Source organism: Coriobacteriaceae bacterium (assembly GCA_025993015.1).
Classification (GTDB): Bacteria; Actinomycetota; Coriobacteriia; order Coriobacteriales; family Coriobacteriaceae; genus Collinsella.
Genome location: DAJPFV010000001.1, coordinates 1,787,087 through 1,902,429 on the forward strand (window position 1 = coordinate 1,787,087; position 115,343 = coordinate 1,902,429).

Consider the following 115,343-nt stretch of genomic DNA (forward strand, 5'->3'; position numbering starts at 1 on the left):
TTGCCGATGGGAAGCTCGAAGATGGAGATGTTCGCGGGGCTCAGCGGAAAGAGGACCCTATCGATGAAATTGGCCTTGATGGTGGCTTCGTTCGGGTAATAACCCATCACCAAGTCGTTGATGGTCCTTCGGGCCGCGTATTTGGAGTCGAGCGCGGGGGCGAAGTCGCCGAGGACGTCTTGGATGATGGAGATGAGCTTGGATTCGGAGAGAACAGTCGAGTATGAATCGTAGAGCCGCTTTGCAGTCTCCCTCAACTCTATGTCATCAAGTAGCATGGTCTCCATCGTTACCTCCGATGGGAATTTTACCATGATGGCCCAAAAACGCTTCTTAAGTTCGGTGTGTGTAACCCAGTGGGACGTATTTCTTCGGGCACTGCCGCCTTGCGGCTCCGATGCGCGGTTGACTTTTTGACGCCCGCCTAGGCTGCTCTTGATGAGTAACCAGGCGGGCATCTTGTTGTGCTTGCCGTACGAGCGGAAAGGCGGTTCTCGTGAAGGAGGGCTCGAATGGCGGGCAAGCGGACGAGGCGCAGCAGCAAGAGGCGGGCTCGGAAGACGCGCAGGAGCAAGGGGAAGTGACGGCCCTGGGCGGAGCCGGCGACGACTACCAGGCGATGCTTGCGAAGCGGGACGAGCGGATCGCGGAGTTTGAGGCACAGGTGGCCGATGCCTCCGCTTCCAAGGAGGCTGCCGAGGCGCTTCGCGGTGAGATCGAGGCGGTGAAGACCGCCGCTACGGACGAGCGCGTGGAGTACGAGCTGCGCCTCGTGGGCGCTCGCAGCGTAACGGCGGCCAAGGCTCTGCTCGCGGATCACGGCGGCGACGTGGTGGCGCTCAAGGTGTCGCGCCACGTGGGCGACGGCGTGGAGAGCGGGCCAACGCCGGCGGCCCGCGCCGTGCTGGCGGAGCTTAGCGGCGCGGGGATCGCATTCTGCGGGGTGGCGTGATGCCGGGGCGGCGCCGATGCGGCGGTCGCTTCTGCCGGACGCGATGAGCGTGCGGGTGCCGTTGGAGGACGGGTTCATACGGCTCGGCGCGGGTCGTAAGGCGCGTGCGTCCCATGTAATGGGGGAAACCGCAGCCAGCGATGCTTGGTGTGTGGCGGATATGCGAGGGGGTGGCAGGCGGAAAGGGAGCTTATTCACTTTCCCAAACCGCTCTGGTCATTTGAACGAGGCGCGATCTCTTTGAGCTTCTTGGGAGTCGGGGGCGCAGGTTCAGTGCGACAGAGCTGATATGTGCTCACGTTCCGCGCAAAGTTGCCGGATTGTCGATATGAGGAGAATGCCAGACGGGCTTATCGAGGAAAGCGGCCTGCTATACGTCGGCGTCACTCGCGCTCGAAAGGCGGCATATGCCTCCGCCTCGATGCAACGCAGGACAAAATCGGGAGACTGTCAGGCCACCTGTCCCTCTTGTCTAATGTCTATTCCGGGTATTGCGCCTGTGAGCTGGGCGGTGATGGATACGGAGAGCTGACTTCTGGTGCTACGAGACGTGTCTGCTATGGCCGTGAGAGCCGGTCAGTGTTCCATATCGGGTCCAAAAAGTAAGAAAAATGCGGCTGAAGGTACAGGTACCCGCAGCCGCTAAAAGCCCTAGGGCTTTTCACAATGATTGAAGTATGCCCGATTGAGGCGGACGGGGGAAGCGCTTGGAAAGCGCGGACCATCCATCAGAGGAGTTCGGATGAAGTTGATATTCATGGCGGCCGACGGGAATCCAAGGCGCGCCATGCTTCTTATGTGCAGCAAAGCTAATGCTGCTAAAATACAAAGCGCTCATGTAGTTTAAACGCACGACGATAAGGAGCACCAGTGGGTAACCACTTCCGTACCTCCGGTGCGGGCGATGATGCCCCCAAGACGCAGACAGGCGTCCAGGGCAGTCGTTTCGCCACTCCGGATTCAGAGGGCCAGCCTGTTGCTCAGGCCCCCACTCAGCCGGCAGATCAGGCACAGCCGGCATCCGATCCCTTTGCCTACAATCCCACCAGCGATGTCGCGCTTTCCGGCACGGCGGGTTTTGAGCCCGTTCAGGCCGTGACCGCTCGCGTGGAGCAGCCTCAGGCTGGCGCCGCCACGCCGCAGCCTACCATGGCCGGCATTCCCGACCCCATGGCCCCTGCGACGCCGGTTCCTCAGCCTGCGCAGTCCGGTCTCTTTGCCGCCATTCCCGATCCCACGCAGCCTGCTGCCCCGGTGGTCGAGAGCGATCAGGCAGCCGAGGTCGCAAGCCTCGATAACGCGCTCAACAACCCCGATTTTACGTCGGTGTTTGCGCCCATCGATCCGCAGGCCAGCCGCAAGAAGATGGCCAAGCAGGCCGGTGTCGAGCCCGTCATCCTTATGGAGCATGTCACCAAGATCTATCCGGCACAGCCCAACAAGCCTGCACTTGACGACATCAACATTGAGATCTATCCGGGCGAGTTCGTCTTCCTGGTCGGTCACTCCGGCTCGGGTAAGACCACGCTGCTGTCGACGCTCAACCGCGACGTCAAGCCGACGAGCGGTCGCATCCTGGTTGCCGGTCAGGACCTCATGAAGATCAAGAACCGCAAGGTTCCGTTCCTGCGCCGCCAGATTGGCGCCGTGTTCCAGGACTTTAAGCTTCTGCCGCAAAAGACCGCCTACGAAAACGTGGCGTTTGCCCTGCAGTGCATCGGCAAGCCCAAGGGCGTCATTCGCAGCCAGGTGCCCGAGGTGCTGCGTCTGGTCGGTCTGGCCGATCAGATGGACTCGCTGCCCGACCAACTTTCCGGTGGCGAGCAGCAGCGCGTCGCCGTCGCCCGCGCTATGGTCAACCGTCCGCCGCTGCTGATCTGCGACGAGCCCACGGGCAACCTCGACCCGGCGATCTCGCTGGGCATCATGAAGCTGCTCGAGCGTATTAACCGCACCGGCACGACCGTGATCGTGGCTACGCACGACCGCGAGATGGTCGATAGCATGCACCGTCGCGTGATCGCCCTCGAGGGCGGCCACGTTATCCGCGACCAGGAGAGGGGAGGTTACGGCAACTATGGCACCAACTAACGTGGGCTACTCCTTCAAGGAGGCAATCAGCCACTTCTTCCGTAACTGGACCACCTCGCTCGGCGCCGTCATCACGATTTTCCTTTCGCTGTTTATCATCGGCCTGTTCATCATGGGCTCCGCGATGCTGAACTCCGTGATCGGCACCGTCGAGGATCAGGTTGTCATCAACGCGTTCATCAGTGATGACGCCGATCAGGCCGATGTTCAGGCTTTTGAGGCCGAGCTCAAGACGTGGAGCAACGTCAAGTCCGTGACCTACAAGGACAAGGATGACGCGCTGGCCGAGTATACGAGCAAGATGTCGGGCAACGCCGACGCTACCATGAGCGCGCTCGATGGCCAGAATCCGCTGCCGGCTTCGTTTGCGATCGAGATGGACGATCCGTCCAAGGTTGAGAGCACGGCTGAGAAGCTCAAGGACGACGCCGATTTCCAGAAGATTGCGGATGATGGCGACGTCAACGCGAGCGTGCTGTACGGCCAGGAGGAAGTGAGCCGCCTGTTCCAGGTGACTAACTACATCCGCATTGCTGCCGTGGTACTCGTCGGCCTGCTGACCTTTATCGCGTTCATCTTTATCAACAACACGATTCGCCTGTCCATCACGGCGCGTCGTCGCGAGATCGCGATCATGCGTCTGGTCGGCGCCAGCAACGGCTTCATTCGCGGCCCGTTTATCACCGAGGGTGTGCTGCAGGCCATTTTGGGCTCGCTGCTTTCCATCGGCGTGCTGGAGCTGCTGCGCAACCTGATGATTCCGCGTCTGCAGGAGAGCATCGGCTGGATGTCGTTTGCCCTGCCGATGCAGTACTACCTGGTGACCTATGCTGCGCTGGTCCTGGTCGGCGTGATTATCGGTCTCTTTGGTTCTGCCATCGCCATGCGCCGCTATCTGCGCGTGTAGGCATGTCTGGAATTTATCCCTTCCAACGGGTCGTCTCTTATGGGGCGGCCCGTTTTTTGATTCCTATGCGACGGCAGGATCGCGGATCATTTGGGTAGACTCTTTGGAGTCCGCAACCGATAGTAAGGAGGCGCCATGGGGCGCAACAACAAGCATAAGCACGGTGCCCGCAACAAGCGTGGACCGGTGCGCAGCGAGCGCCGTCCGAGCCTGACCGGACGCGTGCAGCTCCATGAGCACAGCGCCTATGTCATAACCGAGAACGGCGACTACAAGGTTATGGGTCGCGGTAAGCGCGAGATTATGGACGGCGATACCGTCGCCGTGAGCATTAAGAACAGCCCACATGGTGAGCGTCGTGCCGTGATTGAGGGAGTCGTCGAGCGCGCTGCCATCAGTGTGGTGGGCACGTACCAGACGGCCGGTCCGCTCGGCGTGATCGAGCCACTCGATTCGCGTCTCAAGGCCGATTTCTTTATTTTGCCCGAGGACACCTCGGCCGAGCGCTTGGGCGTTCATCCCGGTGACGCTGTGGTCGCACGCATTCTGACCTATCCGACGCGCCTGGAATCGGGCACCGTGACCATTGAGCGCCGTATTGGCGGCGATGACGCGCCCGACCTGGGTGTTCAGTATGTAATGGCGCGTTATGGCTATACCGATAGCTATCCCGAGGCAGCACTGGCCGAGGCCGAGGGGCTGTCGCTCGATGTGGCCGCGGCGCTCAAAGATCCGCTTCGACGCGATCTGCGCGACCGCTTTATCATTACGATCGACCCGGTCGACGCGCGCGACTTTGACGATGCCATTTCTCTGGAGCGCACGCCCGATGGCGGCTACAAGCTGGGCGTCCACATCGCCGATGTCTCGCACTATGTGTCTTGGGACGGGCATATCGATCTTGAGGCGCGCCATCGCACGACATCGGTGTATCTGGCCGATCGCGTGCTGCCCATGCTGCCCGAGCGCTTATCGAACGACCTGTGCTCGCTTCGTCCCGACGAGGACCGTCTGGCGTTTACCGTCGATATTGAACTCGATGCGCAGGGCCGCGTTCGCCACTACGATCCCTATCCCAGTGTGATTCGCTCGCGCGTGCGCATGGACTACGACGGCGCCGAGGCGCTGTTGGTGCGTGCCGGCGCGGTGGAGTATGGGGTGCTGGAGGGTGCCGCCGAGGATGTCGCGGCTGTAGAGACTTCGCGTGAGGAAGCGCTCGAGCGTGGGCTTGCGTGCGAGGAAACTGCTCGCGGCTATAACGTCGATCTGGGTGATTTTCTTGTCGCCGCCAACGAACTCGCCGAGCTTCGCCGCCACATTCGTCGCGTGCGCGGTTCGGTTGACTTCGATACGGCCGAGATTCGCGCCCTGTTGGACGAGGACGGCGTGCCCGTGCAGATTGTGGCGCGTGAGCGCTCGTGTGCCACGTCGTTGATCGAGGAAGCCATGCTGCTCGCCAACGAGTGCGTGGCCGAGTGGCTTGCCGACCGCGATATCGAGGCTTGCTACCGCGTGCATGAAGACCCCAGTCCCGACAGCCTGCACGGCGCCGCCGTGGCACTGGCTCAGCTGGGTATTATCGACGACCGCCGTGCAGCCGGCATTGCCCTGGGAAACCCCGATGAGCTGCAGGCCGCAGTTGATGCTGCCGCCGGTACGGCCAACGCGCCGCTCGTCAACGCGCTGCTTCTGCGCAGCATGCAGCGCGCGCTGTATAAGCCTCGCAACGAGGGCCACTTTGCGCTCGCCGCACCGTGTTACTGCCACTTTACGAGCCCCATCCGTCGCTACCCCGATCTGGTGGTGCACCGCGTACTCAAGCTGCAGCTGGCCTATGAGCAGCTGGGCGGCAAGGACGCCTTGGCACGCACGCCCCGGCTCATCGGTAAGGGTCGCGAGTCCCTGCCACGCATTCTGCCGCAGATTTGCCGTGCATGCAGCGATGCGGAGCGTGCGGCCGATGCCGCCAGCCATGCGACGCAAAAGATCAAGATTGCCCAGTACTACGAGGATCGCCTGGGCGAGCGCTATGCCGGAACGGTCTCGTGGGTCAGCAGCATGGGCCTGTTCGTACGCTTGGATCTGACGCAGGTCGAGGGCCTGGTTTCAATTAAGAGCCTGGGCAACGAGTGGTTCGAGTTTGACGAGGACGCGCTCACGCTCACAGGTGCCGACACGGGGACCCGCTATGAGCTGGGGCAGCGCGTGGTCATCGAGGTCTCGCGCGTCAATACCACGCGCGGGCACTTGGACTTTAAGCTAATCCATTAGCCAAATCACGACTCGTGGCGGGAGAACGGAGGGCGGTCTTTCGGGGCCGCCCTCCGCGTTTGGATCGTGACTACCTTGCCGTCTGCTCGGCTGCCCGCTTACCTGCTATTTGAGAGGTAAAACCTACCAAAATAAACCTGTCCCTTTTTGGCAGGTTTACAAGAAAGCGGGGATGAGATGGCGACGGTGTACGGTTATGCGCGGGTGAGCTCGCGCGATCAGAATCTGAACCGGCAGCTGGATGCGCTTGGCGCCTATGGCGTGGGCTCGGCGAATATTTATGCCGACCATGCGAGCGGCAAGGACTTCGACCGCCCGCGGTATCGCGAGCTGCTGCACGTCCTGGGAGACGGGGACGTGCTGGTGGTGCTTTCTATCGACCGACTTGGCCGTAATTACTCCGAGATTCTTGAGGAATGGCGACGCATTACCAAGGAGCTCGGGGTTGCCATTGTGGTGTTGGACATGCCATTGCTTGACACGCGCGCCAGGGCTAGCGGCGCGCCGGATGTGACCAACACCCTGATTGCCGATATTGTGCTGCAACTGCTGAGCTACGTGGCGCAGGTGGAGCGCGAGAATATCCATCGGCGCCAGGCGGAGGGGATCGCGGCGGCGCGGGCGCGAGGGGTTCGTTTCGGTCGACCTCGCAAGCCGTGCCCTCCTCAGTTTGAGCTGGTGCGCGATAGCTATGAGGCAGGCGATATTACCCGCAGCCAGGCAGCAAAGTGCCTGGGCGTGTGCGTGGGGACGTTCGATCGCTGGATGCGCGAGGCGGGGTAGGGGTTTGCGTCGCTTTGGCGCTTCCTGTTGCGATTCAAATTTTGATACGGTGACGATGTCATTTGGGGCTACACTCGCTGATATTCAAAAAAAGGAGGTAGGCCCTTGGCGCGCGTAAAACAAATAATCGGATGGACCGCGATCGTTCTGTTTACTGCAACGCTGGCGGGCATCTGGGTGCTGACGGAGCAAAATGCGGTGGAGACGTCGTTGCTGAGCGAGTCCACCGCGCGTGTGGTGGAGGGTCAGGCTACGGGCGTACAGGCTGCCGATGTCACGGGTGAAGCTCAGACCGAGAATGGGATGACCGGGGGCACCGATTCGGCTGCTTCGAATGTCCGGTCTGGCCGACTTGCTTCCATTCGCATGTGGGTGGGCACGAACGTCCGTCGCGTTGCCCATACCGTAGAGTTTTTCTTCGTCGGATTGTTCGCCTCGGTGGTCGTGGTTTGCTTTTCCAGGCGTCCGTGGAGCGTATGCTCCCGTTGCGTGCCCGTGTTGCTCTTTTGCGCCGTCTGCTCCGTTGGCGATCAGGTACATAAGATCTTTGTTCCCGGCAGGCATTTCGACGTTATCGATTTAGGATTCGATGCTGCGGGCTATGTTACCGCGATGCTGTTGGTATTGCTGGCAGCGGTGTTGGTGCGCCATGCGACTCGGCCGATCGGCGCCCATGCGAGGCGCTAGCCTTAAGACGAGACATCGCGACTGCCTATGCTTCGACATTGACTACAATAACGGCTGCAATCGCGAGTGGTCGTCGATGTGCAGTTTTCCAGACACCTGTTTTCTCTAAGAAAGGAAATCCCATGGCGGTATTGTTTGTTGAATATCCCAAGTGCTCGACTTGTAAGAAGGCCAAGGCATGGCTGGACGAACATGGGGTAGAGTGTATCGACCGCGATATCGTTTTGGACAATCCCACGGCTGATGAGCTTGCGACCTGGATTGCTCGTTCGGGGCTGCCGGTGCGGCGCTTCTTTAATTCGTCGGGCATGAAATATCGAGAGCTGGGTCTGAAGGCGCGTCTGGATGCGGGCATGACGGATCGGGAGTGCTACGAGCTGCTGGCGACCGACGGCATGCTGGTCAAGCGTCCGCTGCTGGTGGGCGACGACTTTGCGATTCCCGGCTTTAGGGAAGCGGCTTGGGCCGAGGCGTTGCTGTAGCGGCTGCGGAAAGTGCGACCCGTTTTGAGTGCTCAGAGTGGGACGTGTTTTCCATCGGCGGGCTCGCTCGGCTCAATCCTCGAGCTGTGCCCATTCGTGCGGATCGTAGACCTTTACGTGCTTGTTGGGCTTGCCGCTCCAGTACTCCTCGTCCATAAAGGGCAGATATGCCTGAACGCCGGGGCAGATAAAGGGAATCCGCTGCTGTTGCAGTCGCTCGCGCTGGCGCTGCTCCAGGTGTGCCTCGGATATGACGGTCGGCATACCGGACAGCTCGACGAGGCTTGCCTGGATTCGCTTAAGGTCGGGGAGTCCCGCGTGCCATGACACCCGCATGATCAAAAAGGATGCACGGCGGTATTTTGCCTGCATCACCGTGATGGCGGGGCGCAGAGTGGGATGGATTTTGTCCCGTTCGGGCCAAAGGTCAGCAGTGATCTCGAGGCCCAGGGTCTCCCATAGGTAATCAAGCTCTTCGTCCATGGTGCCTCGATATCTACGCGATCATTGATACTTCGATTGTGTTGCCTGGTGCTATCGTTTTCGCGGTAGAATCTGCCAACGGTTGACGGCTACCGCTCGCGGCGTTTTGCCCTTCGTGTACAGCGGTCGGCTTCACAGGTCCTTCACGGGTTGGACGAAATTAGGCCAATTTGGCCGAATTTCAAAAAAGTCAAAATAGGGGCTTGCGTCATGGCGGGACTTCCCGTATATTTCTTTCTTGCGCAAAGGCACAGCCGAGCGCAGCAATGCAGTCATTGGGATGTCGTCTAATGGCAGGACAGCGGATTCTGGTTCCGTCAATGGGGGTTCGACTCCCTCCATCCCAGCCATTGCATTTGCTACATATGGCCCGTTCGTCTAGCGGTTTAGGACGCCGCCCTCTCAAGGCGGAGATCACCAGTTCGAATCTGGTACGGGCTACCCACAAATAAATGCCCGGGCCTCGCAAGAGACCCGGGTTTTGTGTATCGACCGTATATACGGCGCCTGCCGTGTTTCGCTCAGATCGAGGAGTAGCCATGGATCTGCCCATCAGCTTGCAAGACATCACGTATGCCGAGAACTATCTGGCGCAGGGTGACCTGGCTACGGCGACGCCGCTGTTGGAGCGCCTGGTGGAGCTCGCCGAGGAGTATATCGACGCCGAGTGCAAGACGGAGGAGAAGCGCCAATACTTTAGCTTCGATAGCAAGTTTGAGCGCTTGGCCTATCGCCGCGTGGAGAAGGATCCGCGCGAGCTCGTGCAGGTCGAGGTGCCGTTTGACCGCCTGTACTCTGACATGGCGTTTGCCTACATTCGCCAGCAGGATTATGTGAGCGCTCGTAATGCCCTGATGCAGGCTGTGCGTTGGGACCCCATGAACTGCAACTATCGCTTGGACTTGGCCGAGCTGTTCCGCGCGCTCGAGGACAAGCAGGAGTGGGCATCGCTCTCGTTCTCGGTGCTGGAGCGCGCGAGCGACGGTAAGTGCGCCGCACGCGCCTACACCAACTTGGGTCAGTACTTCTTGGAGCCCGAGACCGAGAACATTTCGGCTGCCGTGGGCTGCGCGCGTCTGGCGCTGCGCCTGGCGCCCAATGATGCGCATACGACGCGCCTGCTCAACAAGATCCATACCACCTATCCGGATGCCGCGGACGAGAGTGACGACCATGTGATGGGTGAGCTCGCCCTGCAGGGCGTGCCGACCTCGCCTTCGGCCGAGATCGCCATCTGCCTGATCATGTGCGCGACCGATGCTGCAAGCGACGGCGACAAGCAGGAGGCTACGCGTCTGACGGTCCGTGCCCGCGACCTGGTGGGCGAGGAGGCATGCGCGGCGATTATCAAGCTGGTGCGCGAGAGCGATGCCGAGCTTAATGCCGAGCGCAGGGCAAAGCGCGAGGCTGCGGGCTCAAACGCCGATGGCGCCAAGGAGGCCGGCGATGCCCAGTAAGCGCGAGCGCAAGCTCATTTCCAAGAATCGCTCGGCACATCACGAGTACTTTATCGATGAGACGTTTGAGTGTGGTATTGAGCTGAGCGGTACCGAGGTCAAGTCGATTCGCGAGCGCGCGTGCCAGATTACCGATACCTTCGCACTGATTCGTGGTGGGGAGTGCTGGCTCGTCGGCCTGCATATCCACCCTTATAGCCATGGTGGCGTGTGGAATCGCGATCCCGACCGTCGGCGCCGTCTGCTGCTGCACCGCAAGGAGATCGACTTTCTTGACGGCAAACTTTGCAACCGTGGTTATGCGCTGGTTCCGTTGGAGCTCTACTTTAATACCGACGGTCGCGTAAAACTGCTGCTGGGCCTGGGTCGCGGCAAGAAGCTCTACGACAAGCGCGAGGACATGGCCAAGCGTGATGTCCAACGCGAGATCGACCGCGCCCTCAAGGAACGCAACCGCTGACCGTCCTTCATAAGTTGCGGTGGAATACGGACTGGTTTGCCTGTTTGAGGGGGCTATTCAGTCCCTATTTCACCGCAACTGCGGGTGTCTCATCTTTCTTACTGTTCTGACACATATGTTTCAAAGGCAGCGTCCGTTATGGGCGCTGCCTTTTTTGTGGGTACATACATCCATGAGGTTCCAACCCGAGCTAGGGGAGTGATCGTTATGGACAAAACTGCGTTCTTTACCATGCCGAGTGGCCTGTACGTGGTGAGCGCCGCGGCGGACGGGCTGCGTGCCGGCTGCGTTATCAACACAGCAGTGCAGGTGACATCCGCCCCGCCGCGCATCTCGATTGCCGTGAACAAGGAAAATGTCACGTCCGGCGTAATCGTATCGGCTAAGGCCTTTGCGCTGACCGTGATCGATCAGACCGCCGACATGCTCTACATCGGCAACTTTGGGTTCCGCACCAGCAGCGATTATGACAAGTTTGCCAAATACGAGACCCGCGAGACGGCTCTGGGCATGCCCTATGTGCCCGAGCACGCGACGGCCCTGTTTAGCTGCCGTTTGATCGACACTGTGGATGTGAGCACGCATCTACTGTTTATCGGCGAGGTCGAGGATGCCGAGCGCCTGAGCGACGAGACGCCGCTCACCTACGATTACTACCATAAGGTCCTGAAGGGCAAGACGCCTCCGAAGGCGTCCTCGTATCAAGGCTAGAAATGTTTTAAAAATACTTGCATTATATTATTGAGAATCTATACTAATAGATGAAGTACATCACCAGTCGCGTTCGAGGGGAGAACATCATGGCTGAGGAGAAGAAGACGTATAAGTTCGTGTGCATCGTTTGTGGCTACGAAGTTGAGGTCGACACGCCCGAGCTGCCCGAGGACTACGTGTGCCCGGTCTGCGGCGTCGGTCCCGATCAGTTTGAGCTCGTCGAGGAGTAGCTCGTCGGCACGCGGCTCACGGCAACACATAGCTCTGTCCAAGGGTCCCGGTCGGATATCCCGGCCGGGACCCTTTTCCTCCGCCCCCAAGGGATCACGGTTGCTGTTGGCCGATCCTGTCTGTTGTGAGTCCGGCCGACCTTTTGTCTCAATCTGTAACATCTAACGGTGGAAATTGGGTCCACTTGTTACAGATTGAGACAAACGGAGCTGTCCCTCGGAATGATCTCGATCTGTAACATCTAACGGCTCGAAACGGGTCTTCCTGTTACAGATCGAGACGTTTGCCTGGGTAGGTGCCCCGTCCCATTACATCCCTGTCAACAACACGACATCTAGAATCGTCACGATGGCACCGATCCCTACAAGCAGCGCGTTGAGTGGGCGCGAGTTGGCGTATTTGCCCATGACGCGGGGTGAACTGGTGAGCCGTATGAGCACAAAGACCGTAATCGGCAGCTGAAGCGACAACAGTGCCTGACTCCAGATGAGACCTTCAAAAGGATTTGGGACGACCAGACACGCCGCCACTGCGCCGACGAAACAGGCCGCCACCCCGATCGAGGAATGTCGGTCGTGGATGTCGTATTCCTCGTCGAACATGCCCGCGGTGATGGTGCCTGCCGCCATGCCTGCCGTCACACTACTCGAGAGGCCCGCAAACAGCAGCGCCACCGCAAAGATTGTCGAGCTTGCTGGGCCCAGAATGGGGGAGAGTGTGGCCGCTGCGACGGCGAGGTCGTCTACGACCATGCCGTGCGCAAAGAAGGTCGTTGCGGCCAGGATGACCATGGCCGAGCTGATTGCCCAGCCCACGCCCATCGAAAAGAGTGTGTCGAAGAGCTCGTAGCGCAGACGTTCTTCGATAACCTGCTCGCCTTGGCCTTCGAAGTGCATGGATTGGATGACCTCGGAGTGCAGGAAGAGGTTGTGGGGCATAACGACCGCGCCTAGGACACTTACGATAATCGCGGCCGAGCCGGTGGGCATACTGGGTGCGATCCAGCTTGCGGCGGCCTGTGGCCAGTCGACCTTGACCAGCGTAAGCTCAGCCAAAAACGAGAGTCCTACCACGCCTACGAAGGCGATGATCCATCGCTCGGCGCGCCTGTAGGAGCTCGTCATGAGCATCGCCATCGATACTGCCGCCACGATGACGCAGCCCGCACGCACGGGCAGCCCAAAGAGCATTTGAAGGGCAATCGCGCCACCCAGGACTTCGGCCATGGCGGTGGCGATGGTCGCGAGATAGGCGCTGGCGAGCACCGTACGCCCGACGAAGCGGGGGAGGTAACGTGTCGTGGCCTCGGCAAGGCAGGCGCCCGTGGCGATACCCAGGTGCGCCGCGTTGTGCTGCAGCACGATGAGCATAATCGTGGACAGCGTGACGATCCACAGCAGCGCGTAGCCAAACTGCGAGCCCGCGGCCATATTGGAGGCCCAGTTGCCCGGGTCGATAAAGCCGACGGTCACGAGCAGCCCGGGGCCGATATGCCGCGCAATGTCTAGGCCTCCGTGACCACCGGTACGCCGGGAGCCAAAATGATGTTTGAGATGGTTGAGCATGGTGAGCTCCTGCGTGCCGTTTGTTTGACGTCACAAATGATACCCGTTTTAGACTCAGAAGTTAACCAAGACTAACAAAATTATTGTATTTGAATGGGATGGTGAAAGGGGGCTGCCGAAATGTCTCGATCTGTAACAACTAGGGATGGAAATTGGGTCTAGGTGTTACAGATCAAGACAGGAAGAAATGGTCCTATGGAAAATCTCGATCTGTAACAGCTGACCGCCAAAACCGGCCCTTCATGTTGCAGATTGAGACATTCGGAACCGTCTCTCGAAAACATCTCAATCTGTAACAGTTAGTCGTCGAAATTGGGTCTTACTGTTACAGATTGAGATGTTTGAAGAGGTGAGTTTGCAGGCCGAACTTGGGGCCTATGTTGTCGCCCTTGAGGTCGGCGGTGTCCACTCGTAGGGCGTGCGTTACGCGATTGTTTCGAAACGGGTGGGAAACACAACGGGCCGGCGATGCTCCTAGTATGCCTATTCAACTGACTGTCTAATATCTAGGGGAGGATCGCGATGCAGGCAGATTCCGCTCAGCAGCAGGGCCTTTATCGCCCCGAATTCGACCACGATGCGTGTGGCATCGGCGCGCTTGCCGATATCAACGGCGAGCGCCATCACCAGATTCTGGACGACGCACTGTCCATTCTGGTCAACTTGGAGCACCGCGGCGGCACCGGACTCGAGAAGAACACCGGCGACGGCGCCGGAATCCTGTTCCAGGTTCCGCATCACTTTTTCCGTAAAGAGGCTCAAAAGTGCGGCCAGATTCTGCCGGCAGAGGGCGACTATGGCGTGGCCATGCTGTTCTTCCCACAGGACGACAAGGGCGTAGAGGATGCCCGTCGCGTGTTTGAGGAGGGCTGCGCCGAGGCCGGCGTGCCGCTGCTCTTTTGGCGCGAGGTGCCCGTCGACCCGCACGACCTGGGCGAGACGGCCCGCGCCTGCATGCCCACTATCCTGCAGGCCTTCCTGGGCCGTCCGGACGACACGCCCGCCGGCGATGCCTTCGAGCGCCGCCTGTACGTGTGCCGCCGCACCATCGAGAAGAAGGCCGACGCTGAGTTCGCCTTGCGCGACAAGATTTTCTACGTCTGTTCCATGAGTTCGCGCACCATCGTGTACAAGGGCATGCTCGTCGCCACGCAGATGCGCCGCTTCTTCATCGACCTCAACGACGCCGCCGTCAAGACGGCCGTGGCGCTCGTTCACTCGCGCTACTCCACCAACACCACGCCCAGCTGGGAGCGCGCACACCCCAACCGCTTTATCATCCACAACGGCGAGATCAACACCCTCAAGGGCAACGTCAACTGGATCCGTGCCCGCGAACCCAACCTGTACAGCCCCGTGCTGCAGCACGATCTTGAGCGCGTGATGCCCATCATCAACCGCGAAGGCTCCGACTCCGCGATTCTGGACAACGTGCTCGAGTTCCTGGTCATGAACGGTCGTCCGCTCACGCGTGCCGCATCCATGCTGCTGCCCGAGCCGTGGGACCACAACGACAGCCTGAGCGAGGAGCGCCGCGCCTACGACGCCTACCAGTCCATGCTCATGGAGCCGTGGGATGGCCCGGCCGCCATCGCCTTTACCGACGGCCGCACCCTGGGCGCCGCCCTCGACCGCAACGGCCTGCGCCCGGCCCGCTACTACGTGACGCGCGACGGCCGCTTTATGCTGGCGAGCGAGGTGGGCACCATTGAGGTGCGCCCCGAGAACATCCTGACGAGCGGCTGCCTGGGACCGGGCCAGATGCTCGAGGTCGACTTTGCCCGCGGCCGCGTGATCTACAACGACGAGCTGCGCGCCCGCTACGCCAAGGAAAAGCCCTACCGCGACTGGATCGCCGAGGAGACGTTGACCGTCGACGCGCTCGATAAGCCCGCCGCGGCGACGCCGGCTGAGGACGCCGAGGTGCCCGCTGCCGTGCGCATGGCCAAGCTCGGCTATCACTGGGACGATGTCGACGAGGTCGTGCGCCCCATGGCCCAGCAGGGCAAGGCGCCGCTCGCCTCGATGGGCATCGATGCGCCGCTGGCCTGCCTGTCCAAGAAGACACGCTCGTTCTACGACTATTTCTATCAGCTGTTCGCCCAGGTCACGAACCCGCCGATTGACGCCCTGCGCGAGCATATGGTCACCTCGACCACGCTCTACCTGGGCAATCACGGCAACTTGCTCGAGGACTCCCGCACGGCTTGCCAGCTGGTGCGCCTAGAGCGCCCGTTGCTCAACGAGGAAGAGTTCGACCGCATCTGCGCCATCGACCGCGTGGGCTTTAAGACCCGCCGTTTCCGTGCCGTGTACCGCCGCGACGCGGGCGAAGGCGCGCTGCAGGCTGCACTCAAACAGCTTGCCGAGGACGTCGAGGCCGCGGTCCGCGACGGCGTGAACATCGTGGTGCTGAGCGACCGCGCTGCCGCGGGCGAGGTGCCCGTGCCGTCGCTGCTCGCCGTGGGCTGCGTGCACAACCACCTGATCCGCGCCGGCGTTCGTACTTTTGCCGACATCGTGGTGGAGTGCGGTGACGCCGTGTCCCCGCACGACTTTGCGGCACTGATGGGCTACTCCGCGAGCGGCATCTATCCGTACAACGCACATGCGTGCATCCGCGATCTGGCGGCACGCGGCGACCTGGACGTGACGGCCGAGCAGGGCATCGCCAACTACAACAAGGCCGCGACCGCTGGCATCGTCTCCATCATGTCCAAGATGGGCATCTCCACGGTGCAGAGCTACCATTCGGCGCAGATCTTCGAAGCCGTGGGCTTTACGCCGGAGTTCGTCAACGCATACTTTGCCGGCACGGTGAGCCGTGTGGGCGGTATGGGTGTCGAGGACGTTGAACGCGAGCAAAACGAGCGCTACGACGCCGCGCTCGCTATCCTTAAGAGCCCGGCTCCCGATCAGCTGCCCACGCTGGGCCTGACCAAGTGGCGCCCGCTCGGCGGCGAGGAACACCTCATCGACCCCCAGACCGTCTACCTGCTGCAGACCGCCTGCCGCGAGGACAGCTACGACACCTTTAAGGAGTACAGCGCCCGCCTGCACCGCACCGGCCGTGCCGTGCGCCTACGCGACCTGCTCGACTTTAATGCCAGCGGCCGCACGCCGGTTTCGCTCGACGAGGTGGAGCCCGCGCTCAACATCGTCCGCCGCTTTAACACCGGCGCCATGTCGTACGGTTCCATCAGCAAAGAGGCGCACGAGTGCATGGCCATCGCCATGAACCGCCTGCATGGCCGTTCCAACTCGGGCGAGGGCGGCGAGGATCCGCGTCGCGAGACCCCGCTGGCCAACGGCGACTCAAAGAACTCCGCCATCAAGCAGGTAGCAAGCGCGCGCTTTGGCGTGACGAGCCGCTACCTGTGCAGCGCCTTCGAGATTCAGATCAAGATGGCCCAGGGCGCCAAGCCCGGCGAGGGCGGTCACCTGCCCGGCAAGAAGGTCTACCCCTGGATCGCCGAGGTCCGTCAGTCCACGCCCGGCATCGGCCTGATCTCGCCTCCGCCGCACCACGACATCTATTCCATCGAGGACCTGGCCGAGCTCATCTTTGACCTTAAGAATGCCAACCCCGGCGCGCGCGTGTCGGTCAAGCTGGTCAGCGAGGCCGGCGTCGGCACCATCGCCACCGGTGTTGCCAAGGGTGCCGCCGACAAGATCTTGATCAGCGGCCACAACGGCGGTTCTGGTGCCGCTGCTCGCGATTCCATCTGGCATGCCGGTCTGCCGCTGGAGCTTGGCCTTGCCGAAGCTCAGCAGACGCTGCTGCAAAACGGCCTGCGCTCGCGCGTGGTGCTCGAGGCCGACGGCAAGCTCATGGACGGCACCGACGTCGCCGTCGCCTGCCTGCTGGGTGCCGAGGAGTTTGGCTTTGCGACCATGCCGCTCATCTCCATGGGTTGCCTCATGCAGCGCGACTGCCAGCAGGACACCTGCCCGGCCGGAATTGCCACGCAGAACTGCCGCCTGCGTCACGGCTTCCGCGGTAAGCCCGAGCACGTTGAGCACTTTATGCTCTTTGTTGCCGAGCAGCTGCGCGAGGTCATGGCGAGCCTGGGCTTCCGCACCGTCGACGAGATGGTTGGCCATCCCGAGTGCCTGCGCCAGATCGAGGTCCCGGGCAACCGCAAGGCCAACCTGCTCGATCTGTCGCCCGTGCTGGCGAGCGCGACCTGCGAGTTTGGTGCCCACATCCCGGGCGCCGACGGTCGCCACTTCCTGCCGCAGATGGCCGCGGACAGCGAGCTCGACAAGACGCTCGACTCCACGTTGTTTGTGCCCTATACGGCCGATGCCCGTGCGCACCTGCGTCCGATTCGCTTCCGCGCCGATATCGCCAACGTCAACCGCTGCGTGGGCACCATCTTGGGCAACGCGGTGACCAAGGCGCATCCCGAGGGCCTGCCCGCCGGCTCCATTACCATCGATTGCGATGGCTCGGCCGGTCAGAGCTTTGGCGCCTTCCTGCCGCGCGGCATTACGCTCAACGTGTGCGGCGACGCCAACGACTACTTTGGCAAGGGCCTTTCGGGCGGCGAGGTGTCGGTGCGCCCCAACCCGCATGCGACCTACAAGTTCGACGAGAACATCATCGTGGGCAACGTTGCGTTCTTTGGTGCCACGAGCGGTCGCGGCTTCATTAACGGTCTTGCCGGCCAGCGTTTTGCCGTGCGCAATTCCGGTGCCACCGTTGTGGTCGAGGGTTGCGGCAACCATGGCTGCGAGTACATGACGGGCGGTCTGGCGCTCATCCTGGGCGAGGTCGGGCAGAATTTTGCCGCCGGCATGACGGGTGGCGTGGCCTATGTCTTCGACCAGTACGGCACGCTCGATGCCCGTGTGAACCACGAGAGCGTTGAGCTCAAGGCCCCGACGGCCGGCGAGCTGGCGCAGATTCGCGAGCTCATCCAGGAGCACGTGGACGCGACGCAGAGCCCGCGCGGCATCAAGCTGCTCTACAGCTTTGAGACGATGAGCAAGCACTTTGTGAAGGTCATTCCGACCGAGTACGAGCGCGTGCTGGCGATTGTCACCGCGGGCGAGGCTGCCGGCAAGACGCATGCGCAGGCAGAGGAGCTGGCGTTTGACATCGTGACCGGTCGCGCGAGCGCCGAGGATGTCGCTCGCTTTGATGTTGCGGGCGGTGCCGTGGACGCTGCGTCCGTGGCTGCCAGCCCCGTTGCTTCGACCAAGAAGGAGGCGTAAGTGCCATGGGTAAGCCCGGTGCTTTTCTTGATATCGATCGCGTGACCCACGAGCTCCGCCCCGTGGAGGAGCGCAGCCATGATTTTGATCCGTTGTATGTGGAGCTCGATGACGATGCACGTCGCGCCCAGGCGAGCCGCTGCATGATGTGCGGCGTGGCGTTTTGCCAGATGGGCGCGAGCTTTGGCAAGGCGCGCCCGAGCGGCTGCCCGCTGCACAACCTGATTCCCGAGTGGAATGAGCTGGTGTATCGCGGCCGCTGGGACGAGGCTGCCGAGCGTCTGTCGCTCACCTCGCCCATGCCTGAGTTCACGAGTCGCGTGTGCCCGGCGCCGTGCGAGGCCGCGTGCAACCTGGGTTCGGTCGATGGCCAGCCCACGACGATCCATGACAACGAGCGTGCGATCAGCGACCATGAGTGGGCAAATGGCGGTCCGCGTCGCTTTGAGCCGGCAGGGGAGGGCGCACCCACGGTTGCCGTGGTGGGTTCCGGTCCTGCTGGTCTGGTGGCAGCGTGGGAGCTCGCTCGCCGAGGCGCCCGCGTGACGGTGTTTGAGCGCGACGACCGTCCGGGCGGCCTGCTCATGTATGGCATTCCCAACATGAAGCTCGAGAAGTCCGTAGTCGAGTGTCGCGTGGCGCTCATGCGCGAGTTGGGCATTGTATTTGAGCTGGGTGCCGATGTGACGGACCCTGCGGTGGCAGCCAAGCTCGATGACTTTGACGCCGTCGTGGTGGCTGCCGGCGCTCGTGCGCCCCGCGGTCTTTCGGCTGCGAACATCGATGCGCCCGGCGTGGTGTACGCGGTGGACTACCTGACGGCTTCGACCGTCTCGGTGCTCGATGGCGGCGAGCCCGCGGTGAACGCGCGCGGCCTGGACGTTGTGGTCATTGGCGGCGGCGATACCGGTAACGACTGCGTGGGCACCGCGGTACGTCAGGGTGCGCGCAGCGTGCGCCAGTTTGAGTTCTTGCCGGCGGCGCCTGATGCGCGCGCGGCGAGCAACCCCTGGCCGCAGTGGCCCAACGTGAAGAAGACCGATTACGGCCAGCAGGAGGCCATCGCTGCCATGGGTGGCGAGATGCGCGCTTGGGGTGTGGATACGCTCGAGGTGCTGCTGGACAAGAAGGGCGCGGTCGCGGGCCTGCGCGTGGTCGATCTGGATTGGTCGGCTGGCAAGCCCGAGCGCATCGCGGGCTCCGAGCACGAGGTGCCGGCCCAGCTGGTGCTCATCGCCTGCGGCTTTACGGGTCCCGAGCATGGCGTGTTCGACGCCGTTGGCGTGTCTGTTGCCACCGCTGGTCGTCCGCTGCCGGTGATGGCTGCCGAGGGCTCGCACCTTGCGGCCCGTGTCGACGGCGTCGCCGCGGATGCCGCGCCGGTGTATGTGGCGGGTGATGCTCGCAACGGCAGCTCGCTCGTGGTGAACGCCATGGCCGATGCCCTGGCCTGCGCAGCCGAAGTCGCCGATGCGCTGGAGCTGTAAAGTAGTCATTTAAGAACGTCCCCAACGACTAGTCATTTTTTTGTCTAGTCGTTGGGGACACTCTTCGCGGGGCGCCTGTTCGTTTGTCGACGTACAAGTGTTCATTCGTCGACGTTTGCGACTGTGCTACTCTGCTCTTTCTGTGGTGGCTGCGGGCATCTGGCTCAAAAGGGCGGGTTGTCTGTCTATGTCTACCTGCGGTTTCTTTGCGGTGCGCTCATTCGGTCAAGTGTCCCGTCAAGTGTTTGGTTGGCATCTGGTTTGCAGTCGAAGGCCTATTTTGCCCGCGCTGACAGTGGCTGCTCGCCCTCCTCGTAAGCTCAAATTGAGGTTCATCAGTTTGAGGAGGATGCCATGACTGACCAAGTTTTTGACCGAGCACAGCTGGCCGAAGCCGTCGGCAACGATATTGCCGACATGGCTCACTTTTGGATGCTGCGGAAGTTTCAATTCCTGGAGCCGGCGCGCGAGCAGTTCGAGATTATCGTCGATCCGTGGCTCAGCTATTGCGAGGAACCTTCTCAAAACGAAATCATGGCCTACAACATGGCGTTTACCGATTGGCTGCTGTTTGAGCGCCCCTATTACCACGGCAAAACGCTGTTGGAGCTGTATGTGGACGAGCCGCCAGCGTCAATTTCTCCTGCTTCGCTCGGACGACTTAAGCAGGTGCGCGACACGCAGTATTTCTCGCGCTTTGGCATTTTGGACAAGGATCCCGCGACTGGCATGGTCGTGCTGAAGGACACGCGCACCGACCGTCGCTTTGACGTCTACGACCCACATATCGTGCAAAAGGAGCACTGGAACGATGGCGCGATTGCGGTGCGACTCGCGTGCGTCGACGATGTATGGCTGACGGCGGGACAGCTCTACCTGTATGACATCGCGCGCCTGAGCGACACGGCGGTTGACGGGCCGGGCGCGGTGCATCCCGAGGACCTAGAGGACGGTTTCGACACCTCGTGCGTCAGCTTCTTTTTACGCCTGGTCCGCGACATCATGGGCGCCCAGGGGCGGTACGTGAAGTCGCTCAACATCTACGAGCAGGAATGGGAGTAGGGGATGGGCAGTCGCGCCGCCGCCTGTCTATTCGTCTCGATCTGTAACGTTTAGGGACAAAAAACCGGTCTACCTGTTACAGATCGAGACGTTTGGCACCTGGCTGGGGGAATGTCCCAATCTGTAACATCTACAGGTCAAAACTCGACCCAACTGTTACAGATCAAGACGTTTGTCGACAGCGGCAACGGTGACAATGGCCCATTTGTCCGATGTGATGGTGATGGAAGTGTCTAATACCGTTTTCAAACACAAGCATGCAACGCGTAACACCTTGGCGCGGAATAGGATGCTTGCTAGGCTCGCGAAGGCGGCTGAACAAGGCGTGCTGCTTGTGACGCACGACAATGCCGAGCTCATGTGGCTGCGGCGTCATGTGGGAACCGATGATATTGCGGAGCCCGAGCCGTATTTGTTCTGTTTTCAACATGATTGGGATGCGTTGACGCCGGCGGAGCGAGCGCTGCGGACCATTAAAGGGCTTGCGGAGTTTCATCCCGATTGGGCGTTTTGGGGTTATGACGCGGCGCTTTTGTGGGGTCTGGAGGTGCCGAATGATCTGCTCGGGCCGCGATTTCTTGTTAAGACAGGTTGCTCGGTGCCGCTGAGTGCAGGATGCCGGCTGTTGCGTCCGCAGACGGCGGGTGCGCTTGAACAAGCCGACGGCGTGCGGGCGACGCCGTTTTGGCGCACGGTAGAGGATTGCCTGCTGCGCGCGCCGTTTTCGTATGGCCTGGCGATTGCCGATTCTGCGTTGCGGACAAAGGGCGTATCGCGCGATGACTTTTGTGAGCAGCTTCGTATAGATTGTGAAGGCAAGCACGGGTATCGCAGAGCGCAGGTGATCGCGTCGTATGCGGACGGGCTGTCCGAAAACGGCGGCGAGTCTCGTTTTCGGGCATTTTTTATCGCGTATGGGTTTCCGGTGCCGGGGTTGCAAGTGGAGTTTCGTGACCCGCTCGATCCGAGCCAAGTGTTTCGCGTTGATTATTTTTGGAGGCTCGAGGACGGAACGTGCGTGATTGGCGAGCTGGACGGAAAGGGGAAGTATACCTTGCAGAACGACGAGGGTCGGGAGTCGATCAACCCATTCGTGGCAGAACGTCAGCGGGAGTCCCATCTGACAATGCTCGGACATAAGGTGCTTCGGTTTACGTTTGATGAGCTCAAGAATCCGGGGAGGCTGGCTGAAAAGATGAGACTGGCGGGTATTCCGCGACGGGTCGATTTGGCCGAGGAATGGAGACGCCAGTGGTATGGGCGCTGAGGGTGCAACTGACGCGGGTGTGGTTGTTCCTACCGAGTTTGTCTCGATCTGTAACAACAAGGGGCCGTTTGGCCTCGTAACTGTTACAGATCGAGACAGAAGGTTGGCTGCCGCTAAAAGATCTCAATCTGTAACATCTAGAGGCCGAAAACCTGTCTACTTGTTACAGATTTAGACGTTTGACGACGGGGCTGGAGAATATCTCGATCTGTAACATCTAACGGCCAAAAACCGGTCTAACTGTTACAGATCGAGACAAAGGTTGGACGCGGTGCCGAAAGATCTCGATCTGTAACATTTGGAAGGTTAAAGACGGTCTACCTGTTACAAATCAAGACGTTTTGCTGGAACGACCGGAACATCGCCGCGCTGTCTCCGTTTGCCCTCACATTTCTCTCTTCCTCCCGTTAACCGATATGTCCGCAGCAATCCTTCCGCGCTGGGTAATAATGGACAAATGTTCAAGTTAATCGTGAGGGAGGAGCTCGATATGGCGACTGCCGATCGTCCCACGTTGTTTATCAATGCGACCGTCCTGGATGGCTCGGAGCATATGGAGCCGCAGCCCGATATGGCCGTGACCGTTGAGCGCGGTGTCATCACCTGGATTGGTCCGAGCGCCGTGGCGCAAGCACCTGCGGGTGCCGAGGTTATCGACCTGGGCGGCGCGTATCTCATGCCGGGCCTCATCAATATGCATGTGCATCTGTGCGGTTCGGGCAAGCCGGTTTCGGCGGGAGATGCCGGCGCGCTGATGAAGAAGCTCGACAATCCCGTGGGCCGCGCCATCGTGCGCCATATCCTCAAGGGCAGCGCTCAGCAGCAGCTGGCAAGTGGCGTGACTACGGTGCGCGGTGCGGGCGACCCGCTGTTTGCCGACATCGCCGTGCGCAACGCCATCGACGCCGGCAAGTATCAGGGTCCGCGTCTGGTGGCGCCGGGAACGGGCGTCACGGTGCCGGGCGGCCATGGCGCGGGCTTGTTCGCCCAGGTGGCCAACAGTCCCTTCGAGGCGGCCGAACAGGTGCGCGACTTGTACGCGCGTGGTGCCGACGTCATTAAGCTGTTCGTGACGGGCGGCGTGTTCGACGCGACTGAAGTGGGCGAGCCGGGCGTGCTGCGCATGCCGGTCGATGTCGCCGCGGCGGCGTGCAAGGCGGCGCACGAGGTTGGCCTTCCGGTCATGGCCCATGTCGAGAGCACCGAAGGTGTGAAGGCCGCGCTTCAGGCCGGCGTCGACACAATCGAGCACGGCGCTCCGATGACCCCCGAGATCATGGAGCTGTATCACGGTGCCGCAGGTACGCAACTCGAGGGACGCGCGCCGAGTGTGACCTGCACCATCAGCCCGGCGCTGCCGTTTGTGTTGCTCGATCCGGAAAAGACTCATTCGACTGACACGCAAAAGAAGAACGGCGACATCGTGTGCTCGGGCATTATCGAGAGTGCTCGTGCGGCGCTAGAAGCCGGTATCAAGGTAGGCCTGGGCACGGACTCGAGCTGCCCGTTCGTGACGCAGTACGACATGTGGCGCGAGGTGGCCTACTTTGCCAAGTACGCGGGCGTGAGCAATGCGTTTGCGCTGCATACGGCCACGCAGGTCAATGCTGAGCTACTGGGCCTGGGTGACGAGACCGGTACGATCGAGTGCGGCAAGGCGGCCGACATTTTGACGACGCGCGAGAACCCGCTCGATGACCTGTGCGCTCTGCGTGAGCCGATGCATGTGATGTGCCGCGGTGACTTGGTGCGCAAGCTCAAGGTCAAGCGTATCCCTGAGGTTGACGCGGAGCTCGACGCGATTATGGCCATGCCGGCAGAAGCCCTGGCAGAGGAGCTCACTCGCGACGGCGTAGCTTAGGCGCTGGCGCGATGGGGCGACAGCTTTATCGAATGATGTCGCTCCATGTAAAAATCCGAGGTCTCAACACGAGGCCTCGGCTTTTTTATCGAACAAAAACTTAAGAATTGGGGCAAACAAACCTGATTAATTTGTCCCGCGTGCGGGCGCTAGGAGCGCGTCTCCATCTTGGCGTGGCACTTGGGGCAGGTGACGCGGATCTTGCCCTTGCCCTTGGGGACGGACAGCATCTGGCCGCAGTTGGGGCACTTGAGGTAGGCCGTGGTCTTGCGACCCTTCCACATCTTCTTGGCCGTTCGCTTGGCGCGCTCAAAGTCCTCCTTGCTGGTGCCGGCCGTGCGCGAGGCGTTGGCAGCTGCAGTCCCGCCGCCCAAGCTGGCGACGAACTTGCCGAGGCCGGGGACGTTTGCGGTCGCCGTGACAAAGGCATTGTTCTCCTTGCGGCGCGCGTCGATGTTTTTGGACAGGCCGCGCAGCACGCCGAGCGCGATAACGGCGATGGCGATCCAGCTGAGCCACTGAATACGGGCCATCGATCCGATCATCGCGATGATAATGCCTGCGAAGCCCAACACGACGGTGAGTTCGTCGGCGCCGTTGCGACCCTTCATAAAGTCATTCATGCGAATTGCCTTTCGTTCGATATGCTGCACGCCTTTATACCCCTTTTGGTGCATTGGGGACAGGTTAATCTGCACCAAGATGGTGCAAACGTACCTGTCCCCCTTGCACCAATTACTTGGCGAGCTTGTCGACGACGCGTTCGATCTCGGCGAGCTTGGCGGCTTTGAGCTCCTCGTCGCCCGATTCGATGGCCGAGGCGACGCAGCCCTCGATGTGTGCCTTCAACACATCGGCGTTGATGCGGGCGATAAGCGCCTGCGTGGCCATGAGCTGCGTGGAGATGTCGACGCAGTAACGGTCCTCATCGACCATCCGCAGAATGCCGTCGATCTGGCCGCGTGCCGTCTTGAGCATGCGGGTCACCGATTTATGGTCTGCCATCATGGCGGGTCCTCGTTTCTGGTCGATCTTTCAGATGCCCCCGTCAGTTGCGGTGAAATAGTTCTTGTTTGCAGGCTTGAAGCGCTACAACAGGAACTATTTCACCGCAACTTCTGAGGATTGGGTTGGCAGCGCCTGCTACGCGGCGGTCACGGACAGGGCGTGGAACTTCTCGCCCGCGCCCTCGACGGCGGCGGCGAGCTGCTCGGCGGTCACGGTGTCGGCGCACTCTACCTGGACGGTCTGGGTCTCGTGGTCGGCGTCGGCGTCGGTCACGCCGGCTACGTTGAGCAGCGCAGTCTCGACAGTAGCGTCGCAGTGGCCGCACATAAGGCCAGACGTTTTAACGATGTAGTTCATGATTATCTCCTTTTAGTTGAGTACCTAAAGTTGCGGTGGAATACGGACTAAATAGCGGTTTAGCTAAGCATGTTACGCCTTATTTCACCGCAACTGATGGTTTAAAGGTTCGCAGGCGCAGCGCGTTACTTACGACGCAGACGCTCGAGAGGCTCATGGCCGCGGCGCCAAACATCGGCGAGAGCTGCCATCCGGTGAGCGGGAAGAACACGCCCGCCGCCAGCGGAATGCCGATGCCGTTGTAGAACAGTGCCCAGAACAGGTCCTGCTTGATGTTGCGGATCGTGGCGCGCGAAAGCTCGATGGCGCGGGCGACGTCCATGAGGTCGCTGCGCATGAGAACCACGTCGGCGCCCTCCTTGGCGATGTCGGCGCCGGTGCCGATAGCAAGGCCCACGTCGGCGCGCGCCAGGGCGGGGGAGTCGTTGATGCCGTCGCCTACCATGGCGACCTTGCCGCCCACATCCTGCAGCTCGCGGACGTGGCGCTCCTTGTCGGCAGGGAGGACGTCGGCGATGACCTGTTCGCTGCTCAGCCCCACGCGGCGGGCGATGGCCTCGGCCGTCACGCGGTTGTCGCCGGTGAGCATGCGCACGTCGACGCCAAGCGAGCGCAGTGCGGCGATGGCTCCGGCGCTCGTCTCCTTGACCTCGTCAGCCACGGCAATGGTGCCGGCAAGCTCGCTGTTCTTGGCAAAGAACAGCGGCGTTTTGCCCTCGGCCGCGAACTGTTCGGCAAGGCCGGCGGGAACCTTCACGCCCAGCTCGTCCATCAGACGCACGTTGCCGGCGGCGATGACATTCTGCCCCTCGCGTGCCGTAACGCCTCGCCCGGGCACGGCGGTAAAGTCCTCGACCATGCGTGCGACGATTCCGCGCGCCTCGCACTCGGCCATAATCGCCTCGGCCAGCGGGTGCTCGCTTGAGCGCTCCAACGCGGCGGCTAGCTTAAGCAGCGCCTTTTCGCTCATGGCAGGCGAGCCGTCAGCGCGCGTCGCTACTACGATATCGGTCACGGCAGGCTTGCCGCGGGTGACCGTGCCCGTCTTATCGAGCACCACGGTGCCCACGCTGCGCAGGTTCTCCAGCGCCTCGGCGCTCTTAAACAGAATGCCCATCTCGGCGCCCTTGCCGGTGCCTACCATAATGGCGACGGGCGTGGCCAGGCCGAGCGCGCACGGACAACTGATCACCAGCACGGCCACGGCAGAAGTGAGCGCCTCGTTCACGCTGCCGGTCAGTGCCATCCACACCACAAAGGTCACGGCCGAGATCGCGAACACCACGGGCACGAATACGCCGGCGACCTTGTCGGCCATGCGGGCGATGGGCGCCTTGGTGGCGTTGGCGTCCTCGACGAGCTGGATAATCTTGGCGAGCGACGTGTCGGCGCCCACACGCGTGGCGCGGAAGGTAAACGAGCCCGTGCGGTTGACCGTGGCCGCATTGACAGTGTCGCCGGCGGTCTTCTCCACGGGGATGGACTCGCCGGTGAGCGCGCTCTCGTCCACGGCCGAGCTGCCCTCGAGCACCACGCCATCGACGGGGATGGACTCGCCGGGGCGCACGCGCAGGACCTGGCCGGGAAGGATGGCGTCGACATCGACGGTGGTTTCGGTGCCGTCCTCTGCCACGACGGTCGCGGTCTTGGGCGCCAGGTCGATCAGCGCTTCGATGGCGCCGCCGGTTTTGGATTTGCTGCGCGTCTCGAGGTATTTGCCCACGGTGACGAGCGACAGGATTGTGCCCGCACTCTCAAAATACAGATTGTCCATGCCCGTCATCATGGCCTCGTGGACCTGTCCGGCGGCCAGTTGGTCGGCCATGATGAACATGGCGTAGAGCGACCAGGCGATGGAGGCGGTGGCGCCCACGGCAATAAGGGCGTCCATAGTAGGCGCGCCGTGCGCGAGTGATTTAAACCCGTTGATAAAGTACGCGTCGTTGACGTAGACGATGGGAATGAGCAGGACGAGCTCGGTGAGCGCGAGCGTCATGCTGTGGGTGTGGTCGGTGAAGATGCCGGGCAGCGGCCAGCCGAGCATGTGCCCCATGCCTATGTAGAACAGTGGGACAAGGAATACGATCGAGACGATGAGGCGGGTGCGCATGGCAGAGGCGGCGGCCTCCAACTTTTTGGTCGGCGACTCCATATGGGTGACGCCAGACCTGGCCTGCGAGCTGCCGCTTTGGACAGCGTCGGTGCCCGTGCTGATGGGCGAGGCCGAGTAGCCAGCGCGATCGACAGCGGTGCAGATATCGTCGGGGGAGACCTGCGCAGGGTCGTAGTCCACCAGCATAGAGCCGGCGAGCAGATTGACCGCGACGCTCTCGACGCCGTCGAGCTTGCTGACGGCACGGTCCACGTGCGCTTGGCACGCGGCGCACGTCATGCCGCCCACGTCGAACTTATCTTGAGCCATGGCTTCTCCTTTCTGTGACGTAGTGTCGGAAATGTTAACCTGCCGATACTATACACCCATACCCCCTGGGGGTGTCCAGTACAGAAAGAAATGTATGAGATTTCGTTACAGATGAGGATGGATGGTTGGCCGATGGACCGTCCCAACCAATCATCTCAATCTGTAACATCTAGCAGGGAAAATGACCTCTAACTGTTACAGATCGAGACAATTGCCGGGGAGGGGTCCCGTTGCGGCAAGACGCTCGCCGCCTAGATACAGAACCCGGGGATCACACAGGTTAGCTTGTTTGGCTTTTCCGCAGGCGTTGCGTACGTAAAGACGTCGCCGTCGTGTCCCACGCGGTTCATATAGAGCGTGCCTTCGCTCTCCGATGTGTCGGGGCTCACCGTGCGCTCCCACCAGCAGGTGTCCTTGCCCTTCCACTGGCGGACCATCGTCTCGTTCGTGGAATACGGGCTTACCTTGAGCTCGCGGAAGAGCTGATACTCCTTGCCCTCGCCGTTGTAGATGTCTGCCAGGTAGTGATAGTCCTCGGTAAACGAATCGGGCGGTTGCGTACCGCACAGCTCGACCATGGCGGGCAGCCAAAGGGTTGCGGGCAACTCGCTCAGGCACGATGCGCTGTTGGCGGCGCCCACATTGTTCGAGACCTTCTTGACACCTTTAATGAGCGCGCGCAACTCGTTGGGCAGCAGCTTAAGGCCGTCGCCGTTGAGCCACTCCCGCAGCTCGCAATCTGCCCAGCCGGCGCTCGGCGGTTCAGCCGCAGCGTTGCGCTCGGCAATACCCGCGTCGAACATAAACGTCAACCCGGCCTTGCCCGTCCCGTCCAGAAGCTCATCGTGGCGGATGCCCACAAGCTGCGCGCCAACCTGCAGCCCGTTGGTGAGCGTGATACGCTTGGTACACGGATAGGGGATATGCCCATCGGCATCGAGCAGGTGATAGCGCTTGGCAATCTCGCGTGCCTCGCTACGGGTCTCGGCGGCCTTAATCTTGAGCGAAATCTCCTGCAGCTGATCCCAAATGTAGTCGTCAAGCGAACCGCGGATGCCGTCCAGGTAGTCGGGGATGCCAAAGCCATGGGTCGCCGCCCCAATGACGCTGAGCCCCGCAACGGCTGCAACGACGCCACCGATAATAAAGCGGCGGCGGGTCATGGCATCGTGCCGGGCCTGCTCCAGGATCTCTCGCGCGCGCTCGCCGGCGACGTCGACCTTAAGGTGCGTGCCAGAATCGATATCAATCGCGGCCTCGTCTCCTGTGCCTTCGCGGCCCTCGGATTCGGCATCGGTGAGGTATGCCGAGAGCACCTCGAGCATCTGCTGCTTGGTGGGACGATCGCACTGCTCGACTGAGAGACCCTTCATGATGATTTGGACGAGCGCTTCATCGCCCTCGCAGCGCGGCTCGAGCGGCGCCGGCTTGGTCTTGGTCTTTACGAGATAGAACGAGCCGGTTGCAGCGGCGTCCGTCGACTCAAAGTCAAACGGTTTGCGACCGCTGTAGAGCTGGTACAGAATGCTCGAAAGCGCGTAGACATCGATTGCCGGCGAACGGCGAAGGGCCGCGATGCCTTCGATATCCTGCGTGAGCATCTCGGGCGCGGCGTATGCGGGCGTGGCAAAGCGCCAGATGTCGGCGCGCCGGGTGATCGTGTCGTCGCCGAGAGCCATGGTCGCGGAGCCCATGTCGATGAGGCAGGGGTCAAAGGAACAATCGGCAATCTGCTGCTCGAGTGTTCGGCTGGTGGTGCGGAACATGATATTGGCAGGCGACAGGTCGCGATGGACGACCGGATTCACGAGGCCTTGGGTCATCAAGAGCGCACGAAGCACGGCGTTTCCGACGGCGGCGACCATCTGGGTGGTCAGCCCGCCCGAGGCGTCGTGCGGAAGCAGGGGTAGCGCCTGCTTGAGTGAGGTGCCCTCGACCCACTCCATGAGGATGAGCGGGTCATCCTCGCACGATCCGTAGCCATAGACGCGTGGAAATCCGCGCAGGTGCGAGACGGTACACAGATGACGGTACTCCTCGAACAGCGCGGCGGTGTTGGCCAGGTGCGCTGCCGATTGCTCGGCGGAACGGTCGGGGGCTTGGCCGGAAAGGATGGCGTTGTCCTTGAGTAGCTTGACGGCAAAGACCTCGCCGCTCGTGTTGGTCGCGCGCAGCACGTGCCCGATGTTGCCGTTGTTGCGGTGGGCCGTCTGGAGAATAAGCGTCATAAACCGACGCTTGGCCTCGTCCTCGGCGCTGGGGTCGACCGCCACGGCGGTGTCGAACGTGTCAAGACGGATGAGTTTGTCGCCATAGGCGCTATCGGTAGTATCCATGGCGTTCCTTTGTCTGGCATGGGTTGCCGCACGTATACGTGAGCAGTGCGGATATCGGTAAAGAACCATGATAGCCGCACTGCCCACGTATGCCGCTGAGTATTGTCGTTTACGACGCAGAAGGTAGAAGACGAAAGACGGACGGCGACCGTCTTCCGATCGCCGTCCGTGCTAGTCCACAATGACAAGGAATGTCGTGTAGAGACCCAGATGGAGCCTGTCGCTGTTGGCGATTTCCACGGGGGGATAGACTTTGCCGGGCTCGCGTTGGTCGCGCGGCGGCTCAATCACAATATCGCCGTCGCCCGCGCCCGATTCGAGCACTGTGCCGTTGGTCGATCCAAGGCCCTGGGCGTACCAGTGCTCACCCTCGAGCCAAATGCGAAGATGCTCGCGCGATGCGTCGGCGCCCACATCGGTGATGCTGGGCGAGGTTTTGGGCAAAGAACCAATCACGGTGCCGCGCGGATCGCGTGTGAGGGGATGGATTTGCATGTCGGCGCAGTTGTCGGCATGGGTTCTGAGCAGACCGAGGTTGGGGGCGACGGTGCGCGGCTGTTCCAGGCTGTTCATAAAGCCACGTCCGACGGTAGTTTCGGTGGTGCCGAAGTGCCCGCCCGTCTTGCTGCTGCAAAAGCGCTCGACGGTGGCCACGCCCTGAACGGGATCGGCGAGCGCCCCCGTTGCCACAAAGAGCATAAGGTAAAGCGTGCTTTTCTCGCGCACGGCATTGCCGTCGAAGTTGTCGATGCGATTGAGGGCATTTGCATATAGGCGGCTGTCCAGCTTGTAGCTGGCGAGAGCCGACATCATTTCGTTGGCGGCCGGACCGCGATAGTGCTCGGCGATTGCCCGATAGGCGGCCTCGCCGCCGCCGAGCTTGCTGCAGATTGCCGAGGAAAGGTTGAGTGTGGTGACGGTAAAGTCGCTGTAGATGGAGGGTGCGCACTGGTCAGGCTTGCGATGGACGATGTAACGGGTGAGATACGAGCGGTTGGAAGAGCATTTCTCGAGCAGGGTACTGCCGAGATAAGAGTTTCCATTGATGAGCATTCGGGCGATCTCGAGATGTTTAAGACCGCCGAACGAGCGAATATCGTTATAGAGGACCGAGCAAGGCGTCTCTGCTGCCACGGATACCTCCTTTGATTGCTTCCTAGCCAATATGGCGATAGGAATTAATGGCCCCGGTGGGCGACGTATTAAATGGCTGCACAATAAATAGTGTAACCAAAGCAACATTATAGGCCACATGTTCGAAATTGCAGGAAGACTGAGAGATTTGGTTTGGACTGGACGGAAATCCCCCTCTGTCTTGATCTGTAACAATTAGGGCCGATTTTACTCGGTAACTGTTACAGATTGAGACGTTTGTGAACTGTGTCGACCGTTTGTCTCGATCCGTAACACGTAGAGGAAGATTTGCCCTGTAGATGTTACAGATTGAGACAATCAGCCAGCCCCGCCCCGTCCGCCTCGTCATCTGTGGTTTACGTGGGGGCATACGGAGTGCGGGTATACTAACCGGCGGCGAATCTGCTCCATCGCTTAGAGCTGCTGCGTCTGGACGGCGCGTGATAGGGCTGCCAAAGCGATCGCCAGCGTGCTGAGCAACGTCCTCTCTGTGCGCACCCGTTTTTGTATGTATTAGCGCACTACCAAGCACGCCAGCGCGGCCGCATGCCGTGCCCATAGCGCGTGCAGATAAGGAACAACAACATATGCGTAATTCTGTATCCGACGTCACCGACGCCGAGATTCTGGACGAGACCCGCGAGGCCATGACCCAGGCTGCCTTCGATGCCGCCGATGAGGCCAATGCTGCCCAGGCCGTCGAGTCCGCTACCGAGAGCCTGCCCGCCTTTGACGAGCTGGGACTTTCGGACGAGATGCTTCGTGCTATCGAGAACCTGGGCTACACGGCGCCGACGCCCGTGCAGGCCGGCTCGATCCCCGTGGTGCTCGAGGGTCGCGACCTGCTTGCCGCCGCTCAAACCGGCACCGGCAAGACGGCCGCCTTCTTGCTGCCGACCATGAACAATCTGGAGCACATCGCTCCGCCCAAGCCCGTGCGCGAGCGCGGCGGCCGCAACCGTCGCCGCGGTGCTAAAAAGCCCGAGGGCAACGGCCGTGGCCCCGTGATGCTCGTCATCACCCCCACGCGCGAGCTTGCCCAGCAGATCGACGAGGTCGCGAGCAAAATCGCCGACGTCACGGGCCACGTTGCCGTGACCGTCGTGGGCGGCGTGAGCTACAAGCCGCAGACCGCGGCACTCAAGTACGGCTGCGATATCCTGGTCGCCACGCCGGGTCGTCTGGTCGACCTGATCGAGCAGGGCGCCTGCCACCTGAACGAGGTCAAGGTCCTGGTGCTCGACGAGGCCGACCGCATGCTCGACATGGGCTTTTTGCCCGCCGTCCGCCGCATTGTGCGTGAGACGCCGGCCGAGCGCCAGACGCTGCTGTTCTCGGCGACGCTCGACGAGGAGGCCGTGGGCGAGATCACCGACCTGGTGAGCGATCCGGCTCGCGTGGAGATCGCGCCCGCCACGTCGACCGCCGACACCGTCGATCAGTTTGTGTTCCCGGTGTCCATCGAGGCCAAGAACAACCTGCTGCCCGAGTTCCTAAAAAAGGAGGGCCCGGAGCGCACGATCGTCTTTATGCGCACCAAGCACCGCGCCGACAGCTGCTGCCGTCGTCTGGAGCGCAAGGGCATCAAGGCCGCCGCGATTCACGGCAACCGCAGCCAGGCCCAGCGCGAGCGCGCGCTTTCTGCCTTCCGCGACGGCACCGTCGACGTGCTGGTGGCAACCGATGTTCTCGCCCGCGGCATCGACATTAGCGACGTGCGCTCCGTCGTGAACTTTGACGTGCCGGCCGAGCCGACCGACTACATCCACCGTATTGGCCGTACGGGCCGCGCCGGCGAGCTGGGCTGGGCCATCACGTTTGTGACCGAGCAGGATGTCGATGAGTTCTACGAGATCGAGAAGCTCATGGACAAGACCGCCGACATCTACGAGGCCGGCGACCTGCATGTGGGCCCCAATCCGCCCGCGGTTGACCCCGAGCGCGATCCTGCGGCCTTTAAGGTGAAGAAGAAGACCAAGCGCGGCAAGTCCAAGAGCAAGAAGAAGCTTGAGCAGGCGCGTCGCGACGGCAAACGCAACGGCGACGATTACGGTGATGTGGCCGGTCGTTCCAACCGCGGTCGAGACGAGCGTCGCGGCGACGGTGAGCGTCCGAGCCGTCCCAAGCGCGGCGGCAAGACCCGCGTGCGCGAGGGCGTTCAGGCTCGCGTGGACGAGGCTGTGGAGAGCGTGGCCCGCGAGGTGGCTGCCGAGGAGCGCGGCGGTGCTGGTGTCGTTGAGCAGGCCCCGCGCGGCAACCGTGCCGAGCGCCGTGCCAAGCAGTTCCAGGGCGAGGCGCATCGCCGTCGCCGCGAGGACGAGGACCGCGGCGGTCGTCGCCGTGTTGAGCGCGAGGACGAGGGCCGTGGCTCGCGTGGCGGCAAGCGTGGTTCGGGCGATCGTCGTCGTTCCGGTCGCGATGGCGAGCGCGGCGGCCGTGATGAGCGCCGTGGCGGCGAGGGCCGCGGTTCGCGTGGCGAGCGTGGTACTCGCGGCGGCGAGTCCCGTGGCGGCAAGCGCTTTGATGAGCGCGGTGGCCGTGGCGGCGAGCATCGCGAGGGCACTCGTGGCAATGGCAGCCGCAGCGGTGCTGGCCGCTCTAACGAGTCGCGCGATCGCCGCGATCCGCGTGCCAGCCGCGATCGTCGCGATGACTGGCGCAACTACGACGATACCCGCGAGGAGCGTCGTGGCGGCTATCGTGGCGGGCGTGGCGGCAACCAGGCCGGCTCCCGCGGCGGCCGTGCCGGTGGTCGCGATAATCGTGGTAGCTATGGCAATAGTCGTGGCGGCAAGCGCGGCGGCAGCTCCCGTCGCCCCGGTGACGGCGGCGGCAAGCGCAAGTAACATACGCATCGCCCGCTAGAGCGAGGTGAACCAAGGGCCCCGAGCAACTACGCTCGGGGCCCTTTTTGTTTGCCGTATCCGATCGCTAGTTCAAATGTGATTTCCTCGGGAATGCATCTAGAGGATGCCGTGGGCCTGTTTCCTACCATGCGGCAATGGGTCCCATGGGGTGCGCCGTGCATTTTTTGGAGTATTCTGCAGTTCGAGTTGTCTGCATATGATTTGACGTCGCCAACGGTGGCTTTCGGATATCCCTAGCGAGCGTTCTGAGTCAGATTTCGTCGTTTTCCGGAGCAGGGGCGCGTCATTCTCGCCATGTCGGAACCCAAAATGACGCAGCGCCCTAAAGGTTTGCCCGCTCGGGGTATTGCTGGCGCGGTCACGTTGCAGAATACTCCGTTTTTTGCACGGGCCAGGATGGGGTACCTCGGGAGAACACGGCGGTATCCCGTAAATATATACAATCTGTACCGTAATTTATACAAAACGAAGAGGCAGACAGCGTAGGGTGGGTGCATTGGGGTGCTTGGTGCACCAAAACGGGGATCCCATGCGCCGTATACTCTGGCTGGATGTGAAAGCGGCTTGACGCGTTGCCAGGCGTAGGGGAGGGTGCCTCGATGAGCGTATTCGAAATTGTGTTTAGTCCGACGGGTGGAACGCGGAAGGTGTCTGGCCTTGTGGCCGGGGCACTGGGCAAGAATACCGTTACCGTCGATCTGGCCGATAGCGGGCTAGATTTCAGCGCTGTCTCGATGACTGAGGACGACGTGGCCGTAATCTCTGTGCCGGCGTATGCCGGTAGAATCCCGGCTGTGGTGGCTGACCGGTTGGGCATGGTGCGCGGCAACGGGGCTCGGGCTGTTTTGGTTTGCGTATACGGAAACCGCGCGTTTGAGGACACGCTCGTAGAGCTGGAGGACGTTGCGAAGCGCGCCGTATTTAGGGTTGTTGCAGCGGTTTCTGCTATTGCTGAGCATTCCGTTGCTCGTCAGTTTGCTGCTGGGCGACCGGATGCGCAGGATGCGGCGCAGCTCGCAGAGTTTGCGCAGCAAATTCAGCAAAAGCTGTTGGCTGAGGATGCGTCCGGGCCCTCTATCCCCGGCAATCGTCCTTATAAACAAGCCGGAGGTCACCGCATGGCACCCGAGGCAACAGAGGATTGTGTCTCCTGCGGTGCATGCGCCGCGGCGTGCCCCGTTTGCGCTATCGACAAGAGTGACCCCAAACGAGCAGCTGGCGAGGCGTGCATCTCCTGCATGCGCTGCATCGCCGTATGTCCGCGAGGTGCTCGCAAGCTTGATTCCAACAAACTATCCGCTGTTTCCCAGATGCTGAGCAAGGTTTGCGTCGCGCGGAAGGAATGCGAGCTCTTCATCTAGCGCAAGTGAGATTGGTGCAAACAAACCTGGCCCTTTTGCACCAAAAACGATCCGTTTTCCTCCGTTCCCAAGGGATCATGTGATCCGAAGGAGACGGAGGAAAACGGATCAAAAAGGAAAAATAGTAAGGCGCTCTTTTTCACATTGAATATTGCAATTTGGTAACGAGTTTTATCAAATATGGCATTTATCTGCGGTAATGTTCTATTTCACCGCTGAGGGTGACATTTTATACCGCCTGCCGAACCGTATGGAGACCTCACAACTTTTTAGGTCAGTGTTGTGCGTGTAGCAATTTCGCCCGGCCTCGCCTCCGGGCTGCCATGTGAGAGGGGATCTTATGGCTCGACTGCACGTAATGGAACGCAGCCACGCTCAGGCCGTCATGGACGACCTGCACGATGCGCTCGGACGTCGTCTGGCGGTGAGTTCGCTCGCCCCGTGTCCCGTTGAGTTTACGGCAGCGCTCGTCAACCTGTGCTCCACCCAGAGCTGCGGCAAGTGCACACCCTGCCGCGTGGGCCTGAGCGCGCTGAGCGATCTGCTCGCCGATGTGCTCGAGGGCCGCGCCGACGAGTCCACGCTCAATCTGATCGAGCGCACCGCCCGCACCATCTATCTTTCGAGCGATTGCGCCATCGGTTACGAGGCCGGCGCCATGGCGCTTACGGCTATCCGCGGTTTCCGTGACGATTTTGAGCACCACATCCGCGAGCACTCCTGTGGCTTTGACCGCGAGGCCCGCGTCCCGTGCGTCTCGGGCTGTCCGGCGCATGTCGACATTCCCGGTTACATTTCGCTCGTCGAGGCCGGCCGCTATGCCGATGCCGTCAAGGTCATCCGCAAGAATAACCCGCTGCCGCTCGTTTGCGGCCTGGTGTGCGAGCATCCCTGCGAGATGCATTGCCGCCGTGGCATGGTCGACGACCCCATGAACATCCTCGCCCTCAAGCGTTTTGCCGTTGAGCACAGTGACCTCAACGACCACAAGCCGCATGTAGTGGACAACACCGGTAAGCGCGTCTCCGTGATCGGCGGCGGCCCGGCTGGCCTTTCCTGTGCCTACTACCTGGCCGTGATGGGCCACAAGGTGACCATTTTTGAGCAGCGCCACCACTTGGGCGGCATGCTGCGCTACGGCATCCCCAGCTATCGTCTGCCGCGCGAGCGCCTGCAGGCCGAGATCGACTGGATCTTGAGCGCCGGCATCGACGTTGAGCTCGATCACTCCGTGAACGGCGAGGAGCTCGCTCGCCTGCGCGACGAGTTCGATGCCGTCTACCTGGCCATCGGTGCCCATAGCGACAAGAAGCTCGGCCTTCCGGGTGAAGAGGCGCCCGGCGTGGAGTCGGCCGTCAAGATGCTGCGCGCCATCGGAGACGACGAGCTGCCCGACCTGAGCGGCCAGCGCGTGTGCGTCATCGGCGGCGGCAACGTGGCCATGGACGTGGCGCGCTCTGCCGTGCGCTGCGGTGCCGAAAAGGTGAGCATCGTCTACCGCCGTCGCATCTGCGATATGACGGCCCAGGACGCCGAGATTGCCGGCGCCCAGGCCGAGGGTTGCGAGGTTCTGGAGCTCACGGCGCCGCTCGCCATCGAGACGGGCGAAGATGGTCGCGTGAGCGGCCTGCGCGTGCAACCGCAGATTATCGGCGAGCCCCGCCGCGGTCGTCCGGCTCCGCGTGCCGCCGCTACGCCCGAGCGCGTCATCCCCTGCGAGCGCGTGTTTGTCGCCATTGGCCAGGACATCGATTCCAAGCCGTTTGAGGACATGGGCATCGCCTGCAAGTGGGGTTGCGTGGTCACCGACTCGGACGGTGCCGTGCCCAACTTCGATGGCCTCTTTAGCGGCGGCGACTGCCAGACCGGCCCCGCCACCGTCATCCGTGCCATCAACGCCGGCCGCGTGGCTTCGGCAAACATCGACCGCTATCTGGGCTTCGACCACAAGATCAAGCTCGACGTGGAGCTGCCGACCGTTCAGTTTAAGGGCAAGCACGAGTGCGGCCGCTGCGAGCTGGGTGAGCGCGAGGCCGGCGAGCGTATTCACGATTGGAATCTGGTCGAGCAGGGCCTTACCGAGGAGGAGGCGCGCCAGGAGGCAAGCCGCTGCCTGCGTTGCGACCACTTTGGTTTTGGCGCGTTCCGCGGAGGGAGGAACCTGGAATGGTAGAGCTCAACAACCCCACTGTCAGCGATAACACCGAAAGCGGAGCACTCAATATGGTCAAGCTCACTATCGATAATTGCGAGGTCGTGGTGCCCGAGCACACCACGATCCTGGACGCGGCCAAGTCCGTCGGCATCCAGATTCCCACCCTGTGCTACCTGCGCGATCTGAACGAGATCGGCGGCTGCCGCGTGTGCGTGGTCGAGGTTGAGGGCTGCGACCAGCTGGTTGCCGCCTGCAACAACTACGTGCTCGATGGCATGGTGGTCCACACCAACAGCCCCAAGGCCCGCGAGGCGCGCCGCACCAACGTGCAGCTGCTGCTTTCGCAGCACGATTCACGCTGCACGAGCTGTGTGCGCAGCGGTAACTGCAACCTGCAGACCATCGCCAACGACCTGGGCATCTTCTATCTGCCGTACGAGCAGCACCTGGCGCGCGAGGGCTGGGATTTCGATTTCCCCATCATCCGCGATAACGACAAGTGCATCAAATGCATGCGCTGCATCAAGGTGTGCGAGAGCGTGCAGGGCTTAGGGATTTGGGATCTGACCAACCGCGCCACGCATACCGCCGTGGGCACCCGCGGGCGTGCGCCGATCGGCAAGACCGATTGCGTCGCGTGCGGCCAGTGCATCACGCATTGCCCGACGGGCGCCCTGCGCGAGCGTGACGATACCGAGACCGTGTTCGATGCCATCGCCGATCCCGACAAGATCGTGCTGGTGCAGATTGCGCCGGCCGTGCGTAGCGCCTGGGGCGAGGAGCTCGGCATTCCGCGCGAGGAGGCTACTGTCGAGCGCCTGGCTTGTGCGCTGCGCCGCGTGGGCTTTGAGTACGTGTTCGATACCGACTTCTCGGCCGACCTCACCATTATGGAGGAGGGCTCCGAGCTGCTCGAGCGCCTGGGTAAGGCCGCCAAGGGCGAGGGCGACAGCCGCAGCTGGCCCATGTTCACGAGCTGCTGCCCGGGCTGGGTACGCTTTGTGAAGGCGCGCTACCCGGAGTTTGTCGACAGCCTGTCCACGTCCAAGTCGCCGCAGCAGATGTTTGGCGCCATCGCCAAGACCTACTACGCCAAGGTGCTGGGCGTGGAGCCCGAGCGTCTGTTTGTGGTGTCCGTGATGCCGTGCACGGCCAAGAAGGCCGAGTGCGCGCTGCCGAGCATGGTGGGCGAGGACGGCACGCCCGATGTGGACGTTGCGCTGACGGTGCGCGAGACGGTGCGCATGATCCGCGCGAGCCACGTGAGCGTCGACACGCTGGTTGAGGAGCCGCTCGACACGCCGCTGGGCTTTGGCACGGGCGCGGGTGTGATCTTTGGCGCCACGGGCGGCGTGATGGAGGCTGCCGTGCGCTCGGCCTATTACCTGGTGACGGGCAAGAACCCCGACGCCGACTTCTTTACCGATGTGCGCGGCCTGGACGGCTGGAAGGAGGCCGTGGCCGGTATCGATGGCACCAAGGTGCGCGTCGCCGTGGCGCACGGGCTAGGCAACGCCGCCCGTCTGCTCGACGCGATTCGCGACGGCCGCGTGAGCTATGACTTCGTTGAGGTCATGGCATGCCCGGGCGGCTGCGTCGGTGGCGGCGGTCAGCCCATCCACGACGGCTGCGAGCTGGCAGCCGAGCGCGGTCAGGTGCTGTGGGGTCTGGATGCCGCTGCGGACATTCGCTTCTCGCACGAGAATCCCGATGTCCAGGCGTGCTACCGCGAGTTCTTGGGCGAGCCGCTCTCGCCGCTGGCCGAGGAGCTGCTGCATACCGACCATCACGCATGGACGATGCCTAACGAGGGGACGTGCTAGCGATGCGCGCGTTTGATTTTGAGATGTCGCGCCGGGGGTTTGCCTCGGCGCTCGCCGCGGGCGCCCTGTCGCTTGCGCTCGCGGGCTGTGGCGGCGGGGCTGCCGGTACCGGGTCCGCCGCGGGCTCGGCTGCCGGGTCTGCTGCTGACGGTGCCGCTGCCGAGCCGGTTGAGGTGCACGTCGCCTCGCTCAAGGGTCCGACGTCGATGGGTCTGGTGCAGTTTATGGACCGGGCGGCCGATGGTGAGACGGACAACGAGTTCGACTTTGCGATCAGCACTGCAGCCGATGAGATCGTGCCCAAGGTGATTCAGGGCGATGTCGATATCGCCCTGGTGCCTGCCAACGTGGCGAGCGTGCTCTACAACAAGACCGAGGGTGCGGTGCAGGTCATCGACATCAACACGCTGGGCGTGCTGAACGTTGTGACGGGCGACGCGAGTGTGGCCTCGTTTGGCGATCTGGCGGGCCATACCGTCTATATGACGGGCAAGGGCACCACGCCGGAGTACGTCATGAACTACCTGCTGGAGCGCGCAGGCCTGACCGGCCAGGTGACGCTCGAGTTTAAGAGCGAGCCCACCGAGGTGCTGTCGGCCCTGCTTGCCGACCCGTCCGCCGTGGGCGTGCTGCCGGAGCCGTTCAAGACCGCTGCCATCGCCAAGAGCGAAGGCAGGCTGTCGGCTCCGGTAAGCCTGACCGATGTGTGGGACGAGTTGGCAGGTGACACGGGTTCGCGCCTGCTGACGGGCGTGACCGTGGTGCGCCGCGCGTTTGCCGAGGAACATCCCGAGGCTGTGGCGGAGTTCTTGAGCTGCCATGCGGCGAGCGTTAAGGCTGTCAATGCGGCGCCGGCAGACTGGGCGCAGGCCGTGGTCGATGCCGGCATCGTGGACAACGCCAAGATCGCCGAGAAGGCGATTCCCGGGTGCATGCTCGTGTGCCAGACGGGCAAGGATATGAAGGCGGCACTTAGTGGGTATCTGCAGGTGCTGTCCGACGCGGACGCGAGCGCCGTGGGTGGTAAACTTCCGGCTGACGATTTCTACTACATGGAGTAGCCCGTGCGTGCGTTTGCTCGACAAATGACAGAGCGTATGAAGGCGGTGGCGGCAGCAGGTGCCGTCGCCGCCTTTTGGCTTGCCGTGTGGGTCTTCGCGGCGGTGCTGGTGGCGCAGCCACTGATCTTGCCGGGGCCGGGTGCTGTTGCCGTGGCGCTGCTGCGCCTGGTGTGCGATGGCGGTACCTGGGCGATTTTGGTGGGCTCGGGCGCGCGGATACTGGGCGGGCTGGCGCTTGCCGCGGTGTGTGGTGGCGTGCTTGCCGGGATTTCGTCACGGTTGCGGGCGTTTGCGCGCCTGGTGGCTCCGGCACTTTCGTTTGTTAAGGCGACGCCGGTTGCCTGCGTGGTGGTCCTGCTGCTTATTTGGTTGGGATCGGCGCGCGTGAGCATCGCCGCGGTCTTTTTGATGGCGCTGCCGGGCGTGTATTTTTCGCTGGCCGAGGGCTTGGCACAGGTGAATAAACCGCTGGAGCAGATGTTCCGTCTGCATGGCGTGCGCGGCTGGCGCCTGTTTTGCGCCCATACCTGGCGCGAAGTCCTGCCGTTTGTGCTTTCGTGCGCCCGCGCCGTGATCGGCATGAGCTGGAAGGCCGGCGTGGCAGCCGAGCTGATCGGCATGGCGGTGGGCACCGTGGGCGAGCGCATCTATCAGGCAAAGCTTTTGATTGAGACGGCTGATTTGCTGGCGTGGACCGTGCTGGTCGTTGCCGCCTCGTGGGCGTGTGAGCGCGTGCTGGTGTGGCTGCTGCGGGTTTCGGGACCCGTGGCGTGGCGCGCGGCCGTGCGGGCGCATGGGCATGGACTGCGCGGGCGTGCGGGGGCTGCGAGCGATGGCGCCGCAGCGGAGCTTGCGCTTGCCGTGGGCGATCGTGCGCCCTGGGCGCCGGCGCTGGATGGTCTGGTGCTCAACGTGCCTGCGGGTGGGCGTATCTGCGTGATGGGCGCTTCGGGCATGGGCAAGTCGACGCTGCTTTCGTTGGCAGCGGGGGAGTGCGCGCCGTGCTCGATGGTGTTTCAGGATGCACGCTTGGTAGAGGGCAGCTCGGCCTTGGATAACGTGCTGGTGTGTGCCGATGCGCGCGTGGATGCTTCGAACGCTACGACCTTGCTGCGCCGGTTGGTGCCGGGAATCGACGTGCGTGTTCGCGTGGCTGAGCTTTCGGGCGGGCAGCGCCGTCGTGTCGAGATCGCTCGAGCCCTGCTGTGTGGCGGCTGTGCCGTCATTCTGGATGAGCCCTTTACCGGCCTGGACGCCGCCGCGCGCGATGCGACGGCCGAGGCCGTGCTAGACCTGCTCGACGGTCGCACGCTCTTGCTCGCCACGCACGATGTCGTCGACGCTCAAGCCCTCGATATCTCGGACATCATCACGCTCTAAAAACTTACTCAGCAACAAAATGATTCGTTTTCCTCCGTCCCCATGGGGTCTTGTGTGGTATTCTATCTGCGGGGTAATACTTAGGAATACTAAGTAATACCAACGCCGCAGAAACAAACTCCGGATGCGGGCCAATCGGGTTGCCTTCACAGCCCGTCGCCCAGCCGCGTGGCCCGCATCTATCCGCACTACCGTCGTTTCAAAAAGGAAGCGCCATGGCAGAACACATGACCCCCGTAGTCGCGAAGGTCTTGCCCGAGGAGAAGGCAGCCTTCGCGGCGGCAACTCAGCTCGTGGGCACCACGCCGTCCAACGCCATCCGCATGTTTATCGCCGCGTTCAATCGCTGCGGCACCTTTCCGTTTGACATCTCGCCCAACGGGGCCTTTGGCAAAGAGTGTCCTCAACAGCTAGTCGTTGAAGAACGTCCCCAATGACTAGTCGTCGGGAGGAGGTCGGCATGCTCAATGCGATGATTTGGGCGCTTGCCTGTTTTGGCGTCGTCGCTGCCGATATTGCCCTGAGCGTGGTTTTGTTTTCCGCTCTGGGCGTCGCGTCAGTGTTCATGGGTTTTTCGATCGATGACCTCGACATTCAATTGCTTCAGGCCGTCGCGCAGACGGCATCGTTTTTGATGGCGCTGCTGTGGTGGCGTTATCTGTGGCCGCGTTCGTTTATGGCGCGCTGGCAGGGCGAGCGCCCACTTGGCGGGGGAGCGCGTGGGGCGTGGAAACGCATCGCCTGCGTTATCGTGATTGGCCTGGCCTTGCAGGTGGTCGTTGGCTATGTGACCGACGCCGTACTGTCGCTGTTGCCCGAGGCCGCGGCCGACTACAGCGAGCTTGTCGAGGAAACAGGCATGGGCGACACCAGCTATCTCGCCGTCCTGACTACGGTGCTCGGCGCTCCGTTTTGCGAGGAGCTGCTGGTGCGCGGCATTATTTTTGAGTTTTCGCTCCGAGCGTTTAATCCACAGTGCCGCCCACTTTGGAAGCGTCGGCGTCGTGCGAGCGCGCAGGACGGTGCCATGGTGCCCTGGGCGGCCCCAAGCACGTGGGGTATCGCCGCGGCAATCGTGCTGCAGGCGGCGGTCTTCGGTTTTATGCACATGAATTGGGTGCAGGGTTGCTACGCGGGTGCCGCAGGCCTCATCTTTGGTTGGGTGCTCGTGACGACCGGAAAGCTCCGCTACACGATCCTGCTGCACTTTGCCTTTAATGCCGGGTCGTATTTCATGACGTTGCTCTGGTTTGTGAACGCGCCACTCGACGTGGCGGTCACGGTTGCTATCGCCGGTGTCATTCTCGTTGAGGCAATGCGCTCGCTGCGCCACGCGTGTGGGGTGGACGCAGCGAGCGCACCGCTGCCCTAGTTGCGGCGTCCGCCTCCGTTGGCACCCTGACGCCCCTGGGCCGCGCGATTGCGACTGGCAGTGTTCTGTGCGCGCGACATGCCGCCGTGCCCCTTGCTACCCTTGGGCCCCTTGCCGCCGGCGCCGCCATGCGGTTTGCCGCCCTTCTTGCCGGTGCCATGCCCGCCGCCGGCCGATGTCTCGCCCGGGCGCGGCGGCACGGGACGGATCAGGCAATGCTTGGTGTAGCCGATTAGATCTCGGCGGCCGGCTTTTTCCAGCGCCTCGCGCACAAGCTTGTAGTTCTCGGGCTTGCGGTATTGGATGAGCGCACGCTGCATGGCCTTTTCGTGCGGGTCGCGCGCCACGTAGATCGGCTGCATGGTGCGCGGGTCCACGCCGGTGTAGTACATGCAGGTCGACATGGTGGACGGGGTGGGGTAGAAGTCCTGCACCTGTTCGGGCATGTAACCCATGTCGCGCACGGCCTCGGCAAGGTCCACAGCTTCCTTCATCGTCGAGCCGGGGTGGCTCGAGATCAGGTATGGCACCACATACTGCTTGAGTCCGTATTCGCGGTTCAGGCGTTCAAATTTACGGCAGAAAGCATCGTAGACGGCTCGGCTCGGCTTGCCCATCACGGACAGCACCGCATCGCTCACGTGCTCGGGTGCTACGCGTAGCTGGCCCGAGACATGGTGCTCCAGCAGCTCGCGCAAAAACTCGTCCGAGGCATCGGCCATGGTGTAGTCAAAGCGGATGCCGCTGCGTACGAAGACCTTTTTGACGCCCGGCAGCTGGCGCAGGTCGCGCAACAGCTGCGTGTAGCCGCTCTCGTCGACTACCATGTTCTTGCACACGCTCGGCCACAGGCAGCGCTTGTTCTTGCACACGCCGTGCTCGAGCTGCTTGTCGCAGGCAGGGCGGCTAAAGTTTGCCGTCGGTCCGCCCACGTCGTTGATGTAGCCCTTAAACTCGGGGTCGTGCGTGAGCAGCTCGGCCTCGCGCATGATCGAGTCGTGGCTGCGCATCTGCAGCACGCGACCCTGGTGGAAGGTGAGGGCGCAAAATGAGCACTCACCAAAACAGCCACGGTTGGAGCTAATGGAAAACTTGATCTCGGCAAAGGCCGGCACGCCGCCTGCCGCGTCGTAGTCGGGATGCCAATCGCGTGCGTAGGGGAGCTCGGCCACCTCGTCCATCTCATCGGTGGTGAGCGTCGCCGATGGCGGGTTCTGCACCACATAGACGCTATTGGGGTAGGGCTCTACCAGGCGGTGTCCGGTGATGGGGTCCATATTCTGCTGCTGCACGTTAAAGCTGCGCGCGTAGTTGAGCTTGTCGGCGGCAAGGTCGTCCCAGCTGGGCAGCAGGTCGTAGTCGTAGACCTCGTCGAGCGAGCTGGTGCGGTAGACGGTGCCGTTGATATAGGTGATTTGATCGACGGGCAGTCCCGCGTCGAGCGCGTCGGCGATCTCGACAATCGCGTGCTCGCCCATGCCGTAGATGAGGATGTCGGCGCCCGAGTCGAGCAGTACCGAGCGCTTGAGCTTGTCCTGCCAGTAGTCATAATGGGCCAGACGGCGCAGGCTCGCCTCGATGCCGCCGATGATGATGGGGGCGTCCTTGAACGTCTGGCGGATGAGGTTGCCGTAGACCGTGACGGCACGGTTGGGACGGCGCCCCTCCTCGCCACCGGGGGTATAGGCGTCGGTGTGGCGGCGGTGCTTGGTCACCGAATAGTGGTTGACCATGGAGTCCATGTTACCGGCACTGACGAGAAAGCCCAGGCGCGGCTCGCCCAGCACGGTGATGCTGGCGGGGTCGGTCCAGTCGGGCTGGCAGATGATGCCCACCTTGTAGCCGTGCGCATCGAGCACGCGGCTGACGATAGCCATGCCAAAGCTGGGATGATCCACGTAGGCGTCGCCGCAGATATAGACGAAGTCGCACTGGTCCCAGCCGCGCGCGTCCATGTCGGCGCGGCTGACGGGGAGGAACTTGTCGCGGCCCGGGCGCCAGGGGCGGGCGGGCGCTGCCGGGGTATGAGCGGCGTGGCCGCCCTGGGCCTTGCCGCCGCGCTTTTGCTGCTGGCCCTGTTTGCCCTGCTGACTGCGCTGGTTATTCTGAGCGTGCTGAGGCTTTTTTGCCACGATCCCTCCCGGTGTTTGTATGCTGCACGTAATTGTAACCAGTCTTTTTGGGACGGGGCTAAAAAGACTGGTGGAGTACATGGGCTGGCGGATCGGCGTGTCGATGCAGGTGCCGTTTGTTTCCAGACTGTGTATCTGCGCGTTGGAGAACCTGTCTCGCGCGCACGCCATGTTGTCAATGGGTTACAGTATGAACGGCGGCTATGTTTCCGCCAACGCACGAGAGGGTCGTCAACAAGGAGGATGCACGGCGATGCAGCGTGCCAAACAGATATCGGAGTCCATCGAACTGGGCATTATCCTGGCGCTCGCCGGCGGCTTTATGGATGTGTATTCGTACATTGGGCGCGACCATGTTTTCGCAAACGCGCAGACGGGCAACATCCTGCTTGTGGGCGTGAGCATCTCGGAGGGCAATTGGGCACTTGCGGGGCGCTACTTCTTCCCTGTGGTGTCGTTTGCCGTGGGCATTATGCTTGCCGACCTGGTACACGAACGGTTTGGCAGCGTGATTCACTGGCGCCAAGTGACGGTGTTCTTTGAAGCCGTCATCTTGCTGGGCGTGAGCTTTATCCCGGGCGGCAATTTCAACCTGCTCGCCAACTGCCTCACCTCGTTTGCCTGCGGCATGCAGGTCGAGAGCTTCCGCAAGATCCACGGTCACGGCATCGCTACGACCATGTGCATCGGCAACTTGCGCAACGCGCTGCAAAACGTGGACGATTACATCATCACCCACAGGCGCGGCTTTTTGGAAAACGGCCTGCTGTACTTTGGCGTGATCTTTACCTTTGTGTTTGGCGCCGTGTTGGGCAACTGGTGTATTGAGCGCATGGGCCTGCACGCCATCGTCGTGGCGAGCTTGCTGCTGTTTGTCGCGTTTGCCATCATGTTCATCGACCGCGAGCGCGACTTGCGCTTACGCTGGAAGGTTGCGGCCGAGGCTTGGAAAGAGGGCTGTCGAAAGTAACCGAATGCGGCAAAGGGGCTGTCCCTTTGCCACAATATTTTTCATCATCTGTTGAAACGCTTTAACAAATTTGACGTTCTCACGTGCTTTTCATTTCAAAAGCGTTAGGATGGGACTTATAGCGTGGGGCGTAATGGGCGCCCCGCACACGATGGGAGGCTATCAATGGCTAATCGTTTCGTTCTCAATACCATCTCTTATCATGGTTCCGGCGCCATCAAGGAGATCCCCGGCGAGCTCCAGCGTCGCGGCTACAAGAAGATCTTCGTCTGCTCCGACCCCGACCTGGTCAAGTTTGGCGTTACCGCTAAGGTGACCGACGAGCTCGACGCCGCCGGCATCGCTTGGAGCCTCTACTCCGAGATCAAGCCCAACCCCACCATCCAGAACGTCAAGGACGGCGTCGAGGCCTTCAAGGCCGCCGAGGCTGACGCTATCGTGACCATCGGTGGCGGCTCCTCCATGGACACCGCTAAGGCCATCGGCATCATCATCAACAACCCCGAGTTTGCCGATGTCCGCAGCCTCGAGGGCGTTGCTCCGACTAAGAACCACGCCGTGTTCACCATCGCTGTGCCGACGACCGCCGGTACCGCTGCTGAGGTGACCATCAACTACGTCATCACCGACCCCGAGAAGGTCCGCAAGTTCGTGTGCGTCGACACCAACGACGCCCCCGAGGTCGCCGTCGTCGACCCCGACATGATGGCCTCCATGCCTGCCGGCCTGACCGCTTCCACTGGTATGGACGCTCTGACCCACGCCATCGAGGGCTACACCACCAAGGGTGCCTGGGAGCTCTCTGACATGTTCCACTTTGAGGCTATTAAGCTGATCAGCGAGAACCTGCGTGACTCCGTTGCCGAGGCCAAGTCCGGTCAGCCCGGCTCCGGCCGCGAGGGCATGGCTCTTGGCCAGTATGTCGCCGGCATGGGCTTCTCCAACGTTGGCCTGGGCATCGATCACGCCATGGCCCACACCCTGTCCGCTCACTACGACACCCCGCACGGCGTCGCTTGCGCCATGCTGCTGCCGATCGCCATGGAGTTCAACAAGCCGGTTTGCGCCGAGCGTCTGGCCAAGGTTGCCGTCGCCATGGGCGTTGACACCACGGGCATGAGCACCGACGAGGCCGCCGACGCCGCCATCGCCGCCGTCAAGCAGCTCTCTGCCGACGTGAACATCCCGCACGTCTGCGAGGCCATGAAGGCTGACGAGATCGAGGTCCTGGCCAAGGACGCCATGGCCGACGCCTGCTTCCCGGGTAACCCGCGCGAGGCCACGCTCGACGACGTCATCGAGCTTTTCAAGAAGATCTGCCCGGCTGCTTAACCTGGTTCGGCGGGCCCCGCCCGTTAGCCCCAGAATCGTCCTCGGACATGTCGGAGGCCCCGTTGCGCACTACGTGCGGCGGGGCCTCCTTCTGTCCTGCGGAAAGATTCTGGGGCTAACGGGCGGGGCCCGCCGGCTCGTTGTCGTGACGGGCGCTGTTCGGAAGAGCTCGATGGGTCATCTCGCTGGGTAAATTTTTGTGCGTGGTGGTATCGTTGTTGGGGCTTTTACTGATTACGGGATGTTGACTTTGGAGTTGTGGATGGTGCCCCAAATGGATTCTACGCTTGGTTTTATTACTGACCAGCTTAAGACGCTGACTTCTATCGCTTCGCCTACGGGCTATACCCGTGCGGCGACTGATTATCTGATGGAGACCCTGCGCGATATGGGGTTTGGGCCCGAGCGTTCTAATAAGGGTAACGTGCTCGTTGAGCTTGGTGGCGAGGGTGAGCCGCTCGTACTGGCGAGCCATGTCGATACTCTGGGCGCCATGGTGCGCTCCATTAAGGACAATGGTCGCCTGCGCCCCACGACGCTCGGTGGGCACCAGTGGTCCACGGCTGATGGCGAGAACTGCACCGTTTACACGCGCGATGGTAATGTCTACACGGGTGTAGTCCTCAATACCGAGCCTTCGGCGCATGTGGCCGATGAGCCGGTCAAAACCATCGAGAAGAACATGGAAATCCTGCTCGACGAGAACGTCGACGGCAAGGACGATGTGCTCGAGCTGGGTATTCAGACCGGCGACATCATCGCTATGGATCCTCGCACGACGGTGACGGAGAGCGGTTACATCAAGAGTCGCTTCCTTGACGACAAACTGTCCGCGTCGATTCTGCTTGGTTTGGCCCGCGCCGTCGCCGACGGCGAGGTGACCCTTTCGCGCAAGGTTTCGCTGCTCTTTACGGTGTACGAGGAGGTCGGCCACGGCGGTGCCTTTGTGCCGGCCGACACGCGCGAGATGATCAGCGTGGACATGGGCTGCGTGGGCGACGACCTGGGCTGCACCGAGCGCATGGTTTCGATTTGCGCCAAGGATTCGGGCGGTCCGTACAACTACGACCTGGTAACCACACTGTCCAACATCGCGCGCGAGCTGGAGCTCGATTACGCCATCGATGTGTACCCGCACTACGGCTCCGACGTCGAGGCCACGCTCTCGGCCGGCTACGACATTCGCCATGGTCTGATCGGCCCCGGCGTGTACGCGAGCCACAACTACGAGCGCAGCCACATCGACGGCGTGCGCAATACCTACGAGCTGGTTCGCGCCTACGTTCAGCGCTAGGGGAGTAGCTTGCGACTCGGCTGACCAATCGCTAAGGCCCGATTTCTCGGGCCTTTTTTCGCTTTGGGTTGTTTAGTATTATGATGTATGTAATCTATTAACTAAACATTTAAATTACTTAACGAGGTGATGCGGTGTATGGATACGTCTGAGTACTTGTCTATGGGTGATGCTGCCCGCCTGCTGGGCGTTACGAAAGCCCGCATATCTCAACTTGCCTCATCGGGAACGCTCGCGTGCGATATTGTGGGCGGACGGAAGATGGTCGAGTACAATTCCGCGGTCGCTTATCAAAAGGTCCGCAAACGTGGACGCCGTCCTGCGGCCGATGTGGGGCGCAAGTTTACGCTGATGTCCGCCGACCATGAGGTCGCGCATGTCTCATTTGATCCGACGCGTGAGTTTCCCTTCGAAATCGCCGAGGTCCTCGATGCGCAGAGGATGCCGTTTGGCACGTGCTCGAGCTCTTCTCCTACGGTGAATAAACGGGAGCTCAACGTGTGGTGGAGCCATCGGTCGGTGCCTGACGTCCGCCCCGGACTCGTCTCGCGCTATCGTGAACTGGGGATTGCCAGTGGCATCGAGGTTCCGGTTCGGTGCCTGGGCCTATCGCTTTCGGATTGTTATTGGCTGCGGCCGACCGATTGCACCGAACTTAAATGGCGAAACATCAATTACTTTGAGAACGAATTTGAGCGATCGGCGCCCGAAGAGCGTTCGGGTTGGCTGGAAGGCATCGGTCTTAAAAATCCGGATAACACGTCCGAGGGCGAGCTCCCTAAATCGTGGATGATCCGCAACGGCATTCGCGTTTTGGTCAAGGGATGCGGCATGGACGATCAACGTCCCTTTAACGAGGCGGTTGCAACGGCTCTGCATCGTCGCTTGCTGTCGGAGGGCGAGTTTGTTCCTTACACGGTTGAGCACATGTTCGATGGCCCTGTGTGTCTGTGCGACGACTTTCTTGACGGCCGTGAGGAATACGTTCCGGCTGTTTACGTTAAGGGCGCACTTGGCAGCCAGCGGGGAAATTCGACATACGATCGATACTGTCGCTACCTTGGCAAGCATGGCGCCGATGAGGCCGCTGTGAGAAGGTCTATGTCACAGATGATCGTTTGCGATGCCCTTTTGGCCAACATCGACCGCCATTGGCGAAACTTCGGCATCATCCGCAATGTCGACACCTTGGAGATAAAACCTGCTCCGCTGTTCGATAGCGGCAACTGCCTGTGGTACAACGTACCAACTGCCGTGCTCGCAGCTGGGGAGTTTGGGTTTTCCGCTAAGCCGTTTGGGCCCGACCCTTCCGTCCAGCTGGCGCTTGCGGACTCGCTCGATTGGTTCGATCCATCGCGGCTCAACGGATTTGTTGATGAGGCGATCGAGATTCTTTCGCAGAGCGAATGGGCGACGGCGGAGGGTCGACTCGAGGCCATTTGCCGCGGCCTCGAGCGTCGCGTAATCGAGGTTAGTGCCGCTGTTGAGGTGCTTCGACACGTGCAGCGATAAACCTGCGGCTACTTAAGTGCGCCGGTCACGGTACCACCGCCGAGGACGATGTCGCCGCGGTAGACTACAACGGCCTGGCCGGGGGCGATGGCTCGTTGTGGCTCGTCAAAAGTTAGCAGCATTTGCCCGTCTTCGTCACGCGTAAGGGTCGCTGCCTGGTCCTTTTGACGGTAGCGGTACTTGGCACCGACGTGAATGCCGCCGGCGTCGAGCTCCGCCTCCATGCGTGCGTCCGGCGCGCTCCAGATCCACTCATCGGCCGTGAGGGCAGCGGCGGTCAGGTCCTCGGCCTCGCCCAGATGCACGGTGTTGTTGGCGGCGTCGACGCCCGTCACATACACGGGATGCGCCATCGCTACGCCCAGGCCTTTGCGCTGGCCGATGGTGTAGCGCAGCGCGCCGTTGTGGCGCCCGACCACGCTGCCATCGCGCCACACAATGTCGCCCGGTGCAGCGGGATGTCCGCAGCGGCGCTCGATATAGCCCGCGTAGTCACCGTCTGGAATAAAGCAGATGTCCTCGCTTTCGGCCTTCTTGGCGTTGGTAAAGCCCTGCTCGGCGGCTATGCGGCGCACGTCGCGCTCTTTGTCCAGGCCTGCCAGCGGAAAGATCGTGTGCGCCAGGCGCTCCTGCGTAAGCGAATACAAAAAGTAGCTCTGGTCCTTTTTGGGATCTTCGCCGCGATGTAGCTGCCAGGTGCCGTCTGCCGCCTGGCTTGTTTTGGCGTAATGTCCCGTGGCGATGTAGTCGCAGCCCATATCCAGCGCCGCATCGAGCAGCGCGCCAAACTTAATGTGGCGGTTGCAGATAATGCACGGATTGGGCGTCAGCCCCTCCTGGTAGGCGTTCACAAAGCGCTCGATAACGCTATGGTCGAAGGTCTGCTGCAGGTCGAGTACGTGATGGGGGATCCCCAGGCGCTCGGCGACGGCCTTTGCATCGGCGATGTCGCGGTCGACCTTACTCATGCCCGTGATGGGATCGGGCGTGGGGCAGGTGAGGCGCATGGTGGCGCCGACGCATTCGTAGCCCTGGCTTTTGAGCAGGTACGCGGTCACGCTGGAATCGACGCCGCCACTCATGGCGACGAGCACGCGCTTGTTGTGCATGGGGAGGTTCTCCTTGGTGGCATGTGGCCAAAAAAGAAAAGCGGCGCGGGAGGCTGGTTCCGCGCCGCAGACATTGTAGCAAGTTCGGACGTCTCGTGGGACACCCTGATTGGATGGGCTCAGACTGCCGGGAGAGAGGAGACCGGTTCGTCCTGGGCTCAACCTATGGGCGACAGGCCTTAGTCCTGGAAGAGTGCCGTGGACAGGTAGCGCTCGCCGGTGTCGGCAAGCAGGGCCACGATGGTCTTGCCCTCGTTCTCGGGGCGCTTGGCCAGCTGCAGTGCGGCCCACACGGCGGCACCGGACGAAATGCCCACGAGCACGCCCTCCTTGTGGCCCACGGCGCGGCCGGTCGCAAAGGCGTCGTCGTTCTCGACGGGGATGATCTCGTCATAGGCCTGGGTGTCGAGGACGTCGGGCACAAAGCCGGCGCCGATACCCTGGATCTTGTGCGGGCCGGCCTGACCCTTAGAGAGCACCGGGGAGGTGGCGGGCTCGACGGCGACAACCTGAATCTGGGGGTTCTGCTCCTTGAGGAACTCGCCCACGCCGGTCACGGTGCCACCGGTGCCAACGCCGGCGACGAAGATGTCGACCTGGCCGTCGGTGTCGTCCCAGATCTCGGGGCCGGTCGTGGCCTTGTGAATGGCCGGGTTCGCGGGGTTCACAAACTGGCCGGCGATGATGCTGTTGGGAGTCTCCTTCTGCAGCTCCTCGGCCTTGGCGATAGCGCCCTTCATGCCCTTGGAGCCGTCGGTGAGCACGAGCTGCGCACCGTATGCCTGCATCAGCTTGCGGCGCTCGACGGACATGGTCTCGGGCATGGTGATGATTACCTTGTAGCCGCGGGCGGCTGCCACCGAGGCGATGCCGACGCCGGTGTTGCCGCTTGTGGGCTCGATGATGGTGTAGTCGCCGCCTCGCACGAGCTTGCCTGCCTTCTCGGCCTCGTCAATCATGTTCTTGGCGACGCGGTCTTTAACGGAGCCGGCGGGGTTGAAGTATTCCAGTTTGACGAGCACGCGAGCCTTGAGGTCCTCGTCGGCCTCAAAGTGGGTGAGCTCCAGAAGCGGGGTGTGGCCGATAAGCTGATCGATGGACGTGTAAACCTTGCTCATGGTGAACCTCCAAAGTGTTCAAGTTGCTGGTTGCCGTGTGGTTTCACAGTGCGTGTAGCAGCTAAACCCATAAACCTTATAGGTTGTTCGTTTAGCTGTTGGCAAGCATAGTAGACACTAAAGCCTAGTAATGCAATAGGAAATAGAAGATTATTACGAGCCGATTAACCATCTTGACCGGAATGGGTATTTCCAAAGCCGATTTTTCGGCTAGAATTTCAACGGACTAAAAGACCGAAAGGCAGCACTATATATGTTGGTTTCTACTAAGGGCAGGTACGCCCTGCGCGTTATGGTTGACCTGGCCGAGCACCAGGCGGCCGGTCGCATCCCGCTCAAAGAGATTGCGGCGCGACAGGGGATTTCCGAGAAATATCTCGAGAACATCTTGGCTACGCTCGTGCGCGCCAACATGCTCTCGGGCATGCGCGGCAAGGGCGGCGGCTACGTGCTCACGCGCCCGCCCGAGCAGTACACGGTGGGCGAGATCTTGCGCCTGACCGAGGGCAGCCTGGCGCCGGTCGCCTGCCTGGATGGCGACTGCAAGGGTTGCTCGCGATCTGATGAGTGCCCCACGCTCGACGTGTGGAAGAACCTGGACAAGCTCATCAACGATTACCTCGACGGCGTGACGCTCGATCAACTTGTCGCTCCCAACCATGGCTACGACTATGTCATCTAACCCACGCCTGCCATGTGGGGACGGGGTGGAAATGGTAGATTTTCTTGCCCTCTGAGACTTGGCAAATAAGAAGGCCGCCCATTTTTGCGATGGGCGGCCTTCGTTTTGGGCTGTTGAGACAGACACGGTCGGAATGGCCGTTCTAGTCCTCGGCAATACTATCGAGGATGCTGCGCATAATGGACACCAGGATGCTGCCCATAAAGGCCGAGCCAAAGCCGGCGATGGAGATACCGACGCCCAACAGGTTGACCGACAGGTAGCTGGCGAGCTCCAGCATAAAGCTGTTGAGCACGAGCTGGAAAATGCCGAGCGTAATGATTGTGAGCGGCAGCGAGATGACCGTGAGGAACGGTTTGACGAACGAATCGACGATGTTGAGGAACAGTCCCACAAAGGCAAAGCAGACCCAGGCCTCGGCAAAGCCGAAGGGTTGGATACCGGGGACGAGGAACGTGGCGATCGCGATGGCGATCGAGGTGAAGAGCCAGTTAAGCATAAAGCGCATGGCGTGAATCCTTTCTTGCGCCGGGGTTGCTGGCGTCGCGTGAAGCGGCTTGCGGCGGCGACTTGGATGGTTGCGCGGGCGCGCCGCGGTGTTTGGGCGCCCATTGTCTCAAATATTCGTGGAGCTTACGTGCGCATTCGGTTTCTAAACGGCGTTCGTCCTGAAAAACGTGCCGCTGGCAGAGAGTCTTGTCGCTTTAGTTTGGTGGTGTGCTACACTGCTACGGGCAAATAGCCCATGCATAGTTTTATTGCATATTACGGGCGAACGATGCCCGATGTCAGTATCAACTTCGATGCCTTATGGCGGGTTTGGCGGTGATCGATGAATATCGAGAACATGTTTGACAAGCCTGATGTCAAGCAGCTGGTCCACGCATTTAGTCTTTTGGATGACGAGAACGATATCCAGGCGTTTTTAACCGATATCTGCACGCCGCGCGAGATTTGCGATTTATCGCAGCGCCTGCAGGTCGCGCGCTATCTGGATGAGGGCGAGCCCTATGTTGAGGTTCAGGCCCGCACCGGCGCTTCGTCCACCACGGTGAGCCGCGTGTCCAAGGCGCTTAATGGCGAGTACGGTGGCTATCGCAAGATCCTCATCAAACTGGAGGATGGCGAGTAGGCCAGCGGCAAAAACGAATTGCGCAGAACCGTCCCTTCGGGGGCGGTTTTTTGATCCCTCGGGGACGGAGGAAAACGGATTGCATGGTTAGACTGACCCCTTCGGTGATCCGTTTTCCTCCGTCCCCGAGGGATCAAATCTGTTGGCGTGGGGCAAATCTGTCCGCGTGGGCGGGTAGGATGGATGCATTGATTATTGCGAACGGTTTGAGTGGAGGACCATGCCTGTTCGAATCTATACCACCAATACCGGTGCGGACTTGAGCGATGCCGAGGCGGCGTTGCTCGCCGACCTGGTTGCCCGCCACGGGCATGCCGTTTTGCTGGCACCCTCGTTTGCCGAGCTCGACCTGTGCCGTCACGATGCTGCGGTTGCTGGCGCCTCGCTGGGCGTTGACTACAAACCCCCTGCGTCGTGGCTCCGTTCGATGTGGGAGCTTATGGGCGATGGCCGCAGCTTCGTCGACAACATGCAACGCCAGATGCTGTTCTCGGACATGATCGCCCGTCGCGACGATGCCGACCTGCAGCCGCTTTCGCGCAGTCAGGGCACGGTGCGCATGCTCGCGCGCATGGCCCGCGATGTGCTGCCGGGCGTAGCGGGAACGGGTGCCGAGCGCTGCCGCGGCGACGTTTGCCGGCCCGATCCCAGGAGCGACGCCGAGGCTCGCGTGTTCGAGCTGCTGAGTGCCTATGCGAGCGGCTTGGACCGTCGAGACATGGTCGAGCCCTGCGAGGCGGCTGACCTTATGGCCGAGGTGCTGGCCGACAGCCTGCCGGCGTGCGCCCGCGCGGTATGTGTGCGCGGTATCACATCGTTTACGCACGGCCTGCGCGAGCTGCTGTCGGCCGTGGCGAACAATGGGGGAGAGGTCGTTGTGCTGCTTGCCCGCGAGCAGGCGGCAATGCGCGAGGGACTTGCTGCCGCCTTTGATGCCCGCGGTGTGCTGTTTGAGGCCGCGCCGCTGGGGGAGGGTGCCGCCGCGCCCCAGACTGCCTTCAAGTCCGCCGCTCAGCCTACCTTTGTAGAGGTTGCCGGCCCTCACGCCCGCGCCCACGCCTATGTGGATGCAATCGATGGGCTGGTAAAAACGTGTGAGGACGCCGCGGTCGACGGCGGTGTCACGGCGTCCGCGGACCCCGTGCGCGTGCTCGTGGTGTCTGCCCGGGCGCCCCAGCTGTTCGGTGAACTCGCTGCCCGTTTGGCGGCGCGTCACATTGCTGCTGAGACAACCGAGTTCACGGCGTTTTCCCAATCCATCGCGGGCAGGCAGTTCACGGCGCTCGCCAATCTAATCGAGCGCATGAAGGCCGCTGACGAGGGCACCGCTTCCAAGACCGAGTGGTGGCCCGCTCCGGAGCTTACCGACTGGATTTACAGTCCGCTTTCGGGTGCCGATGCTGCCAGCGCGCGCACCTTCGACAAGAACATGCGCCTGTCGCGCGGCAAGACCACCACGGCCGTCAAAAGCCTGCTGCAGAGCGTGCAGGGCCAGGTCAGGGGCACGCGCAAGGCCGCCAGTGATGATAACTGGTTTAAGAACGTGCCGTGCGTGGTCTCGGACGTGTTCCAAGCGCTGTGGCGCGACAAACCCGTGACGGCGCTCAAGGCAATGCTCGCCGTCGCCGAGGCGTTGCCCGATCGCGCCCTTGGAGGCCTTGACGGTCAGGCTCGTCGCCAGGTGGAGACCGCCCTGCTGCGACATGTCATCGACATCCTTATGAACGATGCCCGTACGCTCGACGTGTCGCAGGCCGCGACCGTGCCCGTGCTCGACGACGTTCGTACCAAGGTGGACAAGCGCAGCACCGCATACGATTACGAGACCTATGAGGTCGACCGCGCGCCGCGCGCCCAGGTGCGCTTTGCGTCGCTTACCGATGCGGCAGCCCTGCGCCCCGATAGCTACGATGCCGTGCTGTTTGCCGACGTCGATCTGGACAGTTATCCGCTCTCACACGAGGAGGGACCGCTGGCCACGCTGACGGCCGAGCTGGGGCGCAGCGGTGTGACGCTTGAGCCCGCGGCCCTGCTGCGCGTGCGCTTTGGCCGCGCGATGCAGGCCGCGCGCGGTCCGGTTGCGCTTGCCCGCGTGACCCACGATCGCCAGGCGCACGAGTGCTATCCGGCTGCCGTGTGGACCGAGTTGCGGGCGCACGCCGAGGCCACTGGCGCTGTCAAACCCACGCGCGTGGGCGAGGGCGGTATCGTCGCCGATTTTGATTCAGCGGCCGGCGAGGGCATCGAGTGCAAGCGCGTCGCGTGCGAGGCTCCTCAGCATTTGAGTGAGGCGGCTGTGCCGTACCTGGTCCTGCGCCGCCGCGATGGCGAGGACGAGAACGCGCCGCTCGTGCCGCGCCTGACGTCCGCCTCGCAGATTGAGGCGTACTCGACATGCCCGCTGTGCTGGTTCGTGTCGTATCGCGTGAAGCCCCAGTCCATCGACGCGGGCTTTGGCAACATGGAGAAGGGTAACTTTGTCCACGACGTGCTGGAGCACCTGCATGCCCGCCTGCCCCAGGAGGGCATGGAACGCGTGACGCCCGAGAATCTGCCGCGCGCTCAGGAGCTGCTGCGCGAGGTCTTTGACGAGACGTTGGCCGAGCACGCCGGCAAGCGAGGCACGGAGGGCCCGCTGGTGCCGCTTTCTGCGGTGGAGGAGCGCCAGGTGGCCGAGATTTTGCCGCAGCTGGAGGGCGTGCTTGCCTACGAGTCCGAGGCACTTGCCCCCTTTGCCCCGCGCTACCTGGAGTTCGCCTTCAACGAGCTCAAGGTCGAGTATGCCGGTTGGCCGCTTGGCGGGCGCATCGACCGCGTGGACGTGGACGCCGAGAATCGTGCCGTGGTGATCGACTACAAGCATCGCACGGGCGTTGAGGAGTTTAAGCTCGCCGACCCCACGGTGCGCGACGAGGAATCGGGTACGGCGCCCATCGACGATCCGCGCTGGTTGCCGCCCCATACCCAAACGCTCATCTACGCCCAGGCCATGCGCCGGGCGCTGGATTTGGACACCCGCGCGGCGCTCTACTTTTCGACCAAGGGCGGCAAGCCGGCGTTGCGCGGTGCCGCGAGCGCCGAGCTGCTCGAGGAAGAGCGCGGCGACGGTCGCATCCCGGGCCTTAAGAAAGGTTTCCCCGGCGAGGGTGGCAGCATGGACTTCGACGCCCTGCTCGATCGCGTTGAGGCCGGCATCGCCGAGCGCCTGCGCGAGCTCGAGGCAGGCAACGTTGCCGCCGTCGACCCGACGTCGGCTCAGGCCGCGCATGCGCGCTGCTCGTATAACCACGAAGGAACGTTTGTAAGGAGGGACGTGTAGACCATGGATCTTTCGACTTTGATGCCGCAACAGCTGCAGATTGTCAAAACGCTCGACCGTCCGCTGTTTGTCTCGGCGGGCGCCGGTTCGGGCAAGACCTTTACCCTCACGCGTCGCATCGTCTACGCGCTCTCGCCTGAATCCGGTCCGTTCGTTGAGCATCTGGACCAGGTGCTCGCCATTACCTTTACCAAAGATGCCGCGGCCGAGATCCGTGACCGCGTGCGCCGTGCGCTTATCGACGAGGGCATGGACGAGGAAGCACTGACCGTCGACGACGCGTGGATCTCGACCATTCACGGCATGTGCTCGCGTATCCTGCGCGCGCATGCGCTGGAGCTGGGCATCGACCCCGAGTTCACGGTGCTCACCGATACCGACGAGCTTATGGACCAGGCTGTTGAGCATGTGTTGGCCCGCGCGACGGCGCCCGATGCCGCCCCCGAGCTCGCGGCATCGCTCAAGGCCCTCTATGCCTGGTATCCCATGGCGGGCGAGGGCGGTTCCTTTGGCGCTGGCGCGACCATCAAGGGCCTGGTGCGCGACCTGCTGGAGCTGTCGAGCCAGTTGCCGGGCGGTATGGACGACGTGTGCGTGGCGCGCGGGCAGGCCGATACCTCGGCACTCGCCGATGCCTATCGCGCGGCGCTGGGCGCAAGCAAGGCCGCGACCGAGAAGGCGCAGATGGCACTCGACGCCATTGACGCGTTCGAGGCGAGCGGCAAGACCATGGCCGATGCAGCGCGACTCATGATGTCGTGCACCATGCCGCGCGCGAGCAAGGCATTCCCTAAGGAGCAGGTCGAGCTGCTCAAGGCCGAGGCCGCCGATGCATTTATCAATATCGTGCTGGCCTGCGGCGGTCCCGCGCTCGATGCGCTGGTGGGCTTGGCCCGCTCTGTAGAGGCCGAGTATCGCGCACTGAAGGCTGCCCAGTCCGCCCTCGATAATAACGACCTGCTCCGCATGGCCTACGAGGCCCTGCGCGATTACCCTGCCATCCGTGCTGCGTACGAGGGCCGCTTTAAGATGGTCATGATCGATGAGTTTCAGGATACCGATCAGATGCAGGTCGATCTGATACGCTACCTGACGGGTGCGGGGGAGCGTGCGCTGTGCACCGTGGGCGATGCGCAGCAGTCGATCTATCGCTTCCGCGGCGCCGAGGTCGAGGTGTTCCGTCGCCAGGAGCGCAAGGTGGGCTCGTCTGCCGCGCCCGAGGCGACTGCCGTGGCCGACGCCCCTGCTGGCGAGCTCGTCAAGCTCGTGCGCAACTTCCGCAGCCACGACGAGGTGCTGCGCTATGTGGCCCGCGTCTTTGATGGCGACGACGGCGGCCTGATGCAGGGCTTTTTGGATCTTGAGGCGAGCGACGGCCGCAAGGACACGCTGGTGGCGGACGCCTCACGTCGTCAGGCGCTCTTTGTTGCCGGCGGCAGTAGGCAGGAGCGCACACAGGCCAAGGCCCGTGCGATCGCCGAGCGATTCCGCGCGCTTGCCGATGCCGGCCAGCCCCAGGGCGGCATGGTGCTGCTGCTGGGCCGCATGACCAACGCAGACGTCTACGCACAGGCCTTCCGTGACCAGGGGCTCGACTGCGTCATCGCGGGCGGCTCGGTCTTTGCGCAGGCTGCCGAGGTGCAGACGGTGCGCGCCCTGGTCTGCGCGCTCGCCAACCCGGCCGATACGGCGCAGGGCCTTATGCCGCTGCTGGCATCGCCGATGTTTGCACTCGGCGCCCAGGAGTTTTTGGCGCTGGCGACCAAGCTCGATAGCGAGACGGGGGAGACCTCGCGCCGCAACATCGATGCGGGCATCATGAGCGATTCCGATGTGTCGGGCCTGCAAGACCTGCCGCTCGTGACGCGCGCCCGCGAGGTGTTGCGCTATGCGCTTCGTCGTGTGGGTCGCGATTCGTTCGCCGCCATCGCGCGCGATGTGGTCAACGCCTCCGGCTGGTTCGTGCGTCTGGCGCAGCGTGGTCCCGAGGGCAAGGCCATTGCCGCCAACGTGCTCAAGGCGCTCGATGCCGTGGCCGAGGCGGAGGCCGAGTTCGGCAACTCGCCGCGCTCCATTGCGCTGGCCTTCGACCGCTTCTTGGCGGGCAAGGAGGCTCCGGGTGCCCTCAACGAGGAGGGCGACGGCGCGGTGCGCATCATGACGGTGCACGCCTCCAAGGGTCTGGAATATCCGGTCGTGGCGGTCGCGGAGTGCTTTGGCGTGCGTAAGTCCTCGGGTGCGGCACAGATGGGTCGCGTTGAGGGCGGAGCGCAGGTCGTGGCGCTGCCGGCACGCTTCGACGGCATTAAACTCGCGGACGGCACGTTCGTAAAGGGCGATGACGTCAAAAAGCAGTTTGAGCATGCGTTTAAGGGCAAGGGCACGTCGCTGTGGCTGCCGCCGGAGCTCATGGAGGATGTCTGCGCGACGGGTTCTCCCGCCGAGGCATTTGCTCGCCTGCGCAACGATGACCTGCAGCTTTCGCTCGAGGAGCGGGCCCGCTTGCTCTATGTTGCCATGACGCGAGCGCGCGAGCTGGTCATTCTGGCGATGGATGTCGGCGTGAGCCGCGGCAAGGTGACGGCGCCGACCTTCGACATCGAGACCGATCTGACCTACGACGTGCTGCGTCGTATTCTGCCTACCGACGCTCTGGACATGCCACAGCTCGATGCCGACCGCCTGGTGTTCGACAACTCCCAGCCGGGCGACTACGAGCTCATCTCGCTGGCGGACTTTACGTTTGGCGAGCAGGCGTTTGAGGCCAATGCTTCTCTGGATGCCGAGGGCAGGCTTGTCCGCGGCGATGCGGAGCCGGAGGGCGCCGGCGCGGATGCCCGCGCCGCCGTTCCCGGCCCTGCCGACCCCGAGCCCGATGCGTTTGAGCTCGTGTATCCCCAGACGGTGGGCGTGCGCATGGGCGCCTGCCCGTATCCGGCGCGCGATTCGTACAGCTACTCGTCAATTGCCGCGGCGCTGCATGCCGAGTCCGAGGACCGTGCCGCCGAGGCACACACGCCCATGGACGAGGCCGGCGATGATGCGGAGTCGGATGGTTCCGAGATGACGGATGCAGGCGTGGCCGCCGTTGAGCCCGCCGGCAACCCCATGGCGCTGGGCTCGGCGTTCCATGCCGCCTGCCAGTGGCTGATCGAGATGGGTGCCGATGCGCTGCCCGCCGAGCGTGCCGACGCCCTGGCTCGCCTGTGGCGCCTGACGCCGGAACAGCGCGAACGCTTCGACGTTGCCCTGGATCGCTGGCTCAAGTCGGCGGTCCGTGCCGAGCTGCTTGCCTGGCCGTGCGTTCGCGCCGAGGTGCCGTTCTTTTCGCTGGGCTGCGAGGATGAGGACATCGCTCGCTACGGTGCATATGCCGAGGGCGCCATCGATGCTTTGGCGACGAACCCGGCGGATTCGTCATGCGCGCTGGTCATCGACTACAAGACGGGCGGCACGCCGGACGAGACGCCGGAACAGCTGCAGGAGAAGCACGCCCTGCAGGCGCGCGTCTACGCTGATGTTTTGCACAAGGCGGGCTTTGAGGCCGTGACCGTCAAGTTCGTCCGCGTGGAGCAAGTCGACCTCGCCAACCCGTGCGAGCCTCAGGTGGTCACCTACAGCCTCTAGCCCTCAATAACTTGCGGTGGAATACGGACTGTTTTGGCCAAAAAAGCCGCCAAACAGTCCGCATTTCACCGCAACGCATGGGAGGGCCTGGGGCGGTACAATGGCTCGAACGGTTCAAACGAATAAGGAGCCATCATGCAGCTCGCCAAAACGCTTAAGGTGACGCCGGAGGAGCTTTTTGACGCTCTGGCGGGGTCCATCATGCAGGATATCGAGAACGCCACGGGCAAGCGTCCCAGCCGCAACAAGCTCAACGGCTATAAGTACGAGAAGCGCGCCCAGTCCGCAAAAGGCAAGGCCAAGGGCATGGCGATCAAGGTTAAAATCAAGCACTTTGACTACCCGTGTCTCTATGAGGTCCGTTTTCAGTATGCGGCGGGCATCAATACTATGCGCTATGAGGCTGCACCTGCTGGCGATGGTGCCTGCGAGCTCACCTATACCGAGGATTTTCAGGGTGTGGGTGGCAACACGTCTGGCACGCGCGGCAAGCTCGGCCTCTTCTTCTATGAGCGCAAGCTCAAGAGCCACGCCAACCAGACGATTGATCAAATCGTCAAATACATCGAGGGTGAGCGCCGCGTAAAGGCTAATCCCGCCTTCGCCGATGATACTGCCGAAAACGCTTCGGATGTATTCCATTGATACCCTGTGCAAAAGCTTTACCGCTCTTCACATCAACTGTGAACACTTCAGGCTTCGAGTCAGTAGCGAGCGGCCCGACAAAAGTAGTTGATGGAAGTGCCAAATGAATAAGAATGCCGCTACGCAACTGCACATCTATTCCGCCTTTTTCGTTCTCGCGGGATTTGTTTTAAATCGGGGAGTGTTTCTACTTTTCCTTGCGGAGAAAGGAATGTCTGTCACGGAAATCGCGCTTTATCAAGCCCTGTTTAACATTACAACGGTCGTCCTCGAGCTGCCAACAGGGCTGATAGGCGATTTCTTTGGAAAGAAGTTTTCGATTCAAGTGGGCGTGCTGCTGCTTTTCTTCCATACGGCTGGCATGCTGTTGCTCTCAGGTCCCTTTCTTGTCGTGCTTTCCCTTGTTGAGGCACTCGCCTACTCCCTTCAATCGGGATCCGAACAAGCACTTTTATATGAAATTGCCCGGAATGCCGGTCAAGGAGAGCGTTTCCTCACCATCAACGCTCGGCTGCTTGCCGCGCAATCAATCGCTACGGGAATGGCGATTGTGCTTGGATCTTTCATTGCCCAAGTATCTTGGAGTGCCCTCTACGTATGTGTCTCCGTTTTCTATCTCCTGCAGCTTTTCCTTCTGTATCCCATTGAGAGGACGGAAGCGACCCGTTCTGAAAGCTCTGAAAAGGGAAGGTTTGACGCGGCCAAGATGTTCAGACGCGAAACCTGGCGTGTTGGAGAATCCGCTTTTGCGGTATTGCTTCTTCTAATCGGCACAAGCATGCTCGATGGATTCTATGGGAGTTATTACAACTTGAATCAGTTGGTATTCGACGCATTTGATGCTCCCGTCTCCATAATAGGAATCTTTTTCGGTGCATCCTATGCAGTAAATGCGACGGCCTATATTGCAGCAGATTTCTTCTCATTGCGTTTCGGGAAAAGAAATACCATGCTCGGCTCGATGCTAATCGAGGCTGGCCTTTTCATGATTCTTCCGTGGTTCGCTTCAAATCCGCTGTGTTTGTTTGGCCTTAGCATGGTGCTTTGTTTTCTCCCAGAAGTGGTGTACATCACTTCGGAAAACTTAATCCAAGACGCGATAGCGGACGATCTCCGCGCGACGATCCTTTCCGTCGCGTCTCTGGTAAGGGCTCTCTTTTCTGCAGTGTTTTTCTCCATATTTGGACATGTGTTGGGGTTATATCCCATTCAGATAGCGCTCGGTATTATTGGTGCAATCGCGATAGCAATTACCGCCGTTGTTTCATTAAAAATGGTTGGAATACAGGCCTCCAAGAATTGATATATCGATTGACGAGCTATCCGAAGCGTCGAGCCTTCTTGATGGACATGACTATTCGTCACAAATCATTCCGCGCATCGCCGGGGTTCCAGTAATACTCGATATATCTGGATGCCCTCATTCCCCTTTTTGAAGGTCCCAAATTGACTACCCGTGTTGGTTTGGCTAGGTTCGGGTGCTGTCCGTGCCGTGCGGTAAAATCGTTCAGTCAGAACACGAACCCGCATCGGAGCTCATTACATGGCATTCGTCCATCTGCACAATCACACTGTTTTCTCCATGCTCGACGGCGCAACCCGTATCCAGGATATGGTCAACCGTGCCGTTGAGCTTGGCATGCCCGCCGTGGCCATTACCGACCACGGCTACATGTATGGCGTGCCCGACCTGGCGCTGGCCTGCGACGCCGTTAACCACAACACGCCCGAGTACAAAACCTGGAGTCACGACAAGGCCTTCTTGGAAAAGGACCGCCGCGACGAGCTGGTGGAGCCCGATCCCGAGGAAAGCCCGCGCGAGCATGCCCAGTATGTGAAGGACATGGCCATGTGGGACGAGAAGGGCAACATCGACGAGCTCAAGCCGCCCCTGGTCATCAAACCCATCTTTGGCTGCGAGGTCTACTTTACGCCGGACGAGACGCTCGCCCGCGACCATAAGCCCGAGCTCTACCACATGATTCTTCTGGCCAAGGACCAGGAGGGTTACGTCAACCTGATGCAGACGGTCTCCGAGGCCGCTGTGCAGGGCTTTTACTACAAGCCGCGCGTGACGCTCGACAACCTGCGTCGCCATGCCAAGGGTATGATCTGCACGAGCGCCTGCATCGCGGGCATCATTCCCAAATACATCGACCGCAATGACATGGAGGGCGCCATCAAGTGGGCCGAGACCTTCCGCGATACCTTTGACCCCGGCGACTTTTACATCGAGATCCAGGAACACGGCATTACCACCGACAACGGCCTGACCGACGAGCAGATGGACCGCACGCTCATCGATATCGCCAAGCAGGTGGGCGTCAAGGTTATCGCCACCAACGACTTCCACTACCTGCGCCGCGAGGACGCGCCCGTGCAGGACGTCATCATGTGCATCGGTATGAACGCCAAGGTCGACGACCCTAACCGCATGCGCATGACTGGCTCGGAGTTTTACATGAAGACCGAGGAGGAGATGCGGGCGATGTTCCCGTATTGCCCCGAGGCCTGCGACAACACGCTCGAGATCGCCGACAAGTGCTACGTGGAGCTGGACTGGGACTCCATCATCCTGCCGCGCTTCCCGCTGCTCGATCCCGGCGAGACGCACGAGAGCCAGTTCCGCCGCGAGTGCGAGAAGGGCCTGCGCCAGCACTACGGCGACGACTGGGCCACGCGCGAGATCGGCGGCGTCAACATCAAAGAGCGCTTTGAGTACGAATACAAGGTCATCTGCGACAAGGGCTTTGCCGCCTACTTCTTGATCGTTGCCGAGTACGTGCAATGGGCCAAGGACAACGGCATCGGCGTCGGCCCCGGCCGTGGCTCGGCCGCCGGCGCTATCGTCGCCTACGCCATGAACATCACCGCGTTCGACCCGCTCGAGAACGGCCTGATGTTCGAGAGGTTCCTGTCCCCGCAACGTACCGAGATGCCCGATATCGATATGGACTTCGACGATGAGCGGCGCCTCGAGGTCGTTGAGCACGTCCGCCAGCTCTACGGCCCCGAGAAAGTCACCCACGTCATCACCTACTCGACCATCAAGGCCAAGCAGGCCATCAACGACGCCGCGCGCGTTCTGGACTACCCGGTCTACATGGGCCAGCGCCTGTCCAAGATGGTCTCGAGCGACCCCAAGGTCAAGCTCAAGCAGGTGCTCGACAAACAACCCGGCAAAGAGGACCTCTTTAACCCAGACTTTGCCGAGGCCTATAAAAAGGACGACGACGCCCGCCGCATCATCGACACGGCGCTCTCGATCGAGGGCCTCACCCGTGGCGAGGGCGTGCACGCGTGCGCCGTTCTGATCTGCCGTGACCCCGTCAACGAACACGTGCCGACCAAGCTCGACACCAAGGGCGGCGTCGAGATCACCCAGTACGAGGGCCATACCGTCGCCGACATGGGCCTGCTCAAGATGGACTTCCTGGGCCTGCGTACGCTGACGGTTATCTCCAAGGCCAAGGCTAACATCAAAAAGAACTTCGGCATCGACATCAAAGAGGAAGAGATTCCCTTTGACGATCCCGAGATCTTTAAGCTCATGGGCTCCGGCCACACCGCCGGCGTCTTCCAGGTCGAGTCCGCCGGCATGACGGCCACGATCAAGAACATGAAGCCCACCGAGTACAAGCACGTCGTAGCATTGATCGCCCTGTACCGCCCGGGCCCGCTGGGCGCCGGCATGGTCTCGTCCTACATCAACCGTATGAACGGCAAGGAGCCGGCGGTCTCCTACGACGACCGCTTGGACGACATCCTGGGTGAAACCTACGGCACCATGGTCTACCAGGAGCAGGTTATGCTCATCTCCGTCGAGATGTGCGGCTTCTCCAAGGGCGAATCGGACTCGCGTATCCGTAAGCCCGTGGCTAAGAAAAAGATCAAGCTGCTCACGTCGACGGTGCTGCACTGGGAGGATGGCTCGGACGAGACCACCTACGACCACTGGATGAACGGCGCCATCAAGAACAACTACACGCGCGAGGTCGCCCAGAAGATTTGGGACGATGTTCTCGAGTTCGCGTCCTACGCCTTTAACAAGTCGCACTCCGCCGGCTACGCCATTCTGGTTATGCAGACGGCATGGCTCAAGGCACACTATCCGCACGAGTACATGGCGGCCGTTCTGACGTCCTATACGGGCAAGACCGACAAGATCGTGCACTACGTCTCGGCGTGCCGTCACGACGGCATTCCCGTGCTGTCGCCAGACGTCAACGAGTCCGGCACCGAGTTCACGGCTACCAAGGAAGGCGTGCGCTTTGGTCTGGCCGGCATCCGCGGCGTGGGCACCGGCGTGGCGCAGGCGATTATCGCCGAGCGCGAGGCGGGCGGCCCGTTTAAGACACTGCACGACTTTGTCGATCGCGTGGACTCGAGCCAGGCCAACCGTCGCGTGATCGAATCGCTGATCAAGGCAGGTGCCTTCGACTCCACGGGCTATCCGCGCCGTCAGATGATGCATTTTGTGGACAAGAACAATCCCGAGAACATCATCGATGCCGCAGTGAAGCGCCAGAAGGACCGCGCGAGCGGCCAGACCTCGTTCTTCGATATGTTCGGCGACGTTGAGGGTTCGGGCTTCGAGGTCAGCGTGCCCGATCCGGACGGCCAGGAGTGGGACCGCCACCTTAAACTGAGCCAGGAGAAGGAGGTTCTGGGCATTTACGTCTCGGACCACCCTCTGCGCCCGTTTGAGTATGCTCTCAGCAAAGCGCGCGACTTCTCGTTCTCGCAGATCGACACTGGCTATGAAGTTCAAAACCCCACGGGCGGCACTATCAACCAGGAGATTCCTGAGGGCAAGGCACTGTGGTGGGCCGGCATGGTCTCGAGCGTGTCCAAGCGCGTGACCAAAAACGGCGACCCCATGGGCATCGTACAGCTCGAGGACATGGAAGGCGAGGCCACCGTCGTCGTGTTCCCCAAGACCTATAAGGAGGCCGAGGGGTATCTGTACGGCGAGGTCGATCCCGAGACCGGCGCGCAGCTGTCCGACGCCTTTGTGCGCATTAAGGGCAAGCTCGAGCGCTCGGACCGTGGTGACCAGATCATCGCGCAGGAGATCGTGCCGTTGGAGCTCAACGAGGAGAACAATAAGCCCAAGGTCTTTGAGGTCATGGTGCCCAACAGCCGCTTTAGCCAGGGTAATATGGCGCGCCTGGCCACGGTGCTCACCACCAACCCGGGCGGCGACCGCGTGGAGATCTTTATCGAGCAGGTGGACGGGCGCGTGCTGCGCGCCGAGGTGCCGGCCAAGGTCAACGCACGCTCGATTCCGCTACTGGCCGAGGCCAAGGCCATCGTGGGTAACCAGGGTCGCGTGACGGTGATCTAGGGACGGCGTTGCTGAGGGGTAGCTAATTTGGGACGGGGCTTTTTTAGCTACCCTTTGGTTGACGGCGAATTGGCTGGGATTTGAATAACTCTCAACCAACATGTGGGGGTAGCTAAAATAACCCCGTCCCAAATTAGCTACCCTGGGTGCGATTGGAGGAAGTGATGGCGCAGGGGACGTTTGTGCAGGCGCTTCGTAAGGAAGCGGCGCTGAGCGGCACCTTTATGAAGGGGCGTTCGCTCATGCTCAACGGCGCCGTGCTGTCGTTTGAGGACTCCGGCTCGCGCTTTTCCAAGAATGTGACGATCGAGGGCACGGTGCGCGGTTCGCGCGGCGACCTGTACAAGACGCATGTGGCGCTCGACGTGGACGAGCACGAGGTTATCGACTACGACTGCGATTGCCCCGCGGCCTACCGCTACCCCGGCATGTGCAAACACGCTATCGCCACGGCGCTCGCGTATTTGGATGCGAGCGGCACCGAGCCCGTCGAGGGCTTGCGCGCGCCGGTTCGCACGTTTACGGCGCCGCCCAAGCGGCCTGAGCGCCCCGCGTCCGCCACGTCGGCGGTCAACCCCAACTTTCCTTTCCCGGCGCCGGTCCCCACGAGCCCGAGTCTCATGAAAGCGCTCTCCGATCTTTCGGACGCGCGCATGGATGAACTAGCGGGTATGCGCCGCAAACTCGCTGCCACCGTCGACCCCGACGCCCCCAAAGCGGTGTTGGAGCCCTCGCTGGTGCCATACTACAATCCGCTGTTTGCCGATCGCTTTACCTGGGCGCTCGAGCTCCGTATCCGCTGCGGCTCGGTGTCCTACGTGGTTAAGGATATCGACGGCATGGCCGACGCCTACGTGCGCGGCGGCACGTTCTCGTACGGCAAGAAGCTCACGTTCCTCCATACGCCCGAGGCCTTCGAAGACGTGTCGACAAAGCTGCTCAACCTTGTCGTGACGACAGTTGCCTATCTCGATGACATCACAAGCTCGCGTTCGGCGTCGTACGACTTTGCCCGCAGTGGTTTTGTCGCCGAGCGTCAGTTGCCGCTGTCCGAGTATAGCATCGTATATGTGCTGGACCTGTTGCGCGGCCAGACCATCTCTTTTGAGCCCGCCTGGTCGCGGGGGACGACGACGCATCGCACCTATGACGTGGCGGTTGAGATGCCTCCGGAAGGGGAGGACGAGGCGCTGTCTAAGCGCCCACCGCTCCTTGCCGCCAAAATCGCGCCGGCGGCTGGTGGCAGCTACGATCTACGCCTGCCGGCCGATGCATACTGCTTTGCTTCGGGCGACGTTGCCTATCTGGTCGACACCCGCCGTGCGCGCCGCGCCGATGTAGCGTTTGCCCAGCATGCGGCGCCGTTCCTATCGCGCTTACTGCCCTGTCGCACGCCGATTCATATCGCTGTCGACCAGGTGGGGGAGTTCTGTCGTATGGCGCTGCCCATTTTGCGCGACTACACCGACCTTACCGCGCCCGCCGCGCTCGATACCGTGGCGCCCGAGCCGAGCTTTGCTATGGCGATCGGCGTCGACGATGGGCTTGTGACCTGCAAAATTACGGTTACCTACGGCGACTGGTCGGCAGACCTCTTTAGTCTAGGCGCTCCGGGCAGTCTCTTCGAAGAGCAACGCCCCGGCGTGCCGCCCCGCGACGAGGTGGCAGAGTTTCGTGTTATGGACACGGCGGCCCTGTATTTCGACTTTTACGAGGGCGGTCTGGCGTTTGAGGAGCGCGATGACGAGAGCTTGTTCTGCCTGCTGACCGAGGGCCTGTCCGCCCTGTCCGAGCTGGGTGAGGTCATGCTCAGCGACCGCCTGCGCCAGATTTCGGTGCGCCCCGCGCCCAAGCTCTCGGTTCGTGCGACTGTCAAGAGCAATCTGCTCGATGTCGAGCTGGGCGCGAGCGGGCTTTCGGCCGCGGACCTTGCCGTCTATCTCGATTCGTACAAGCGCCATCAAACGTTTGCGCGCCTTACGTCCGGCGACATCATTCGTCTGGACGAGGGCGCTCGAGCCGCGTTTGGCCTCGCCGAGGACCTGGGCGTCGATGCCGTCGACCTGCTCGACGGCGTGTTGCTTCCCGCATCGAGCACCCTGTTCGTCGATAGCATGCTCGCGCGCACGCCCGCGCTCGAGGCCGATCGTGACGCCGCGTTCCGCCGCACCGTCGAGCGCTTGGATACGCTCGGCAAGATGGACTTTACGGTGCCGGTCTCGCTCAAGGCCACACTGCGCGGCTATCAGGTCGACGGCTACCAGTGGCTCGGCTCGCTCGAATACCTGAGCCTTGGCGGCATCTTGGCCGACGATATGGGCCTGGGTAAAACGCTCCAGATGATCGCGCATATCCTGGCGCGCGTGGAGGCGGGGGACACTAAACCCACGCTTGTGGTGTGTCCCGCGTCGCTTGTGTACAACTGGACCGCCGAGCTGGAGCGCTTTGCGCCCTCGCTCGATGTGTGCGCCATTGTGGGCACCAAGGCGCAGCGTCGCGTGCAGATCGCCGGCGTGGCCAAGCATAACGTGGTCGTGACGTCGTATGACCTTATGCGGCGCGATATCGACGAGTATGTCGAGCAGGACTTTGCCCGTGTGGTGCTCGACGAGGCCCAGTACATTAAAAACCCGCTCACGCAGGTAGCGCGTGCCGCCAAGCGCCTGCCTGCCGGCGTGCGCTTTGCCTTGACGGGCACGCCCATCGAAAACCGCTTGTCCGAGCTCTGGAGCATCTTCGACTTTTTGATGCCGGGCCTGCTGGGCACGCGCGAGTCGTTTGCCAAGCGCTTCGAAAGTCCGGTCGAGCATGCCGAGGGCGATAGCGCCGCTCGCCTGCAGGCGCTCGTGTTGCCGTTTGTGCTGCGCCGTGTTAAGGAAGACGTGGTGGCCGACCTGCCCGAGAAGATCGAGGACACCGTCATGGCACAGCTCGCCGGCGAGCAGCGCAAGCTCTACCTGGCCAACCAGGACCGCATCGCCCAGCAGGTGCAGCACCGCGAGGCTGGGGAGTTTAAGAAGGACAAGCTCAAGGTGCTCGCCGAGCTCACCAAGCTGCGCCAGATCTGCTGCGACCCGCGTTTACACTACGAGGATTACAAGGCGGGAAGCGCCAAGCTCGATACGTGCATGGAGCTCGTGCACGGCGCACTCGACGGCGGGCATCGCATCCTGTTGTTCAGCCAGTTTACGGGTATGCTCGATATCATCGGTAAGCGCTTGGCCAAGGAGGACATCGCCTTCCTTAAGCTCACGGGCGCTTCGTCTAAGGAAAGCCGCGCCAAGATGGTCGCGCAGTTCCAAGCGGGCGAGGTTCCGGTCTTTTTGATTTCGCTCAAGGCGGGCGGCGTGGGCCTCAACCTGACGGCGGCCGACGTGGTCATTCACTACGACCCGTGGTGGAACGTGGCGGCGCAGGACCAAGCGACCGACCGCGCGCATCGTATTGGCCAGCAACATACCGTGACCGTGTACAAGCTCATCGCCAAGGACACGATCGAGGAACGCATTATGCAGATGCAGGAGTCCAAGCGCGACCTGGTCAACAGCGTGCTTGGCGGCGACGGCATCTCGTCGGCGCTGTTTACCCGCGAAGATGTTCTGGCACTGCTGGGCGGCGACGGGCGCTAGCCGCGCGCGGGGTGGGACTGCTGGAGTGGGCAGGACGGTCGACGCATTTTGGCCCGACCGCTTGCCTGATCCGTTATGTGTTCATTTGCTATGCCGTGGATGGTTTGTCTGCCTTTGGGCATAAGAACCATCAAGAACATTGGCACATCAGCAAAGGAGAACATCATGGCGAAATTCTTTAAGGACCCCGACGGTAAGCTCATCGCTGCCCTTGGCGACGGCGTTGCGACCCCTGCCGGTTGCACGGAGCTGACCGCAAATACTGAGGACGCGGCGCACGAGAAGCACGTGCCCGTCGTCGAGACCGAGCGCGACGGTCACGTGATTCGCGCACGCGTTGGCTCGGTCGAGCACCCCAGCCTGCCCGAGCACTACATTGAGTGGATCGCCCTTGAGGCCGAGGGCCGTCTGGAGGTCCATTACCTCCAGCCCGGCATGAAGCCCGCGACGTTTTTCGCGGGCGGCTCCAAGACCGGTACCGTCTATGCCTACTGCAACCTGCACGGGCTGTGGTCCGCGACATTCTAGGAGCGCGTCCCCGCTCGGGGTATCATAGCTAGCATATGCACATGCAAGCGCCGACTGCATTATGCGGCCGGCGCTTTTACTACGATTTCGATGGTTTACGACGGAAAGGGCTGGGCCATGAAGCTCGCGCTTGCACAGATCGATATGCGCCTGGGTGATATTGAGGGCATTTGCGGCCGCATCGAGGACCAGGCTCGTCTGGCCCACGAGCGCGGAGCGCGCGTGCTGTGCGTTCCAGCTCCGCTCTTTATGGGCGCCATGCCCGGTGGCCTGGTGGGCGCTGCTGATTTTGAGCACGATATGCTGACGGGCTTGACGGGCGTTGCCGAGCGTATCCAGGAGCTTGACATGATCTGCATCGTGCCCGCGGCGGTTTCGTTTGAAGGCCAGCCGCTGCTCGACTACATGATGCTCAAGGACGGTCATGTGGTGCCGGCGCGTTCGAGCATTGCCTTGCAGCGTGGCGAGAACAACGACACGCGTTGGGCGCCGCCGGTGTTCGACGTGGACGGCGTGCGCATCGCCGTGATTTTTGACTTGGACCGCGAGCTCGAGATGTTGCCGACCGGCGTCGACCTCATCGCGTATTTCCAATTCAACGCGTTTGACATGACCGACCGCGAGACGGCCGCCATTGCCGCCGTTCGCAGCGGCGCCTACCGCAAGATCGCATCCAAGCGCAGCGTGTGGTTTGCCTGCATGGCGCCGGTCGGTGCCTATGACGAGTCGGTGTATACCGGCGGTTCGTTTGTGCTCGACGACTGCGGTCGCGTGGTGGCCCAGGCGCCGTGTTTTGAGGAGAGCCTGCTGGTTCAGGAGATTCAGCGCGGCGTGATGCTCGATGCCCTGGAAGATCACGAACTGCCCGAGTTCCGTTCCGAGGAGTGGTTGTGGCAGGCGCTGGTGCTCGCCGTGCGCGACAACGCTCGGGCCCACGGTGCGTCGCGTGCTGTGGTGGCACTCGAGGGTGACCTGCCGTCATCCCTGCTGGCGGCGCTGGCCGTTGACGCTCTGGGTTCGCGTAACGTAATTGGCCTGGTGCTGGGGCGCAACCGTATCTTTACGCCGGCGCAGGAGGAGGCCGAGGCTGCCCGCTGTGCCGCCGTCCGTGCCATCGCCGAGCGTTTGCACATTCGCACCGTCGAGCGCGATGCACCGGATGCGGCGCGTGTGCTCGATCGCGACGTGTCGGCGGGCGATGCCGAGCGTCTGCGCTCGCGCACGCTGGGCCTCATGCTGGAGGACACGGCGCTCGAGCTGGGTGCGATGGCGCTGAGCCCGCTGTCCAAAACCGAGTATGCGCTGGCGGCGCCGGCGCTTTGCGGCGGCTACCAGGGCGACTTTGCGCCCTTTGGCGATGTGTACCTGTCGACGCTTGAGTTTGTGGCACGTGTGCGCAACCGCACGTCTGCCGTGGTGCCCCAAGAGCTCGTGACGCTCAACGCGGTGGAGGATTGCATGGAGCGCGTGCTGGCGCAAGCGCTCTCGACGATCGACGGTCCGGTCGATATGCTCGACCGCGCGGCACAGCTGCTCGGCGGGCTTGAGCCGGGTGAGGTCGATGGCGCGCTCGAGGCGCACGTGGACCGCAATCGAGCTTTCGACGACATCCCGATGGCCGCTGGCAAGCCTGAGGCTTGCTCGCTGCTGCTGATGCTCGTTCGACAGGGTGAGGCTGCCCGCCGCATGTTGCCGATGGCGCTGATCGTCTCGGCCCGTTCGTTTGCCGAGCGTGCCTGGCCGTATATGCTCGCGTGGTCCGACCTAGGGCTTAACGGCAAGGAGCGTATGACGGTCGATTCGCTGGCGCGCGCCGAGGTGCGCCGTTTTGCTGACGAGGATACGAGCGAGCGCGTGCGAAACGAGATGATGGGCGTGCTGGGCGAGCTACTGGGTATTTCGCCCGAGCAAATGGAGGAGCTGCGCTCCGAGGACGGTCAGCGTCGTTTGCACGAGGGAATGAAAAAGTTCGAGGGCGAGGTTCAGGACGCCATCGATAAGATGATGGGCGGTCAGGGCGGCCCGCAAGGTGGGCCCCAGGGCACGCCGATGCCGCAACCGCCGATGGATCCCCGACAGTTCCCATTCTTTAGCCAAAACTAACTATGGGATGGGATTCGCTCCCAACCCCGATACTTCAACTAAGCACCTCAGCCCTGTTGTGTTATTCTAGAACAGACGTTCGTGAATAGTGCGCGGGGCCTTGCCTTGTGCTTTGAAAAAGACGAGGGGAGGTTGGCTTGGTTATCTTGGGCATTGACCCCGGTTTGGCTCATACGGGTTGGGGGATTATCGAGGAGCGTCGTGGCGAGGTTCGCTGCCGTGCCTATGGCTGCATCGAGACCAGTGCCGGAAGTCCGCTCGCGGTGCGCCTGTCGCATATCGCCCGCGACCTCAAGGGTGTCGTGGAGCGCTACCGCCCCGATACCGCTGCTATCGAGAGCATCTACTTTGGAGCTAACGTTCGCTCGGCCATCCCCACGGCGCATGCCCGCGGCGCTGCGCTTGTGGCGCTGTCGGAGTGCGCGCTCGAGATCGGCGAATACACGCCCATGCAGATCAAGCAGGCCGTGGTGGGCACCGGTGCCGCAGATAAACGGCAGGTTGCCTACATGGTGCGCACGCTCACGCAGCTCGATCACGACCCGCACCCAGACCATGCCGCCGATGCCCTGGCCTGCGCCATCTGTCACGTTAACCTCAGCCGCACCCGGGCGCTTACCGGCGGCGAGTTCTATCAACAGAGAGGAACCGGATACTGATGATCTCCCAGCTCCATGGAACGCTTGTCGAGGCTACGATGAGCTCGGCCGTCGTCGATGTATCGGGCGTAGGCTTTGAGCTTGGCATATCTGGCAGCACTGCTGCCACGTTGTCTGCTCCCGGCGGCGAGGTTCGCCTCTATACCCGCATGCAGGTGCGCGAAGACGCCATGACGCTCTTTGGCTTTGCCTCCAAGGACGAGCGTACGATGTTTGACCGGCTCGTGTCCGTCTCGGGCGTCGGTCCGCGCCTGGCGCTTGCCGTGCTCTCTACCTATACCGTGGGACAGTTGTATTCCCTGGTTATGGCCGAGGACGACAAGGGCATGGCCAAGGTACCCGGTGTAGGCAAAAAGACCGCCCAGCGCCTGATCCTGGAACTCAAGAGCACCTTTGCCAAGGATAAGGGCTTTGTGCCGGTCGACGTGATTCCCGGCCAGGTTGCGATGCCTGTGCCCGCCGCCGCTCCCTCGGCGATCGATGACGCCCGTGCGGCGCTCCTCTCCATGGGCTTTAGCCCGCAGGAGACCGAGGTTGCCCTGAGCGGGTATGATGGGCAGGATATGCGTGTCGAGGATCTGCTCGGCGCGGCGCTTAAGCGACTCGGAATGGATGCGTGATGTGGGAAGCCGATGACTCTCAGGACCTGTGGGCGACGCCCGGCAACTCGCCGGCGGCATCCATGGCGCACGGTGAGCGCATGGTGGGCTCGGAGTTAACACCCGAGGACCTCGATGTCGACCGTACCCTGCGTCCCCAGCGCCTGGACGACTACTGCGGTCAGGAGCATATCAAGCAGAGCCTTCGCGTGCTGATCGAGGCGGCGCAGGGCCGTGGCGAGACGCTCGACCACGTGATCTTCTCGGGCCCTCCGGGTCTGGGCAAGACCACGCTGGCCACCGTTATCGCCAACGAGCTGGGCGCTCAGATCAAGACCACGAGCGGCCCTGCCATCGCACGTACCGGTGACCTGGCGGCCATCCTTACCAACCTACAGCCGGGTGACGTGCTGTTTATCGACGAGATCCACCGACTTAACCGTTCGGTCGAGGAGGTCCTCTATCCCGCGATGGAGGACTTTGCGCTCGATATCGTGATCGGTAAAGGTCCGGCCGCTCGTTCGATTCGCCTGGATATCCCTAAGTTTACGCTGGTGGCGGCAACGACCCGCTCGGGTATGCTGACCGGCCCGCTGCGCGACCGCTTTGGTATTTCGTATCGCCTGGATTACTACACCGTTGAGGAGCTCGCCCAGATCGTGACGCGCTCGGCGACCATCCTGGGCGTGACGATCGACCATCCCAGCGCGCTCGAGATCGGGTCGCGCTCGCGTGGCACGCCGCGCTTGGCCAACCGTCTGCTCAAGCGTGTGCGCGACTATGCGCAGGTGCGCGGCAACGGTCCTATTGAGCTTGATATTTGCCGTCAGGCGCTCGAGTTCTTCGAGATTGATGAGCTGGGCCTGGACTGGATGGACATTCGTATTTTGGAGACGCTTGCCAAGACGTTCTCCGGCCGTGCCGTGGGTCTGACGACCCTTGCCAGCGCGGTGGGCGAGGACCCGGGTACGCTCGAGGATGTTTATGAGCCCTATTTGCTGCAACGCGGGTTGATGATTCGTACGCCGCAGGGCCGTCAGGCAACCCTTCGCACCTTTGAGCACCTGGGGATTGAACCTACCGTTTAGGGCGCTTTGTTTTGGCGGGCTGTTGGGCTATCGCTGGGCATCGGGTAAACATATCGCCGTTCATCGGTTATGGGCGTTTTACTATTGCGCGCCCGTGCTATGCTGAATTGGTCTTTTTCTCATTCGGTAACGAAAGGACCGCCCATGCCTACTGACATCGAAATCGCACGTTCTGTCACGCCGCTGCCTATTACCGAGGTGGCCAAGAACGCCGGCGTCGACGTTAAGCACCTTATTCCGTACGGCTTCGACAAGGCTAAGGTCGACTATTCACTGCTCAACGAGCCGACTGATCACCAGGCCAAGCTCGTTCTCGTGACCGCTATCAACCCAACGCCTGCGGGCGAGGGCAAGACCACCACGACCATCGGTCTGGCCGATGGCCTGCGTCGCCGCGGCGTCAAGAGTGCCGTGGCCCTGCGCGAGCCTTCGCTCGGCCCTGTCTTTGGCGTTAAGGGCGGTGCTGCCGGTGGCGGCTGGGCTCAGGTGATCCCCATGGAGGATATCAACCTGCACTTTACCGGCGACTTCCACGCTATCGGTGCTGCCAACAACCTGCTGGCCGCCATGCTTGATAACCACATCCAGCAGGGCAATCAGCTCGGTATTGACGTTAAGCGCATCACCTGGAAGCGCGTCGTCGACATGAACGACCGTCAGCTGCGCCATGTTATCGATGGCATTGGTGGTAAGGCCCAGGGCGTGCCGCGCGAGGACGGCTTCGACATCACCGTCGCCTCCGAGGTCATGGCAATCCTGTGCCTGTCTACGAGCATCAACGACCTCAAGGAACGCTTGGGTGAGATTGTCGTCGGCTATAGCTTTGCCGGCGAGCCCGTCCGTGCCCGCGACCTCAAGGCCCAGGGTGCCATGGCCGCGTTGCTTAAGGACGCGCTCAAGCCCAACCTGGTGCAAACGCTCGAGGGCACGCCCGCGTTTGTCCACGGCGGTCCCTTCGCCAACATTGCCCACGGCTGCAACTCTATCATGGCCACGCGTATGGCGATGCGCTTTGGCGATGTCGCTATTACCGAGGCCGGCTTCGGTGCCGATCTGGGTGCCGAGAAGTTCCTCGACATCAAGTGCCGCATGACGGGCGTTCGCCCCAGCGCTGTCGTGATCGTCGCGACCGCTCGTGCGCTGAAGTACAACGGTGGCGTCGCCAAGGCCGACCTCAACGAGGAGAATCTCGAGGCACTCAAGGCTGGCATGCCCAACCTGCTGCGTCACGTCGACAACATCCAGAACGTTTATGGTCTGCCCTGCGTGGTCGCCATCAACCGATTCCCGACGGACACCGAGGCCGAGCTTGCGCTCATCGAGTCCGAGTGCCAGAAGCTCGGCGTCAACGTTAAGCTATCAGAGGTCTGGGCCAAGGGCGGCGAGGGCGCGCTCGAGCTGGCCGATGAGGTTATGCGTCTGATTGAGCAGCCGAGTGAGCTCAAGTTTGCCTATGAGGACGGCGCCGATGTGGCCGACGCTCTCGAGGCCATTGCCACCAAGGTCTACCGCGCCGACGGCGTTGACTTTACGCCGGCCGCCAAGCGCCAGCTCGCCGAGCTGCGCGAGAACGGCTTTGGCAACCTGCCGGTGTGCGTCGCCAAGACGCAGTACAGCTTTAGCGACAACGCCAAGGCCCTGGGCGCTCCCGAGAACTTCCGCATCACCGTGCGTGAGCTCAAGGTTTCTGCCGGCGCCCACTTTGTGGTCGCGCTGACCGGCAGTGTTCTGACCATGCCGGGTCTGCCCAAGGTGCCCGCGGCCGAAAACATCGACGTCGACAACGACGGCAACATCACCGGCCTGTTCTAAGCCTGCTGTCCATAGCTGCTAGCCCGCCCCGCCGCGCCCACAAGGCACGGCGGGGCTTTTTGATCCTTAGGCCCGCGCATGTCTTGTAGATACCGACGGACTCTGCCCGTCATAGGCTTTTGCGCGGGTAGAATGCATGGATAGCTTGAGGCTCACGCGCGACGGAAAGGAATCGTTGCATGGATCAGGACAAGACAACCGTGATGGGCGGCTACGGTTCCGCGCAGGTTGGCGATAGCGCCGATGCGACCCGCGTTGTTCCCAACCCCGGTTATACCGACCCCGCCGCGACGCAGCCTTCTGCCGAGCCCACCCGGGTTATGGGCTATGGCGACACGGCGCAGGATTCTTACGCTGCATCTTCGCAAGGCCCCTATGGCAACGCAGCCCCGGATCCGTTTGATTACGCGCCGCAGGATTCTTATGCTGCCTCGACGCCGAATCCCTATGATGACCTGCCGCAGAATCCCATTCCGCAGCCTCAGCAGACGACGTATATGCCTCGCACGGCGCAGCCTCGCTACGAGTCGCGCGAGCCGTATCGCGAGTACCCCAAGTCGATTCCGCAATATGGCGAGGACGAGGAGAAGAAGCCGTCGCGTTCGTCGAGCGTGATCAAGAAGATCCTCATCGTGCTGGCAATCTTCTTTGCGCTGTCGGTTGTGTTTGCCATCGTGTCGGGCATGCTCAACAAGCGAGGGAGTTCAACGGCCGATACCACTGCCGAGCAAACCGAGTCCGCCTCGTCTAGCACCGTCGATCTGAGTGATATCCCGGGGCAGTACTGGTCCAACGCCAAGAAGATCCTCAAGTCGCGCGGCGCCGATCTTTCGAATGCCGTGGTCCTGACTGATGATGGCTCAACGCCCGTCGTCGATGCCAACTGGGTCGTTACTTCTGCCTACTATAACGACAACGGCAACCTCGAAATTCAACTCACGCACAAGAACAGCTCGGGCAACTCGTCCGACGGCCAAAGCGGTACCGACAGTTCGAGCTCCAATACGCTGGAGGACTTGAGCAACAAGGCACAGGAGTTGGGAGACAAGGCGCAAGAGCTGGGCGACACGGCACAAAACCTGGGCGATACCGCGCAGAACTTGGGCGGCATGGCGACGGATGCCTGGAACGCCCTGCAAAACGGCATCTCGGGCGCGCAGGGAAACTAGCGGACGAGCGGAGCGGGGCTACAGCTGCTCGGCCGGACGCTCGGGCGAGCTAAAGCCCGAATCAAACGTGACGACGCATGAGACGTCGGGCCGGCGCTCGTGCACGATGCGCGTGACGAGCTCCAGCAGCTCCTCGTCGGATATGTCAAAGCCGTCGGGACGCACCAGGTCAAACGAAACGAACCCGTCGTGCTCGTGCAGGTCGTGGATGGAGAGCGCGGGATCGATCTGCATGACGCCGCGCTTGACCCAGCCGCGCAGGTCGTCGCCAGTGGTGGCGATGGGGTCGCAGTGCAGCGTGATATCGATGCCCATCTGGCGCTTGATGTCGTGCTCGATGGTGTCCAGAATCTCGTGGTGCTCAAATGCGTCGCCCTCGCCGGGCATCTCCACGTGGGCGCTGGCAAACTGACGACCGGGGCCGTAGTCGTGCACCATGAGGTCGTGCGTACCCAAGACCTGCGGATAGGACATGATCTTGTCGCGGATTGCCTGGACGAGCTTGGGGTCGGGCGCTTGCCCCAGCAACGGGCTGATGGCGTCACGCACTAGGCCCATGCCGCTGATGCAGATAAAGATGCCCACACCCAGGCCTGCCCAGCCATCGAGGTCAAAGCCGGTCGTCTGCGAAATAAACGCCGCCACCAAGACCGAGCCCGAGGTGATGACGTCGTTTTTGGAGTCCTGTGCCGTGGCGATGAGCGTCTCCGAGTCGATGCGATCGCCCAGCGTGCGGTTGAACGCTGCCATCCAGAGCTTAACGAGCATGGACAGAACAAGGGCGGCCATGGAGAGCGCCGAATACACGGTGGGGGAAGGCTTGATGATCTTAGTGACCGACTCGAGGATCAGATTGATGCCGACGGCGCAAACCAGGACGGCGACGAACAGGCCGGCTAGGTACTCATAGCGACCGTGGCCATAGGGGTGGCCTTCGTCTGCCGGGCGGCTGGCAAGGCGGAACCCGAGCAGGCTCACGATGTTGCTCGAGGCATCGGAGAGGTTGTTGAAAGCGTCGGCGATGAGGGAGACGGAGCCGGCGAGCAGGCCCGCGATGCCCTTGGCCAGGCACAGTGTGATGTTGAGGCCAATGCAGATGAGGCTTGCGGCAAAACCCGCATTGGTGCGGCAGGAGGTATCGACCGGCTCGCTTTCGCTGCCGGGAACAAGCGTATGTACCAGCTGATTTACAAATAGCATGGCGTATCTCCTCGCATTCTTATTAAGGGGATAGTGTAGCTCGCACAGACGCAACGTGTACCGATGCTCAGAAAATGCAGCAATGGTCTGCCGGCGCTAACGAGTGCGCCTTCCCGTCCGACCAGGTGCTCCATTTTGGGCCACATGGGTATGGGCATGTGCCTGCCTGCCCGACATACTTAATGTCGACAGCCCCTGTGCAAAGGAGGACGTATCCATGGACGAGATGTTTGCCATTAAATGCCAAAACTGCGGCGGCCCTATGTACTCGCACCAGGCTAAACGCAGCTTTGAGTGCGCCTATTGCGGCACGGTCGTTTCGTGGCAGGCTGATGCGGGGGAGCCCAAGAGCGTCCTGGGTATCCGTCATACGCCGCTGACGGTGGTTGACGGGCTGCTCAAGCTCACGCACGTCTCGCAGCTTGAGCGCCCGGTAGACCCGGACTGGTATTTCTTTAATTCGCACTGGCGCAATCAGTCGGTTCTGGAGCATCTGCTGTGGGAGGACCGTGGCACGGCGCAAGAGTTCCAAGATGCCACGCACGTGAGCATCCCGTGCCCCTTCTGCGGTGCATCCTTTGAGGGGTCATCGACTCAGCGCGTGTTTGAGTGCCCGTCATGCGGCAATAAGATCGGCGTTGCCGACCTGCTCAAGCCCGGTACCTTTAGCAAGCGCCTGACCATGGGCGTTGGTGCGGAGTATGTACCCGAGCAGGGTATTCCCTGTGAAATTTCGCCGCAGCAGGCGCGTGCCAACGCGCTGCAGCTGGTGTGCCAGTATCCCGATGCCTTTGCCGGGCACGATGTAGAGGACGCGATCCAAAACGACATGATGCTCTTCTATTTCCCCATGGCGTTGGCGGACCTGCGCATGATGGCGTCCTTCCCGGGCAAGGGGCTGAGCAAGGAGACCCTGGTGTACTACGAGGTGCTCGACTGGGCATATCCCAGGGCAAACTACCTGGACGTTCGCCTTATGGGCATTTTGGAGCCGTGGGACTTTGGCAAGGTGGGACCGTTCGATCCCGCTATGCAGGAAGGCGACTTCCGCGTCGTTTCCGTCGATGCGTCTACCAAGGACCAGGTGGTCATTGATAGACTGGCGCTCGATATTGCCGGCAACGATGCCGAGGCGGTGCTGGGGCTCAATAAAAAGAGCATCCGCGCCTGGGCGCGCAAGGCTCGCAAGCACAAGGACGGTCTGGTGATGGTGCCGGTCTACTTTGTCGATCGCCCGGCGTCGGATAGCCGCGACGGCGAGCAGGTGCGCATCGCCGTAAACGGCCAGACGGGTCGCGCGGCCGCGGTGGTGTTTAGCGACAAGCGCGAGACACATGTGGTGGCACCGCTCAATCCCAACGTGTTGCTGTCGAGTGAAAGCACCGTGCGCGCCACGCCCATCGAGGTCAAATACGTTAAATCGCCGTTCCTGTACCAGATCGTACGCCGCGGAGGCGGCGAGCAACCGCGTCAGGTGGCAGCGGCGGCCGAGGGTTCCTACCGAGAGGGGAAGCCCAAACGCAAGGGATTGTTTGGCGCGATATTTGGTAAGTAGGGGAGTGGCGCTGGTTGGCGCTGTAGCGTGATGGCCGGGGATACGGGGCAGTTCGCAGGAGCGCGAGCTGCCCCGTTTTTTGTATTGCGGGGATATGACATCCGAATGGTCGTAGGGTTTCAGCTAAATGGCTATTTACTTGATTTGGCAACAGCGCAATTTGAGGCTGCGCTGAAAGAGCGTGCGTCCAATGTGAGGCTCGGAGATATCATCGGGCTCGAAGATTCAAAGAGAGTTCCTCTAAATAGCAGGGATCGCGAGAGTCGAAAAGGGCCTTATCCATATTACGGGGCAACGTCAATCATGGATTATGTCGACGATTACCTTTTCGATGGGGTGCGGGTGTTGCTTGGTGAAGACGGCTCAGTCATCGATTCTGAGGGGAAGCCCGTTCTTCAGTACGTCTGGGGAAGATATTGGGTCAACAACCATGCCCATATTCTGAAAGCTGCTGGCGCGTATCCTCTAGAAGCTATATATGTCGCGTTGAGGCGCACCTCGATCGGCCATATTGTTACCGGTGCAGTCCAAATGAAGATAAGCCAGCGTAATTTAAAAAAACTCGAGGTATCTATGCCGGATCCGGGGTCGCTCGACTACCTACAGCCCCTTTTCGCTGCATACCGTAATCTGTGTGAAGAAAGTCGCCACCTTGTAACTCTTCGCGACACCCTTCTCCCCAAGCTCATGACGGGCGAGATCGATGTCTCAGGGCTCAACCTCAAGCAGCTAAATAGCCATTTACTTCACTATGTACAACGCGCCGTCCACACTGTGGCTATCGTACTCGACGAAAGGAACAGCGTGGAAACTGTCATCAATACCGTACTTTCGGAAATGCAGGGCCTTCTCGACTCACACCAGCTCAAACATCTAACCATTACGCTTAGACGGGTACTCGGACCGAAACAAACAGAGCCAGGGCAAGATCTGCTTGCGCTCTTTCTCACCGCTAAAGAGGTCGAGGGATGCTCTCCTAAAACCATTGCATACTATGAGGCAACCCTACGGCATATGAACACAGCGCTTGCTAAGCCCTATACCCAGGTTGAGAGCGACGACTTGCGCCGCTATCTCAATGATTACGAGGTGAAACGCGGTTCTAGTAAGGTCACAATCGATAATATACGTCGTATCATGTCGAGCTTCTTTTCGTGGCTTGAAGATGAGGATTACATTGTGAAAAGTCCTGTAAGGCGCATTCGTCGCGTCAAAACAGCTCAAGTAACCAAAGAGGTGCTTAGCGATGAGGAACTGGAGGTATTGCGGGACGCCTGTGAGTCCAAGCGAGATCTTGCCATCGTTGATCTACTCGCTTCGACGGGCATGCGTATTGGCGAACTTGTGCGACTCGACAGGAAGGATGTCAATCTGCACGAGCGCGAATGCCTTGTAATGGGAAAGGGAAATAAGCAGCGCCCCGTTTACTTCGATGCGCGCGCTAAGCTTCATCTTACGGAATATCTTTCGAGCCGTGCTGACAAGAGTCCTGCATTATTTGTCGCGCTCGATTCCTCAGCTCGACGTATTACGGTGGGGAGCATAGAACTCCGTTTACGTGACCTAGGCAGAAGCGCCGGTATCAACCGCGTTCATCCGCATAAGTTTCGCCGTACGCTTGCCACCCATGCAATCGACAAGGGAATGCCCATAGAGCAGGTGCAAAAGCTGTTGGGCCATGCGAAAATAGACACAACCATGTACTACGCCATGGTTAATCAGAGCAATGTGAAGGCTTCGCACAGGAAGTATTTGGAATGAGCTGGACGCAAAAGACCTTGGGAGAGATTGTTAATCTAAAAAGGGGGTTTGACCTCCCTTCCAGCAGCAGGGTTGATGGCCCCTATCCGGTTTTCTCATCTTCGGGACAAACGGGCACGCATTCGGAAGCCGCCGTTAAGGGTCCATGCGTCGTAACTGGACGCTACGGAACTATTGGCCAAGTTTTTTTCTCTGATGCAGCTTGCTGGCCATTAAATACGTCTTTGTACTCGACAGACTTTAAGGGCAATGATCCTAAGTTCGTTTATTACCTACTCAAAACTATTCCATGGCGAGACTACTTAACTGCAAGCGCCGTGCCGGGCATAAATCGCAATCACGTTCATCTATGCCCGGTCTGTGTTCCGGATCACGAAACACAGACCGCTATTTCTGGCGTCCTGGGTTTACTGGACAATAAAATTGAACTCAACACTAAGCTAAATGGCTATTTAGCTGCGTAAAATCGACCCTTGAGACGTCGATCTCGCCCGACATAAGTTTGGGGAGAAGAGCGTCACGAAGAGCAGCCAGTTTTCGGTTCTGTGTCGAATTCTGAACGATCTGTTCTCTCAATGGCTCTGCAATAGTATTAAACCTCTCGAGATCTCCTCTTGCAGGAATAGGCACGTTCAACGCTTCCAAATCGCCTTTTCCCATATGCGCGACGGTAGTACCAGAGGCGTAGTTCTGGATGAAAGCCAACAATGGGTTCAATGCCATAAGCAAATAACTTCTTGAAACTCCCGAATTGGCAGCGGGCTCGAACAGGCAAACTCGCTGATTCAGTACAGCCATTTCACCCTGCCAGAGACATGGCGTGAATTCGGCATCCATTCCCGCTAAAACGTCACCAGGATGTACGAATACCTTTTTTGGATGAGCCTCATTTGTCCAATACTGCGGAGAGAAGGTGCTCAAATCACGTATGCGGATCAGGGGATACCCTACCTTTTCCTCGTTAAACAAGGCAGACTTGAACGCTGCTCCATAAACAACATCAGCAATGTCATAAATTGACCCGAGGGTTAACTTGTTGCAGCAGAAGGAATGTTGGTACTGAACATTCATCAACTCAAGTAAATAGCCATTTAGCTTAGAGTTTGCTTGCTGCTTTGCATATATCGCGTCAAGTATTGAAACAATTTGATGCTGAACCTCAGTTTGCGGTAAATCAATTTCGATTCGTGCCACGTCTTTGGGATGGACACGGAATACCTTCATACCTCTCGTGTACTGCCGGAGCTCTCTGATAAAGCGCGGAGAGCTCATAAGATAGTTGAGGTAAGCCGGCACGACGAGGTCTCGGCGATTGACGCGCACGATGGTTGTTTCGGTGCCTGAAATGGTAGGCTTTTCCTTTGGATTGTTAAACAAATAGGCATGACCAAGGTCATCGACTGTCTCTGAGGTCAGCACATATACGATGTCTTGGTCTCTGAGACGCTGACTGTCTTTAATCTTTTCGTTGTTAAGGATGTATGGGATGGGTTTTGCGGGGTCTTCAACGTCGATGTGTAGGTCGAAACCTTTGTAAAGATCTCCATAGTGAATGTAAAGATAGGCACCCTTATCGTACATGCGGGTACGGGGGACGCTGGCGCCGCGGTAGAAGCTACAAACGTCACCAAGTGCGACTCTACATCCCATAACCAATCGCCTCCAGATTCTTCTTAATCTGCTCCTGCAAGCGGTTGGACTCTTCAAAGCACTTTGAAATCTCGCTGGTTAGGCGTGCCATCTTCTCCTCAAACGGCTCGCCGTCGTCTTCGAGCTCGGCAATGCCTACGTAGCGACCGGGCGTCAGGATGAAATCTTGCTTGGCGATTTCATCCAAATCCGCTATGGCACTGAACCCCTTCACGGGCTCGAACTCGCCCTTGCGGAAGGAGTCGAATGCGGATGCAACTTTGTTGATGTCCTCTTCGGTAAACTCGCGTAGTTTGCGAGAGACCGTGGTGCCCATTTCGCGGGCATCGATGAATAGCGTCTTGCCGGATTGAGCCTTCTTCTTGTTCAGGATCCACAGACACACGGGAATTTGGGTGCTGTAGAACAGCTGCCCCGGCATGGCTACAATGCCCTCGACCAAATCGTCCTCTACGATAGCGCGTCGGATATCGCCCTCGCCGCTCGTCTGGCTCGAAAGCGACCCGTTTGCCAATACGAGGCCAATCTTGCCCGTGCCGTTAAGATGCCAAATCATATGCTGCATCCAAGCGAAGTTGGCGTTGCCCGTGGGCGGCATGCCGTACTTCCAACGTACGTCTTCCTGCAGCGCTTCGCCGCCCCAGTTCTTGAGGTTGAAGGGTGGGTTTGCCAACACATAGTCAAACTTTTCATTCTTGTGCTGGTCGGCGCTGAAGGTGTCTGCATAGTTGCCCAAATCGGCCTCGATGCCGCGAATACCGAGGTTCATCTTTGCGAGCTTCCACGTGGTAGGGTTGCTCTCCTGGCCAAAGATAGTGATGTCCTGTACCACGTTGCCGCCATGGTGCTCGACGAAGGCGGCGGACTGCACGAACATGCCTCCGCTGCCGCAGCAGGGGTCGTACACACGACCGTGGAAAGGCTGGAGGATTTCAACTAGCGTGCGCACGATGCACGACGGCGTATAGAACTCACCGGCGTTTTTGCCCTCCATTGATGCGAATTTCTGTAGGCAATATTCGTATGCGCGCCCTAACAGGTCCTTCTCGCTCTCGTTATCGGTCATTTGTACGTTTGTGAATAAGTCTACGACGTTGCCTAAGCGTCGCTTATCTAGTTCGGGACGAGCGAAGTTCTTGGGCAGCACGTCTTTGAGCTTGTCGTTCTCGCGCTCGATGGCGCGCATGGCATTGTCAATGATCTGGCCAATTTCGGGCGTATGCGCCGCCTGTGAGATGTTCGCCCAACGTGCTTCTTCGGGAACGAAGAAGACATTCTGCTCCATGTAGCAGTCACGATCTTCCTCGTCGCCGTAACCCTCTGCGACGAGCTCTAGATAGCGTTCGTCGAAACGGTCCGAGAGGTACTTCAGGAAAATGAGGCCTAATACGACGTTTTTGTACTCAGCAGCGTCCAAGTTGCCGCGCAGCACGTCTGCGGCGTTCCACAATTGGTCCTCAAAGCCAACATCGGCCGTGTTCTTCTTGGTGTCCTTAGCCTTGCTTTTAGCCATGCTGTTTTAACTCCCTATGCTGCATTGTCGGCCCAGAGTTCGCACTGATCCATCACGGTGGCCAGTGCCGACTCCATGCCCTCTGGCGGATACTTATGATGTTTGAGCAGACGCTTGATTGCAACGCGCATAGCAGCGCGTGCACTTTGTTTCTTCTGCCAATCGACCGTGCGCATTTCGCGCATCTTCGCAGCGAGCTCTTGCGTGATGGCGACCAACTCGTCATTCCTTTCGCGATAGTAGTCGGCGACTGCCTGCGGTTGTGTTAGTGCCTCGTAAAACGCAAACTCCTCTTCGCTAAGCCCAAGCTCCTTTGCCTTTTGGTTTTCGGAAAGCATTTCTTTTGCCATCTTGAGCATTTCTTCGAATACCTCAGCGTTTGTGAGCTGTCCATTTAGATAGCTATTTACCATGCCTTGCATGAGTTCTGAGTACTTCTTTGCCTGCGTCACGCTCTTCTTGCGGTAGCCCTTGATCTGGTCGTCGATGAGTTTTTTCAACAACTCGTAAGCCAAGTTCCTCTCTTTCATACGCGAGAGGCTCGACAGAAACTTGGGATCAAAAATCGAAACCGTTTCGTCTTCCACCTTAAACAGGTCTATTACGCCGTCGGTATGGACGATGTTCTGTTCGAGTAGTGCATTGATGCGGTCATTTACCTGCTTAAGGGTAAGTTTGCCTCCTTTTTTGCTGTGGGTGCCGCCCTGCTCGGTGAGCTGAAGGATGAGCTCTCGAACAACCTGGAAATAGCCAGCCTCGATGCGTTGCATGTCTGTTGCGCGACTTTTGGCGAGTCCATAGGCTTTGAGCATGACTCCTGCCTGCTCAACAAAGTCGCGGGTGATATCTTCGTCGCCGGGTGCAAGGATATGATTTACTCCACCCGTTATGAGTTCGCTTCGACGTGCGGCGGACTCGGTGCTCATGAATTCCGAATAATCGTAGCCAAACATTTTGTCGCGACAGACCGCCAGTTTTTCCAAGAACTTAGGATAGGCGGTTTTCCCGATATCCATGTCGCCGTATTTCTTTTGGTCGCGCTTGGTGTAGTCCTTCATGGCGCGTTTAAGGGCGTTAGCTATGCCTACGTAGTCAACAACCAGTCCGCCAACCTTGTCTTTATATACTCGGTTTACGCGTGCGATTGCCTGCATCAGGTTATATCCGCGCATGGGTTTATACACATACATAGTGGCAAGGCTCGGCACGTCAAAACCGGTGAGCCACATGTCTACGACGATTACGATTTTAAGCGGGTCGGCGTCATCCTTAAACCGCTTTGCCATCTCCTTAACATGGGCCTTATTGCCTACGACGTCGAACCACCACTCGGGGTCTTGATTGCCCATGGTCATGACAACGCCGAGCTTGCCCTCGTCCTTCCAAGAGGGTCGCAGCTCGCATATACGTTGATATATGGCCATGGCAGCGGGGCGCGAATACGCAACAATCATTGCCTTGCCGGTGAGTTCGTGCGCACGGTTGGTTTCATAGTGCTCTACGATGTCCTGACACAAGGCATCGATGACTTCGGGTGCACCTAGAACGGCGTCCAGATTTGCAAAGTTACGCTTGCTTGCGTCAATGGTTTCGGCGTTAGCCTGCTCGGTTAGCTTTTCGTACTCATCGTCAACTTTTGCAAGGATGCTCTGATCCAGTTTGAGTGCGACGACGCGGCTCTCGTAGAACACGGGTCGAGTTGCGTCGTCCTCTACTGCCTGAGTCATGTCGTAGACGTCAATATAATCGCCGAAAACCTCGCGAGTCGATCGATCTTCGGCAGAAATAGGGGTACCGGTAAAGCCGATGAAAGTCGCATTCGGAAGGGCGCGGCGGATGAGCAACGCGGTGCCCGTGTGCTTCTTGCCGTCACGGTCATATTTCTCCTCGAACCCGTACTGCCCGCGGTGCGCTTCATCCACCATCACGACGACGTTCTTGCGCTCGGAGAGGGCGATGGCCTCCTCCTCGAACTTCTGCATGGTGGTGAAAATGATGCCGTTGGCGCGGCGGCTCGAGATCTGCTGCGCAAGATCGGCGCGGCTCTGCGCCTGAACGGGCGTCTGGCGCAGGAAATCTGAGCATCTGGAGAACTGCGCGAACAGTTGCGAGTCGAGGTCGTTGCGGTCGGTAATTACCACGATGGTCGGGCTGTCGAGTTTCTCTTCGAGCAGATGGGCAAGGAAAACCATCGAAAGCGACTTGCCCGAGCCCTGCGTGTGCCAGAAGACGCCGCCCTTGCCGTCGCCGCCGATGGCCTCATGCACGCTCTCGAGCGCTTTGTTCACCGCGAAGTACTGATGGTATCCCGCGAGGATTTTCGCGTCCTCGGAGAACAGAATGAAGTTCTTCAGGATGTCGATGAGCCGCTCCTTGGGGAACATGCCGTCCAGAGGGGTTTTCCAATCGGCGTACTGGGTGGCCTCGTAGTTCCCATCGACGCTCTTCCACTCAACGAAGCGTGACTCGTTGGCGGTGATCGTGCCAACCTTGGTGTGAAGCATGTCACTGGTGACGCAGAAGGCGTTGTACACGAAAAGCGATGGAATCTGTCGTTTGTAGTTTTGAATCTGTTGGTAGGCATCTTCGCTGTCAGCGTCGGCTCGAGCGGGTGACTTCAATTCAAAGAGAACGAGCGGAAGCCCGTTGACGAATACGATGACATCTGGACGTTTGTTGGTGCCACACTCGATGTAGGTCCACTGGTTAACAACGTGGAAGCAGTTCTTTTCGGGATTGTCGTAATCGACCAAGCGCACGATGTCCGTATGCTCTTCTTTGCCGTCAAACCAGCTTGTCTCCACACCGTTCTGGAGCATGTCCATAAAGATGCTGTTCTTGGCGATGAGGTCGCTGCCCTCGATTTCCTTTAGTTTAGTTATTGAGGCATCAATCGCGCGTCGATTGAGCGTGGGGTTAATGCTCTCAAGAGCGGGCCCAATGACGTCAGGTAGGAAGGCGTCGTCAAACGCGTCGGAGGAACGAGCGACATCAGGTCCATAGAGGTGCTCGTACCCCAGACTCGTTTGCAAGTGGTCAATGATGCCTTGTTCGAAAGCATCCTCATTAAATGACGTTGAGGAGCTGTAATCGACAGCAATCATGCGCACTCCTTACCTTATGCTTCCACGACGTTGGTGAGCCTGTCCACCATTGCATTCTAGCAGTTAATCTTGCATATATTGGTATATCTGACACCCGTTAGTTGCCATTTGACTTATCTGAGTATTTGCTCGCTTGAGCACTGTTGAATATCGCGAAACAGCACCGCCGATATCGCGCTTGGGCACCGGGGCCGACACTGGCCCCGGTGCTTTTTTATTGCTACCGGTCTATCCGCGGCGCTGCCGCATGTTGGCCTCGCCCATGTCGACCCAGACCGCGTTGTGCACGATCCTGTCCATGATGGCGTCGGCATGCACCCCGCCGCCGAGCCTCGGGTGCCAGTCCTTCTTCTTGAACTGGGTGCAGAATACGGTCGAGGCCGTGCCGTACCTCAGCTCCATCAGCTCCAGCAGCATCGACCTGAACTCGGTGTCCGGCCTGTCGAGCAGCCACTCGTCTATCACGAGCAGGCCGAACGCCCCGTACTTGCGGACGAGCTTGCGCTCGCCGCCGGGCCGGTCACGGCTCTCGCGCCAGAGGTCCTCGAGGTCGGGCTGGCGGACGTAGCACGACCTCACCCTCCTGGCGCAGGCGGCCTTCGCGAGCGCGCAGGCCAGGTAGGTCTTGCCCGTGCCGGTGAGGCCCTGGAGAACCACGTTCTCGCCGCGCCCGACGAACCCGCAGGTCGCGAGCTCGGCCACCGCCACCCTGTCGAGGCCGCGGCCCTCGAAGAAGTCGACCGAGCGGACGTCGGCCTCGGGGTACCTGAGGCCGGCCCTCCTCGTCAGGTTGCGGACCTTCTGCGTGATGAAGTCGGAGTGCGCCTCGTCCACCGCCATCTGGACGCGCTCGGCGAACGCCATCCCGGCGCACACGGCCTCGTCCTGGGCGGAGAGGGCGGCGAGCAGCTCGGCCGCCCCCATCTCCCTGAGCTTGCGGGCGGTCTCCGCGTTGACGTCCATGCTCACTCCTCCCCGTAGAAGCCGGCGCCGCGCACGTAGCCGCAGTCCCCGGACGCCTCGCCGGCTGGCGCCCTGTCCTGCCCCGACCTCAGCACGGGCTCGACGTCGCGGTAGCGCGGCGACCTCTTCCCGGTCGCGAGCGCCATCCCGCACGCCCGCTCGAGCCTCGCCGGGGTGTAGCGCCTGGACAGCCTGAGCACGGCGAGCGCGGCGTTGAAGCCCTGCTCGTCGAACTCGTAGCAGGCGAACACCCTGTCCACCAGCTCGGAGCAGGAGGGCCCGACCCTCGAGGCCCAGGCGCGGATGCGCGGCGCGTCCCAGTCCGACCACGCCCTGCCCTCGGGCATGTCCGAGCCGCGCGTGGAGTAGCGGTTCCTCGCGTAGGACGGGAACCTGGGGTGCGTGGCCACGCGCTCGCCGCCGGAGAAGACCTCCACCTTGCCCTCGGTGACGCGCAGGTCGACCGTCGAGCCGACGAGCAGGTGGCTCACCGAGTAGTAGTTGCGGGCGTACGCGACGTGGCAGTTGGCCTGGACCTTGCGGCCGTAGACCCACTCGCACACCTCGAAGGGCTCGGCCGGTAGGGGCCTCAGCAGCGGGCGCTCGACCTCCTCGAACACCTCGCGCCTCGAGCCCTCGCGCTTGGCGAACGGCGCGTCGTTGTGCTCCGCGACCCTCCGGGCGACGGCGGCGCGGAGGGCCGCCATGTCGGCGAACACCTCGTCGCGAAGCGCCGCTATCACGTAGGTCGCGGCGGCCCAGACCTCGTTCTCGGCGCTCGGCTTGTCGCGGGGCCTCCTGACCCTCGCCGGGATCACGGCGGAGCCGTAGTGCGCGGCGAGCTCCTCGTAGGCCGCGTTCAGGACCGGCTCCCCGGCCCTGGGGTGGGCGGTGACGCCGGTCCTCAGGTTGTCGGGGACGATGCAGGGCGTCGCGCCTCCCAGGAAGGAGAAGGCGTGCACGTGGCACAGCAGCCATGTATCCTGCTTCATGTCGAGCGTCGGCTCGACGTAGCTGTACCGGCTGAACGGGAGGCAGGCCACGAACAGGTACACCTTCCTGACCTCGCCGGTCGCGGGGTCCACGAGCCGCATCGTGGGCCCCGACCAGTCGACCTCCATGTTCCTGCCCGCCTTGTGCCCGACGCGGCTCACCACGTTGCGCGACACCGTGTACTGGCGGTAGCGCTTGCAGAACCTGTCGTAGGACATCGACGGCGCGCCGGCCTCCGCGCACCCGTCGGCATACTCCGCGTGCAGGAGCTTGAGCGTGACGCCGGTCCTCGCGAGCTCGCGGTGGACGCGTGCCCAGTCGGGGTCGGCGTGCACCGGCCCGGCGTCGCCCCTGCCGGGGAACAGCAGCGCGTAGGCGGCCTCCTCGGACATCCCCTCGACGTCCTCCCAGGAGACGCCCCGCTCCCTCGCGGCTTCCAGCACGTCCTGGACGCTGTGCTTCGAGACGTGGGCGGTGCGGGCGATCGCGTTCTGCGAAAGCCCGTTCACCGACCTCAGCCTCAGGACCTCCCTGGCCCTGATCCTTCTCGCCATGTGGAACCTCCTCGTTCTCTGGACTGCATGGCAGCCCGAGCGTAACGGGATGCGCGGGAAGGCATTTAATGGCGGTGCCGAACGGCAATATTCGGTCGGGTGGGCGGCGGTGCTGATTCGCAATATAGGTGGTGTCGAAAGGGCCTAGGACTCATTATCGGTTGATCGCGCCAGAACGACAATTGGTGGCAAGGCTTTCTGACTTATTTAAATAGGCTTCTATTTATCGGCGCTCGTGTTGTGACAGTTGCCCAAGCGCTTGCTTGAAGCTGTTGTTGGTGATCTTGAGGTCGTTTCCCGCTTGCATTTTAATGAGTGTCGGGCCGGAGGCGATGGCGGATGTGGTGCGATGGTGTCAAGAAAAGCGCCTAGACCTGGGTGAAGAACCGAGGCCGCGGGCGCTTTTCTATTTCTTTGGTCGCATGGATTGTCTGTTCTGTTGGCCGCGCCGGCGTTGTTTCTTTGCTCTCGTTCGCGCGGCATCCGCTTGTGGCGGTGGATGTAAATAAAAGGTGGAGCGACTGCAAAAGAGCCGCTTCGCTGGGTAAAATCAGGGCGTACCGCGGAACCCGCTCCTCAGTCGGTCAACTTTGGAAGCGCGGGCAACGCAGGTGCTAATGTCTAAAGGGTCGGCTGCAACCGGCCCTTTTCTGCGGCAGCGGGGATTCGAATACCAACACGGTGTACGGCCCCACGGTACTTTGCTCTGTGATGAACGGACCCATGACGGTGCATTCTGTAATCATCATTTATGCGGTCCCTTAGTCATTTGCGTTGACTGACGTTGTCTTCGTTGAAGACGTGTCCTAAAACAAACACCGTTCAATCAGCTCTTTGCCGCGCAGGGTGTCGATCCACTCTTGCGGAATTGCATCGATGCCGTATGCCGTGCCGGCGAGGGCGCCTGCGACGGCTGCGGTGGTGTCGGTGTCGTCGCCCAGATTGACGGCGGCAAGCACGCAATCTTCGTAACTGTTGGTGTTGACGAAGCACCAGGTAGCGGCCTTAAGCGTGTCGCGCACGAAGCCACCTGACCTGATTTCCTGCTCAGGTACGCCTTTCAGCCGCAGTGCCCACGAGGGGAGTGCGCCGTTCAGCACGTCTCTCATCAGCTCGACAAATATGACGCATGCATCGGTCGACGTTCTGTGGGCGTGCGTTATCGCGGAGACCTCGCAGATCTCGTCGTCAGTCGCGTTGACAAACGCCAGGGGCGCGATGCGCATGAGCGAACCGTTACCGTTGTCGCGTTCGCCGGAGCCTCCTTTGCCGGCATGCAAGGCGCGGGCGGTCGTGCCGCCGTAATCGAAAACGCCGTCGATCGTATACTCGCCACGGGCAATCCAACCTACGAACTTGTCGCGCATGTCTGAGGCGTCGATATGCCCGAGCTCCCTAATCGAGTCGCAGGTAGCAAGCGTCATAGATGTGTCGTCGCTCCAGGTGCCGGCGGGCTGCCCATGTGTGCCGTAGCCGATCATGTCGGTGCATTCGAACGTGCCACGAGGCCTGAACTCGTAGGGAACGCCCAGTGCGTCGCCGACGGCGAGTCCGTAAATGCAGTCGCGTAGCGTTGTTTTCGGTCTGTCTGTCATGGAATGCTCCTCTTATGCCAGGGGAAGTGGAACGCCGTCGGGGGTATCGGTCGTAACGTGCTACTACACTTGCGCTTCGCCATTAGTCGCTTCGTTGATGGCGCGATACTCGGCACTCAGCTCGCGCGCCAGCTCTTCCTTGCTTGGAAGGTACGGCAGGTATTTGGCGGCAAACACTTGGTCGTTGTCTTCGGGCAGCGTGTACTCGACAATCGAGTCGCTTTTGTCCGCGCAGAGCACGATGCCTATAGGCGGATTGTCGCCTTCGTTCATGAGCTCACGCGTGTAGTAGTTCACATACATTTGCATCTGGCCCAGGTCCTGATGCGTAAGGTCATCGGTCTTAAGGTCGATGAGCACGAAGCAGCGCATTAGATAGTTGTAAAACACAAGGTCAATATAGAAATGGCGCCCATCAAAGGTGATGCGCTTTTGGCGCGCCTCGAAAGCGAAACCACGGCCAAGCTCCAGCAGGAACTTCTGAAGATGCGTGATGAGTGCCTGCTCTAGATCGCTCTCGCGAAACGCAGCATCGTCCGAGAAACCTAAAAACTCCAGTACATATGGGTCGCGGATGATATCCTCGGGGCGACGAGCCGGGGCGCTCTTTTGGATTTCCTGGGTGACGGCCTCCTTGTCCTTGCTGGCAAGTAGGCGCTCGCGGAACATGGTGTTGATCTGGCGCTCGAGCTGACGCGTGCTCCAACGAGAATCGGCGCATTCGTTCATGTACCAGGCGCGAGCATCAGGGTCGGGAATGCGCATCAACCTGCGGTAATGAGTCCAGCTCAATTCGGGACGCAGTGAGTCCCGAATTGGAAATGCAAGATAGAACTGACGCATTTTGCGCAGCTCCCTTGCTTCAAAACCCTTACCAAAATCCTTGGTAAGTCTGATTGCGAGGGCCTTGAGCAGGGCCTCTCCATACTTGGCACGATCCTCTCCGCCCTGCTCATCAACAATGCTCTTGCCGATCTCCCAATACGCCTCAACCATCGCAAAGTTAACGGCGGTATAGGCCTTGTCGCGAGCGGCGTTGAGAATCGAGGAAACCTGCTTGTAAAAAACTTCTGGCACGATTGCCGATTCTCCACGGTTTGCCAGTTCGCCCATCACTGTCGCCCCACTTTCCTCTTGTGGAATGCATCTTTATCGCATTTAGTTTAAAGCCTCGCGCGGACACGAATTGCTGTGCTGTCTAGCACCTTCGCATGGGAGCCTTGCGGTGACTTAAATGTGGCCATAGAGACAGTTTTAACGAGCCCTATGGAGGTGACGCGCATGGACAACAACACTTTGCTGTTCCAGGACAAAGGTTCGGGCAGGTTTAAAGACGTCAGGATCTACCCTAACCGTATCGAGGTGCTCAAGAAGGGCACGTTTGGTGGCAAGCACACCGAGATCGTTTACCTTAAGGACATCACGGGGTCAACAGGATCAAGGGCCGCGACGTTTTTCTGCGCAATCGACTGTTAACCGCTTGCGTCTTTAGCCCGAGCAGTCGTGCGAAGGCCCAGGAGTTTGTTAACGCGCTGAACATGGTGATGTAGCCGACGTTAGCTTTCGGGCCATGGTAAAAGTCGGGGGCGCAGAACGGTATCCTGCGCCCCCGATTGAGTCGATGTGTCTAAAAGGCCGGCTGGCCTATTCGTCAACGTCTCCATTGCCCTCGCGGTCATTGGCAAGCATTGCCGTGCCGGCGACCGTCGTCGCCACGGCGGCAGCGGCGAGCCCGGCGGCGATGCCAGAGCCGTCGCCCGTGTCGGCGAGCTTTCCGCCCGAGCCCTTGCCCTTGTTGCCCTTACCGTTCTTATCAGCGCTGCCCGCGTTGGCGCCAGTGCCGGTGCCGGCGCCGCCTGCACCGTCCGAGGCCGCTACGGTAAAGCTTGCGGCTCCGTCGCTGGCAAGCGTGTAGTTCTGCGCCGCGTCGCCCAAAAGCCCATTCGCACGCACCCAGTACGTTCCCGCGGTAAATGCCTCGCCCTCGGCCATTTCCGTGCCCGGAGCGCCGTTTGCATCGTGCATAAACTCGAGCTGGGCGGTGCAGGCATCGCCTTCGAGCTTGCCCTCGAGCGGCGCCGCGATCTTTGCGCGCACGTCCTCGCCGGCCTTAAGGCCCTCGAGCCCTTCAAAGTGGGGCGTCAGTGCGCGCGGGTCGATATCGATGGGCACGGAACCCTGCAGTTCCGTAACGGTCTCGTTGCCCAAAGCGTCGACATCCACGTATTCGATGGCAAACGTGTTGCCCGAAGCCGTCACGCTGAGTACGTTGCTGCTGTCGACAAGGCGGAAACGACCCTCGCCAACGGTCTTTCCATCCTGGAGTGAGGCATCGCTCAACGAGTCGCCGTATGTCATGCGTATACGGGTCGGGAGGTAGTACGAAACGGTCTGCTTGTGCTTCGCATCGTAATTGCGCTGGTAGATGCTTCGGGCCAGTGCCGCATCAACAAAGTCGGACGCAATGATGCCAATGTGCTTGAGGCAGTCCTCCTTTGTGCTCTCATTTCCGGTGCTGTTTATATACTGGCTCTTGTATAGATGCTCGTTGACCACTCGTGCTGCGGTAAAAGGATTGCTTCCTTGCTTGTAGTTCGTGCAGCTGGTGTAGTTGATACACCAGCTGTGCTCCAGGACCTTTACCTTGGCCCCGTCATTGTCCTCGACGTCCACCATGATGCGGGCGAGCTTGGTTGTCTCCTGCAGCGCCATATCGACCCAGCCGATTTTGTCGGTTCCTGTGCATTCGTAATGGTCCTGGGCGTATACCTTGGTGCAATAGGGCTCTTCGTCACCCGTTTTCCCCACGGCTTCAAAGCCCCGCTCGTCTCGAACGAGACACATAGAGGTGCTGTCGGTGTGTGCTGCGATTTTGTCGTCCCATTGGGTGAGGTCGAGGCCCCATGTGTGGCTGCTTACGCTGTTGCCGGCGAGCCCAAACCGACGCAGCAGGACGATCTTTCCGCGCACCTCGCCCAGCGTGGGGATGCGGCTCGATGTGTAGAACAGGTCGGGGTTCTCATCAAAAACCTTGCCCAAGGCCGTCGTGAGGCTTTCGTCGGTAGCCTCGCCATTGCCCCGCGACACGAGCATGATGAGCGCTTCTGTCGGGTTTTCGCTCAAAAACGTATTGAAGTACCCGATGACATCGGAGAGATGCATAAAGTTCCCGTCTTTTTTGAGCAGGTAACAAGCTCCGTGGTCGATGCCGGGGTTCTCACCCTTTCCGAGTCGAATATCAAAATAGCGAACGCCTTCGAGCAGCTGCGTGGGGATGTAATCCTGCTGGCATTTTGCTTGGGAGGATTGGGGCTCGGTGTCGTTGTCCACGCTGCAGGTGCCCGAATCGTGCGTGCCCGGGATGCTCAGTTCGTCGAGGAACTTGTTGTTGTCGACGTATTTCATCCAACAGGGCCCGTCGACGTAGCTGCTATACGTGGTCCAGTCGATACTGCTAACCGTGGTATTGGTCTTGCCCATGTCGTAACCGACAAGTTCGAGCTCCCACGGAATGCTCTTCCTCTTATGGCAGATCTTGTTGTTGTCCTGGTCTTTGCCGTCCTTTTCTATGGCCAGGTAATTAATGTCTTTTTTCTCGTTTGTGCGGTCTCGGATGATATAGGTTCCGTTTGACTGGCGTTCAAACGCAAAAGCGCGGCTGGGCTTGTTGTCATACTCGCCACTCCATACGTGGATGACCTTTCCATCTTTGTCCGAGTCGCCGTCGACCGACCAAATGCTGTAGCCCGTCTTTTTATGCTCTTCGAAATTGAGTAAGGTGCGGATGGCATACCAATTTGAATTATCTGCATCGGTCTCTACGCGCTCAAGGATGAGTTTGCTGGACGTGCCGTCATTAAACAGGTGGCAGACGTTGCCGATGACGTTGCCGTCTTCGTTGACGCTTGCGGTGCGAAAATAGCCCGCGGGGCGAAGGCGAATGACGAAACTATGGAGGCTCTTCGCCGGTGTGGGCGTGTCTTCTGCAAATGCCGCGCGCACGGGAAGGCCCAGCGCCGCGGTTTCGGGCAGGCTTGCAAATGGCGACAATGCTGCGAGTCCTAGGCCCAACGTGAATGCTCGACGGCTGATGGCGTGGTGTTCGGTCATAACTTCTCCATTCGCAGAGTGCGGTTATGCGATAGTTTTGGTCACTATACTTCCCAGATGTTTAAAGACGCCGGTTTAATTGTCTGCGCGGCGCAATAAATCGGCGGGTGGACGTGTTGGGGTGTTTGTCGTGTTCGCACTGTTGCCACATTTGGGGCGGTTCCGGCGTCCGGCGTCCTCGCGTTCGTCGGCTACCGGCATAAGAAAAGGAGGGTCGGTTTACCGGCCCTCCCTTGGTACGAAGCGCTGGGATACCGTCGCTTGTTTACGCTGCGCCCGTGTTTCCCGCTGCGCTCGCCAGTCGCTTAGCGTTTAATCTCGATATCCTCGAGCTTAACGTCCATGGCCTCGGTCTTGGCCTCGGCGATGTCGTCGGCAAACTCCAGTGACTTCATCATGGTCTCGACGGCGTCCTTGTGCTCCTCGACATTGTCGATGCGCACGTACACGCTGCCGCCGTCAACGTCGGTGAAGTACTCGGTCGTCACACCGCCCGAGTGCGTAAAGTAGGCGCTGCGCCAGGTCTTGCCGTTGTACTTAACGGGATCGCTCTCGGTCCATCCGGAGTTGGCCTTCCACTTTGCCTCGTAGTCAAACAGTTCATCGGCGTTCTTGTCAGGATCGAAGACGGGGATGAAGCGGTCGCTGGCATGCTCGCTCTCGGTGAACTTAAACTGGGCCCTGTTGGCCGTGTCGCCGGCAACGTCCGTGATTTCGACGCCCTCGGGGACTTCGACCTTAAACCAAATGAAGTCGGTCCTCATATCCACGGCTGGCTTTTCTGCTCCGCCGCCACCGCCACTTCCGGTAGCGCCGCCGCTGCCACCGCAGCCCACCAGGGCAACTGCGGCAAAGAGACTGATGCAGAGGGTGAGAATCGCAAAGGCCTTCTTTTTCATGGTCGTGTCCTCCTCGATCTGTAGCCGCCCATGGATTACCTGCCTTTACTGTACGCGCGAGCGGCTCGTTCAGGTGGGCCATGTGTCCCATTCTGGGGGCCTGATTTGCGCCGACAAGTGGCAATATGCTCGGGCGTAAAAGAGGGGAGGGCCAGCCGATCCGATCCTACCCTGGCTGGGCGTCCGATCATTTAATGACTGCGCATGCGATGCTGCGTGCGATCCCCTAATGCTTGATCTCGATGCTCGAAATCTCGACTTCGCGTGCCTCGGCAACTGCCTTCGCCATGTCATCGGGAAACTCGATGGAGTTGAGGAGCGCCTCGGCTTCTTTCTTATGCGGATCGAAGTTCGAGATGAGGACGTAGACGCTTCCCGGCTCAACGTCGGTAAAGAGGAGTGTTGAGACGCCGCTGTTGTCCTCGTACGTTCCGACGAGCCACGTCCTGCCGTTATACTCGACGGACCCGCCGTCCTTCCACTGGAACGTATCACCTTTCTTTTCTGCCTGGTCGGCGTGGGATTCCTCTGCCGTCAGCGCTTTTTTCCAAACGGGGATAAAGCGATCGGCCGAACCGTTCTCGTCTTCGGGGAAGGTGAGCTGGACCCTGTCGGCATTCTTGCCAGCGGAGTCGCTTACGCCAACGCTCTCGGGCATCTCGACCTTAAACCAGATAAAGTCGGTCTTCTTGGCGACGGGAGCTTTTTCCTTGCCCCCGCTCTTGGATGCGCTGCTGCCCCCGCCTCCGCTTGACGCACTTCCGCCGCAGCCGACAAGGGCAAATGCGGCAAAGAGGGCGATGCAAAGGGAAAGGATCGATAGGGTCTTTTTCTTCATGGTGGCGTCCTCCTTGTCTGCCGATGACATCACGGCGCCGCGGGTTGTTGGAGCCGTTGGTGTATGTTGCTATTCGCAAGCGTGACGGATGTCGTTGTGTGTGGTGCGGCGATACCTCCGTTCTTAGTTTTCGGCCGTTGCGCGGCCGTGCCCCAACGGGTTCCTTACTTATAGATATGCCCCAGCTTGTGCTGCCCGGGAGTCTCGAAAGGTGGGCCATGTGTCCCATGTTTGGGGCAGGCGCATGGGACGGCACGGCTCGGCATCGGCTTTTTCATGTTGCGCAACAGCGCCCTGGGTGGGGGCGTATAGACTTGGCTGTGACAAAAGCTAAACCACGAAAGGTCGAACGATGTTCTGTCAAAAATGCGGACAGCAAGTTCCCGATGGATCGACGTTTTGCACGCATTGCGGGGCGTCGCTTGCGGGTGGCTCCGCGCCGACGCCTACGGGCGCTGGTCCTTCCTCTGCCCCGGGCCTGACCCAGTCGATGCCGCCGGTCGCGCCTGCGCCTCAAAAGCCCAAGAGCAAGGCGCCGGTCATTATCGCTGTGGCATGTGCTGTTGTGGTTCTCATCGGTGGCGGCACGGTGTTTGCGCTCACGATGCTTAACGGGTCCAAGAGCTCTGACACGCAGATTTCGGTGATCGATACTGGGTCTTCGGACGAGAAAGATTCTTCTGCTAAGAAGAAGGATGACAAGTCCAAGGCCAAGGAGTCTTCGTCGTCGGATGACGAAGCCGTTCCCGAGGACGAATCGGCATACTACGGCTCGGGCGATTCGGACGATTACCTAACCGACGTGTATACGTACACGAACGACATGCATCCTTATAGCATGTCGATTCCCAATCGCTTTGAGATGGAAGATACTCCCAGCGGCAGTGGCGCCAGGTATGAGGATCCGGAGACGGGTTTTGTGATCAACCTGTTTGGCTACGTCAACATTAACGAAGAAACCGCACACGAGATGTTCGTCGACGCGGACACCTCGGGCAAGGCCGACCTCTATACCGCAGAGGGCGACAACTGGTACGTGGTCTCGTGGCGCGAGGACGATACGATCATTTACGAAAAGACGATCGTTACGGATTCGACGATTGCCACGGCGCATTTGGAGTACTCGACTGCAAACCGCGACATGGGGTCGAAGATTATCGATACGCTGTTGCCGACGTTCCAGGTGGACTAGGCGCCCGTGCCTATAGCCGGCAATCGGAAACACCGATAGCCAGAGCTCCTGACAGCCTTTGTCTTATGGGCTAGACTGGCTTGGACAAGATCGATGAATGGGACAACCGCTTCCTGGCGTCGTTGTCCCATTTTTTATTATGCGTGCGGCCCGTGGTGGCCGGCGCGGTGGGCAGAGGTGTTTCGATGAGTCAAGAGATGATGGACAAAACCTGCCGAGGGTTTGCCGAGGCGCTTGCCGCGCGCGAGCCGGTTCCCGGCGGCGGTAGCGCGAGTGCGTTTGTGGGGGCACTGGGCGCCTCGCTGTGCGGGATGGTCGCGCGCTACGGGGCAACTAATCCCGCGCTTGCCGATCGCGCGGACGATCTGACACACGCGTTTGCCCAGGCGGATGAGTTGGCGCAGGAACTTGTGGGTCTGGTCGCCGAGGATGTTTGTGCATACGGCCAGGTGTCTGCGGCATACGGTATTCCTCGTGATGACCCGGCTCGACCGGCTGCGATTCAGGATGCACTACACGTGGCAGCCATGCCTCCGTACCGCATTATGGATGCGTGCGGGCGCGCGCTGGCGCTGCTCGAGGTCATGGCGGACAAGGGCTCCCGGCAGTTGCTGTCCGACGTGGCGTGCGGTGCCGTGTTCTGCCGTGCCGCCATGCAGGGCGCGAGCCTGACACTCTTTGCCAACACCACATCTATGAAAGACCGGGCGCGCGCCGAGGAGCTCGAGGCGGCGTGCGATGAGCTGCTGGATACGTGGCTGCCGCGCGCCGATGCGCTGGCGCGCCGCGCCGCCGACGCAGCCAGGAAGAGGGGATAGCTATGGCTGAACTGCTAAAGGGCGCTCCCGTCGCCCGCGCGTTGACTGAGGAGCTTGTCGCGCGTTGTGCTGTTCTGCGTGAGCGCGGCGTTGTTCCGACGCTGGCCATTGTCCGTGTAGGCGAGCGCGAGGACGACCTGTCCTACGAGCGCGGTGCCCTCAAGCGCTGCGAGAAGGTTGGCATCGAGGCTCGCCGCGTATTGCTTCCCTCCGATGTTTCGCAGGATGAGCTGCTGGCGGCTATTAAGGACATCAATGCCGAACCCGCTGTTCACGGATGCCTGATGTTTCGTCCACTGCCCGCTGGGCTTGACGAGGATGCAGTTGCCGCGGCACTCGATCCTGCCAAGGATGTTGACTCCATGACGCCGGCCTCGCTGCTTACCACGCTTTCGGGGCGAGGCGAGGGCTTTGCTCCCTGCACGGCCGAGGCCGTGCTGGCGTTGCTGGACCATTACGACGTTGAGCTGGATGGGGCCAAGGTCGCGGTCATCGGTCGATCGCTGGTGATTGGCCGTCCCGTTGCCGCCATGCTTACGGCTCGCAATGCCACGGTGACGACATGCCATACGCATACGCGCGACTTGGCTGCCGAGTGCCGTTCTGCCGACATTGTTGTTGCCGCGGTTGGACGTGCGCGCACGATTGGCGCGGATGCGGTTCGCGAGGGCCAGACGATCATCGATGTGGGTATTAACTGGGACGAGGCCGCCGGCAAGCTGGTCGGCGACGTCGATTTTGATGCTGCGGAGCCGATCGTTAACGCCATCACACCCGTGCCGGGCGGCGTGGGGGCTGTGACCACTGCGATTCTCGCCAAGCACGTGATCGTGGCGGCGGAGCGCGCATCGAAATAGGCGTTTTGGGCTGTTTGAGGGGTTAGCCATATACCACGTGGTCATAAAACGCCAAATATGAGTACTGTTGCCAAGATAGTCACATATGTTTTACGTCTTTTAGACTCCCTAACGATATTCATTCTCGTCGGGGAGCCCATTTTATTGAACATATGGGGAATAACGTTGTCTTGCTTTTGGACAATTGGGGATTTCCGGCACTCATTACAAGGAAATTTGCTGTTACTAAATTGGTGACAGTACTCATATTTGGCATTTTTTGCCCACAGGGGCTGCCGGGGCGGCGGTTTCGCCCTTTTTGCGCCGAAGCGATACACTGTTGCCGTTTGATTTCTTCGCTCAAGGAGGATGCGCATGCCGTGCACAACGATTTTGGTTGGTAAGAACGCGAGCTATGACGGGTCGACCCTGGTCGCCCGCAACGAGGACTCGTCCAACGGGGTGTTTGAGCCCAAGCGCATGCGCGTGGTGCATCCCGACGAGCAGCCGCGTGTCTACACGAGTGTCCTGAGCCATCTGACCGTTGAGCTGCCCGACAATCCCATGCGTTACACAAGCGTCCCCGACGTTGTCCCGGGTCATGGCATTTGGGCCGAGGCCGGATTCAACGAGCTCAATGTTGGCATGTCCGCAACCGAGACGCTTACCACCAACGAGCGCGTCCGCGGCGCCGATCCGCTCGTGGACTACGTGCCCGCCAAGGGCAACGAGGGCGAGGACGGCTATGTTCCGGCGCAGCCCGGCGGTCTGGGTGAGGAGGACATGGTGACCCTGGTGCTGCCGTACGCCAAGTCTGCCCGCGACGGCGTGCGTATCCTGGGCGACCTGCTCGAGCGCTACGGTACCTACGAGAACAACGGCATCGCCTTTAGTGACGTTGACGAGATCTGGTGGCTCGAGACCATCGGCGGCCACCACTGGATCGCCAAGCGCGTGCCCGATGACGCCTATGTGACCATGCCCAACCAGCTTGGTATCGACAGCTTTGACCTGGACGACGCCGAGGGCGCTCAGGTCGACCACATGTGTTCCGCCGACCTGCGCTCCTGGATGGCCGAGTGGCATCTGGACCTGACGCTGGGCGTCGAGGGCGACGGTCCGGCGACGGTCTTTAATCCGCGCGAGGCCTTTGGCTCGCACAGCGACAGCGACCATGTCTACAACACGCCGCGCGCCTGGTACATGCAGCGCTGCCTCAACCCCAGCGATGTGTGGGACGGTCCCGAGGCCGACTACACGCCCGAGAGCGACGACATCCCCTGGAGCCGCGTGCCCGAGCGCAAGGTGACCATCGAGGACATCAAGTACGTGCTTTCGAGCCACTACCAGGGTACGGAGTACGACTGCTACGGCAGCAAGGGCACGCCCGCCACGCGCGGCGCCTATCGCCCCATCGGCATCAACCGCAACAGCCAGCTCGCCGTGCTGCAGCTGCGTCCCTATGCGCAGCCGGCGTATCGCGCCGTGCAGTGGATGGCGTTTGGCTCCAACTCGTTTAACGCGCTCGTGCCGCTGTACGCCAATGTCGAGACCATGCCCGAGTACTATGCCGACACGCAGGCTCGCGTGACGTCCGAGAATTTCTACTGGGCCAACCGCCTGATCGGCGCGCTGGCTGACGTCCGCTTCCATGAGTGCGGTCGCGCGGTCGAGGATTACCAGGAGAAGGTCGGTGGCATGGGCCACAAGCAGATTCACGACGTTGACGCTGCCGTTGCCACCCTGCCCGAGGCCGAGGTGCCCACCGAGCTCGCCCGCGCCAACGAGGCCTTTGCCGAGCTCGTACGCATGGAGACCGATGCTCTGTTGGGCAAGGTGCTCTACACCACAAGCTGTGCCATGAAGAATTCCTTCGCGATGAACGATAACGTGAGGTAAAGACAACCTTGCAGCGAACGAGCGGGGCAAACGCCGTCAAAGGCTTTGCCCCGCTCGATTCCTATCTTGGCGGTAAAACGATTTTGTGTCGTTCGCCCAATCTTGGGTACAAGAAGGCCAATGCAGTTGTTCATGATTGGAGCCAACCATGGTTATGAAACTCGATCAGCTTGTTAACGGTGCCATCAACGTGGGCTTCGGTGCCGCCGCCGTTGCCGTCGAGGGCGGCAAGAAGGTTCTCGACGACCTCGGTACCAAGGGTGAGCAGGTCCGCAAGGATGCCGGCACCCCCGATATCGCCCGCAGTGTATCCGACATGTTCGAGCAGGCCGGCGGCACCATCTCCGACCTGACCGAGCGCCTGGGCATGCAGGGCGAGACCGCGGCACAGCGCGTGCTCGACGAGCTTATCCTGGCCCGCGTCCGCGTCATGACCGCCCCCGAGCGCACGGCCTTTTTGGCCCATGTGCGCGACATCGTCGATTCGGTCGAGGACAACGTGACTTCGGTGCCCGTCGAGTCCGTTGAGCCCGACGACGCAGAGGACGCCGAAGAGGCCGAGTAGCAGCGCAGATGGCAGATTCCACTACCGATTACAACAATCTAGATCCCTTGGGTGACGAGACGGCGGTTGTCGATGAGGTTGAGGCCGCCGTCTCGGGTGCTCGCAAGAAGCCGCGCGCTGTCGATATGGTCCCCGAAGAACCCGACGCGATGGCGCCGGACGAGGAATACCAGCTCACGCCGGCGGGCCGCCGCGAACGCATCGGGCAGATTGTTCGCCTGGTCAAAAAGTACCGCGTGTGGGATAACCTCACGCCGGTGCGCCTGCGTCGTCTGCTCGAAGAGCTCGGCCCCATGTTCGTCAAGATGGGGCAGATCCTGGCCAACCGCTCCGAGATCTTGCCGCAGCGGTTTTGCGACGAGCTGCGTCGCCTGCGCTCCGACGTAGAGCCGGTGCCGTATGAGGTAGTGCTCCGCTGTCTGGAAGAGGAGTACGGCCAGCGCTTGGGGCAGATGTTCGACGCAATCGATCCCAATCCGCTCGGAAGCGCGTCGCTCGCGCAAGTTCACCGTGCCCGCCTGGTGACCGGCGAGGACGTGGCCGTTAAGGTGCAGCGCCCCGGCGCGCAACAGGTCATGGCGCAGGACATCGATATCATTCGCTCGGTGGTGCGCATCGTTTCCAAGTTCGTTAACACCGATCAGTTTGTTGACCTGCACGGCGTGGTCGAGGAGCTGTGGACCTCGTTTCGCGAGGAGACCAACTTTTTGGCCGAGGCCAAAAACCTCAACGATTTCTATGAGTTCCACAAAAGCGTGCATGGCGTGTCGTGTCCCAAATCCTACCTGGACCTTTGCACCGAGCACGTGGTGGTCATGGACTACATCGACGGCATCTCCATCGCCGATCTCGAGCGTCTGGTGGCAGAGGGCTATGACCTGGAAAAGATCGGCGCCGCGATCGTCGAGGACTATTCGACGCAGGTGCTCGACGATGGCTTTTTCCATGCCGACCCGCATGCGGGAAACATCATCCTCAAAGATGGCATCGTTTACTTTATTGACCTGGGCATGGTCGGGCGTATGTCGAGCCACGACCGCGGTATCGTCAAGGATATGATCTTTGCCGTGGCCGAGGGCGACGTGCCCAAGCTCAAGGACTCGCTCATGCGCTTTGCCGTGACGCGCGGCGATTCTGCCGAGCTCGACCATTCGGCCTTTTTGTCCGACTTGGACTTTATCGTCGCCGACTTTGCGGGGCTCGATCTTAAGGACCTTGATATCGGCGAGTTTTTGACCTCGCTGCTCAATCTGGCGCGCAAAAACGACGTTGAGCTGCCGAGCGTGGTGACGATGTTCGCCCGCGGCATGGTGACGCTCGAGGGTTTGCTGACCGAGTATATGCCCAACGTCAACATGATCCAGATCATCCAGACGCACATCAAAAACGAAAAAAGCACCTATGCGCGCGTGCGTGATATGGGACGCGATCTTGCCGCGAGCAGCTATCGCGCGGCGAAGGGCTCACTCGAGGCGGCTGAGTACCTGGGGCTGGCTTCGCGCATGCTTACGCGCGGCCAGCTTAAGGTGAACACGCAGATCATGAGCAGCGATAAGGCACTGCGACAGCTGGGCGGAATTATCGACCGCATGTCGATGGCTATCGTTATCGCCGGCCTGTTTATCGGTTCGTCGGTGGTGTACTACGCACGCATCGAGCCGGTTGTGTTTGGTATCCCGGTCATTGGCTTTATGGGCTACGTGAGCGCGCTGGTGCTGGCGCTTATGCTGGGCCGCAATATCTGGCTCAACAGCCACGGCGGCAAACACTAGAGGCTGCGACCGTCACCGCATTTTCCTATCGCAAACAATAGCTTTTACCTTGGGCTTCGCCTGTGTGCGGGGCCCTTTTGCGTGATACCATTTAATATGAGAAAGCCATTGTCAATAGGCGTGTTTGTTCGAGCCCGGTTTTAAACCGGGCTTTTTCGTTTCCCGTCGGGAGGGCCCGCGCACGCTGCACGTTTAGTCGACGCTTGCCTGGCAAGCTAATATCCGCGGGCTCTTGCGGGCGCGCTGCCGGCGGTCAGCCCGGTATGTCCGCGCACCCCACCGCATTTCGATTCTCCGTCCGGCGCGCTCGTCCGAAACCAGTCTTGTTCACGGGCGCGGCCCTTGGGCTGCCCAAAAAGGGTTCGTGAACGCGCGCCGGCGATGCGTCGAGGCGCGGGCCCTCCCGGCGGGAGGCCTGTTGTCCGACGGGGTCAGCCGAGGGTCCCCTCCGCCCGGCGCCCGATCTCCCAGACCCAGCAGGCGAGCTCGCGCGCGACGGCGGCGTTTGCCTTGCACGAGCTCTTGCCCGCCGCCGCCAGCGCCTCGCGGCGGCGGCAGAGCCTGGCGGTGCAGTCGTCGGCGCGCGCCCGGATCGCCGCGGGGACGTCCGCGCCGGGCGCCGGGGCCTTCGGGCGGGGCGTGCACGTCAGGTAGTGCCACGCCGACTCCACCAGTGCCGTCCTGGCGAGCCGGTTGCCCGTCTTGGTTATCCCGCCGCGCCGCTCGGTCTCGCCGCTCGAGCGCTCCGACGGGACCAGCCCGCACCAGCTCGCGAAGGCCGGGGCCGTCCGGAACCTCGTGAAGGAACCCGCCTCGGCTGCGAGCCTGAAGGCCGTCAGGGTGTCGATTCCCTTGATGCAGGAGAGCGCCTCGACGGCCGGGCGCCACCGGTCGGTCCGGGCGAGGGCGAGCACCTTCTTCTCGAGCTGCCGGCGGTCCGACTCCGCGCACCTCGCGGCCGTGACGTAGTACTCGAGCACGTCGCGCTGGGGCCCCTCGAGCCTGATCCCGGATATCCACCTCCAGTGGGCGCGCGTCCAGGATCCCTTCCTCGTCCCGTCGGCGTTGCGCTCGTCCCAGACGTGGCCCAGCCTGATCAGGAACATGTTGAGGCGCTGCCTGGCGCGGCGGTACTCCACCGTGGCGTCGTCGAGGGCGCGGTCGAGGTCCCGGGCGGCCTCGACGGCCGTATCGGGCAGCGGGACCTCCACGATGTTGTGGGTGGCGAGCATGCGGGCGATGAACTCGGCGTCGCGCCGGTCGTTCTTGCGGCGCGCGTCCGCCGCCGGCCTCTGCATCTTGGAGACGGCGGCCACGGCGCAGTCGAGGCCGAGCGCGCGCAGCTCGCGCGCCATGTGGAAGCCGGTGGGGCCGCTCTCGTAGCAGGCCCTGGGCTCCTCGAACCCGAGGGCCCACTCCGCGATCTCGGCGGCGTCCGTCCCGAAGTCACGGTGCACCACCTCGCCGGTGAAGGGGTTGAACGCCGCGGCGGCGACCGATCGCGCGTGGACGTCCAGGCCGATGGAGGTAACATGGGGCATGGGAAGCCTCCTCCCCGCAGGTGCGGTAAGGGCTACCGCACGGGCCGATACTCAAAGCCCATTGTGGCATCCCGAGCCCGCGGAAAGAAGCTGCGCCGCGGGGGAGGCGACCCAAATGGCTTTCTCATATCGTCTTGACGGTAATAATCGATGGCCTAGATGGTGGTGCGGAGACGCACGAACGCGCGGTTTTCCTGCGCGTTTGGGAGAATCGGGGTGCAAGTCCCCGGCTGTACCAGTAACCGTAATTCCTCTTGGCTCGGGATGTTCGCGTCGCAGATCGGACGACGCGCCTGAGCCGTTAAGGTTAAGTCGGATCGCCTCCCATCTTGCATGCGGCTGCGGCGTATGCCGCCGGTGTGCATAGGGCTCTGGAGGGAAGGGGGACCCCGATGGGGGAACTCGAGCGTAACATGCGCGATGACGTGGGGCAGCCGCTGGGCAATGCTCCAAGTACAGACAATGGGGGACAAATGGATATGTTTGAGGACGAGCGCGAGCGCGCCTCGCTGCATCGCCGTGGCGCGATTGCTCGCGGCGTAGCCAAGCGCGGCCTGGTGGCATTCCTGGCCTTCGCGATGGCCTTTGGCACCACGCCGGCTCAGCTGTGGGCCGAGGGCGCCGAGGGCATTGCCGAGGCTGTGGCTCAGACGGCACCGCCTGCCGAGAACGGCTCTGGTGAGTCCGCGGCAAGCCCTGCTGCCGACCTCAATGCGAGCGGCGAGGTGGCGAATGGGGGCACTGCCGAGCAAGATGCCGCCGCGACAGCTTCGGGCCCTACCGACAAGACTGAGGACGATAGCGCTGCCGGCAATGAGGCGTCGGCTGCATCGACGTCCGATACCTCGAAGCAGGACGCCGCCGTTGTCTCTGCCGCTGGAGAGGCCAAGGCTCAGCCTGCCAAGGCCGAGAGCCAGGATGTCTCCGCCACGTGCTCCGTCGTCGGCACCGACGCCAAGGGCGCCCAGCAGACCTGGGCCGCCGCCCAGCGGATCACGCTGAAGGAGGGCTCGACCGCGGCCGACCTCTCCGAGCAGCTCTTCAAGCAGGCCGGCCTCAAGGCCGACTACGACCCCAACGGCACCTGGGGCTGGGCGCTCAACACGATCACGTCGCCCTTCGATAAGGACCGCAAGCTCGGCTACGACTCGGCGACCGGCGCGTACTGGCAGCTGTTCGTCAACGGCAGCGCCTCCGAGGCCGGCGCGGGCGGCTACACGCTCAAGGACGGCGACTCCGTCGTCTGGTGCTACTCGAAGTACGGCGACCCCGCGCCCGTCGCTCAGGTCTCCGCCACGTGCTCCGTCGTCGGCACCGACGCCAAGGGCGCCCAGCAGACCTGGGCCGCCGCCCAGCGGATCACGCTGAAGGAGGGCTCGACCGCGGCCGACCTCTCCGAGCAGCTCTTCAAGCAGGCCGGCCTCAAGGCTGACTACGACCCCAACGGCACCTGGGGCTGGGCGCTCAACACGATCACGTCGCCCTTCGATAAGGACCGCAAGCTCGGCTACGACTCGGCGACCGGCGCGTACTGGCAGCTGTTCGTCAACGGCAGCGCCTCCGAGGCCGGCGCGGGCGGCTACACGCTCAAGGACGGCGACTCCGTCGTCTGGTGCTACTCGAAGTACGGCGACCCCGCGCCCGAGCAGGTTTCCGTCACGATGGAGATTATTGGCAAAAAGGCCGAGATAGCTCAGCGTTGGACGAGCCCTTCGACCCAGGTGTTTGCTAAGGGCACGTCGATTAAGGATGCCTCTGCTGCTTACTTCGATGCCCTTGGCATAAAGTCAAAAATGTACGACCAATTTGGCTATTGGGGTGTCTATAGTCTCGTATCTCCGCTTGATGGCATCGAGCTGTCGGGTGCATGGTCGTTCTTTGTCAACGGCGTTCCTGGGTCTCAGCTCGATAGCGATTATGTGTTCAAGTCTGGCGACAAAATCGTTTGGGCTTTTGCTCCCGGCGATACTGTGCCCGGCGTCGACAGTGTTGTTGTTGACCCGGGTGCCTCACGTCCTAACTGGGATAGCGATTGGCCTGGTTATACGAACGCCGACAAAGTAACCGACGCTCCTGTGCCCACGAAAGACGCTGAGGCAAAATGGGTGAGCGAGCTCAAAGGCTCGAACGAATGGAGCAAGGGTATTTCCGACCCGTTGCTGGTCGGTGACTACCTCTACGTGGCCGTTGGTTCCAAGCTGCTCAAGAAAGATGTCGACACGGGTGAGACCGTTGCCGAATCGCCTTTGGCGGCAAAGATCGATTCGACCTCGCGTATGGTATACACTGGCGGCGTGATGCTCGTGCCGCTTTCGAGCGGTCGCCTGCAGGCGCTGACGGTTGATGCTCTGGCGACGGTTTGGGTAACCGATGAGTTGCCTGCTGGCCCCGATGGTGCTCAGCAGTCTCTTGCGTCCATTACGGTTCGTGACGGCTTTGCCTACTTTGGGACGGCATCGGCCAGCTGGTCCGACTCGAGCGACGGCTACCTGCTCTGCGTGCGCATCTCCGATGGCAAGGTTATGTGGCAGCATAAGAACGAGAACAGCAAGGGCTATTACTGGGCCGGCTTGGCGTTCTCGGGCAATTATGGCGTCATCGCAGATGATTCCGGTACGGTGAGCACGGTCGACCCCGAAACTGGAAAGACCGTTGCGTCGCTCAAGATTGCCGAGCGCGTGCGCACGACGGTGCTGGTCGATGGATCGATTGCCTATGTCGTGAGCGCCGATGGCGTTTTGCATAAGCTTTCGGTTGGAACGGACGGAACCCTTTCTGAGCTTGGCAAGGTGACGTTTGGTGACAGCTCGACCTCGACGCCGGTGCTGGCCAACGGCAAGATTGTGGTCGGAGGCTCATCGACCGAATCCTTTATGGGCGGTTATCAGAACAAGTACACGTATCACTACGGTCAGCTTGCAGTGATTGATGCCGAGACGCTTTCCGTGGACTATTCCATTTGCAAGGCGGACGGTAGCTATATTCGTCAGGGGGCTTCGGGCGGCGGTGATGTAAAGTCGCAGCCGGTCGTTTCTGTCCAGAATGGCGAGACGTACGTCTACTTTACGTCCAACAACAACCCGGGCGGCATCTATCGCTACCGTATTGGCGATGACGAGGCCGAGCTGCTTTATACGCCCGTGGCGGGCGACCAGCAGTACTGCATGGCTTCTATTTCGGTCGGATCCGATGGTTCACTCTACTATGTCAATGACTCGGGCAAGCTGTTTGCTGTCAAGGGTAATGGCCAAAGGGTCAAACGCTATACCGTGACGTTCGACGCCAACGGTAAGGATGCGGCGATGCCCGATTCTCAACGCGTGAAGGAAGGCAAGGCGGCGACGGAGCCCTCGACTCAGCCACAGTGCAAGGGCTACACTTTCGGTGGTTGGTATACCGATGAGACTTGCACGCAGGCGTATGACTTCAGTACGCCAGTGACGGCCGATATGACACTGTATGCCAAGTGGACCAAGAATGCCGTTAACCCTGGCGGCAATGGTGGTTCTGGCACTAATGGTGGCAACGGTGGCACTGGCAACGGTTCCGGCGCTGGCGCTGGCGCTGGCACGGGTTCCGGCTCCGGCTCTAAGGGCCAGCAGGCCGGCGGCGCTATCGCCCCGGGTCAGAAGCCGGTGACCAAGACGACGGTGTCGACCAAGACCGAGACCAAAGACAACAAGTCCGACAAGAAGGACACCGATAAGTCCGATAAGAAGGACGAGAAGAAGTCTGACAAGAAGGACAGCAAGTCCGACAAGAAGTCCGATTCCAAGTCCGATACGGGTGCTGCTTCCACGACTACTGCTAAGAAGTCCTCTAGTGCTTCCGAGCAGGAGACTGGCACCAACCCACTCGCCATCGTTGGCGTTGCCGCCGGCGTCATCGGTCTCGCCATCGTCGGTGTGTTCGTGTTCACCAAACGTCGGTAGGTGAGGGCTGTGTCCAATAAATCCAAGGACGCTGACCCCAAGCAACCAGATTCCTCGTTTATCCAGCTTGACGATGCAAAGCAAAAGGACGCCGCTTCGGCGGCGTCCGCCCCTCGACGGAAGGCGCTCCTTGGCGTTCTGACTGCCGCGTGCACCATTCTGATTGTCGTCTCGCTGGGCTTCGTTCATCCTTCCGAGAGCGGCGCCTGGTCCATCGACTGGATCATTCAGACCGTGACGGGGGAGAGCGTCGTCACCAAGGACACCAAGGTGTCTGGCTCGACTACGACTTCGGGCGAGGCCAGTTCCAAGGATTCCAAGTCATCGAATGACGCAAAAGATGAGTCCAAGCATTCTGATGAGTCCAAGTCCAAGGACGATTCCGAGTCTTCAAACAAGGAATCGGACAAGAACTCGGATAATAAGAAGTCCGAGGACCAGGACGGCAAGAAGTCTGGCGATAAATCCGCTGCCCAAAATACGGGAGCCGGTGATACTTCCAATGCGTCTGGCGGTGGCCAGTCGTCTGATGGAGCCTCATCCTCTAATGGTGGAAACGCCTCCTCGGGCGGCCAGAGCGGCTCGCAGGAGTCCAGCTACATAACAGTGACGGTTTCGGTCACATCGAGCGCTGTGGGCAATCCTGTGTCTTCTGGTGGCACCTTTACCTTTAACGAAGGCGCTACCGTCTACGATGCCCTGTGCGCGCTGGGTCTTTCCGTCAACGCACATGGCTCGTCGTACGGCACGTATGTCTCCGCGATTGGTGGTTTGGCCGAGAAACAGTACGGCGGCACGAGCGGCTGGATGTACTCCGTCAACGGCTCAACGCCCATGACGGCCTGCAGCAACTACGTTCTCTCCAACGGCGACAACGTGGTCTGGTATTACGTTACAGGCTAGAGGCCTCGACATAGCGCGCCAGACGGGCGGTTCGGACAAACATCCGGGCCGCCCGTTTTTCAAGTGAATGGGACTGGGTCGCCGGGTCTTTCGGCAAACAAAAAACCGGTTGGAATGGGAATTCCAACCGGTTATACATTCAAGCAAATAGCGAATCGACTACGACCGTGCGCCCTCGAGAAAGAAGCGACGGCTGAAGTAGTTGTACCAGGTGACGAGGAACGTGGCGATGGCCTTCATGGCCTGGTAGCCGATGCTCAAAAACGTGACGCCCACAAACATGTATAGGTCGTTGAGGCCCAGACCGATCACCGACAGGATGGTGAAGATCGTGAACTCGCGCTTGCGGCTCATTCCCTCGCGATGGTCGAACACGAACTTCATGCTAAGCCAGTAGTTGACCACGACGGACGTGGTAAACGAGACCGTGGTGCTCATCAAAAAGTCGAGGTGAAACAGCTCGACAAGCGCAATGAGCATACCCCAGTCGATGCCAAAGGAGATAAGACCCACGACAGCGAACTTGAGGAACTGCTTGGTATGAGGTTGTGCCAGTGCCTTGCGCACGTAATCACATCCAATGCGTTGATGAATCGAGCAGAGGATACTTTAGAGCTTTTGCAAGGGAAACGTAAGGTCTTTGCCAAGAACTATACGAACTCGCCAAATTTTCAAGAGCTAATCCGCAAACGTTGAAAATTTGCCCGTAAACGAGCAAAGCCCACGAACAACACAGCGCTCGACGTGCGTCATCCGTGGGCATCGTAAAGCTGCAAGGTTGCGAGTTACTTGGTCTCGTCACCTTCCAGGAAGATCTTTCGGGTCACAAAGTTGTAGACCATGACAAGCGCGGTGGCGCAGATCTTGGCGATATTGGCCTCGAGTCCCAGGCCGGCGTTGAGTGTCAACACGATACCGTCGTTGAGTGCCAGGCCGATCACGGACAGCACGACAAAGATAATGAACTCGCGGCGGCGGCTCATGCCCTCCTTGTGCGCAAACACGTACTTCATGCTGGCGAGGTAGTTAAAGATGAGTGAGATGATAAAGCCGCTGGTGTTGGCGATTAGGATGTTGAGGCCCAGACCGTAGTGGAGCAGATTCATAATGCCAAAGTCGATGACCGTGGCAATGACGCCGACGACGCCAAACTTCATGATCTGCGCAAGGAGCTTTTGCATGGTACCTGCCTTAGGGTGGCGCCGGGACGCCGTGGGGATGACAAACTCAGCAAGTTTAGCCAATCCCCGCGGGTGGGGCTAGGCGCGCTCCTCGATAGCACCGTTTCTATATGCATCGAGCAGCTGGCGCAGGTCTTGGATCTGGCTGCGGATCTTGGCTCCGGAATCGGTGTCGCTCACCATGCGGCGACGGTCTGCTTGGTCAAAACGGTTGGTCTCGCTTTCGATGTCCACGTTGCGTGTGAGTGCCTCGGCAACCGTCGTAAAGGCCCGGTGCGACTTGAGACGGCAGCCGCGCGAGCTCGAGATGAGCGTATAGCCGGCGATACCCGTCTTGGGATGGTAGGCGCGGCAGAAGCCGCCATCGATGACCAGCAGCTTCCCCTCGGCTCGGATAGGCTGCTCGCCCTTGGTGGTTTTAACGGGTGTGTGGCCGTTGATGATGTGACCGGTCGGTGAACATGCCATGGGCGCGACGCCAAACTCGCGCATGATGTCGTCGCAGACCGAGGGCGACTTGGTAAGTGTAAAGTACGGGTCCATCGGCTCGACCCAGGTGCTCTTATCGGCGATATAGGCGCGCTCAAAGGTACGCACCAGGCGTCCGCTGGCGGGTGAGTTAAAGCCAATCCACAGGTACCACATCCAGTCGAGAGCGTCGCGGTCGCCCATGCGCCAGGCGCGGCGGGCGATGTGGTCGCAAAAATCAAGATAATCGCGGCCAGCGTGCCAGGTGCCCAGGCAGTTCATGCTGCTAAAGGTGCCGTCTTCGTTGAGCGGCACGCAGCCGTGGAACAGCAGGTTGCCGTTGGCGACCTTGTACATCGAGCCGTGGGAATAGAGGAAATCGATATGGCGATGCAGGTGATCGGCGGTGACAAACTCGGACACGAGCTTGTCGATGATG

83 protein-coding genes and 2 tRNA genes (2 of these 85 running past the window's edge) are annotated in these 115,343 nt (G+C 60.9%); 57 read left to right on the forward strand and 28 right to left on the reverse strand.

What is annotated here, in order from left to right:
* On the reverse strand, positions 1 to 287 hold the beginning of the coding sequence (locus tag OIL77_07695; GenBank protein HJI45282.1) for a sce7726 family protein. 535 nt of this gene lie to the left of the window's left edge; only the first 287 of its 822 coding nucleotides appear in the window; its start codon is at positions 285 to 287; the stop codon falls past the left edge of the window.
* Between the two features lie 209 nt (positions 288 to 496).
* Here OIL77_07695 and OIL77_07700 point away from each other — a divergent pair, with 209 nt between their 5' ends.
* The 7 genes from OIL77_07700 to OIL77_07730 all read left to right on the forward strand — a co-directional run bounded on the left by OIL77_07700 (position 497) and on the right by OIL77_07730 (position 8,173).
* A complete protein-coding gene (locus OIL77_07700) occupies positions 497 to 952 on the forward strand; it encodes a hypothetical protein (protein HJI45283.1) in 456 nt (151 codons plus the stop codon).
* 870 nt (positions 953 to 1,822) lie between these two features.
* The gene (ftsE, locus tag OIL77_07705; GenBank protein ID HJI45284.1) at positions 1,823 to 3,043 is read left to right on the forward strand and encodes a cell division ATP-binding protein FtsE; all 1,221 of its coding nucleotides are present in this window, start codon (positions 1,823 to 1,825) and stop codon (positions 3,041 to 3,043) included.
* Entirely contained in the window at positions 3,030 to 3,950 is a 921-nt protein-coding gene (ftsX, locus tag OIL77_07710) for a permease-like cell division protein FtsX (protein ID HJI45285.1), read from the forward strand. The genes ftsE and ftsX overlap by 14 nt, the downstream gene beginning before the upstream one ends.
* 135 nt (positions 3,951 to 4,085) lie before the next feature.
* Complete coding sequence (locus OIL77_07715; GenBank protein HJI45286.1) at positions 4,086 to 6,221, forward strand: RNB domain-containing ribonuclease; 2,136 nt, start codon at positions 4,086 to 4,088, stop codon at positions 6,219 to 6,221.
* 177 nt (positions 6,222 to 6,398) lie between these two features.
* Positions 6,399 to 7,004, forward strand: a complete 606-nt coding sequence (locus tag OIL77_07720) for a recombinase family protein (GenBank protein ID HJI45287.1) — start codon at positions 6,399 to 6,401, stop codon at positions 7,002 to 7,004.
* 105 nt (positions 7,005 to 7,109) lie between these two features.
* The gene (locus OIL77_07725) at positions 7,110 to 7,691 is read left to right on the forward strand and encodes a VanZ family protein (protein ID HJI45288.1); all 582 of its coding nucleotides are present in this window, start codon (positions 7,110 to 7,112) and stop codon (positions 7,689 to 7,691) included.
* Between the two features lie 122 nt (positions 7,692 to 7,813).
* Complete coding sequence (locus tag OIL77_07730) at positions 7,814 to 8,173, forward strand: arsenate reductase family protein (protein ID HJI45289.1); 360 nt, start codon at positions 7,814 to 7,816, stop codon at positions 8,171 to 8,173.
* Positions 8,174 to 8,245: 72 nt separating this feature from the next.
* Here OIL77_07730 and OIL77_07735 read toward each other — a convergent pair whose 3' ends face one another.
* Complete coding sequence (locus OIL77_07735; GenBank protein HJI45290.1) at positions 8,246 to 8,656, reverse strand: hypothetical protein; 411 nt, start codon at positions 8,654 to 8,656, stop codon at positions 8,246 to 8,248.
* A gap of 276 nt (positions 8,657 to 8,932) precedes the next feature.
* Between OIL77_07735 and OIL77_07740 the strand changes: the two genes are divergently transcribed.
* The 6 genes from OIL77_07740 to OIL77_07765 all read left to right on the forward strand — a co-directional run bounded on the left by OIL77_07740 (position 8,933) and on the right by OIL77_07765 (position 11,517).
* Positions 8,933 to 9,006 (forward strand) — tRNA-Gln (locus OIL77_07740).
* A gap of 17 nt (positions 9,007 to 9,023) precedes the next feature.
* Positions 9,024 to 9,097: transfer RNA gene (locus OIL77_07745), tRNA-Glu, on the forward strand.
* A gap of 98 nt (positions 9,098 to 9,195) precedes the next feature.
* The gene (locus OIL77_07750; GenBank protein ID HJI45291.1) at positions 9,196 to 10,113 is read left to right on the forward strand and encodes a hypothetical protein; all 918 of its coding nucleotides are present in this window, start codon (positions 9,196 to 9,198) and stop codon (positions 10,111 to 10,113) included.
* Positions 10,103 to 10,573: an SsrA-binding protein SmpB gene (gene smpB, locus OIL77_07755; protein ID HJI45292.1), complete on the forward strand. Its 471-nt coding sequence runs from the start codon at positions 10,103 to 10,105 to the stop codon at positions 10,571 to 10,573. Before OIL77_07750 ends, smpB begins: the two co-directional genes overlap by 11 nt.
* Positions 10,574 to 10,780: 207 nt before the next feature.
* Positions 10,781 to 11,284 carry a flavin reductase family protein gene (locus OIL77_07760; protein ID HJI45293.1) on the forward strand — a complete coding sequence of 168 codons (504 nt, stop codon included), beginning with the start codon at positions 10,781 to 10,783 and terminating at the stop codon, positions 11,282 to 11,284.
* Positions 11,285 to 11,373: 89 nt separating this feature from the next.
* The gene (locus OIL77_07765) at positions 11,374 to 11,517 is read left to right on the forward strand and encodes a rubredoxin (protein HJI45294.1); all 144 of its coding nucleotides are present in this window, start codon (positions 11,374 to 11,376) and stop codon (positions 11,515 to 11,517) included.
* 309 nt (positions 11,518 to 11,826) lie between these two features.
* Here the strand turns inward: OIL77_07765 and OIL77_07770 are convergent, their stop codons facing one another.
* The gene (locus OIL77_07770) at positions 11,827 to 13,083 is read right to left on the reverse strand and encodes an Nramp family divalent metal transporter (GenBank protein HJI45295.1); all 1,257 of its coding nucleotides are present in this window, start codon (positions 13,081 to 13,083) and stop codon (positions 11,827 to 11,829) included.
* A 522-nt stretch (positions 13,084 to 13,605) separates the two neighbouring features.
* Here OIL77_07770 and gltB point away from each other — a divergent pair.
* The 5 genes from gltB (at position 13,606) to OIL77_07795 (ending at position 23,980) form a co-directional block, all read left to right on the forward strand.
* A complete protein-coding gene (gltB, locus tag OIL77_07775; GenBank protein ID HJI45296.1) occupies positions 13,606 to 18,303 on the forward strand; it encodes a glutamate synthase large subunit in 4,698 nt (1,565 codons plus the stop codon).
* A gap of 5 nt (positions 18,304 to 18,308) precedes the next feature.
* A complete protein-coding gene (locus OIL77_07780; protein ID HJI45297.1) occupies positions 18,309 to 19,790 on the forward strand; it encodes a glutamate synthase subunit beta in 1,482 nt (493 codons plus the stop codon).
* 354 nt (positions 19,791 to 20,144) lie between these two features.
* Positions 20,145 to 20,852 carry a hypothetical protein gene (locus OIL77_07785; protein ID HJI45298.1) on the forward strand — a complete coding sequence of 236 codons (708 nt, stop codon included), beginning with the start codon at positions 20,145 to 20,147 and terminating at the stop codon, positions 20,850 to 20,852.
* Positions 20,853 to 21,048: 196 nt separating this feature from the next.
* Positions 21,049 to 22,119: a hypothetical protein gene (locus tag OIL77_07790; protein ID HJI45299.1), complete on the forward strand. Its 1,071-nt coding sequence runs from the start codon at positions 21,049 to 21,051 to the stop codon at positions 22,117 to 22,119.
* A 490-nt stretch (positions 22,120 to 22,609) separates the two neighbouring features.
* Positions 22,610 to 23,980, forward strand: coding sequence for an amidohydrolase family protein (locus OIL77_07795; GenBank protein ID HJI45300.1), 1,371 nt, complete (start codon positions 22,610 to 22,612; stop codon positions 23,978 to 23,980).
* Between the two features lie 149 nt (positions 23,981 to 24,129).
* Here OIL77_07795 and OIL77_07800 read toward each other — a convergent pair whose 3' ends face one another.
* From OIL77_07800 to OIL77_07825, 6 genes are all read right to left on the reverse strand, one after another.
* A complete protein-coding gene (locus OIL77_07800) occupies positions 24,130 to 24,603 on the reverse strand; it encodes a hypothetical protein (protein HJI45301.1) in 474 nt (157 codons plus the stop codon).
* A 112-nt stretch (positions 24,604 to 24,715) separates the two neighbouring features.
* The gene (locus tag OIL77_07805) at positions 24,716 to 24,985 is read right to left on the reverse strand and encodes a metal-sensing transcriptional repressor (GenBank protein ID HJI45302.1); all 270 of its coding nucleotides are present in this window, start codon (positions 24,983 to 24,985) and stop codon (positions 24,716 to 24,718) included.
* Between the two features lie 138 nt (positions 24,986 to 25,123).
* Positions 25,124 to 25,345 carry a heavy-metal-associated domain-containing protein gene (locus OIL77_07810; GenBank protein HJI45303.1) on the reverse strand — a complete coding sequence of 74 codons (222 nt, stop codon included), beginning with the start codon at positions 25,343 to 25,345 and terminating at the stop codon, positions 25,124 to 25,126.
* Positions 25,346 to 25,424: 79 nt separating this feature from the next.
* A complete protein-coding gene (locus OIL77_07815; GenBank protein ID HJI45304.1) occupies positions 25,425 to 27,767 on the reverse strand; it encodes a heavy metal translocating P-type ATPase in 2,343 nt (780 codons plus the stop codon).
* A gap of 251 nt (positions 27,768 to 28,018) precedes the next feature.
* On the reverse strand, positions 28,019 to 30,103 hold the full coding sequence (locus OIL77_07820; GenBank protein ID HJI45305.1) for a DUF6273 domain-containing protein: 2,085 nt from the start codon (positions 30,101 to 30,103) through the stop codon (positions 28,019 to 28,021).
* A gap of 171 nt (positions 30,104 to 30,274) precedes the next feature.
* Positions 30,275 to 31,237: an FHA domain-containing protein gene (locus OIL77_07825; GenBank protein HJI45306.1), complete on the reverse strand. Its 963-nt coding sequence runs from the start codon at positions 31,235 to 31,237 to the stop codon at positions 30,275 to 30,277.
* Positions 31,238 to 31,824: 587 nt separating this feature from the next.
* Between OIL77_07825 and OIL77_07830 the strand changes: the two genes are divergently transcribed.
* The 8 genes from OIL77_07830 to OIL77_07865 all read left to right on the forward strand — a co-directional run bounded on the left by OIL77_07830 (position 31,825) and on the right by OIL77_07865 (position 43,256).
* Positions 31,825 to 34,083, forward strand: coding sequence for a DEAD/DEAH box helicase (locus OIL77_07830; GenBank protein HJI45307.1), 2,259 nt, complete (start codon positions 31,825 to 31,827; stop codon positions 34,081 to 34,083).
* A gap of 680 nt (positions 34,084 to 34,763) precedes the next feature.
* Positions 34,764 to 35,465: a 4Fe-4S ferredoxin gene (locus OIL77_07835; GenBank protein HJI45308.1), complete on the forward strand. Its 702-nt coding sequence runs from the start codon at positions 34,764 to 34,766 to the stop codon at positions 35,463 to 35,465.
* Positions 35,466 to 35,805: 340 nt separating this feature from the next.
* Entirely contained in the window at positions 35,806 to 37,638 is a 1,833-nt protein-coding gene (locus OIL77_07840) for an NAD(P)-binding protein (protein ID HJI45309.1), read from the forward strand.
* Entirely contained in the window at positions 37,632 to 39,443 is a 1,812-nt protein-coding gene (locus OIL77_07845; protein HJI45310.1) for an NADH-dependent [FeFe] hydrogenase, group A6, read from the forward strand. The genes OIL77_07840 and OIL77_07845 overlap by 7 nt, the downstream gene beginning before the upstream one ends.
* Positions 39,444 to 39,445: 2 nt before the next feature.
* Positions 39,446 to 40,504: an ABC transporter substrate-binding protein gene (locus tag OIL77_07850; GenBank protein ID HJI45311.1), complete on the forward strand. Its 1,059-nt coding sequence runs from the start codon at positions 39,446 to 39,448 to the stop codon at positions 40,502 to 40,504.
* 24 nt (positions 40,505 to 40,528) lie between these two features.
* Entirely contained in the window at positions 40,529 to 41,884 is a 1,356-nt protein-coding gene (locus OIL77_07855; GenBank protein ID HJI45312.1) for an ATP-binding cassette domain-containing protein, read from the forward strand.
* A gap of 215 nt (positions 41,885 to 42,099) precedes the next feature.
* The gene (locus OIL77_07860) at positions 42,100 to 42,321 is read left to right on the forward strand and encodes a type II toxin-antitoxin system RelB/DinJ family antitoxin (protein HJI45313.1); all 222 of its coding nucleotides are present in this window, start codon (positions 42,100 to 42,102) and stop codon (positions 42,319 to 42,321) included.
* A gap of 23 nt (positions 42,322 to 42,344) precedes the next feature.
* Positions 42,345 to 43,256: a CPBP family intramembrane metalloprotease gene (locus OIL77_07865; protein ID HJI45314.1), complete on the forward strand. Its 912-nt coding sequence runs from the start codon at positions 42,345 to 42,347 to the stop codon at positions 43,254 to 43,256.
* On the opposite strand, the gene OIL77_07870 is transcribed toward OIL77_07865, so the two are convergent.
* Entirely contained in the window at positions 43,253 to 45,388 is a 2,136-nt protein-coding gene (locus OIL77_07870; protein HJI45315.1) for a YgiQ family radical SAM protein, read from the reverse strand. The genes OIL77_07865 and OIL77_07870 overlap by 4 nt on opposite strands.
* Positions 45,389 to 45,641: 253 nt before the next feature.
* Between OIL77_07870 and OIL77_07875 the strand changes: the two genes are divergently transcribed.
* The 4 genes from OIL77_07875 to OIL77_07890 all read left to right on the forward strand — a co-directional run bounded on the left by OIL77_07875 (position 45,642) and on the right by OIL77_07890 (position 50,496).
* On the forward strand, positions 45,642 to 46,358 hold the full coding sequence (locus tag OIL77_07875) for a DUF1275 domain-containing protein (protein HJI45316.1): 717 nt from the start codon (positions 45,642 to 45,644) through the stop codon (positions 46,356 to 46,358).
* A gap of 165 nt (positions 46,359 to 46,523) precedes the next feature.
* A complete protein-coding gene (gene fucO / locus OIL77_07880) occupies positions 46,524 to 47,690 on the forward strand; it encodes a lactaldehyde reductase (protein HJI45317.1) in 1,167 nt (388 codons plus the stop codon).
* A 274-nt stretch (positions 47,691 to 47,964) separates the two neighbouring features.
* Positions 47,965 to 48,984, forward strand: coding sequence for a M42 family metallopeptidase (locus OIL77_07885; protein HJI45318.1), 1,020 nt, complete (start codon positions 47,965 to 47,967; stop codon positions 48,982 to 48,984).
* 138 nt (positions 48,985 to 49,122) lie between these two features.
* On the forward strand, positions 49,123 to 50,496 hold the full coding sequence (locus tag OIL77_07890) for a hypothetical protein (protein ID HJI45319.1): 1,374 nt from the start codon (positions 49,123 to 49,125) through the stop codon (positions 50,494 to 50,496).
* Positions 50,497 to 50,504: 8 nt separating this feature from the next.
* Here OIL77_07890 and mnmA read toward each other — a convergent pair whose 3' ends face one another.
* Both mnmA and cysK read right to left on the reverse strand, forming a co-directional pair.
* A complete protein-coding gene (mnmA, locus tag OIL77_07895; GenBank protein HJI45320.1) occupies positions 50,505 to 51,896 on the reverse strand; it encodes a tRNA 2-thiouridine(34) synthase MnmA in 1,392 nt (463 codons plus the stop codon).
* Positions 51,785 to 52,723: a cysteine synthase A gene (gene cysK, locus OIL77_07900; GenBank protein ID HJI45321.1), complete on the reverse strand. Its 939-nt coding sequence runs from the start codon at positions 52,721 to 52,723 to the stop codon at positions 51,785 to 51,787. The genes mnmA and cysK overlap by 112 nt, the downstream gene beginning before the upstream one ends.
* Positions 52,724 to 52,976: 253 nt before the next feature.
* Here cysK and OIL77_07905 point away from each other — a divergent pair, with 253 nt between their 5' ends.
* Positions 52,977 to 53,405 (forward strand): Rrf2 family transcriptional regulator, encoded by a 429-nt coding sequence (locus OIL77_07905; protein HJI45322.1) that lies wholly within the window; start codon positions 52,977 to 52,979, stop codon positions 53,403 to 53,405.
* A 142-nt stretch (positions 53,406 to 53,547) separates the two neighbouring features.
* Here the strand turns inward: OIL77_07905 and OIL77_07910 are convergent, their stop codons facing one another.
* Positions 53,548 to 53,913, reverse strand: a complete 366-nt coding sequence (locus tag OIL77_07910; GenBank protein HJI45323.1) for a phage holin family protein — start codon at positions 53,911 to 53,913, stop codon at positions 53,548 to 53,550.
* Positions 53,914 to 54,237: 324 nt separating this feature from the next.
* On the opposite strand from OIL77_07910, the gene OIL77_07915 reads away from it, so the two are divergent.
* The 14 genes from OIL77_07915 to OIL77_07980 all read left to right on the forward strand — a co-directional run bounded on the left by OIL77_07915 (position 54,238) and on the right by OIL77_07980 (position 79,062).
* Positions 54,238 to 54,537: a YerC/YecD family TrpR-related protein gene (locus OIL77_07915; GenBank protein HJI45324.1), complete on the forward strand. Its 300-nt coding sequence runs from the start codon at positions 54,238 to 54,240 to the stop codon at positions 54,535 to 54,537.
* Positions 54,538 to 54,757: 220 nt separating this feature from the next.
* On the forward strand, positions 54,758 to 57,856 hold the full coding sequence (locus OIL77_07920; protein HJI45325.1) for a PD-(D/E)XK nuclease family protein: 3,099 nt from the start codon (positions 54,758 to 54,760) through the stop codon (positions 57,854 to 57,856).
* Positions 57,857 to 57,859: 3 nt separating this feature from the next.
* Complete coding sequence (locus tag OIL77_07925) at positions 57,860 to 61,483, forward strand: UvrD-helicase domain-containing protein (protein HJI45326.1); 3,624 nt, start codon at positions 57,860 to 57,862, stop codon at positions 61,481 to 61,483.
* Positions 61,484 to 61,618: 135 nt separating this feature from the next.
* Positions 61,619 to 62,128 (forward strand): DUF3284 domain-containing protein, encoded by a 510-nt coding sequence (locus OIL77_07930; GenBank protein HJI45327.1) that lies wholly within the window; start codon positions 61,619 to 61,621, stop codon positions 62,126 to 62,128.
* A gap of 103 nt (positions 62,129 to 62,231) precedes the next feature.
* Positions 62,232 to 63,431, forward strand: a complete 1,200-nt coding sequence (locus OIL77_07935) for an MFS transporter (GenBank protein ID HJI45328.1) — start codon at positions 62,232 to 62,234, stop codon at positions 63,429 to 63,431.
* 240 nt (positions 63,432 to 63,671) lie between these two features.
* Positions 63,672 to 67,475, forward strand: a complete 3,804-nt coding sequence (dnaE, locus tag OIL77_07940) for a DNA polymerase III subunit alpha (GenBank protein ID HJI45329.1) — start codon at positions 63,672 to 63,674, stop codon at positions 67,473 to 67,475.
* A 164-nt stretch (positions 67,476 to 67,639) separates the two neighbouring features.
* On the forward strand, positions 67,640 to 71,104 hold the full coding sequence (locus OIL77_07945) for a DEAD/DEAH box helicase (protein ID HJI45330.1): 3,465 nt from the start codon (positions 67,640 to 67,642) through the stop codon (positions 71,102 to 71,104).
* A 165-nt stretch (positions 71,105 to 71,269) separates the two neighbouring features.
* Complete coding sequence (locus tag OIL77_07950) at positions 71,270 to 71,632, forward strand: desulfoferrodoxin family protein (protein HJI45331.1); 363 nt, start codon at positions 71,270 to 71,272, stop codon at positions 71,630 to 71,632.
* A 90-nt stretch (positions 71,633 to 71,722) separates the two neighbouring features.
* Positions 71,723 to 73,735: a hypothetical protein gene (locus tag OIL77_07955; GenBank protein ID HJI45332.1), complete on the forward strand. Its 2,013-nt coding sequence runs from the start codon at positions 71,723 to 71,725 to the stop codon at positions 73,733 to 73,735.
* A 137-nt stretch (positions 73,736 to 73,872) separates the two neighbouring features.
* Entirely contained in the window at positions 73,873 to 74,394 is a 522-nt protein-coding gene (gene ruvC, locus OIL77_07960; GenBank protein HJI45333.1) for a crossover junction endodeoxyribonuclease RuvC, read from the forward strand.
* Entirely contained in the window at positions 74,394 to 75,014 is a 621-nt protein-coding gene (ruvA, locus tag OIL77_07965; GenBank protein HJI45334.1) for a Holliday junction branch migration protein RuvA, read from the forward strand. Before ruvC ends, ruvA begins: the two co-directional genes overlap by 1 nt.
* Positions 75,014 to 76,081 (forward strand): Holliday junction branch migration DNA helicase RuvB, encoded by a 1,068-nt coding sequence (gene ruvB, locus OIL77_07970; protein ID HJI45335.1) that lies wholly within the window; start codon positions 75,014 to 75,016, stop codon positions 76,079 to 76,081. The genes ruvA and ruvB overlap by 1 nt, the downstream gene beginning before the upstream one ends.
* Before the next feature lie 144 nt (positions 76,082 to 76,225).
* Positions 76,226 to 77,893, forward strand: a complete 1,668-nt coding sequence (locus tag OIL77_07975; protein HJI45336.1) for a formate--tetrahydrofolate ligase — start codon at positions 76,226 to 76,228, stop codon at positions 77,891 to 77,893.
* 179 nt (positions 77,894 to 78,072) lie between these two features.
* Entirely contained in the window at positions 78,073 to 79,062 is a 990-nt protein-coding gene (locus OIL77_07980) for a hypothetical protein (protein ID HJI45337.1), read from the forward strand.
* Between the two features lie 18 nt (positions 79,063 to 79,080).
* Here the strand turns inward: OIL77_07980 and OIL77_07985 are convergent, their stop codons facing one another.
* Positions 79,081 to 80,262 (reverse strand): cation diffusion facilitator family transporter, encoded by a 1,182-nt coding sequence (locus tag OIL77_07985; protein ID HJI45338.1) that lies wholly within the window; start codon positions 80,260 to 80,262, stop codon positions 79,081 to 79,083.
* Positions 80,263 to 80,479: 217 nt separating this feature from the next.
* On the opposite strand from OIL77_07985, the gene OIL77_07990 reads away from it, so the two are divergent.
* From OIL77_07990 to OIL77_08000, 3 genes are read left to right on the forward strand one after another with little or no spacing between them, the layout of a single operon-like run.
* A complete protein-coding gene (locus OIL77_07990; GenBank protein ID HJI45339.1) occupies positions 80,480 to 81,817 on the forward strand; it encodes a transposase in 1,338 nt (445 codons plus the stop codon).
* 30 nt (positions 81,818 to 81,847) lie between these two features.
* On the forward strand, positions 81,848 to 83,578 hold the full coding sequence (locus tag OIL77_07995) for a tyrosine-type recombinase/integrase (GenBank protein ID HJI45340.1): 1,731 nt from the start codon (positions 81,848 to 81,850) through the stop codon (positions 83,576 to 83,578).
* Positions 83,575 to 84,042, forward strand: coding sequence for a restriction endonuclease subunit S (locus tag OIL77_08000; protein ID HJI45341.1), 468 nt, complete (start codon positions 83,575 to 83,577; stop codon positions 84,040 to 84,042). The genes OIL77_07995 and OIL77_08000 overlap by 4 nt, the downstream gene beginning before the upstream one ends.
* On the opposite strand, the gene OIL77_08005 is transcribed toward OIL77_08000, so the two are convergent.
* The 7 genes from OIL77_08005 to OIL77_08035 all read right to left on the reverse strand — a co-directional run bounded on the left by OIL77_08005 (position 84,014) and on the right by OIL77_08035 (position 95,027).
* A complete protein-coding gene (locus OIL77_08005) occupies positions 84,014 to 85,228 on the reverse strand; it encodes a restriction endonuclease subunit S (GenBank protein HJI45342.1) in 1,215 nt (404 codons plus the stop codon). The two genes, OIL77_08000 and OIL77_08005, sit on opposite strands and share 29 nt — an antisense overlap.
* Positions 85,218 to 86,741, reverse strand: a complete 1,524-nt coding sequence (locus OIL77_08010; GenBank protein ID HJI45343.1) for a type I restriction-modification system subunit M — start codon at positions 86,739 to 86,741, stop codon at positions 85,218 to 85,220. The genes OIL77_08005 and OIL77_08010 overlap by 11 nt, the downstream gene beginning before the upstream one ends.
* Positions 86,742 to 86,755: 14 nt before the next feature.
* Positions 86,756 to 89,845, reverse strand: coding sequence for a type I restriction endonuclease subunit R (locus OIL77_08015; protein ID HJI45344.1), 3,090 nt, complete (start codon positions 89,843 to 89,845; stop codon positions 86,756 to 86,758).
* A 228-nt stretch (positions 89,846 to 90,073) separates the two neighbouring features.
* Positions 90,074 to 90,808 (reverse strand): ATP-binding protein, encoded by a 735-nt coding sequence (locus tag OIL77_08020; GenBank protein HJI45345.1) that lies wholly within the window; start codon positions 90,806 to 90,808, stop codon positions 90,074 to 90,076.
* Between the two features lie 2 nt (positions 90,809 to 90,810).
* The gene (istA, locus tag OIL77_08025) at positions 90,811 to 92,355 is read right to left on the reverse strand and encodes an IS21 family transposase (GenBank protein HJI45346.1); all 1,545 of its coding nucleotides are present in this window, start codon (positions 92,353 to 92,355) and stop codon (positions 90,811 to 90,813) included.
* Positions 92,356 to 93,161: 806 nt separating this feature from the next.
* A complete protein-coding gene (locus OIL77_08030; GenBank protein ID HJI45347.1) occupies positions 93,162 to 93,950 on the reverse strand; it encodes an ADP-ribosylglycohydrolase family protein in 789 nt (262 codons plus the stop codon).
* A 63-nt stretch (positions 93,951 to 94,013) separates the two neighbouring features.
* Complete coding sequence (locus OIL77_08035) at positions 94,014 to 95,027, reverse strand: PDDEXK nuclease domain-containing protein (GenBank protein HJI45348.1); 1,014 nt, start codon at positions 95,025 to 95,027, stop codon at positions 94,014 to 94,016.
* A 204-nt stretch (positions 95,028 to 95,231) separates the two neighbouring features.
* Between OIL77_08035 and OIL77_08040 the strand changes: the two genes are divergently transcribed.
* The gene (locus tag OIL77_08040) at positions 95,232 to 95,426 is read left to right on the forward strand and encodes a hypothetical protein (GenBank protein ID HJI45349.1); all 195 of its coding nucleotides are present in this window, start codon (positions 95,232 to 95,234) and stop codon (positions 95,424 to 95,426) included.
* Between the two features lie 168 nt (positions 95,427 to 95,594).
* Here the strand turns inward: OIL77_08040 and OIL77_08045 are convergent, their stop codons facing one another.
* The 3 genes from OIL77_08045 to OIL77_08055 all read right to left on the reverse strand — a co-directional run bounded on the left by OIL77_08045 (position 95,595) and on the right by OIL77_08055 (position 99,797).
* Positions 95,595 to 98,060, reverse strand: a complete 2,466-nt coding sequence (locus OIL77_08045; GenBank protein HJI45350.1) for a phosphatidylinositol-specific phospholipase C — start codon at positions 98,058 to 98,060, stop codon at positions 95,595 to 95,597.
* A gap of 305 nt (positions 98,061 to 98,365) precedes the next feature.
* Positions 98,366 to 98,959, reverse strand: a complete 594-nt coding sequence (locus tag OIL77_08050; GenBank protein ID HJI45351.1) for a hypothetical protein — start codon at positions 98,957 to 98,959, stop codon at positions 98,366 to 98,368.
* Between the two features lie 226 nt (positions 98,960 to 99,185).
* The gene (locus OIL77_08055; protein ID HJI45352.1) at positions 99,186 to 99,797 is read right to left on the reverse strand and encodes a hypothetical protein; all 612 of its coding nucleotides are present in this window, start codon (positions 99,795 to 99,797) and stop codon (positions 99,186 to 99,188) included.
* 352 nt (positions 99,798 to 100,149) lie between these two features.
* On the opposite strand from OIL77_08055, the gene OIL77_08060 reads away from it, so the two are divergent.
* The 6 genes from OIL77_08060 (at position 100,150) to OIL77_08085 (ending at position 106,879) form a co-directional block, all read left to right on the forward strand.
* Entirely contained in the window at positions 100,150 to 100,989 is an 840-nt protein-coding gene (locus tag OIL77_08060; protein HJI45353.1) for a zinc-ribbon domain-containing protein, read from the forward strand.
* Between the two features lie 185 nt (positions 100,990 to 101,174).
* A complete protein-coding gene (locus OIL77_08065) occupies positions 101,175 to 101,807 on the forward strand; it encodes a cyclodeaminase/cyclohydrolase family protein (protein HJI45354.1) in 633 nt (210 codons plus the stop codon).
* Positions 101,808 to 101,809: 2 nt separating this feature from the next.
* Positions 101,810 to 102,664 (forward strand): bifunctional 5,10-methylenetetrahydrofolate dehydrogenase/5,10-methenyltetrahydrofolate cyclohydrolase, encoded by an 855-nt coding sequence (locus OIL77_08070; GenBank protein HJI45355.1) that lies wholly within the window; start codon positions 101,810 to 101,812, stop codon positions 102,662 to 102,664.
* 354 nt (positions 102,665 to 103,018) lie between these two features.
* Positions 103,019 to 104,542 (forward strand): C69 family dipeptidase, encoded by a 1,524-nt coding sequence (locus OIL77_08075; protein HJI45356.1) that lies wholly within the window; start codon positions 103,019 to 103,021, stop codon positions 104,540 to 104,542.
* A 148-nt stretch (positions 104,543 to 104,690) separates the two neighbouring features.
* Positions 104,691 to 105,107 carry a hypothetical protein gene (locus tag OIL77_08080; GenBank protein HJI45357.1) on the forward strand — a complete coding sequence of 139 codons (417 nt, stop codon included), beginning with the start codon at positions 104,691 to 104,693 and terminating at the stop codon, positions 105,105 to 105,107.
* A gap of 8 nt (positions 105,108 to 105,115) precedes the next feature.
* Complete coding sequence (locus OIL77_08085) at positions 105,116 to 106,879, forward strand: AarF/UbiB family protein (protein HJI45358.1); 1,764 nt, start codon at positions 105,116 to 105,118, stop codon at positions 106,877 to 106,879.
* A gap of 431 nt (positions 106,880 to 107,310) precedes the next feature.
* Here the strand turns inward: OIL77_08085 and OIL77_08090 are convergent, their stop codons facing one another.
* On the reverse strand, positions 107,311 to 108,420 hold the full coding sequence (locus tag OIL77_08090; GenBank protein ID HJI45359.1) for an IS110 family transposase: 1,110 nt from the start codon (positions 108,418 to 108,420) through the stop codon (positions 107,311 to 107,313).
* A gap of 473 nt (positions 108,421 to 108,893) precedes the next feature.
* Here OIL77_08090 and OIL77_08095 point away from each other — a divergent pair, with 473 nt between their 5' ends.
* Positions 108,894 to 112,352 carry a DUF4430 domain-containing protein gene (locus tag OIL77_08095; protein ID HJI45360.1) on the forward strand — a complete coding sequence of 1,153 codons (3,459 nt, stop codon included), beginning with the start codon at positions 108,894 to 108,896 and terminating at the stop codon, positions 112,350 to 112,352.
* 9 nt (positions 112,353 to 112,361) lie between these two features.
* Positions 112,362 to 113,255: a DUF4430 domain-containing protein gene (locus OIL77_08100; protein ID HJI45361.1), complete on the forward strand. Its 894-nt coding sequence runs from the start codon at positions 112,362 to 112,364 to the stop codon at positions 113,253 to 113,255.
* A gap of 159 nt (positions 113,256 to 113,414) precedes the next feature.
* Here the strand turns inward: OIL77_08100 and OIL77_08105 are convergent, their stop codons facing one another.
* The 3 genes from OIL77_08105 to OIL77_08115 all read right to left on the reverse strand — a co-directional run.
* Positions 113,415 to 113,822, reverse strand: a complete 408-nt coding sequence (locus tag OIL77_08105; GenBank protein ID HJI45362.1) for a GtrA family protein — start codon at positions 113,820 to 113,822, stop codon at positions 113,415 to 113,417.
* Positions 113,823 to 114,040: 218 nt separating this feature from the next.
* Positions 114,041 to 114,436 (reverse strand): GtrA family protein, encoded by a 396-nt coding sequence (locus tag OIL77_08110; protein ID HJI45363.1) that lies wholly within the window; start codon positions 114,434 to 114,436, stop codon positions 114,041 to 114,043.
* Between the two features lie 78 nt (positions 114,437 to 114,514).
* Positions 114,515 to 115,343, reverse strand: the final stretch of a protein-coding gene (locus tag OIL77_08115) for a fructose-1,6-bisphosphatase (GenBank protein HJI45364.1). Its footprint extends 1,088 nt past the window's final position; 829 of the gene's 1,917 nt are visible here — the last part of the coding sequence; its start codon lies beyond the right edge, outside the window; its stop codon occupies positions 114,515 to 114,517.

Excerpts from the sequence above, each read along its gene's own strand:
- ftsX (HJI45285.1), top strand. The coding sequence starts at position 3,030 with ATGGCACCAACTAACGTGGGCTACTCCTTCAAGGAGGCAATCAGCCAC.
- OIL77_07715 (HJI45286.1), top strand. The coding sequence starts at position 4,086 with ATGGGGCGCAACAACAAGCATAAGCACGGTGCCCGCAACAAGCGTGGA.
- OIL77_07720 (HJI45287.1), top strand. The coding sequence starts at position 6,399 with ATGGCGACGGTGTACGGTTATGCGCGGGTGAGCTCGCGCGATCAGAAT.
- OIL77_07730 (HJI45289.1), top strand. The coding sequence starts at position 7,814 with ATGGCGGTATTGTTTGTTGAATATCCCAAGTGCTCGACTTGTAAGAAG.
- OIL77_07735 (HJI45290.1), bottom strand. The coding sequence starts at position 8,656 with ATGGACGAAGAGCTTGATTACCTATGGGAGACCCTGGGCCTCGAGATC.
- OIL77_07750 (HJI45291.1), top strand. The coding sequence starts at position 9,196 with ATGGATCTGCCCATCAGCTTGCAAGACATCACGTATGCCGAGAACTAT.
- smpB (HJI45292.1), top strand. The coding sequence starts at position 10,103 with ATGCCCAGTAAGCGCGAGCGCAAGCTCATTTCCAAGAATCGCTCGGCA.
- OIL77_07760 (HJI45293.1), top strand. The coding sequence starts at position 10,781 with ATGGACAAAACTGCGTTCTTTACCATGCCGAGTGGCCTGTACGTGGTG.
- OIL77_07765 (HJI45294.1), top strand. The coding sequence starts at position 11,374 with ATGGCTGAGGAGAAGAAGACGTATAAGTTCGTGTGCATCGTTTGTGGC.
- OIL77_07770 (HJI45295.1), bottom strand. The coding sequence starts at position 13,083 with ATGCTCAACCATCTCAAACATCATTTTGGCTCCCGGCGTACCGGTGGT.
- gltB (HJI45296.1), top strand. The coding sequence starts at position 13,606 with ATGCAGGCAGATTCCGCTCAGCAGCAGGGCCTTTATCGCCCCGAATTC.
- OIL77_07780 (HJI45297.1), top strand. The coding sequence starts at position 18,309 with ATGGGTAAGCCCGGTGCTTTTCTTGATATCGATCGCGTGACCCACGAG.
- OIL77_07785 (HJI45298.1), top strand. The coding sequence starts at position 20,145 with ATGACTGACCAAGTTTTTGACCGAGCACAGCTGGCCGAAGCCGTCGGC.
- OIL77_07790 (HJI45299.1), top strand. The coding sequence starts at position 21,049 with ATGGCCCATTTGTCCGATGTGATGGTGATGGAAGTGTCTAATACCGTT.
- OIL77_07795 (HJI45300.1), top strand. The coding sequence starts at position 22,610 with ATGGCGACTGCCGATCGTCCCACGTTGTTTATCAATGCGACCGTCCTG.
- OIL77_07800 (HJI45301.1), bottom strand. The coding sequence starts at position 24,603 with ATGAATGACTTTATGAAGGGTCGCAACGGCGCCGACGAACTCACCGTC.
- OIL77_07805 (HJI45302.1), bottom strand. The coding sequence starts at position 24,985 with ATGGCAGACCATAAATCGGTGACCCGCATGCTCAAGACGGCACGCGGC.
- OIL77_07810 (HJI45303.1), bottom strand. The coding sequence starts at position 25,345 with ATGAACTACATCGTTAAAACGTCTGGCCTTATGTGCGGCCACTGCGAC.
- OIL77_07815 (HJI45304.1), bottom strand. The coding sequence starts at position 27,767 with ATGGCTCAAGATAAGTTCGACGTGGGCGGCATGACGTGCGCCGCGTGC.
- OIL77_07820 (HJI45305.1), bottom strand. The coding sequence starts at position 30,103 with ATGGATACTACCGATAGCGCCTATGGCGACAAACTCATCCGTCTTGAC.
- OIL77_07830 (HJI45307.1), top strand. The coding sequence starts at position 31,825 with ATGCGTAATTCTGTATCCGACGTCACCGACGCCGAGATTCTGGACGAG.
- OIL77_07840 (HJI45309.1), top strand. The coding sequence starts at position 35,806 with ATGGCTCGACTGCACGTAATGGAACGCAGCCACGCTCAGGCCGTCATG.
- OIL77_07845 (HJI45310.1), top strand. The coding sequence starts at position 37,632 with ATGGTAGAGCTCAACAACCCCACTGTCAGCGATAACACCGAAAGCGGA.
- OIL77_07850 (HJI45311.1), top strand. The coding sequence starts at position 39,446 with ATGCGCGCGTTTGATTTTGAGATGTCGCGCCGGGGGTTTGCCTCGGCG.
- OIL77_07855 (HJI45312.1), top strand. The coding sequence starts at position 40,529 with ATGACAGAGCGTATGAAGGCGGTGGCGGCAGCAGGTGCCGTCGCCGCC.
- OIL77_07860 (HJI45313.1), top strand. The coding sequence starts at position 42,100 with ATGGCAGAACACATGACCCCCGTAGTCGCGAAGGTCTTGCCCGAGGAG.
- OIL77_07865 (HJI45314.1), top strand. The coding sequence starts at position 42,345 with ATGCTCAATGCGATGATTTGGGCGCTTGCCTGTTTTGGCGTCGTCGCT.
- OIL77_07875 (HJI45316.1), top strand. The coding sequence starts at position 45,642 with ATGCAGCGTGCCAAACAGATATCGGAGTCCATCGAACTGGGCATTATC.
- fucO (HJI45317.1), top strand. The coding sequence starts at position 46,524 with ATGGCTAATCGTTTCGTTCTCAATACCATCTCTTATCATGGTTCCGGC.
- OIL77_07885 (HJI45318.1), top strand. The coding sequence starts at position 47,965 with ATGGATTCTACGCTTGGTTTTATTACTGACCAGCTTAAGACGCTGACT.
- OIL77_07890 (HJI45319.1), top strand. The coding sequence starts at position 49,123 with ATGGATACGTCTGAGTACTTGTCTATGGGTGATGCTGCCCGCCTGCTG.
- cysK (HJI45321.1), bottom strand. The coding sequence starts at position 52,723 with ATGAGCAAGGTTTACACGTCCATCGATCAGCTTATCGGCCACACCCCG.
- OIL77_07905 (HJI45322.1), top strand. The coding sequence starts at position 52,977 with ATGTTGGTTTCTACTAAGGGCAGGTACGCCCTGCGCGTTATGGTTGAC.
- OIL77_07910 (HJI45323.1), bottom strand. The coding sequence starts at position 53,913 with ATGCGCTTTATGCTTAACTGGCTCTTCACCTCGATCGCCATCGCGATC.
- OIL77_07915 (HJI45324.1), top strand. The coding sequence starts at position 54,238 with ATGAATATCGAGAACATGTTTGACAAGCCTGATGTCAAGCAGCTGGTC.
- OIL77_07920 (HJI45325.1), top strand. The coding sequence starts at position 54,758 with ATGCCTGTTCGAATCTATACCACCAATACCGGTGCGGACTTGAGCGAT.
- OIL77_07925 (HJI45326.1), top strand. The coding sequence starts at position 57,860 with ATGGATCTTTCGACTTTGATGCCGCAACAGCTGCAGATTGTCAAAACG.
- OIL77_07930 (HJI45327.1), top strand. The coding sequence starts at position 61,619 with ATGCAGCTCGCCAAAACGCTTAAGGTGACGCCGGAGGAGCTTTTTGAC.
- OIL77_07935 (HJI45328.1), top strand. The coding sequence starts at position 62,232 with ATGAATAAGAATGCCGCTACGCAACTGCACATCTATTCCGCCTTTTTC.
- dnaE (HJI45329.1), top strand. The coding sequence starts at position 63,672 with ATGGCATTCGTCCATCTGCACAATCACACTGTTTTCTCCATGCTCGAC.
- OIL77_07945 (HJI45330.1), top strand. The coding sequence starts at position 67,640 with ATGGCGCAGGGGACGTTTGTGCAGGCGCTTCGTAAGGAAGCGGCGCTG.
- OIL77_07950 (HJI45331.1), top strand. The coding sequence starts at position 71,270 with ATGGCGAAATTCTTTAAGGACCCCGACGGTAAGCTCATCGCTGCCCTT.
- OIL77_07955 (HJI45332.1), top strand. The coding sequence starts at position 71,723 with ATGGTTTACGACGGAAAGGGCTGGGCCATGAAGCTCGCGCTTGCACAG.
- ruvA (HJI45334.1), top strand. The coding sequence starts at position 74,394 with ATGATCTCCCAGCTCCATGGAACGCTTGTCGAGGCTACGATGAGCTCG.
- ruvB (HJI45335.1), top strand. The coding sequence starts at position 75,014 with ATGTGGGAAGCCGATGACTCTCAGGACCTGTGGGCGACGCCCGGCAAC.
- OIL77_07975 (HJI45336.1), top strand. The coding sequence starts at position 76,226 with ATGCCTACTGACATCGAAATCGCACGTTCTGTCACGCCGCTGCCTATT.
- OIL77_07980 (HJI45337.1), top strand. The coding sequence starts at position 78,073 with ATGGATCAGGACAAGACAACCGTGATGGGCGGCTACGGTTCCGCGCAG.
- OIL77_07985 (HJI45338.1), bottom strand. The coding sequence starts at position 80,262 with ATGCTATTTGTAAATCAGCTGGTACATACGCTTGTTCCCGGCAGCGAA.
- OIL77_07990 (HJI45339.1), top strand. The coding sequence starts at position 80,480 with ATGGACGAGATGTTTGCCATTAAATGCCAAAACTGCGGCGGCCCTATG.
- OIL77_07995 (HJI45340.1), top strand. The coding sequence starts at position 81,848 with ATGGCCGGGGATACGGGGCAGTTCGCAGGAGCGCGAGCTGCCCCGTTT.
- OIL77_08000 (HJI45341.1), top strand. The coding sequence starts at position 83,575 with ATGAGCTGGACGCAAAAGACCTTGGGAGAGATTGTTAATCTAAAAAGG.
- OIL77_08005 (HJI45342.1), bottom strand. The coding sequence starts at position 85,228 with ATGGGATGTAGAGTCGCACTTGGTGACGTTTGTAGCTTCTACCGCGGC.
- OIL77_08010 (HJI45343.1), bottom strand. The coding sequence starts at position 86,741 with ATGGCTAAAAGCAAGGCTAAGGACACCAAGAAGAACACGGCCGATGTT.
- OIL77_08015 (HJI45344.1), bottom strand. The coding sequence starts at position 89,845 with ATGATTGCTGTCGATTACAGCTCCTCAACGTCATTTAATGAGGATGCT.
- OIL77_08020 (HJI45345.1), bottom strand. The coding sequence starts at position 90,808 with ATGGACGTCAACGCGGAGACCGCCCGCAAGCTCAGGGAGATGGGGGCG.
- istA (HJI45346.1), bottom strand. The coding sequence starts at position 92,355 with ATGGCGAGAAGGATCAGGGCCAGGGAGGTCCTGAGGCTGAGGTCGGTG.
- OIL77_08030 (HJI45347.1), bottom strand. The coding sequence starts at position 93,950 with ATGACAGACAGACCGAAAACAACGCTACGCGACTGCATTTACGGACTC.
- OIL77_08040 (HJI45349.1), top strand. The coding sequence starts at position 95,232 with ATGGACAACAACACTTTGCTGTTCCAGGACAAAGGTTCGGGCAGGTTT.
- OIL77_08045 (HJI45350.1), bottom strand. The coding sequence starts at position 98,060 with ATGACCGAACACCACGCCATCAGCCGTCGAGCATTCACGTTGGGCCTA.
- OIL77_08050 (HJI45351.1), bottom strand. The coding sequence starts at position 98,959 with ATGAAAAAGAAGGCCTTTGCGATTCTCACCCTCTGCATCAGTCTCTTT.
- OIL77_08055 (HJI45352.1), bottom strand. The coding sequence starts at position 99,797 with ATGAAGAAAAAGACCCTATCGATCCTTTCCCTTTGCATCGCCCTCTTT.
- OIL77_08060 (HJI45353.1), top strand. The coding sequence starts at position 100,150 with ATGTTCTGTCAAAAATGCGGACAGCAAGTTCCCGATGGATCGACGTTT.
- OIL77_08065 (HJI45354.1), top strand. The coding sequence starts at position 101,175 with ATGAGTCAAGAGATGATGGACAAAACCTGCCGAGGGTTTGCCGAGGCG.
- OIL77_08070 (HJI45355.1), top strand. The coding sequence starts at position 101,810 with ATGGCTGAACTGCTAAAGGGCGCTCCCGTCGCCCGCGCGTTGACTGAG.
- OIL77_08075 (HJI45356.1), top strand. The coding sequence starts at position 103,019 with ATGCCGTGCACAACGATTTTGGTTGGTAAGAACGCGAGCTATGACGGG.
- OIL77_08080 (HJI45357.1), top strand. The coding sequence starts at position 104,691 with ATGGTTATGAAACTCGATCAGCTTGTTAACGGTGCCATCAACGTGGGC.
- OIL77_08085 (HJI45358.1), top strand. The coding sequence starts at position 105,116 with ATGGCAGATTCCACTACCGATTACAACAATCTAGATCCCTTGGGTGAC.
- OIL77_08090 (HJI45359.1), bottom strand. The coding sequence starts at position 108,420 with ATGCCCCATGTTACCTCCATCGGCCTGGACGTCCACGCGCGATCGGTC.
- OIL77_08095 (HJI45360.1), top strand. The coding sequence starts at position 108,894 with ATGGATATGTTTGAGGACGAGCGCGAGCGCGCCTCGCTGCATCGCCGT.
- OIL77_08110 (HJI45363.1), bottom strand. The coding sequence starts at position 114,436 with ATGCAAAAGCTCCTTGCGCAGATCATGAAGTTTGGCGTCGTCGGCGTC.